The sequence below is a fragment of the Streptomyces sp. NPDC001157 genome (genome assembly GCF_053598255.1).
Map to the genome: position 1 here is coordinate 57,672 of NZ_JBSFJW010000025.1, position 87,988 is coordinate 145,659.

The window sequence follows — 87,988 nt, forward strand, 5'->3', positions numbered from 1 at the left end:
CCGCGGGCTGTTCCTGGTGGCCCAGCTCGCCGATCGCTGGGGCACCAGGTACACCCCCGAGGGGAAGGTCATCTGGGCGGAACAGCCGCTGCCCTGACTCACCCCCTTTTGGTCCGTACCTGGTTCGTACATCCCTACGAACTTCTGCCGCGACGGGTGTGCGCCACGCTCCTCCTCTGATAGGAAACCTTCCTATCAGTGTCAGGCACGGCCAACTCCCCACCCCCCACCACCACTTGGAGCCCCCGTGAGGCACCCCTCCAGCGCCCCTGCACATCCCGCACGCATCTCGCGCCGCACTGTCCTCGTCGCGGCCGGCGCATCCCTGGCCGCGGCACCCTTCCTGCGGCCCTCGCACGCCTCGGCCACCCCGGCCGCGGCGGGCTGCGTGGGCCTCGACGACCCGGCGAAGAAGGAGATCGCCATGAAACTGGTGTCGAGCGCGGAGAACTCCTCGCTCGACTGGAAGGCGCAGTACAAGTACATCGAGGACATCGGCGACGGCCGCGGTTACACCGCCGGGATCATCGGCTTCTGCTCGGGCACGGGCGACATGCTCGACCTGGTCCAGCTCTACACCGACCGCAAGCCAGGCAACGTTCTTTCCAAATACCTCCCGGCGCTGCGCGCGGTGAACGGCTCCGACTCGCACGAGGGGCTGGACCCGAACTTCCCCCGTGACTGGCGCAAGGCCGCCCAGGACACCGCGTTCCAGCAGGCACAGAACGACGAGCGCGACCGCGTGTACTTCAACCCGGCCGTCCAGCAGGGCAAGGCGGACCGGATCGGGACGCTGGGGCAGTTCGCGTACTACGACGCCATCGTCATGCACGGCGACGGCGACGACCCCACCAGCTTCCGCAACATACGCAAGCGCGCCCTGAACAAGGCGAAGCCGCCCGCGCAGGGCGGTGACGAGGTGGCGTACCTGAACGCCTTCCTCGACGCCCGGGTGTGGGCCATGAAGCAGGAGGAGGCGCACAGCGACACCAGCCGGGTCGACACGGAGCAGCGGGTGTTCCTGCGCAACGGCAACCTGTGCCTCGCCACCCCGCTCAACTGGAAGGTGTACGGGGACAGTTACCACATCGGCTGACCGGTACGCGGGTTGCCGTACCGCCCCGCGCGGTACGGCAACCCGCCCGGTTCCAGGGGTGCGAGCTCCCCTTCCCCGCTCATAAATTCGATTTATGAGCTCATAGAGCGGACCCGCGTACCGACTTAGGCATGCCTTAGCTTAGGCTTCCCGTTCGAGTCGCCTGTCATCGCTCGAAGGGAACCTGATCATGCCGCGCCCCCTGCGGGTAGCCATCGTCGGAGCCGGCCCCGCCGGGATCTACGCCGCCGACGCCCTGCTCAAGTCCGAGGTGGCCGCCGACCCCGGTGTGTCCATCGACCTCTTCGAGCGGATGCCCGCCCCGTTCGGCCTGATCCGCTACGGCGTCGCCCCCGACCACCCCCGCATCAAGGGCATCATCACGGCCCTGCACCAGGTGCTCGACAAGCCCCAGATACGCCTCTTCGGCAACGTCGACTACCCGACCGACATCAGCCTGGACGACCTGCGCGCCTTCTACGACGCCGTGATCTTCTCCACGGGTGCGACGGCCGATCGTGCACTGCCCATCCCCGGCATCGACCTCGACGGCTCCTACGGCGCCGCCGACTTCGTGTCCTGGTACGACGGCCACCCGGACGTGCCGCGCACCTGGCCCCTGGAGGCGGAGAAGGTCGCCGTGCTCGGCGTCGGAAACGTGGCGCTCGACGTGGCCCGGATCCTCGCCAAGACCGCGGACGAGTTGCTCCCGACGGAGATCCCGCCGAACGTCTACGACGGCCTGAAGGCGAACAAGGCGCTGGAGGTCCACGTGTTCGGCCGGCGCGGCCCGGCGCAGGCGAAGTTCTCCCCGATGGAGCTGCGGGAGCTGGACCACTCCCCCAACATCGAGGTCATCGTCGACCCCGAGGACATCGACTACGACGCGGGCTCGATCGAGACCCGGCGCGGCAACAAGCAGGCCGACATGGTCGCCAAGACCCTGGAGAACTGGGCGATCCGCGACGTCGGCGACCGCCCGCACAAGCTGTTCCTGCACTTCTTCGAGTCACCCACCGAGATCCTCGGCGAGGACGGCAAGGTCGTCGGCCTGCGCACCGAGCGCACCGCCCTGGACGGCACCGGCAATGTCAAGGGCACCGGCGAGTTCAAGGACTGGGACGTCACCGCCGTCTACCGTGCGGTCGGATACCTGTCGGACAAGCTCCCCAAGCTGCCCTGGGACCTCGACTCCGGCACCGTCCCGGACGAGGGCGGACGGGTCGTCCAGGAGTCCGGCGAGCACCTGCAGTCGACGTATGTGACCGGCTGGATCCGCCGCGGCCCGGTGGGCCTGATCGGCCACACCAAGGGCGACGCCAACGAGACGGTGGCCAACCTGCTGGACGACCATGCGAACGGCCGTCTGCAGACGCCGGGTTCACCCGAGCCCGAGGCCGTGGACGCGTTCCTCGCCGAGCGGGGCGTGCGCTTCACCACCTGGGAGGGCTGGTACAAGCTGGACGCCGCGGAGAAGGCGCTGGGCGAACCGCAGGGCCGCGAGCGCGTGAAGATCGTCGAGCGTGAGGACATGCTCGGGGCGAGCGGCGCCTGACCCGGACGAACGCCGGTCGTGCCACGCCCCGCAACCGCGTGGCACGACGGGCGGCGACCGGGCACGGAACCCGTGAAGTCGCTCATGCGTTCCCTCCTGTGTGCGTGCGACCGCGGGGGCCGCACGGATACGAGCGGGGTGGGACGTGGCACGCATACTGGTCATCGGCGGCGGCACAGCCGGCACGGCGACGGCTCTGGCCCTGCGCAAAGCGGGCTTCGAGGTCACCGTGCACGAGGCACATCCCGGCTCGGCCGAGGACCTGGGCGCGTTCCTCACCCTTGCGAGCAACGGCATGCGCGCTCTCGCACAGATCGACGCCTCTGCCGCGGTCACGGCGGTGGGCTTTCCGCTGACCTCGATGCGGGTCCTGGACGATGCAGGAGCCGAGCTGGCACAAGTGCCCCTGGGCGAAGCCGCCGACCCCCGTCTGCAGTACCGCTGCCTGCGCCGCGGCGACCTCACCGCGGCCCTGCAGGCGGAGGCCGCTCGCCGGGACATCGTGATCCGGCACGGCGCCCGCCTCGCCTCCGTCCAGGAGGGCCCCGACGGCGTCACCGCGCACTTCGCCGACGGGAGCACCGCAACCGGCGACCTGCTGATCGGCGCCGACGGCCTGAACTCCACGGTCCGCCGGCAGATCACCCCGGACACGCAGCCGTGCTACGCCGGCCAGCGGGTCTTCTACGGCTACACCGGCGCCGCAGCCCGGTCCGGACCGGAGGCGCGCATCACCATGGTGCGCGGCAGCACGGCCGCCTTCGGCTACGCCGTCTCGCCCGACGGGGAGACGTACTGGTTCGCACGCGTGTCCGGCGAGCCACTGGACGCCGACGAGATCGCGGACGGCTCGCCCGCCGACTGGCGCGAACTGCTCGTTCCGCTTCTGCGCAAGGACAGCACACCCGCCGCGGACATCGTCGCGGCCGCCGGCGACGACGTCATGGTCACCAACGCCACCGAGATACCCGCCGGCACACCCTGGCGCTCCGGCCGGCTCCTGCTCATCGGCGACGCGGCCCACGCGGCCTCCCCCGCAACCGGTCAGGGCGCGTCCATGGCGCTGGAGGACGCGGTGATCCTCGCGAAGTGCCTGCGCGACGCACCGGACACCGATATGGCGCTCACCCTGTACGAGGACCTGCGCCGCCCGCGCGTCGAACACAACATCACGGTGAGCGGGAACATCTCCCGGGGCACGCACTCGCCGTCTTCCACCGGGCGTCCGGGTACGCCTTCCGCACGGCCCGGGGAGGACGGACTGATACGTCTGCTGGAGTGGGAGTCCGACATCCGGGAAGGACAGCCGGACCGGAACGCGTGAGCATGCCGGACGTCGGCCGACAGCCTGAAAAGGCGCAGGCCTGACATCCTCTCAGCCTGTTACCGTCCCCCGGTGTTCTCCCTCACAGAGCCCCCCTTCTTCACACGTCTCCGCGATGCCCGGCGCGTTCTCGTCGCCGGCGCGGGCGGCGGCTTCGACGTGTACGCCGGCCTCCCGCTGGCCCTCGCGCTGCGCTCGGCGGGCAAAGAGGTCCATCTGGCCAACCTGTCCTTCGCCGACCTGTACGGGCTGGACACGGACGTGTGGCTGGAGCCGGACGTCGCGGCCGTCGGGCCCGACACCGAGGCGCGAGGTGACTACTTCCCGGAGCGCACGCTGGCCCGGTGGCTGGCGGAGCAGGGCCTGCCGGCCAGGGTGTACGCGTTCCCCCAGACCGGGGTCCAGCCGTTGCGCGCCGCGTATCGCGCACTCGTCGACCATCTCGGCGGTGTGGACGCCGTGGTGCTGGTGGACGGGGGGACCGACATCCTCATGCGGGGTGACGAGCACGGGCTGGGCACGCCGGAGGAGGACATGGCGAGCCTCGCCGCCGTGAACGGGCTGGACGAGATACCCCAGCGGCTCGTCGCCTGCCTGGGCTTCGGGGTGGACGCCCACCACGGGGTCAACCACTCCCTGGTGCTGGAGAACCTGGCCGCGCTGGACCGGGACGGCGCCTATCTGGGCACGTTCTCGCTGCCACGCGAGAGCCGGGAAGGCGCGCTCTACCTCGACGCGGTCGCCCAGGCCCAGCGCGCCACGCCCGAGTACCCGAGCATCGTCAACGGCTCCGTGGCGGCGGCCGTACGCGGCGACTTCGGCGACGTCCGCTTCACACGGCGCACGAAGGACAGCGAACTGTTCATCAACCCGCTGATGTCCCTGTACTTCTGCGTGGACGCACCCGGCCTCGCCCGGCGCAACCTCTACCTGGACCGACTGGAGAACACCGCGCTCATGCGCCAGATCAGCTCTGTCATCGAGGACTTCCGCGCCGGCCTGGCGCGTCAGCGTCCCCCGCGCGCCTACCCGCACTGAGCACGGACGGGCAACCGGACGACCTGACGATCAAGAACCGCTCGTCCGGCACGACCGTGAACCTCAGGGGTTACGTGGTGAAGGACAAGGCGGGCAACACGTTCACGTTCAGCGCGCGGCGAGATCGCGCCTGGCCACGACCGCCAGCGCCACGGTCAGCAGCGTGAGCGCGGCCACCTGGCCCAGCGCGCCGCCGACATAGGCGGCGGGGAGGGGAAGGCCGAGCCACGGATACAGCACGGCGACCCGCACCGCCAGCAGCAGCAGACCGAGCGCGGCCAGGGCCACGGCAGCGCAGGCCGCACTCTGGTCCGTACCGCGACGGCGCAGCAGCAGCCAGCCGAGCGCTCCGACGACGAAGCACGTGGCCGGCCCCCAGAGCGCGTCGGGCAGGGCGGGCACCGCGACCACCGACGCACCCATCACCACGCTGCAGGCCGCAAAAGCGAGGCCGGGGGTACCGAAGGGCAGCACCGCCGCGGGGGCGTCCCTGTGATGGGCGGCGCACAGGGCGAGCGCAGGCAGCCAGGCGAAGAGCGCCCCTGCGGTGGCGAACCACGGGTCCCAGAACTCCAGTTCACTCACCAGCGGACCGACGAACGGCCACAGCGTGGGCAGTGCGGCAAGCAGCACGGACACCTGGGCGAGGCGCCTGCGGTCGTGCAGGAGCGCGAAGTAGCCGACCGTCCACAGCAGCGGAAGCACCCATGCGGCGACCTCGACGACGGTCCCCAGCGGACCGTTGCCGTGGAATCCCGACAGGAACATGTCCCAGTCGCGGCCTCCGTGCGTGGCTGCCCAGGTCAGGCCCAGGACGCGGTCGACGACCGCGGCGGCGGCCTGCAGCAGCACGGCGAACAGGGCGAAGTGACGGACGGCCGACCCGAGCAGGACGTACGGCCGTGGCGCTCCGGTGGCGGCCAGCCTGCTGCGCACGGCGAGGGCGGCGACGCTCGCCACCTCGCCCAGCGTGGGCCTGCTCTGGTCCTGGGTGTCCTGGTCGAGGTCCCACAGGTACACCTCGACCATCTCCTCCTCCCGGTCGCGCCGGTAGTAGGCGGGGAGCATGCGCAGCACCGTGCGGTAGCGCGTCTCGAGCAGTGTCGTCATGCCACACCTCCTGCGAGTCCGGGGCCTGCCGACGGCTTCGCGACCGCGCCGGGGGCCTTGCGTCCCTCGGCGATGCGCGACTTGGCGGCGCTGGCGCCGGCCGCCATGCGCTCCGCCTCCGCGCCGAGGGCCTGTATCCCCTCGTCGGTCAGGCGGTAGTAGCGCCGCAGCCGGCCCTCGTGCACCTCCTCGCGGTCCAGGACGATCAGCCCGTCCGCGGTGAGCCGGTCCAGTACGCCGTACAAAGTGCCGACGCGCAACTGCACGGCCCCGTCGGAGACTTCCTCGACCTCCCGCAGAATCCCGTAGCCGTGCCGGGGCTGGTCGGCCAGGGCGGTGAGGACGAAGAACGCAGCCTGGGTCATGTTCCTCGATGCCATGCAGCCATGATATCTCGGACTCCGATATATAGCGCAAGGGTGAGTCATACGGCGGGGTGAGACGCGAACAGGACCCACCCCTAAGCGGATGGTGGGTGGGCCCTGTTCGCGGGCGCCATTGTGGCGGGCCCGGTGCGCCGGGGATACGGGTGAACCGGGTGTCCTGGAGTGGACTGCTCGCACCCCGAGTGCGCCGCGCGCCTCCCCGTGCGACCACCCCCGGGCGAACGCCGCCGACGCGCGGCGACGATACTGGTGCCTGCACGTGCCCCCGCCCTCAGATGGACTCATGCGTACTTCGCCTTCCGTCCGCCCGACCCCGTCCCCCACGCTGTGGCTGGCCCGCGGCTGCCATACCGCACCCGATGCCGAAGACGTCGTGCGCCGGACGCTGCACCGGCTCAAGGACGAAGGGACAATCGACGATCATCTCGAAGTGGCTGTCTCCGAGGTCTCCGCGAGCGCTGCGGACTGCGCTTTCGAGGCGCGGTGGACGGTCTCCGAGTCAGTGACCGTGCGAGCCCGGCTGGAGCTGACGCGCGATGCCGATGCCGGCGTGGAGTGGGTGCTCGCGGCGGAGGCGGAACGGCCGTGGGAGCAGGGGTGGCCGTCCCCCGCCACCATGTTCTGGCCGACGGATCCGGACGCGTCCTGGGACCACCAGCCCGTCACGGGCCTGCGCCTGCGGGAGGCCAACCGTCTGCCCGCGGACGACAAGGACATCCGGCGCCTGCTCCGCAACTCCGTGCGCGGAGGCTGGCACATCAACCTCGTCGTGCACGAGGCGATGACGCCCGACGAGCGCGGCCGGCGGCCGATCGGCCCGCTGCTGCCGCCGAGCCTGCGTCATCGTGTGCTGGAGCACCGTGCCGCTCCGGACCAGCTGCGGATCGTCAACCGGGTCCTGCGCGAGTTCGGGGTGCAGGTCCCGCGCGGCGGTGCCGTCCTGCTGCCCACCACGCCGGCTCCGGAAGGCTTCGACGCGGACGACTTCTCCGTACGCACCGTCTTCCTCGACGGCTCACGGCCCGCGCAACTCGTCGACGCCCTGACCCGTTTCGCCGCACTGCCGCTTCCGCTGCCGGACGGCGCAGAGGAGACCGTCACCGCTCTGCGGGACGACTGGCAGCTGAGGACGCTCGAGGAGGAACTCGCCCACGCACGCGGGCTCGTGGCCATGTACGCCGAGGCGCTCGAGGCCATGACCAAGTCCCGGGATCTGTACCGCGAGGCCGCCGAGCGCGCACACGAGGCGCTGGCCATCTACCGCGAGAACGGCGACGGCCTGCCCGCCCGGACGCAGCCGCCCGTCCCGCCCCAGGGCTCCCCCTTCCAGCAGCTGACCCGGAGGCTGGAGCGGCTCAAGGACAGTGCCAAGGCCCTTCGCCCCGCGTCCGCCCCAGGCAGCGGGCGGGAGACGGACGGCGCAGTCGAACGGCCGGACTCCTCCGGCAGCTGAGCGCCTGTGTACCAGCCTCGCCTGCGCGGGGTGTGGTCCACAGGCGCCGAAGCGCCCGCGGTCAGGAGAACCGCGGGCGCGGGGCCACGACGCCGTGCGGGCGTCGGGAACGCGGCACATCAGTCCAGACGCCGCGCTGTGGCCAGGGGACGGGCAGGAGCACCCCCCAGGGCGGGAGGGCGCGCTGCTGCGCGCAGGACCAGGGCCGTCACTGCCGTCAGTGCCGCGATCACGGCGACCAGGCCGGCGAGCCAGCCCGGGGCGAGCGTGAGGTCGAGCGCCCGGAACAGCGACCGCGAGCGGAACCCGCGGTACAGCTCGGCCGCGGCGAGCATCGCCGGCAGCACGGCCGCGACCACGAGCACGGCCCGGACGGGCCGCAGAGTCACCAGTACGGCCAGCAAGGCGTACAGGATCGACACTGCGATGCCGGAGGCGTACACGTCGACGGACGTACCCGCCTTGTACATCGGGAACCAGAGCAGCGCGCACAGGAAGAGTGCGGCCGCGACGAGCAGGCCCGCCCACTGCGGGCGCTCGGCGGCGCGGTGCGGCGGACCGACCGGCTGCCCCGGCTGCCGCGTCCTGGGGTCGCCGGCATAGGAAGGCAGGACCGTGGGGAAGGGCGGAAGGCCGGTGCCTGTGCCTTCCTGCCGCCAGTCCGCCTCTCCGGGCTGCGGAGGCGGCGGCTCTGTCTTCGGCGGGGCGGGATGGGCGCCGCGTTCTGTGCTCAGCCGGCCGATGAGTTCCACGAGGTCCTCCACGGACCGTGCCGCGGCGACCGCTCGTGCGGCCTCCTGCCCGAAGCGGGGCTCCGTCGACGGCAGGTGCAGCAGCGCCATCAGCCGGGTCACCTCCTCCACCGGACGGTTCTCGGCCGCCGCCCGGATGACCTCATCCGCACTGGAAGGGTCGCGCGGTGGCTGGGTCAGCAGGGTGACCAGACGGGTGACGTCCTCCACCGAGCGGTCCGTGCCGACCGCGCGCAGCGCGTCGATGGTGGCCCTCGCATACTCCGGGGACTGCTCCAGCATGGTGATCAGGTTGGCGACTTCCTCCAATGGCCTGTCCGCGATGGCGGCGTGCACCAGGGCGCTGGCCGGGTCGTCGTGCGCGCCGACTATGGAGGGGTCGTAGGGACGGGGTGATGAAGAGCGGATGCTCATGACTCTCCTCCATGGAATAGACGGACCGGTTCACCTGCTCTCGCATCTCCCGGCGCGTTTCACGACGTGTCGATGCAGTGCCATTACTAAGTGCCGCTTCCGGTCCGTGCCAGTCGGGATGGGCCACAGGTGTGAGGCCCCGTCGCGCTTCTGACGGGGTGACGGAGGACGTACGAACGCCGGAAGGGGGAATCCGAGACAAGGGGCGCGCCGTTCGGCACGCCGGATGGAGGAGGACCGTGAAATGGACCACAGCGGCGATCGTGGTCGCCGTTGCCCTCGCGGCGCTCGCCCTCACCGTGGCCGTCGTCCTGTTGGTGCGACTGGTGCGGGCGCGGCGCGACCTCAGGCGTGCCGGGCTTCCGACCGGGCGGCGCTGGGTCTTCTGGGGAGCCGTCCTGTACTTCGTGCTGCCGACCGACCTGTTGCCCGACCCTGTCTACCTGGACGACATCGGCGTCCTTCTCCTCGCTCTGCGCAGCCTGCGCGGCCCGCTGGACGGGCCGAATCGTCACGAATCCTCCCTGTGACTACGCAGAGTAAGGAAACCAATCACTCGTTCGATTCGTATAAGTGACTGGAAGGGCAATGCAGTCGGCGGGCCGGGCGTCGCCGCGGGGAGCGGACCGCCGGGTCGGTGCTGCACTGACGAGGGAGACACGATGCAACCGTTCGCGCTCAACTACGCACGTCCGGCGGTGGAGTTGGAAGCCACGACTCCGTACGTCTACGACTCCGGGCTGCAGTTGAACGTGCTCATGGACGGCCGGGTCGCCGCCGGTGACCTCGCGCTGCTCAGAGAGTTGGGGACCACCACGTCCACCGCGGGCTCCAAGACTCACTTCGACGACTGAACGCGGAACCGCCCACGATGACCGTGCTGATCCTGACCTGTGAAGAGGACGTGACCGCCGACATGGTGGTCGTGCACCTGAACGCGTCCGGGGTCCCGGTGGTCCGCCTGGACCCCGCCGACCTCCCGGGCGGTGTCGCGCTGTCCGGTGAGTACGTGCACGGCCGCTTCCGCGGCCACCTCCAGTCCGCGGGCCGCCTGGTGAGCATCGCCGGGCTGCGGTCGGTCTGGGTACGCAGGCCGGGGGATGCGGCCGCGCGAGCGGCCCAGCCCTCCGGGTGGCTGACCGAGGAGTCCGCCCAGGCGCTCTACGGCATGCTGCGCGGCTCGGACGCCCGCTGGATGAACCACCCCGACGCGGCTCGCCGGGCCCGGCACAAGCCGTGGCAGCTACGGCTCGCCCAGCGCTGCGGACTGCCGGTGCCGGCCACTTTGATCACGACGTTTCCGCAGGCGGCCCGGGAGTTCGCCGACCGCTATCCGGATCTGGTGGTCAAGCCGGTCTCCGGGGCGCATCCGCTGGATCCGCCCCGGGCGGTGCCGACCAGCCGGGTGGCACCGGACACGGACTTCTCCGCCGTGGCCTTCGGGCCGACGCTGCTGCAGCGGCGGGTGGGCAAGCGGGCCGACATCCGGCTGACGGTGGTGGGCGAGCGGCTGCTGGCGGCCCGCAAGGCGACTGCCGACGATACGGATCCGGACGATCCCGGTGCGGTGGACGTACGCTTCGCCTCGGCCGACATACCGTGGCGTGCCACCGATGTCCCGCCGCGCATCGCCGAAGCCGTCCGCTCGTATCTGCGTGAGGCCGAACTGGCCTACGGCGCCTTCGACTTCGCCGAGGACGCCGACGGGACCTGGTGGTTCCTGGAGTGCAATCAGTCGGGGCAGTTCGGCTTCGTCGAGGTGGAGACGGGTCTGCCGATCGCGCGGACCATAGCGGAGTGGCTGGCCCATCCCGGGCCGGAGCCGCAGACACGAGTCAACGGCTCCAGTACCAGGGTGTGTTGAGGGCAGCGGTCAGTGGGGCAGCGAGCCGGGCAGCAGCGCGGTCCGCTGCCACCCCGCGCCCGGGGAGGCCTGACGGTCGGGGGCGGGTACGGCGCCGAAGGACTGCAGCGGCCGCATGGCGTACTCCAGTTCCCGGCTCACGCGCTCGGCCTCGCGGCGAGCCTGAGTGGGGACGTCGCCGCGCTCGGCGACGAGTCGGTCGTAGATCGGGGAGTCCTGGAACACCGACGCGCCTTTCGTGTGGTGGCCCATGCGCATGGGCCAGGCTGTCGAGTGTATGCGCCCCGGGGTACCTGGGTGTGAATTCACCAGGAGCACTTGACGTCGGCACGAAGGCTGTGACCGGCCAGATGTGATGTGCGCCATGCGTCGCGAAGCCGACGTCACGTCAGACGGCCAGTGACAGGCCGCCGTCCCCGCCCGCGGCCCTTCGCGAGGCGATGAGCAGGGCGTCCGCCTTCACGATCGCCTCCTCGACACCCGAGACTCCCATCAGGGCGCACAGCGCGCGGCTGACATCCACCAACTCCCGTGCCGTCTGCGGCTTCTCACGCTCCGCCTGCGCGATGCGCAGCGACGCGTATCTGGTGAGCAACGTTCTGACGACCTTCGGGTCCGGAACGAGCACGAAGCGCCCCTCTCTTTGGTTTTCGCCTCGCCTTCCCGGTCAGGCCCGGACCAATCGCATCTTCCGCGCCCCGGGCCCCAATTGACGCAAAACCGCCGTCCGACCCGATTCCCAGCGCGCCGCGAGGCGTTGAACAGAGGGTAACCCCCTCAGCACGAACGGTGAAGCCAATGAACCGCTCCGGCCGCCTCCTCTGCACCCTCTACCTCACCACCAGCGCCGAACTCGCCTGGACCACGGTCCTCGAATTCCTCCACGGCCCCCGGTGGGCCGCATGTCTGTTCGCCGCGGCGAGCCTGGTCCCGGTCATCGCCGTCGTCCGCGAGACCCTGATCCGCGACCTGCGCAGGGCCGCGGTCGTGGCGCGCCACCCCGCGCGCACGGCCGCCGACGAGATCGTGCGCGGCGAGCTGAACGCCGCCTGCTGCGAACGGTGGTGGACCAGCCTCGGCATTCACCACGACTCGACCTGCCCGCACGGGATGCGCCGCAGCAGCGCCGCCTGAGGAGCTGCCGCGGGGCGGACGCACGGCGGCCCAGGCACCCGTCCGCCGTGCAGCTGCGTGTACGCCCCGCCGCCGCGCAGGAGTTCCTCGTGCGTCCCCATCGCCACGATCCGGTCGGCCCCGCGCACGGTGGACGGCCGGTGGGCCACCACGAAGGTGGTCCGCCCGCGCAGCAGCCGGGCCGCGCCTGCTGGAACAGGGCCTCCGAGCGGGTGTCCAGGGCCGAGGTCGCCTCGTCCAGGATCAGCACCTCGGCGTCGCGGATCAGGGCCGGTCGACGAACTCCAGCGCGTTGGCGTGCGCAGGGCCACGCGCACCGTTTCCTCGTCGGCCTCGTCCATGCCGTAGGCCATGTTCTCGCGCACGGTGCCGTCGAGCAGGATCCGGCCCGAGGTGGGGCGGATGAACCCGATGACGAGGTTGAGCACCGTGGACTTGCCCGCGCCGGACGGGTCGACGAGGGCGATGGTCTCGCCCTCCGTCACGGAGAGGGCGAAGTCGCGTACGGCGGGCCGGCCGCTGTCGTCGTACGCGTGCCCGACACCCTCGAAGGCCGCCCAGGACGAGCACGCCGACCACGTTGAGGACGACCCAGGCCAGCGACCCGAACCGGCCGTTGACGAGGTCGAGGCGCATGCCGGAGGTCAGCAGGCTGCGCAGGGTGCCGTCCGTGCGGCGAAGGCGCCTTGCGGGACGAGAGGCTCTCCACCTCGTGGCGGAAGTGCTCGTTGGGGGTGCGCAGCCGGGCCCGGAGGCGGGCCACGACGAGCGTGGCAGCGGGGACGACGACCAGGAAGAGGGGAACGAACTCCGGTGTGCGCACGGCGATGATGACAAGTTCGCCGAGGAGCACGGTGATCGCTCTGAGGCCGTTCTCGGCGGTCTGCTGCACCATCTGCTCGACCGTCTCCACGTCGCGGACCGCGCCCATGCGGCGCGCACAGCCGTACAGGAGACGTACACAGAGCAGGTGCAGGGGGTAGTTGACCAGCAGGATGAGCAGGATGATCCCGGTGCTCAGCCAGAGCCGCTCGACCGGCTGGTGCTGGACCACGGTGTCGCTGATGGACGCGGTGATCAGTGGTAGCAGCCAGATCGAGCTGTGCTTGACGGTGAACACGCCGACCGCCGCGATCAGGTGGCGGCGGTCGGCGCGGAACGGGTACCCGAGGGTGCGGACCGGGTGTTCCGGCGGGGTCCTCCGTGGTGACCGGGGGGTCTCAGACGGCGTCGAGCTGCGCGAGTTCCTCGGCGTCGAGCTTGAGTTCGGTCGCGGCAAGGGAGTCGAGGATGGTCTCCGGGCGGCTGGAGCCGGGGATGGGGACGACCACCGGCGACTTGGCGAGCATCCAGGCCAGGCACACACGCTGCGGGCTGACCCCGTGGGCCTCGGCGATCCGCGCGAACGGCGCATAGGCGGAGCCCAGTTCACGGGCCCGGGAGATGCCGCCGAGCGGGCTCCAGGGCAGGAAGGCGATGCCGAGTTCGTCGCACAGTTCCAGTTCCCGCTCGCTGGAGCGGAAGGCCGGGGAGAACTGGTTCTGCACGGAGACCAGCCGGCCGCCGAGGATGTCGTTCGCCTGCCTGATCTGGTCGGGGTCGGCGTTGGAGATGCCCGCCAAGCGGATCTTGCCCTCGTCCAGCAGGTCCCGGATCGCACCGACGGACTCGGCGTACGGCACCCTCGGGTCGGGGCGGTGGAACTGGTAGAGCCCGATGGCCTCCACTCCGAGCCGGCGCAGCGACGCCTCGCAGGCCTCCTTGAGGTGGCGGGGGCTGCCGTCGAGGGTCCAGCTGCCGTCGCCGGGGCGCAGATGGCCGCCCTTGGTGGCGACCAGGACGTCGCGGCCGCGGTCGTGGGAGGCGAGGGCCTTGGCGATCAGGGTCTCGTTGTGGCCGACCTCGTGGGCGTCCCGGTGATAGGCGTCCGCGGTGTCGATCAGGGTCACGCCGGCGTCGAGGGCGGCGTGGATCGTGGCGAGGGAGCGCGCCTCGTCCGGCCGTCCCTCGATCGACATGGGCATCCCGCCCAGGCCGATCGCGCTGACTTCGACGTCACCGATGCGGCGGGTGTGCATGGGGCTCCTGACCTCTTCCGGTTGTCGCGCGGTACCGAATGATGTTCGGCTCACCGCACATGAGGGGCGGACGGCCGAAACGGATTCCAGCCTGACCCGCCCACGGGCCGCAGGTCCAATAGAGGAAAGAGAACGCATTCAGCAGCCGCACCACTGAATCGCCACCTCCGTCGGATCTGCTTGCGCGGTCGGCCGGTCGGTGTGCGACGCTCGCTGGCGACCAGTCGTCACAGGGGCGGCAACGTGGAGAGGCGGCGGCATGCGCACAGGACTTCTCGGTACCGGCCCCTGGGCGGGGATGGCGCACGCCCCCGCCCTGCACGAGCACTCGGAGCTGGAGTTCGTGGGGGTGTGGGGCCGCCGTACGGAGGCCGCGAAGCAACTCGCCGACCGCTTCGGCATACGTGCCTACGACGACGTCGAGGCACTGTTCGCCGAGGTGGACACGGTCGCGGTCGCCCTGCCGCCGGCCGTGCAGGCGGAGCTCGCGGTGCGGGCCGCCAGGGCGGGGTGCCATCTGCTGCTGGACAAGCCCCTCGCCACGACGGTCGAGCAGGGGCGGGCCGTCGTCGACGCGGTCCGGGAGGCTCAGGTCGCCTCGGTCGTCTTCTTCACCAGCCGCTTCCTGCCCGAGACCGAGGCGTGGATCACCGAACAGGCGGGGGTGGGGGGCTGGTTCACGGCGCACGCCCAGTGGCTCGGGGCACTGTTCGGCGGTGACAGCGACAGCCCGTTCGCCGACTCGCCGTGGCGGCGGGAGAAGGGCGCGCTGTGGGACGTGGGTCCGCATGCCCTGTCCGCGCTGCTGCCGGTCCTCGGTGACGCCCGGCGCGTGGCGGCCGCGGCGCCCGGTCCCGGGGACACGGTCCATCTGGTCCTCGACCATGTCGGCGGCGCGTCGAGCACCCTGACTCTCAGTCTGTCGGCCCCGTCCGCGGCGGCCGGCGCGGCTGTCGAACTCCGGGGCGCGGCGGGGCTGTCGGTGCTGCCGCAAAGCGCCGAGGGGGCCGTCGCCGCACTCGGGCACGCCGCTGACGCGCTGCTCGAAGCCGCCCGCACCGGGCGACCGCACGCATGCGACGCCGCCTTCGGTCAGCGGGTCACGGAGATCCTCGTCGAGGCCCAGGCCCTGCTGGAGGGTGCCGCCGACTGACACGGCGTCACGATCTGCCCACCGCACCCTCCTTCACCACCGCGACAAGAACCGAGTCGACCACCGCGCCAACGGTCCGCCCGACTGCGACGTGAACGCACTCAAGACCCAAGCCCTGTTGGAAAGTGCCACCGGCTGACGCGGCGTCACGATCCGTCCGCCGCACCCTGCTTCGCCACCGCGGCCAGGACCGCGTCGACCAGCGCGGCGACGGTACGGTCGGCCCCGGCGTCGATGCGGTCGAGGCCCAACTCGTCGAGGGCCTTGACCATCAGACTCTGGTAACGCTCCGTGCGAGCCAGGAAGCTGTCCATCAGCGCCCGTTCCTCGTCCGTCGCCGCGTCGTACCGTCCGCCCGTGTGCACCCGGGCGCGCAGCACGGCTTCGTCGGCCGTCAGCCACACGGCGGCCGTGCGCGGTACGTCCAGTGCGGCGACGCGGACGGGCCAGAGCGCCGAGCCCTCCAGGACGAGGCCCGCGCCCGCCCCGTCCTGGGCCGCATGGGTCGCGATCAGCGCCCGGATACGGGGCCACAGCCGTTCGTAGTGGGCGAGAACGGACGTGATCAGCTCGTCGACCGTGAGCGATGCGTAATGCTCGGCGACATGCGCCGGCACCTCGCGTTCCGGGGTTCTCCACGGCCGCCCGGGGTGACGGGCGAGCAGGTCCGTCGACCGATACGCGAACCCGAGGCGCTCCGCCACCGCTCGTCCGACCGTCGACTTGCCCACGTTCGACGTGCCCCCGATCAGCACCACCCGCACGTCGGACACCCCTGGCCCCCTACGCACGCTCGAATGGTTCGTCGCTCCAGCGGAACCACGCCCGGTCGCCCTCGATGTGCAGCAGGAACGCGGGAACGGGTCCGTCCGGCGACGACAGGGACACCCGTCTGGTGATCTCGTCGTAGGCCGCTTCCCACTCCTGCCGGTGCTCCTCGTCGTCCGGCTCCATCAGGGCGAGTTCACGGGCGAACAGATCCCGGACCGCATCGAAGGCAGGACCGGCGGTGAAGCGGCCCGACAGCCACGGAAAGTCGGCGTCGTCGACCAGGATCTCGCCGACCGGCTCCTCGCCGCTGCGCACTCGCCACACCTCGCCCACGAACCCCATGCCGCCTCCCCTTCCAGCTGCCGATCACGCCATTGATCAGCATGTCACCCGGCACTGACAAGGGGCCCGGCGTGCGGGCGGCGTCCCGCCGTAGGAGCGTGGTGCTGTGGGAAAGGTGCACCTCCTGTCACCACGGCGGCGGGACCACGACCGGCGGGGCTGGCTGCGGGGCGCGCCACCGCCCCGGCTGGTGCGGGCGCTCCCGCTCGGCCTGATCGTGGGCGTCTGTGCGGCCACCCTGACCAGCGACGAACCCCTCGACATCGGTTTTCTGCTGGGCGCCATCCCGCCGCTGGCCGTCCTCTCCTACGGGCCACTGGCGACCGCGGTCCTCGGCGGTGCTGTCGTCGCCATGCTCAACATCCCGGCCTTCCAGCTCGACCACCCGGGCAACACGGACCTGTTGACCATCTCGTTCGTCTCCGTGCTGAGCGTGTTCGTGTCCTATGTGCGCAGCCGCCGCGATGCTCAGCTGGATCTGGAGCGCACGGTCGCCGAGGCCGCACAGCGCGCCGTCGTCCCTCCGCTACCCGAGCGGGTGGGCCCGGTCCGCTGTGTCGGCCTGTACCGGGCCGCGCAGCGGGGCACGCTGGTGGGCGGCGACTTCTTCGACGTACGCGAGGGGCCGCACGGGGTGCGGGCCGTGATGGGCGACGTCCAGGGGCACGGGCTGGCGGCGGTCGCCACGGTCGCCTCCCTGCTGGGTGCCTTCCGGGAGGCGGCTCTGGACCAGCCGGACCTGGAGTCGGTCGCCGCCCGGCTCGACCGCAGGCTGGAGCTGGACTCGGCGTCGTCCCGGTACGCCGAGCTCTTCGCGACGGCCGTACTGCTGGAGTTCTCACCGGACGCCCGGTCGGTCCGGATGGTGTCCTGCGGGCATCCCGCGCCCTTGCTGCTGCGCGGCCGGCAGGCCACCGAGATCGAGCTCGCCGCGTGGACGCCGCTCGGTCTCGGCCTGTCCGACGGCGGCCCGCACGGCGGCCTCACGCTGCGGCTGGAGCCCGGCCACAGCCTGTTCCTGGCCTCGGACGGCGTGAGCGAGGCCCGCGACCCCTCCGGCGCCTTCTACCCGCTGACCGACCGGCTGTCCGCGCTGGCCGACGACGACCCGGCCGTGCTTGCGGACCGGGTGTGGGCGGATCTCGTACGGTACTGCCCTGCCGTCGTCGACGACGTGACGATGCTCGTCCTCACGCCCGCGTCGCCGGACGCCGGCTGACGTCCGACGTGGGGCTCTCCACCTGGTCGCCCTCGGCGTCGATGTGCGGCATGATCCGGTCGAGCCAGCGGGGCGTCCACCAGGCGTGCGGCCCCAGCAGCGTCATCACGGCCGGAACCATCAGCAGCCGTACGACGGTCGCGTCGATGAGCACGCTCACCGCGAGCCCCAGACCGAGCATCTTGACCACGATGTTGTCGCTGACGATGAAGGCCGCGAAGACGCTCACCATGATCAGGGCGGCGCAGGTGATGACCCGGGCGGTGATCTCCAGCGCGTGGGCGACCGAGGCCTTGGCGTCGCCGGTGCGCAGCCAGGCCTCGTGGACTCGGGAGAGCAGGAAGATCTCGTAGTCCATGCTCAGACCGAAGATGATCGCGAACATCATCATCGGCACATAGCTCTCGATGGGCACCTTGCCGTGCACGCCCAGCGCGGGTCCGCCCCAGCCCCATTGGAAGACGGCCACCACCACGCCGTACGAGGCACCGATCGACAGCACGTTGAGGACGGCCGCCTTGACCGCGACGAGCAGGCCGCGGAAGACCGCCAGAATGATCAGGAAAGCGAGGCCGACCACGACGCCGATGATCAGGGGCAGCCGGCTCGCGACGATGTCACGGAAGTCGACCTGGGCGGCCGTCGTGCCGGTGACGTACCCCTTGGCGGATGTGCCGGAGACCGCGTCCGGGAGGGTGTGGTGGACCAGCCGGTTGGTCAGGTCCGTGGTGGTGGCGCTCTGCGGGGACTGCTTCGAGTAGACCGTGCCGACCAGCACGTCCCCGTCCTTGGTGGGGGTCAGGGGCGTGACGGTGGAGGCGCCGGCCACCGCGTTGAGGGTCTTCTGGGCCTGGGAGGAGAGGGTGGAGCGCTGGGAGGACGGTACGGAGGTCTGGTCGATGACGACGGTGAGCGGGCCGTTGGAGCCGGGGCCGAACGCGTTCGTCATCAGGTCGAAGGCGCGGCGGTCGGTGAAGGAGGTGGGGTCGGCGCCGTCTCCGATGTGGCCGAGCTGGATGGAGAACAGCGGGATGGCCAGGACGACGACGGTCGTGACGCCTGCCGCGAGGAACTGCCAGGGCCTGCGCTCCACACGTTGGGCGTAGCGGTGCCATGTGCCCGTAGGCTCGGTTCCGGGTTCGGCGTCGGTCTCGGCGACGGGACGCCGCACGTGGTAGCGGTCGATGCGTCTGCCGATCAGCCCGAGCATGGCCGGGAGCAGCGTCAGGGCGCCGATGACGGCCGAGACGACCGTCGTGGCGGCGGCCAGACCGAGTTTCCCGATGAAGCTCACGCCGGACGCATACAGGCCGCAGAGGGCGATGATCACGGTGCAGCCGGAGACGAGCACGGCCCGCCCGCTGGTGGCGGTGGCATGGCCCGCTGCACGTACCGGACTCGCCCCGTTCATGAGGTTCTGGCGGTGCCGGGTGAGCTGGAACAGGGCGTAGTCGATGCCGACGCCGAGGCCGATCATGGTCGCCAGGGTCGGCGAGACGGTCGCGAACGTGAACGCCGCCGCGAGCAGTCCGAGGATGGCGAGCCCGCCGACGGCGCTGACCAGTGCCGTGAACAGGGGCAGGCCGGCGGCGATCACGCTGCCGAAGCCGATCAGTAGGACGACGATCGCGACGCCGAAGCCGATCAGTTCGCTCACCCGGTCGTCGGCGGCGGGCCGGCCCAGTTCGCCGAGCGGTCCGCCGTACTCGACCTGGGCGCCGGCCGAGCGCAGCGGCTGGACCGCCTTGTCCACGCCGTTCAGGTAGTTGTCGCCCAGGGTCGAGGGCTGCACGTCGAAGCGGACGGTGATGTAGCCGGTCTTCCCGTCGGAGGCGAGGGGGCCGACCTTCGAGGCCGGGGCGGACAGCGGGTTCTGGGCCGACAGGACGTGCGGCAGTTTCTGCACGTCGCCGATCGTGGTGGACATCTGCGAGCTCAGCGCGGTGAGCGACTTCTGTCCGTCGTGCAGGACGATCTGGCTGCTGTAGCCGCCCGCCGCGGGATCGTGCTTCTTCAGGACGTCAAGGCCCTGCTGGGACTGCACGCCGGGCAGGGAGAAGTTGTCGGAGTACTCCCCGCCGAAGGACCGGTTGAGGGTCTGCAGCGCCACGAGCGCCACCAGCCAGGCCAGGATGACGATCACGAAGTGCCTGGCGCACCACTCCCCCAGACGTCGCAGCACCCCTCCGGTGACAGCCCCCGCGCCCCCCTTGTCGGCGTGGGTAGATGACATGCTCTCGGTCTTCTCTGCCGGTCGGGACGGTCGTCGTCTCTCATTAGACGCCCGCCCTGTCACTCCGGCATCTCGAGCCGCTTGCGTTCGCCTCCGGATGCACGCCGGGCTCCCGCGATGAATGGTGTTAGCAGTAGCGATCCGGACTCGAGGAGCAGAGATCATGCCGACGTCACAGCCCGACGTGTCCGGGCCGTCCGAGGACCGCATCACCCCGGACGACCTGCTCCACACCCGCACCGGCACCGATGTGTCGCCGGAGGACCTCGTCCTTGCCACGGGCAGGGACATCACCCCGCACAACCTCGAATGGGCCAGGCGCAAGCTGGAGGCGGAGGGCCCGGCCGCCCTGGAGAAACTGCTGCCGTAGAGCCGTACCCGTTCCCGTACGCCCGCCTGGAGGCCGGTGCCGGTTCAGTCCGTGTCGCCGGGCTCCAGGCACAGCACCGGCACCCGCTGGACGAGGTTGTTGGTGAAACCGCCGCGGTTCCAGTGCTGGTCCAGCGGCTGGGTGTGTCCTTCGGCGTCGGTGGCCCGCGCGCTCAGCACATGCTCGCCGGGGGTCGCCGTCCAGTCGAGGTGCCAGCGGCGCCACGCCCACCGGCGTCCGCCGTCGGGCTCCAGTTCGGCCGCCTGCCAGGTGCGCCCGGCGTCCGTGCTCACCTCGGCCCGCGCGAGCGGTGCCCGCCCCGACCAGGCACGGCCCTCCAGCGTCACCGGGCCCGGCCGCACCACGCGGGAGCGGGACATGAAGTCCGGGAAGCCGGGCGGGATCAGCAGGGCGCGCGGTTCGATCCGGGTGACCGGCCGGCCCTCGTCGGCGGGGTCCTGGCGGAGCCGGTAGGCCACGGCCTGCTGGAATCCCGCGAAGGGTGTGTCGGTGACGGTGATGTCGCGCAGCCACTTCACATGGGCCATGCCGTACCAGCCGGGCACGATCAGGCGCAGCGGCCGGCCGTGCTGAGGCAGCAGCGGGGCGCCGTTCATCGCGTACGCCACCAGCACCTCGGGCTCGCTGCCCGTGGCCACCTCCACCGGCAGGGAGCGCTGGTAGTCCTGCTCGACACCGCGTTCCACGCCGTGGTCGGCGCCGGTGAACACCACGTCGACGGCGTCGGGTTCCACGCCGGCCTCGGCGAGCAGCAGCCGCAGCGGTACGCCCGTCCACTCGGCGGTGCCGACCGCCTCGACGAGCCAGGGCTGGCTGACCGGACGGGGCGTCAGCAGGGCCCGGCCGTTGCCCGCGCACTCCATGGTCACGCGCGTGGTGACCTGGGGGCGGGTGCGCAGTTCGGCCGGGTCCAGCTGCAGCGGACGGCGGACCCGGCCCCCGATGCTCAGCGGCCAGGGCGTGTCGTCGGGGACGTACGGGATGTCGTAGTGCGTCAGCAGGTAGTGCAGGCCCGGCGGGGTGACGTCGTAGCGCAGCGCCTCCAGCGGGAGGCCGTGGTTGCGGGTGGCGAGCGCCAGTTCGTCCCGGCCGATGCCCTCGTCGGGAGCGGCCAGCCGGGCGGGGGTGCTCGCGTCGGCGAGTCGGTGGCCCATATCGGCATTATCGCTCCGCTGGGTTGTGCGGCGATGGGATGTGCCGCGATGTGCCGTCGGTTGTCTGCGGGTTCATCGTGGTTGATCGCGCCCACGCGGCGGAGCCGCATATCGATGCAGCCCCGCGCCCCTTACGGGGCTTCCGCCCCGTCACCTCGTCGGCGATCGTTGCCCGTTCAGTCTTTCGAAGCGGGGCCCGGGGCTGACAGACTCCGGAGGTGCCCGACTTCGACTTGCTTGTCATCGGATCCGGCCCGGGTGGCCAGAAGGCCGCCATCGCCGCGGCCAAGCTCGGCCGCCGGGTCGCCGTCGTCGACCGCCCCGACATGGTCGGCGGGGTCTCCATCCACACCGGCACCATCCCCTCCAAGACCCTGCGCGAGGCGGTGCTGTACCTGACCGGTCTCACCCAGCGGGATCTGTACGGGCAGAGCTACCGGCTGAAGGAGGACATCACCGTCTCCGACCTGACCTCGCGCACCCAGCACGTGGTCGGCCGGGAGGTCGACGTCATCCGCAACCAGCTCTCCCGCAACCACGTCTCCCTCTTCGCCGGCACCGGCAGTTTCGTCGACCCGCACACCATCGCGCTGCGCGAGGTCACCGGCAACGAACGGCTGCTCAGCGCGGAGCACATCGTCATCGCCACCGGTACCCGGCCGGCCCGGCCGGACAGCGTCGAGTTCGACGGCCGTACGATCATGGACTCCGACAACGTGCTGGCGCTGGAACGCGTCCCGCGCTCCATGGTCATCGTGGGCGCCGGGGTCATCGGCATGGAGTACGCCTCGATGTTCGCCGCGCTCGGCAGCAAGGTGACGGTCGTCGAGAAGCGTGCCGGGATGCTCGACATGTGCGACGTCGAGGTCATCGAGTCGCTCAAGTACCACCTGCGGGACCTCGCCGTGACGTTCCGGTTCGGCGAGACCGTCGCCGCGGTGGAGCGGCATGCGCGGGGCACGCTGACCGTCCTGGAGAGCGGCAAGAAGATACCGGCCGACGCCGTGATGTACTCGGCGGGCCGGCAGGGCCTGACCGACGAACTCGACCTGGACAAGGCCGGACTGTCCGCGGACAGGCGTGGCCGGATCACCGTCGACGAGCACTACCGCACCGAGGTGCCGCACATCTACGCCGTCGGCGACGTGATCGGCTTTCCCGCGCTGGCCGCGACGTCGATGGAGCAGGGGCGGGCGGCCGCCTACCACGCCTGCGGCGAACCGGTCGGCCAGATGCACAACCTGCAGCCCATCGGCATCTACACCATCCCGGAGATCAGCTTCGTCGGCCGGACCGAGGACCAACTGACCGAGGACTGCGTGCCGTTCGAGGTCGGCATCTCCCGCTACCGCGAGCTCGCCCGCGGCCAGATCATCGGCGACTCGCACGGCATGCTGAAGCTGCTGGTCTCCCCCGAGGACCGCACCCTGCTCGGCGTGCACTGCTTCGGCACCGGCGCCACCGAGCTCATCCACATCGGCCAGTCGGTGATGGGCTGCGGCGGCACCGTCGACTATCTGGTCGACGCGGTCTTCAACTACCCGACGCTGGCGGAGTCCTACAAGGTCGCGGCGCTCGACGCCACGAACAAGCTCCGGCAGATCGACCGGATCGGCGACTGACGGGCCGGCGTCAGTGGTCCTGCTCGGCGTCGGGCAGCCGCGTCTCGTCCTCGACTACGTGGACGGCGGCCTCCTCGGCGCCGGCGGCACCGCCGTCGATGCCCACGTCGGCGGCGACCGTCTCCTTGGTCCTGTCGGGGTGGGCGCCCTCGTCCGGAGCGACCAGGCGGCCCGCGCGCTCCGTACCGGCCTCGGGGTCGACGGGTTCGCCCTCGCCCCCGGGGAGGTCGCCGATCTCGTCACCGGCGGGCACGGCGGCGTCCGGGACCTCCTCGGCGAGCCGTTCGTCGAGGCTCTCGCCGGTGCGCTGTTCGGCGGCCGTCGTGCCGTGTTTGGTGACGCCGAGCGGCTTCTCCGGTGGGGAGTAGCCCTCGTCGAGGATGTCGTCGTAGGTGCGTTCGTCGAGGGCGTCCTGGAGGTCGAGCGGTGCCGCGTCCTCCTGCTCCTCGTTGGTGGCGGTGGGCTGGTAGGCGTCGTCGGCCATCGGTTCGCTGCCCATGAGTGCCTCCCTCGCGCGCTGCGGCGGGTCGTTTCTGTACGGTGTCCCGATCCGCGTTTCCCGTTGCGCGCCGTCCAACCACGGCCGCCTCCGGCGGCGCAGGAGGTTACTTCTTGGTCAATCTTGAAAGGTCAAGGAGTAGGGCTATCATCACTCGCACACACGGTGTGACCGAACGACAACACAGGCAGCCGTGCGCTCTCCACCACCCCTTTTTGTTTCGCTGCCCTTGATCTGCTCCGAGGCCAACCCTCGGTGGTCCGGGGCGGGTTCACCACCCCCCACCTCCCCCTACGCCGTCGGGGCGGGTCGCCCTCGCGTCGTGCAAGACGGAAAGCAGCGCAACCATGAGCAACAGCAGGGGCAGAGGGCTGCAGGCCAATGCCCTCGGTACGTTCGACACCGTGGTGATGGCCGTCGCGGGCAGCGCTCCGGCGTACTCGATCGCCGCGACCACCGCGGTCCTCGTCGGCGCGGTGGGCCTGGCCAGCCCGGCCGCGCTGCTGTACTGCGCCATACCCATGCTGGGCATCGCGCTGGCGTTCAGCTATCTCGGCCGTATCGACGTGAACGCGGGCGCCAGCTACTCCTGGGTGGGGCGCACCCTCCATCCCTTTCTCGGGTTCATCAGCGGCTGGGCGCTGGTCATCTCGGCGACCATCTTCATGGTGGCCGGCTCGCTGCCCGCGGGGTCGATGACCCTGGCCCTGTTCGACGAGGGCCTCGCCGACAACACGGCGCTGTCGACGGTGGTCGGTGCGGGCTGGTTCATCATCATGCTGCTCGTGGTGCTCGGCGGCGCCCGGCTCACGGTCCGTGCCCAGCTCGTCATGTCCGGCGTCGAGCTGGCGATACTGGCGCTGTTCGCGGTGCTCGCCCTGTTCCACACCGGCAACGCCCGCGCGTTCGACTGGTCCTGGCTCGGCTTCTCCCACTTCGACGGGGTGTCGGGCTTCGCATCGGGCGCCCTCGTCGCCGCCTTCTACTACTGGGGCTGGGACGTCACCAGCAACCTGAGCGAGGAGACCCGCAACAGCCGCCGTACGACGGGACTCGCCGGCCTGATCGGGGTGGGCGTCGTCTTCCTGCTCTTCGAGGTGTTCACCATCGCGGTGAACGTCATCCTGTCCTCGAAGCAGATCGAGGCGAACGACGCGAACGTGCTGGGTGTGCTGGGTGAGGAGATCTGGCCGGGCTGGGGCGGCAAGCTGCTGATCGTGGCGGTGATGCTGTCGACCATCGCCACCCTGGAGACCACCCTCATCCAGGTCACGCGCTCGCTGTTCGCGATGGGCCGTGACCGTACGATGCCCTCCGCGCTCGGCCGTGTGCACCGCACCTGGAACACCCCGTGGGTGGCCATCACGGTGGTCGGCACGGTGGCGCTGGCGATGTTCATCGCCTCCAACGCGCTGGGCTCGGTGGGCGAGATCCTCTCCGACGCGATCTCGGCGATCGGTCTGCAGATCGCCGTGTACTACGGTCTCGCGGGCCTCGCGGTGGTTGTGGCCTATCGCAGGATGCTGCTGAAGTCGGCCGCCAACCTCCTGCTCGGCGGGCTGTGGCCGCTGTTCGGCGCCCTGTTCATGTTCTGGATCTTCGCCGAATCGCTGAGCGAGCTCGACAGCGCGGCGATCGCGATCGGCATCGGCGGGCTCGCCGTCGGGCTGGTCCCGATGTTCTGGTACTGGAGGCAGGGCAGCGACTACTACCGGCCCGCCCGCCTGGACGCCAGCCGCACCGTCGAGGCGGAGTACGTCCCCGACGAACTGTCCATCACGAACTCCCGTGTCCACGAAGGTCTCTCCACCGACTTCTGAGGCAGACCCCGATGGCGAGAGACCGATTCACTCCCGACTACGACCCCGACTGCGGGGACGCACCCCTGACCAACGCTCGTCACGACATCGTCATCGGCCGCTGGCAGGGCCTCAGGGACCTGCTGCGGACGACCGGCCCGGACTGGCTCGCGCGCGGCCACCGGGTCCGGCAGCTCGCGCAGGCCTGCGCGGGCAGTTCGACGGTGGAGTCGTGGCTGGCGGCCGAGCCCCACAGCGGTGACGCGCTGGTGCTGCGGGCGGCGACGGAGACGGCCCGCGCGTTCAACCTGGCCATCGCCGCGGGCCGGGGCGTGCCGATCGACCAGCACCGCATCGACTCCGCGGTGACGGCGTGTCTGCAGGCCGCGGAGGCATACCTGGACGACCCGACGCCGTGGATCTCCCTGATCTCGGTGGCCCGGCTGTACTCCTCGGGGGTGCGCCGGCAGGAACTGTCGCGCTGGTGGGACGAGTTGCACCAGCGCGACCCGTACAGCGTGGAGGGTCATCTGCAGGTCCTGCACTACTACTCGGCACGCTGGCACGGCAGCCACGGCCTCATGTACGACTTCGCCCGCGACGCGGCCGGAGTGGCACCCACGGGCTGCGCGCTGCCGGTCCTGGTGCAGTACGCGCGGGTGGAGGAGTACCGCTACGCCCAGGACGCGGCACAGGGCAGCCAGTCCGCGGTGGGCCTCGGGCAGCACTGGAACCACGACGGCGCGGTCAGCGACGTACGCCGCACCTGGCAGCGCTGGATCATGGGCCGCACGGACCGCGGCATCGCCCCCGGGGAACTGCGCGACCTCAACTACCTGGCACACGCAGCCTGCAACGCACGCCTCCCGGACGTCGCCGCCACCCTGCTGCGGATGCTGGGGCGCCGGGCCACGCGGACTCCCTGGTCCTACACCGGAGATCCGGACCAGCAGTTCGTCAGATGGCGCAAGGAGCTGAAACTGCGGGGCTGAGCGCCCGAAGGGGCGGCGGGCCTAGTCCGCGCGCTGCTGCGCGGGCCGGGACAGGCCCGCCGTCCACTTCTCCTCGATACGGCCCAGCTTCCACACCAGCAGAGCCACGATCCAGGTGGCGAAGAAGACGCCGACGATGGCGAAGCCGACAATGTTGAGGTCGAGACCGGCGATCCACTCCCAGAACGCGCCGTGCAGATCGAGCTTCTCGGCGAGCAGGCCGAGGAGTTCGACGGTGCCGATGAGCAGGGCGACGGCGACCGAGAGGCCGGTGATGGTGAGGTTGTAGTAGACCTTGCGGACCGGCTTGGAGAAGGCCCAGTCGTAGGCGAAGTTCATGAACGAGCCGTCGATGGTGTCGAGCAGCGACATACCGGCGGCGAACAGGACCGGCAGGCACAGGATCGCGTACCAGGGAAGTCCCGAGGCGGCGCCGGAGCCGGCCAGCACGAGCAGGGCGATCTCGGTGGCGGTGTCGAAGCCGAGGCCGAAGAGCAGGCCCAGCGGGTACATGTGCCAGGGCTTGGTGACCGACTTCATCACACGGCCCAGCAGCCGGTTCATGAAGCCGCGGTTGTCCAGCTGCTCCTCCAGGGCCGCCTCGTCGAAGTCGCCGGAACGCATCCGCCGGAAGACCTTCCAGATCCCCGCCATGATCACGAGGTTGATGATCGCGATGAGGTAGAGGAAGGTCCCCGAGACGGTCGTGCCGATCAGGCCGGTGATGTCGTGGAGCCGGGAGTTGTCGTCGCGGACCGGTCCGGCCACGGCCTTGACGCCGAAGGAGAGCAGCAGCGCCAGGACGAAGACGACGCTGGAGTGCCCGAGCGAGAACCAGAAACCGACCGACAGGGGCCGTTGCCCCTCGCCCATCAGCTTGCGGGTGGTGTTGTCGATCGCGGCGATGTGGTCCGCGTCGAAGGCGTGCCGCATGCCGAGGGTGTACGCGGTGATGCCGATGCCGACACCGAAGGAGGTCTTGCCGACGCTGTAGTGCTCGGGTGCCACGATCCCGACGAGCGTGAACCAGCCGACGAGGTGCAGGCCGAGGACGAAGGCGGCCATCCCGCCGATCCTGGTCCACTCATCCCGTGTCATGGAGGTGCGGACACGGTGCCAGGCGGAGGCCTTGGCGGCGAGCGGCGGAGCGGTGTCGGGGGCGGCCGTCATACGGGGAGGTCTTCCTTCGGGTGCACGGTGGCTGCGGCCTGCAACCTTGCGCCATCATCCTGTACTTGCAAATGATGTGCAGCAAAGGCCGCGGCAGCTCTTCCCCATGGAAAGGAAAAGACGAAAGAGCGAAGCCCGCGCTCAGGGAGCGGCGGTCGGCCCGTCCGGCCGGCTGCGGCGCTGCTCGACCATCTCGCGGCTCAGCTCCTCCGTCTCGGGCTCCGACAGCCGCTCGAAACCCTCCTCGGTGATCACCGACACGATGGGGAAGATACGGCGGTTGATGTCCGGGCCGCCGGTCGCGGAGTCGTCGTCGGCCGCGTCGTAGAGCGCCTGCAGGGCGGCGAGGGCCGCCTCCCGCCGGTCCATGCCCTTGCGGAACAGCTTCTTGAGCGCGCCCCGGGCGTACGGCGATCCGGAGCCCTCGGCGTGGAAGTCCGTCTTCTCGTACAGGCCGCCGGCGACGTCGAAGCTGAAGATGCGGCCCTTCTCTCCCTCCGGGGCCGCCTCGTCGTAGCCCGTCAGGAGCGGTACGACGGCCAGGCCCTGCATGGCCTGGCCGAGGTTCTGCCGGATCATCCCGGCCAGGCGCCTCGCCTTCGCGTTGAGGGTCATCGGGATGCCCTCGATCTTCTCGAAGTGCGTCAGCTCGACCTGGTACAGCTTCACCATGTCCAGGGCGAGTCCGACGGAGCCGGCGAAGGCCACGGCGGTGTAGTCGTCCGCGGGGTGCACCTTCTCCAGGTCGCGCTGTGCGATGAGGTTGCCCATGGTGGCGCGGCGGTCGCCGGCGATCAGCACGCCGTCGCGGTAGGCGAGGGCCAGCACGGTGGTGCCGTGCGGGAACCGGCCGGGCTCGGCGCGGACGCCGTCGGCGAAGGGGGGCCGGGTGGGCAGCAGTTCGGGGCGGTGGGCGGCCAGGAACTCGGTGAAGGACGCGGTTCCCGGAGTGAAGAACTCCTCCCCCAACCGGCCGTCCGTGTCACTCGCGGTCATGCCACTCCCCCTCCTGATCGGCCCGACATCCGACTCCTACCAGAACGGGGCCCGGGGGAAACGCTTGCCCGGCCGTCAGTCGTGGGGGAACGAGTGGTGTTCGTGCGCCACCAGCCAGCGGTCCCGTTCCTTACGCAGGCCCAGCGTCAACCGCAGGCGGAGCGTGGGGTGTTCGGCCAGCTCCTCAGGTGTCGCACAGCGCAGGAGTGCGTGCGCGTAGGCGACGTCGGTGCCGGCGGTGACGTCCAGGGACTCGATGTCGAAGCAGGCGCCCTGGGCCTGCCAGGCGAAGAACGGCGGCCAGGTCGCGCGGTAGGCGGCAAGGCCGTGCAGGCCCTGGTGCGGCGGCGGGACGTCGTACATCACGATGTCTTCGGCGTGGTCGGCCAGGACACCGTCGAGATCGCCGCGGTGGACGGCCTCGGCCCATTTCTCGATCAGTGTGCGGATCTGCGCTGCGTCGTCGGCCACGGCACCGGCTCCCTTCCTCGTCACGGACGTGTCCCCCGTACTCAAAGACGACTCCCCGCGGCGCCGCAGTTCATCGCACCGCCGCCCGGGTGACAGACTCTGCCGTGTGCCGCTGACCTTCGACGATCTGCTGACCCGTGCCCGCGCTCTCCCCCGCGGCGGGCGTCGCGCCGTCCTGGGCATCACCGGCAGCCCGGGCGCGGGCAAGTCGACCCTCGCGGAGAGCCTGGTGCGGGAGCTGAACGGGGCGGCGGAGCAGCCGTGGGTCGCGCATGTCCCCATGGACGGCTTCCACCTCGCCGACGTCGAGCTGGAGCGGCTGGGCCGCCGGGACCGCAAGGGAGCGCCCGACACCTTCGACGCGGCCGGGTATGCGGCCCTGCTGGCCCGCCTGCGCGAGAGCGAAGAAGGCGACGTCGTGTACGCGCCGGGGTTCGAGCGGGAGCTGGAGCAGCCCATCGCGGGCGCCGTCGCGGTGCCGCCGACGGCCCGCCTGGTGGTGACCGAGGGCAACTACCTGCTGCTGGACACGGGAGCCTGGCCCCGCGTGCGCAGCCGGCTCGACGAAGTGTGGTTCTGCGAACTGGACGAAGAAGAGCGCCTGCGCCGGCTGATCGCCCGGCACGAGGAGTTCGGCAAGGGGCACGAGGAAGCGGTGGCCTGGGTGCTGCGCAGCGACCAGCACAATGCGGAGCTGGTCGCCGCGACCCGCGACCGGGCGGACCTGGTGGTCGCGGTGGGCGAACTCGCCCTCAAGAACTGACCGCGCGCAGCGTCAGCTCCGGCTCCCCCCGCTCGTCGTCGGCACCGATGACCACGGTGAAGGCGGAGGTTGCGATGCGCAGCCCTTCGCCCTCCCGTTCCACCGACACCGTGAGGGGCCCCTCGGAGCCGTACCGTACGGCGAACACATGCAGGTCATCCGGGGCACCCGCGATCGGGCCCGCTTCCAGGGCGGTGGAGCTCACCAGGTGGCGCCAGCCGTCGTCGGGGTTGCCGTAGCCGCGCGGGTCGGCGGCGAGCGCGAACGCCGCCTGTTCCTGGGTGAGTTCCGCGCGGGCGTCGAAGTGCTCCGCGCCCGGAGCCTGCGGGTGGGTCAGCCGGAGGGTGCCCGCCGATGCCACCGCGCCCTCGGCCGTCCGGCGCACCCGGTCGCCGTCGTCGGCGGCGTAGGGCAGGCCCGCGAGCAGATACGGCTCTCCGGGCAGGCGTTCCACGGCGACTGTCGTCCACAGGCTCGTGCCGTCGGTGACGTAGAGGGACCGGACGTGCCGCAGGACGTGGTCGCGGCCGACCACCGGCTTGGTGACCAGCTTCGCCGCCAGACCGTCGGTGCGCACGTCCCGCACCCGGACCTCGCCCATGGGACGGCAGAACACGAATCCGTCCAGTACCGGGCCGAAGCCGTGCTGACGGTTCACGGCCGCAGGCAGGTAGTAGGTGCCACCCGCCTCGACGACCGACGGGGTCATACGGTCGTCGAAGGCCACCGACACGGTGCCCGCCCGCAGCTGGTGGCGCACGGGCTCGGTCGAGGGCGTGCGGTGCCAGCGCGTGGAGTCCTGGATCTGCCAGACCAGCATCCACGCGAAGTGCCCGTCGACGGCGCCGTCGGGCCCCGCCGCGTGCCGGCCCCAGCGGGTGTCGCCCCGGTAGCGGCCCAGGTCGGAGCCGATCCGGCGGCTGAAGTAGCGCAGGCCGAGGACCGATTCGAAGCCGGAGTGCTGCTCGCTGTAGCGGGGGCCGCCGTTGTCGAAGCCGCCGCCGGTGAGGCGGGCGTCGATGTAGCGGGCCAGCGCGTCGCCGTCCTCCGCGAAGATCTCCTCACCGCTGACCCGGTGCGCCTGGGCGAGGAAGGAGAGGGAGATCGGGCCGTAGTTGTTGTCGTAGGCGCCGCCGTGCTCGGGAGGCAGCAGGGCGCCCCGGTCGCGTACCCGGTGGGCGCGGATCTTCTCGGTGTACAGGCCGATCGCGCGGGCGCGGACCGGCTCTCCTTCCTCCGGCGGGAGATGGCGTGCCAGCATCAGGCCGCCGACCACGCAGCCGATGGCCTGGTTGCCGGCTTCCTGCGGGTTGAAGAAGGTCACCTCGGTCAGCCAGCGCCAGTAACCCCGTGCCACGTCAAGCAGTTGGGCGCGCCGGCCGGCGTCGATCAGGCCGTCCGGTGCGCCGAGGATGTTGACCGCCTGGAGCAGCGCCCAGACCGTGCTCGGCCAGTCGCCGATGGGATGGGCGCCCGCCTCCAGGACGTAACGGGCGTACGGGAAGCCCGAGTTGCGGATCCTCAGGTTCGGGTATCCGGGGTTGTCCTCGGTGTAGACGCGCTCGTTCAGGTGGAAGGCGAGGCTGCGGTGCACCGCCTCCGGCAGCCTCGGGTCCTCGGTGCGCTGCAGGGCGAGCACCAGCAGGGACGTGATGCCGAGCGAGGTGTCGCCGATGTCGTCGACGCAGTCGGGGCGTTCGAGGCTGCCCTCCGGCGTCATCCGCCGCAGAGCCTGCTCGACCACGTCGGCGAGGACCGCGTCGTAGGCCTCCGGGGTGTCGGGGAGGTCGTGCAGGGGGCTGCGCTGGTGGAGGAGGTGCACGGGGATCAGCCCTTCATGCCTGAGGTGGCCATGGCGTGGGTCGTCGGGGTCACACGACTGGTTCGGCTCGGCGGGCGCGCAGTGCGACCGTCAGGGTCTGCGGGCCCTGGCCACCGAGGTAGACGCGGTTCCCGGTCGTCGCGTCTGTGCCGCCGACAACGGTGTAGTCCTGCCCCGGGTCGTAGCGCAGTACGTCGCTCCGGTCCGGCCCGGCGAGCGGTTCGCCCGTCTCGACGGCGGCCTCGACCCGGATCTCGTCGTCGCCGACGCGGTAGGTCAACGGCTCGGTCGTCAGGCACCAGCGTCCGTCGCCGAGCGGTACGGCACCCTGCGGCTCGCCGCCCGGCCGGAAGGTCAGTTCGAGGGCCCAGGGAACCGATGGGCCGCTGATGTCGATCCGCAGGTCGGCCCCGTCCTCCCGCAGGTCGACCTCGACTCGGGTCGTGTGGGAGACCTCGTCCTGAGGGCGGTCGGGGAAGGCCATCGCCGCGGAGAAGCGGCCCTCGTCCACCAGACGGTAGGCGCCGTCGTCGCGCCTGAGGTCCTTCGGGAGCGGCTGGTAATAGGCGGTGGTGAGGGTTTGGGTGAGCCGGTACCGGTTGTCGGCGAGCTGCTCCATGTCGGCGGCGCGGAACGGGCCCAGGTCGAAGAACACCCGCGAGAGGCGGACCGCGTCGAGGACGGCGGCACCGGCGAACAGGCGCAGGAAGGTGGGGTTGCAGGCGAGGCCCGAGCGGACGCGCCGGTGCTCGGGCACGTCGGAGCCGCCGTACACCACGGTGTGCGCGGTGGCCGAGACATGTGCGGCGAGGCGTGCGGTGGGGAGGTACCGGTCGCGCGGGAGCTTCTCGGCGTCCGGGGCCGGCAGGGCGCGGCACAGATCCGGGGTGAGGAGGGTCTGGGCGAGCAGGTCGGGGTCCTTGATGCCGTCGGCGGCCGCCAGGCGGGCCGCGCGGGCGAAGTCGCCCCGGCCGGTGCGGATCGCGAGCAGCCGGTAGTGCGGCAGATAGGGCCAGAGCGCGAACGACAGCCTCTGGTCCTGGCGGCGCGAGTGGACGGTCTCCACCGTGCCATCCGGCCTGATCAGGTCCAGGGTCGCGGCGAGGTTGCGTTCGACGGCGTCCAGCAGGTCGGTGCGCCCGAGCACCTCGGCCAGCAACAGCAGCGAAGGGTTGGTGACGATGGACGCGTAGACGGCGCTGCGTTCCGAGTACAGGCCCTCCGTGTCGATGTCGACGCCCTCGGCGAGCCACTCCTCGACGCGGGCGAGCAGCCTGGTGTCGGGGAACGAGCGGTGCAGCCGGGCCAGCGCCGCGGACAGCTCCCAGCGGTGGTTCGGGGTGTGCACCCCGCCGGTCAGGAGAGGGCCGGTGGCGGCGCCCGCGATGTCGGCGAGCGCCGCCGTGACGTCGGCCAGTGCCGGCCCCGCGCCCGCAGCGAGGACGTGCGCGTCGCACACGTCGTTGACGGTGAACGCGGAGTCCGGCGGCGACTGCACGTTGTCCCCGCCCGCGAAGAGGCCGGAGGCCGTCTGCAGGGACCGCAGGGCACGGAGGTGGATCAGCGCGGCGGCGACGGCCCGCTCGCTGCCGTGCAGGGCCGACTCCGGCGAGCGGTACGCCGCGACCAGGGTCTTCACCCGCCGGGCCAGGGCGCGGTGCGGCCCGATGAATTCCGCCGACGGGTCGGCCTCGAGCAGGCCGGCCGACCCGTCGGCGGCGAGCGCCGCTGCGCGGACGAACTCGTGGTCGAGCAGGGCGGTCAAGGTCAGTCCTTCAGTCCGGCATTGATGTCGGCGCCCATGACGTAGCGCTGGAAGACCAGGAAGATCACGATCAGCGGGATCATGGAGATGACCGATGCGCCGAGCAGCACCGACCAGTTGATGTTCTGCGCGCCGACGATGCTCTGGATGCCGATCTGCACGGTGAACTTGTTGGGGTCGTTGAGCATCAGCAGCGGCCAGATGTAGTCGTTCCACCGCCACTGGAAGGACAGGATCGCGAGGGTCAGCATGATGGGCCGGGAGAGCGGCACCATGATCCGCAGGAAGATCGACAGTTCGCGGGCGCCGTCGATGCGAGCGGCTTCCACGAGTTCGTCGGGAACCGTCAGGAAGAACTGGCGGAACATGAAGCAGCCGGTCGCGGTGAGCACCGCCGGGAGGATGATGCCGGCGAACGAGTTGTAGAGGCCGAGGTTGCGGACCACCAGGAACTCCGGGGCCAGCATGACCTCGCCCGGCAGCATCGTGGTGGCCAGAATGCAGAGGAAGAACGCCTTGAGCCACTTGTTGTCGTACTTGGCCAGCGCGTACCCGGTGCAGCAGCTCACTCCCACCGTGAGGATCGTCGTGATCACGCACACGATGGCGGTGTTGATGAAGAACTGGGAGAAGTTGGCACTGCGCCAGGCCGTCAGATAGCCCGACAGGGTGGGGTGGTGCGGAACCAGCGACAGCGGATAGGAGAACAGGTCGCTGGCCGGCTTGAGGGAGCTGAGGATGAACCACAGCACCGGCAGCCCGTAGAGGCACGCGAGGATCCACAGCAGTGTCGTCGCGGACACCGCCTGCCGGATCCCACCCCTTGCCGCGCCGCCGGGCCGCTTCTTGGAGACGGCCCGCCCGGGACCGGCGTCGACCTTGCGAGGCATGTCTGTGGTTGTCATCGGTTCTCCACCCGCCGGTTGACGATCAGCTGGATGATCGCGACGGCCATCAGGATGAGCATGAGCACGAACGAAGCGGCGCTCGCGTAGCCGATCTGGCCCCGTTGGAAGCCGGTCTGGTAGATGTACTGGACAAGGAGGTTGTTCGACGTTCCGGGTCCGCCGTTGTTGAGGGCGACGAACACCGGGTATTCCTTCATCGCGTTGATCGTGTTGAGCAGGACGACGATGAACGAGGTGGGTGCGATGCTCGGCAGCGTGATGTTAAAGAACTGGCGCCACGGTCCGGCGCCGTCGAGCGAGGCCGCCTCGTAGTACGACACCGGTACGTTCTTGATCGCCGCGATGAACAGCAGCATCGTGAATCCCGTCCACATCCAGGACGCCGCCATCACCACCACGAGCAGCGACAGGTCCGCGTTCGACTGCCATGGGACGGCACTTCCGCCGAGCTTCTCGATGATGTAGTTGACCAGTCCGAAGTTCTCTCCGAACAGCCACCGCCACAGGACACCCACGACGATGGGCGACAGCAGCCATGGGATGAAGAAGATGACGCGGGCGACCGACGTGCCCTTGGCGTGCTTGCTCACCACCAGGTTGGCGGCGAGCAGCGAGAGCGCGAAGTTCAGCGGCACGAAGAACACGGTGTACAGCACCGTCCGGGTCAGCGCGTCGTAGAACGTGGAGTCCCCGAACAGGTTGTGGTAGTTGTCCAGTCCGATGAACTGGAACGCGCCCACGCCCGTGTAGTTCGTGAAGGAGTAGACGAGCCCGATCACCGCCGGCCAGACGAAGAACAGCGAGAAGAGCACGACATTGGCCGCGATGAGGACGAGCGGCGCAAGGGTGTACTTACTGCGTCTCCTGGGCGGGCTCGCGGACACGTCCGAGGCGCCTTTTGTCATCTTCCTGACTCCGTGCTGGTGGAATGGATTGCGGTGGGTTCACGCCATGAGCCCGGCATCGTGGGGGCGTAAAGGGCCGGGGGGCGCTGTCGAGACACCGCCCCCCGGCCCTATGGCTTACGATCCGCCGCCGACCTGCTGGTTGTAGCCGGCCACGATGTTCTCCAGGGCCTTGTCGGACGACTGCTGGCCGTTGACCGCCTTGCCGAGCTCCGTCTTGGTCGGATCGGTGGTGATGCTCTTGCCCTTCAGCGCCCATTCCGTCTGCGCGCCGTTGAAGTAGCCGGAGATCGGGGCGTAGAGCGGGATCTCCTCGTTGTACAGCTTGAACGCCGCCTGCGCCGCGTCGGACTTGAAGGGGTAGTTCGGGGTCAGACCGCTCTCGACCGGGAGGAACCCGGAGCTCTCGACCAGTTCGGTGTACTGCTTCGGGTCGTACACCCACGTCATGAACTTCTTCGCGGCGGTGGCCGCGGCGCCGTTGTTGTTGAAGCCCACCATCAGGCCGCCGGCGTTGACGTCGCTGGCCTGCACGGGCTGGGCGGGGGTCGGGACGCTCGCCCAGTCGAACTTCTTGATGCTGTCCGAGAAGGCGGCGACCTGCCACACGCCGGACCAGTAGGCGACCACGTCACCGCTCTGGAACATCGCGGACGGGTCGGCGCCGCTGGTCCACACCGACTTCGGCATGGTCTTGTCGTCGTTCCATCCGACGAAGGTCTTCACGGCCTTCTTGGTCGCGGCGTCCACCGAGAACTTGCCGGAGGAGTCCGCGTGGACGTACTTTCCGCCCATCTCGTACACCATGGCGCGCAGTCGCGACGGCGACTGGTCGAAGGCCAGGGAGTACTTGGCGCCGGTCTTCTCCCGGACCTTGTTCGCGGCCGCGATGAAGTCGGTCCAGGTCCAGGTCTTCGAGGGCGAGGTGGGGAAGGAGACGCCGGCCTTCTTGAAGAGCGTCTTGTTGATGAACAGACCGGACGCGGTGACGTCCGAGGGGATGGCCAGCACCTTGCCGGACGAGTCCTTCGCCAGGAAGTTGGCGTTGATGTTGTAGCTCTTGTTGCCGGCGATGGAGCTCAGGTCGATCAGCTTGTTCGACCAGATCGGGTCCAGCGCCGGCACGGCCGCCACGTCGGGCAGGGCATTCGCCTGCGCGGAGTTGTGCAGCTTCGTCGTGTAGCCGTCGTAGGGGATGTTGACGAGCTTGACGTCGACGCCGGCTTCCTTCTTGTACTGCGCCACCAGCTTCTTCCAGCCCGCGTCCTGCCCCGGAACCGTGGAGATCCAGAACGTCAGGGACTTGGAGTTCCCGCCGGAGCCGGACCCCGACCCGCCGCAGGCGGTGAGCAGAAGGGCACCTGCCGTGGCCACGGCAGCGAGGGGAACCACGCGACGTATGCCGCCGCGGCCGAGTCGGCGGGAGCGCCGCACACCCACACTGGTCATTTTCATCCCTTTTCGTCGTACTGGACGGAGCACGGCGCCAGCCGAGGCGGCACGGGTGCATTTTGCAGGAAATATCGCTTTCCGGGGGCACGGCCTCGCCCGGCCGCGTCGCCTGGAGCGGGTGGCGTCCCCGGCCATGAGGGCCGTCGTCGCACGAGCACGCCCTCGTGCGACTGCCGTACTTCGTGTACGGGCGGGAGGCTCACCCGGAGTCGGCATCCCGGCCGACCTAGAAAGCGCTTGTCCGGACATTGGCAGATCGAGTCGGAGGCCGTCAATCCTTAGCCCCCGCGGCCTCGGTCACGGTTTGGACTCCTCGCGACACCGCGAGCCGGGCGGCGCCCACGACCGTGCCGAGATCGCCGACCGTGCTGCTGACCACCTCGGTGGGCCAGCTCAGCCGCGCCAGCTCGGCCCGCACACCGGGCAGTATCTGCGGGTCCGCGCCGGTGCTGCCGCCCAGGACGATCAGTCCCGGGTCCAGTACGGCGGTCACGGCGGCGGCGAGACGGCCGACGTCGGTGGCATGGCGGCCGATCACGGCGCGGGCCGCCGCCCGGCCCTGACCGGCCAGGGCGAAGAGCTGCTCGGCGGTGCGCGGGCACGGGCCGTCCTCGTCCGGCCAGGCCTCGGCCGCCCGCCGCAGCAGCGAGCGGGCGCCGATGTACTCCTCCAGGGCCTCGTGGCGCGGCTCGCGGCCGTCGTCCCAGGGGTAGGGCAGCCGGGCCAGCTCACCCGCGGCGCCGTTGGCTCCGCGCAGCACCTGCCCGCCGACCACGATGCCGAGGCCGATACCGACGCCGATCCGCAGATAGCCGAAGGTGTGCCGGCCGCGCGCGGCGCCCTCGTGCAGTTCGGCGAGGGCGGCGCAGTTGACGTTGTTCTCGAGGTGGACGGGGACTCCGGGCGGCAGCGCGACGGCCATGGCGTCGAAGACCGGGCCCGCCTTGGCCGTCGCGGGACGCATGCGGGCGCCCTCCTTCTCCCGCGCGGTGACATCGCCGACGGCGACGACGACGGTGCGCAGCGGGGCCCCGGCGGGCAGCGCGGCAAGTGCTTCGCGCACCACGTCGGCGGCCTCCTCCCGGGTCCCGGTGGCCTGGGCGAGCAGCGTGCCGTCCAGGGCGCAGCCGCGCACCCTGGTCAGGGCGGGGCCCAGATCGACGGCGAGCACGGCCCCGGCGGCCGGGCCGAGACCGTAGACGGCGGCGGAACGGCCCGTGCCGCCGGAGGCGGTGCCGGAGTGGGCCGCGAGCCGCGCGCTCTCCAGCTCCGCGACGGCGGAGGACACGGTCGGCTTGGACAGACCCGCCAGACTCGCCAGCTGCGGCCGCGTCGCGCTACCCGCCTGGGCGAGCACGGCAAATACGGCGCTTGCGCTCTCGGTCAGACGGGGGGCTTCCGCCACGTCGTGTATCACAGTTCTCCCACGGGTCACGGGCCGCTCAGTGGTCAAGTGCGCGATGCCTCTTGACGCACTGTACTTCGTTAGTTAACTTCCTAACGAACTTCACGGTACTCGCCTGCCGTGTCCGCCAGAAGCCTGTCCCGGGGCTTCCCTAGTTCACCAACTCCCGTAATCTCAGGCACGGTTCGCCCAACCGTCGCGCCCCGCGCAACGACGAAAAAGAGGTTCCGTGCAGGACTCCACGCCCCTCGTGGTCGGCATCGACGTGGGTGGCACCAAGACACATCTGCGTGCCTACGCCGATACGGAGCTTGTCGCCGACCATGTCCGGACGAGCAGCGGCTGGCGGCCGCACGACCCCGTGGCCGCCGCCGGCTGGCTGGCCGCGCTGGTCGCCGACGCGCTGCCGACGGGTGCACGCCCGGCGGCCGTCGCCGTGGGCGGCCACGCCTGTGAGACTCCGCGCCAGTGCGCCCAGATACGTACCGCCCTGCAACTCCACTTCGACGCGCCCGCACTGGTCGTGGGCGACGCCGAACTGCTGGTGCCTGCCGCGGGGCTGGAGAAGGGGGTCGGCCTGGTCGCCGGCACCGGATCCGTCGCGGTGGGCCGGCTCGCCGACGGGACCTCCGTGCAGGTCGGCGGCTGGGGCGCGGTCCTCGGTGACGAGGGCGGCGCGGCCGGTCTCGTCCGCGAGGCCGCACGGGCCGCATGGGCGGCGCACGACCGCGGTGAGCAGCCCGACGAACTCGCCCGGGGTCTCCTCGCATCCTTCGGCGTCTCCGAGGTACCGGCGCTCGGAGCCGCGTTGGAGAGCGCCACGGACGTCTCCGCCGAGTGGGGCCGGCATGCGCCGGTCGTGTTCTCGGCGGCCGAGGCGGGCTCGCCGCTCGCCCGGGCGGTGATCACCGAGGCCGGCCGTGCGCTGGCCGCGCTCGTGGAGCGGCTCGCCGCGCGCGGGGTCGTGGTGGACGACGTGGTGGTCGCGGGCAGCACCGTCCTCTCCCAGGCCGCCCTGTACGGCGCGTTCGCCACAGCGCTCGCGCGGTCCGTGCCGGGAGCACGTCCGCAGCCGCTGCGGGAGCCACCCGTGGAAGGTGCCGTGACCCTGGCGCGTTCGCTCTTGTGAGCAGGACGCCGCCAGGCGCCGCGCCGGAGTGCTACGACCGGCCTTCGCATCGGCTGCGGCGCCGTCGTGGCCGATCGCGCCCGGCGGCGGAGCCGCTGATGTCACAGCCCCGCGCCCCTTGAAGGGCCCTGCCGGACCGCTTAGTTCACCTGCACGACACGTCACGGCCGCCGGGCAACCGCCGACGGGACAGGACCCGGCCGTAGATCTTCGCTCAAAGCTTCACGGGACGCACCGGATTCGCACATCTCATGCGTCCCGCGAAACTCCTCTGATCGCACGATCTCCTCCCCGGCCGCAGGGCCGCAGAACTGAAGAGAGGCACACGCATGCCGTCACCTGCCGGGCACCGCTCCTCCTCGAAGGCCGGTCGGCTCACCGTCAACAGGCGGGGGTTCCTCAAGACCTCGCTGGGCGCCTCGGCCGGTGTGCTGGCCGCGCCCACCTTCGTGATGTGGCTGGGCGCCGCCGACGCCAAGGCCGCCACGGCTCCCGCGGCCTTCGTCGACGACTACAGGACCAACCTCCCGACGAACCTCACGCCCGAGACCAACGCGGTCGTCCGCGTGCTCGGCGGCTTCGCGCAGATATGGAAGACCGGCAGCGCCTGGAACACCGGCACGCCCCTGCGGCCCGAGATACTGCGCGCCAACATGTGTTACTGCGCCCGCGTCACCGGAGCGCGCACGGACGCGCAGGCGAAGGAGGCCTTCCTCTACGACCGCCAGCACCAGAGCTACGCGATGATCGCGGGCCTGGGGCCGCTGGCCGACCTGTACAAGGCGGGCGCCAAGGCGGTCACGTCGATCACCAGCGCCCCCGACGGCACACCGCCCGCCAAGATCGACGACGCGGTCCCCGCGGACGCCCCGGCCGGCTCCGCGCTCGGCGCCGGCTCGCACGACTCGGCGCTGGGCAAGGTGGCCGAGCTGGTGGACACGCTGCGCGGCAACTGGGCCTCGGGCAACCCGTCCAAGTACGCCTACCAGTACCCGCGTCCCTGGCGCATGAACGAGGACAGCGAGGTCGTCGACACCGGGGCGAAGGACGCGCTCGGCTACCCCGTGTACGACTCGAAGGTGGTCGTCGCGCCCCAGCTGCTGCGTCAGCGCAACATGTCCCCGACGGACGACGGCGGCTTCCCCAGCGGCCACACCAACGCCTTCCACCTGGCGGGCCTGGCCTACGCGTACGCCGTGCCGGAGCGTTTCCAGGAGCTGGTGACGCGGGCCTTCGAGCTCGCCCACACCCGGATCATGTCGGGCATGCACTCCCCCGTCGACGTCATGGGCGGCCGCATCATGGCCACCGCCCTGGCCGCCGCCACCCTGGCCGACCCGGCGAACGCCGCCCTCAAGGCCGCGGCCCGCGCCCAGGCCCTGGCCTACTTCGAAGCGCAGACCGGCACCACAGCCGACACCCTGTACGCCTACGCGCACTCGGACGACACCGACCCGTACGCGGACCGGGACGCCAACGCCCGCGCGGTCCGGCGCCGGCTGACGTACGTACTGACCCGTCACGGCCGCAGCGAGCCGCTGACCGTGCCGAAGGGTGCGGAGGTGCTGCTGGAGACGCGGCTGCCGTACCTGGACGCGGACCAGCGGCGCGAGGTGCTGCGCACGACCGCGCTGCCCTCCGGGTATGTGCTGCTGGACGGCTTCGAGCAGTGGGGCCGGCTGAACCTGTTCGCCGCGGCGGACGGTTACGGCACCTTCGAGTCCGAGGTGACCGTCACGCTCGACGCGGCGGCGGGCGGCTTCGGTGCGGCCGACAGCTGGCGCAACGACATCTGCGGCGACGGCGGCCTGACCAAGCAGGGCAGCGGCACGCTCACCCTGACCGGCCACAACAAGTACACGGGCGGCACCGTCGTGAAGGACGGTGTGCTGGTCGCCGCCTCGTCCCACGCGCTGGGCCACGGCCAGGTCCGGGTGTCGGGCGGCACGCTGCGGCTGCATCGGTCCGCGCAGGTGCACGGCGTGTACGCGCAGGAGTCGGGCGCGCTGGAGGTCACTCTCCGGTCGGGCCAGCAGCCCGCCCTGAAGGTCACGCGCCGGGCGGTGCTGGGCATGGGGAGCGTCCTGACGCTGCACCTCGACGCCGACCGGCCGCCGGCCGCGGGCAGCACGGTGCGGGTCCTGTCCGCTGCTGGGCTGCGCGGCCAGTTCGAGCGCATCGAGCTGAACTCCGACCGACTGCGGGCCGTACCCGTCTACACGACGGAAGGTCTGTCGGTACGACTCCTGAAGCGGTAACGCCCGGGAGGCGGGAGCTGATGCGAAAGTAGGGCCCATGGGATGGGCCCGGATCGCTCCCGTCCCCTCGCGGTCCGTGTCACCGCGGGGCGGATGATGGCGCACGAACAGCACTCGGTCCTCGAACCGGGCACACACGACGACGAGGAACACCCGCCGCCGCGGGCGACGACCCCCGAGCGGTCGCCCCGCCCGCGCAGGCGGTGGCTGGTGCCGCTCCTCGTCGTCGTGCTGCTGGCCCAGATGGCCGCGGCGATGGTCACCACCGCCGTGCAGCAGACCCCGACGATCGACGAACCCGTCTACGTCGCCACGGCCGCGGACTATCTGCACGAGCACCGGGTGCGTCTCAACCCCGAGCACCCGCCGCTCGGCAAGCTGGTCATCGCCGCCGGGGTGGCGATCGCCGCTCCGCACGTCGACACCTCGTACCAAGGCGATCAGGGGCAGTTCGGACGGCATCTGCTGTACGAGTCCGGCAACGATCCGTGGCGGCTGATGTTCTGGGCGCGCCTCCCGATGATCGTGCTGACGCTGCTGTTCGGGCTTGTCGTGTTCGCCTTCGCCCGTGAACTCGCGGGCTCCGCGGCCGGGTTGGCGGCCCTCGCCCTGTACGCCTTCTCCCCCGACCTGATCGCACACGGCTCGCTGGCCACGCTCGACGTACCGGCGGCAGGGTTCGTGCTGACCTCGGCCTGGCTGCTGTGGCGGGCACGTCGGCGGCCCCGGCTGTACGTCCCCCTGACCGGAGTGGCGCTCGGCGCCGGACTGGCGACCAAGATGAGCGTGCTCCCGGCGGTTCCGGTGCTGCTGGCGCTGGCCGCCTGGTCGCTGTGGCAGGCGCAGTCCCGGGACCGGCGCACGGCAGCGGGGCGAGCGGCCCTCGGCGCCGGCGTGGTGGCGGTGGCCGCCGTCGCCGTCGTATGGGCGTCGTATCTGGTGGTCGACCCGCGGCTGCGGTGGACGCCGGAGCAGCCCGTGCCCGCGGTGCACGGGCTGAAGGGGCTGCTCGTGCGGCTGCTGCCGTTGCCGGCCTCCTACCGGGACGGGATGCGCATCCAGTTCGGTCTGGAGAACTACCCGTGGCAGGGCTTCCTGTTCGGGCATCTGTACACCGGGTCCCGCTGGTACTACCTGCCGGCCGCGCTGCTGGTGAAGACGCCGCTCGGCATGCTCGCCCTGTGGGCCGCCGGTGCCGTGGCGCTGGTGGCGGTACGGCGGCTGCGGCCCGCGGCGCCGTACGTGCTGGTGCCCGCCGGTGTGCTGCTGGCCGCTGCGATGACCGGGTCGCGGGACTTCGGGACCCGGTACGCGATTTTCGTGCCGATGTTCCTGGCGGTGGCCGCCGGTTGTGTGCTCGCCGTGCGGTGGCGGTGGGCGCCGCTCGCGACGGGAGCGCTGGTGCTGTTCGTCGCGGTCAGCTCGCTGCTGACGTATCCGTACTATCTGCCGTACTCAAACGAGGCGTTCGGGGGTCCCGCCAAGACTCGTCTGCGGCTGCACGACTCCAATGTGGACTGGGGCCAGGACCTGGGCCGGCTCGCCGACCGGCTGCACGGGCGGTACCGGGGCGAGCGGATCTGGCTGATGTACAAGGGCAGCGGAGTGCCGTCGTACTACGGCATCGACGCGTCCGATCCGCGCACGGTGCCCGCGCGTCAGGTGCGCGGGCTGCTGGTCGTGTCGGACTCGGCGGTGGCCAAGGCGCGGGGCCGGCTGGCCGCGTTGATCCACAGCAGTCGTCCGGTCGACGACGTCGGGCATTCGATCACGATCTACCGCAGGTGACGGGGTGCCAGAAGTTCTCGGCGGGCAGTCCGAGGACCCGTCCGGCAGCGCCGGACGCCCTTTACAAGCCCTGGTCACGACGGTGTGTGGGCTATGTTGAAGCACTGTGGGAGACAAAGGAGGCGCACCCGTGTCATCGCCGCAGCAGGCACGTGCACAGGCATCCGCGATCACCTCGGGCAAGACGGCTCCGGAAGCCGAGGCCGCCCCCGCCTCCCAGCTCAGGACGCTCTTCGACCGGCCGCGGCTCTCCCCCGGACAGCGGCGCATCGCCCAGTACCTCATCGAGCACATCACCGAAGCGGCCTTCCTGTCGATCACCGACCTCGCCGAACGCGTCGGTGTGAGCCAGCCCTCGGTGACGCGGTTCGCCGCGGCGGTCGGTTTCAGCGGCTACCCCGCCCTGCGCGAGAAGCTCCAGTCGATCGCCCTCGGCACCCTGGCCGGCGGCCCCGCCGCGACCGAGGACAACGGCAGCAACGAACTGCAGGCGGCGGTCGACGCCGAGATCGAGAACCTGGAGAACCTGCGCCGCGACTTCGCCGACCCCGACCAGCTGATCGAGCTCGGCCGCAAGCTGTCGGCGTCGACGCCCCTGACCGTCCTCGGGCTGCGCATCTCGGTCTCGCTGGCCGAGTACTTCGCCTACGCCGCGCGCCGTATCCACCCGGACGTGCGGCTGGTGACGCGGGGCGGCAGCGTCGCCTACGACGCGCTGTTGCAGTCGCGTGAGGCGGGCGGCACCTGGGTGCTGGCCTTCTCGATGCCCCGGCACGCCCAGGAGACCCTCACCGCCGTACGGGTCGCGCGCAGCGCCGGGTTGAAGGTCGCCCTGGTCACCGACCTGGCGCTGGGGCTCGTGGCCGACGAGGCGGACGTCGTCTTCGCCACCGGCACCGGCTCCCGACTGGTCTTCGACTCCTACGCGGCGCCCGGTGTGATCGCCGCCGCGCTGCTGCAGGCCATGACCGACGCCGACCCCGAGCGCACCCAGGCGCGGCTCGAGGAGTACGAGCAGATCTCCGACCAGCACCAGTTCTTCCTGCGCGACTGATCCTGCGTCCGCGACCGATCCGGTGTTACAGCGGAATTACAAAGGGACCTTTCGCAACATACCGCGCATGAATGTTTTCATGCTTCTTGCAAACCGGACGGCATATATAAATACTTCTCACGGATCGCGCACCGGCCCACTCCGGGACACGTTCCGCACCCCCGTCCCCACCCGCATCGCCCGGAGAAAGCCGACGGTCCGCCCATGCGCCTGCACCATCCACCGCGCAGGCACCGTCTGCTCTCCCGGGCTCCTGCACCGACACCCGAAGCCGCCGTCTCCTACCCGCGTCGGCGCCCAGGGTGTTCGGTCGGGCCTCGCCTCTGCGAGCGCCCTTGGCGGCCCCGGTCATCCCCTAGACCGGGGCCGCCCGCCCACGTCGGACCACCCCCACACGACGCCGCACACCCGGAAGCGATGATCATGCAACTGACGACCACGCGCATCAGCCCGGACTGGCCGTGCCAGGTCAAGACGCCCGGCTCCTACGACTGGGAGCGCTCGGCGACCAGGTGGCTGCGCGAACTGGTGCCGGCCCGCTACGGCAGCTACCCGGCCCTGATGCGCCACCCCGTGCTGCTGGCCCGCCATGCGCAGATCCAGGTGCAGCACGAGATCCGGGTCGCGCGCACCGCGCTGCAGACCGCACGCGCCGATCTGCCCGCACTCGGCCTGCCGGAGTCGGTCATCGAGCACACGATCAAGCTGTACGCGGCGGAGGTCATGCAGCTCCAGCACATCGCGCGCAGCGTCCGGGCGGTCTCCCGGGCCCTGGTCGACTCGGGGCGCTGACCGCGCCGGCCGGGCCTGCACGGCATGATTCGCGCCACGCGTGGCACACGTGGTGAACATGAGCACCACCCAGCTGCGCAGGCGCGATCCGGTCACCATGGTGCTGACCTGGCAGGTGCGTCCCGGCCGGGAAGCCGAGTTCGAGGAGTGGACCCGCGGGATCACCCGCTGCGCCAGTCGGTTCCCCGGCAACGAGGGCGTCTCCTGGCTGCGCCCCGAGGACGGCCCCCGCTGTCACGCGGTGCTGCGCTGGTCCGATCCGCAGCGTCTGGCGCAGTGGCTCGAGTCCTCCGAGCGGGCCGAGTGGCATGCGCGGATCGAGGGGATCGCCACGGAGGTGGGCGACGAACGGCAGTCGACCACCGGGATGGAGACCTGGTTCAGTCTGCCGGGCACCACGGCGCAGTCCCCGCCCCGCTGGAAGATGGTGCTGACCACGTTCCTCGGCGCCTATCCGTTGACCCTGCTCATCCAGTGGCTGGTGACGCCCCGCACCATGGCCTGGCCCCTGGCGCTGAGGGCGGCCGTGTTTCCCGTCGTGCTGCTGCCCGTGCTGACCTACCTGGTCATGCCGCTGCTCAGCCGGTTGTTCCGGCTGTGGCTGTACCGGCCGCCGGACGCCTGATGGGCCGGACCGGACCGGGCGTCCACCCCGACACGCGGGCTCTTCTCCTTTCGAGTGAAGCCCGAGCAGGCTCAACCACGATCGGACCCGCTCTGTTGTGCGATGCTCGACGCGTGACCAGTAAGCCCGCCACGCCGGCGGAGTCCCGCACCGCTGCCGACACCGTCGCACTGGCCCAGATCGTCGCCAGGCAGCGCGCCGAGATGGACCGGCTGCAGCACCTGGCGGCGATGTCGGCCGTCCAGGAGCAGGCCAAAGGTGTGGTCATGGCGCTGACCGGCTGCTCCCCCGGCGCCGCCGAGGAAGAGCTGCAGCGACGGGCGAGGACCGCCGGCCGCAGCGTGCTCGAGGAGTGCTGGATCACCCTCGGCAGCCTGCCGCTCGGCGGTGCCGCCCCCGCCCCGGAGCCCGCCGGCCTTCCCGAGTCCGCCGTGCCGCCCTCGCGGGACGCGGCCGCCGACTGGGGTTCCACGGCGCTCGGCGCCCTCGGCAGGAAGCTCGTCCATGTCACCACGCCGCAGGATCTCGCCTCCTGCCTGCTGGAGCAGCTCGCGCCGGAGGTGGGCGCCGACGCGGTCATGATCTACGCGCGACTGCCCGCCGGGGGTCTCGAACTGGTCGGCCACGCCGGCATCGACGCGACCCTCGCCGCCCAGTGGCACCGGATCCCGCCGCTGAACGGAGTCCCCGCCCTGGAGGCCCTGCGGGCGGGCGAGCCGCGCTGGCTGGAGGACGCCGCCGCGGACCGGCGGCGTTACGTGCTGATCGGGGACCCGTCCGACCGCTGGTCGTCCCGCGCCTGGCTGCCGGTGCCGAGCGGTGCCGCACCGAGCGTGTGCATCGGGATTCTGCGCACCCGCAGCGGGCCGTTCGGTCCGAGCGCCCGGGCCCATCTGCAGGCCGCCGCCCAGCTCTGCGCCGCACGTCTGCGCGACTTTCACACCGGTCCGCAGGCCGCCATCGAGGCCGCGGAAGCGGTGCAGGCCGTGCAGGCCCTCTTCGGCGCGCTGCCCGGCGCAGCCATGCTGCTCACGCCGCTGCCCGGCGCCTCGGGCGTGATCGACGACTACCGCATCGACGCCGCCACCGCGCAGGCCGCCGACGTGGTCGGCTCCACCGGGCCCGAGCTGGTCGGCCGGCGGTTCCGGGAGGCCTGCCCGGCCCTGGCGGGCCGGCCGCAGTGGCAGGGCCTGCGCAGCGCGCTCACCACGGGAGAGCCGTACGAGAGCGCGCCGTTCGCGCACCAGGAGGTCGTGGACGGTGTCACGGAGCTGTTCACCTACACGGTGCGGGCGGCCAGGCTGGGCGACGGGCTGTTCGTGACATGGGTGCGGCACGGCTCCTCGGACCGGCAGGAGCAGCGCCTCGCGGACGTGCAGCGGCTGGGGAGCCTCGGCTGGGCGAGCTGGAACCTGGTCACGCACGAGGCCACCTGGTCCTCGCAGGTCTTCGAGCTGCTCGGCCGCGACCCCGGCGAAGGCCCGGTCGACCTCGCCGACCTGCCCGGCCTGGCCCTGCCCGAGGACGGGCCCGCGCTGGCCCGTGCCATCGGCGAACTCCTGGGCGGGAACCACCCCTTCGACGTCCCGTTCCGCATCAGGACGGCGGACGGGCTACGGCATCTACGGGCCGTCGCCGAGGCCGTGCCGGACGCCGCCGGCAGGCCCGTCGAGGTGCACGGCGTCGTACAGGACCTCACCGCACAACGCAGCGCGGAACTCGCCCTCGTCGAGAGCGAGCGGGCCGTCCTCACCCAGCACGACGTGCTCCGCGCCGAGCGGACGCTGGCCGGACGGCTGCAGCACGCCCTGCTCCCCCTGCCCACCCGCCCGGTGCGTCTGGCGGGGCTGCGCGTCGAAGTCGCCTATCTGCCCGCCCAGTCGGGCACCCACGTCGGCGGTGACTGGTTCAGCGCGATCGAACTGCCCGACGGGGACGCCCTCTTCGTGGTCGGTGACGTGGCCGGACACGGCATCGACGCGGTCGCCACGATGGCCCAGCTCCGCTTCACCGCCAAGGGCATGGTCATCACCGGGTCCTCGCTGACGGGGGCGCTCGCCCGGCTCAACACGCTGCTGCTGCACTCCCGCGACTCCCACGGCACCGCAACCATGGTGCTCGCCCGCTACGCCCCCGCCGAGCGCCGTCTGATCTGGGCGCAGGCCGGCCATCCGCCGCCGCTGCTGCTGCGCGGCGGCCAGGCGCACTATCTCGACCGTCCCGGCGGCATCCTGCTCGGCGCGAGCACGACGCCGGACTTCGCCGAGGCGGAGTTGTCTCTGGCACCCGGCGACCGCGTCCTCCTCTACACGGACGGCCTGGTCGAGCGGCCCACGGAGGGCCTCGACCAGGGCCTGAAGCGGCTCTCCGAAGCCGTCCTCAGCGACCACGCCGACGAGCCCGGCTCCCTGGCCCCGCTGCTCGCCGCGATGCTGGAGGGTGAGCGGCGGGACGACGTCTGTGTGCTCGACATCCGGGTGCCTGCGGATCCTCAGTAGGGGCGTCCCGCGCGTCAGCCGGTACCGGAGGCCGTGCGGGACTCCAGTGCGACCCGGGTGTCGTTGCCGTAGACGCCGGTCTCGTCGCCCCGGATGCCGTACCAGAGCTGGAAGCGGGCCACCGCGGCCTTCAGGGTGGCGTCGTAGGTGCCGCCGGTGGAGCCGCCCCCGTAGACGTCGGGGATGCGCAGCAGGCGTTGCTGCAGATCGGTCACGGCGGGGCCGCTGTCGCCCTCGCGGAGGGTGCCGGGGCCGTCGGGGTCCGACGCGGCGGAGGCGGGCGCGGTCGGCTCGGCGGTCGGGGTCGGCTCGGCGGTCGCGGTGGGGTGGGGCGCCGGTACGGCGGCGGCCTCGTTCCTGTGGTGCAGCAGGAGGGCGCCGCCGAAGCCGATGAGGGCCGCCGCGGCGACGGCGATCGTGACGGCGGCGCGCCGCAGTCCCGGCCCGAACCCGAAACGGTCGCCACCGCGCGGTGCACCGCCGTGACCGGTGCGCACGGGCGGGAGTTCCTGTGTCTCGCCCTCGTCCCAGGACCGCGGGTCCGGCACGGCCACGGGTCTGAGAGCGCCGGTGCCCTGCTCCATTTCCTTGAACAGCTCCGCCAGGGCGTCGGTGCGGCGCGGGCGCAGGACCCGGATCGGCTCCAGCGGCAGACGGTCGTGCGACCCGGATGCGGGCGGTATGGGCACTGCGCTCTCCTTCCGTCCCGACGTGACGGGACTCTCCGCCTTCCCCGGAGAGTGATACGCACCGGCCTGCGCGGGAGTTCAGCGATTCCCGCATCTACCGAACGAGCGACATCCCCCATAAGGATTCAGTCCCACCGCCGAGCCGTTCAGGAGCCGACTCGTCCAACTGGGCGCCAGGGCACGTCGGTTCCGGTCGACCATGGCTCCGGCCGCAGATTCGCCGTGGCCCGATCCGGTGTACGCGGATCCCGACCCGGCCACGGACCCGGAGTCGTCCGGCTGCTCCGCCAACATGAACACCAGCTACAACCGCCTCAGCACACTCGCGCAGGCGTACTCCCGGCAGGGCACGGGGCTGACCGGCGATGCGGCCTGCGGGACGCGATCCTCACCGGCCGCGGCCATCTCCACGACGAGGTCTGCAACGACACCCAGACCTTCTACGGCAACTGCTACAACAGGCAGATCGGCGGTGGCCGACTGCATCGGCAACAGCACCGGCGCCGACCGGGTCGACCTGTGCCGGGTGCTCGCGACGCGCGAGACGGCAGCTGCCCCTCCTGCCCGGCGCGAGCGCCGCACAGACCGAGGCGCGGGCGGCCGACACTGGTTGGCTGACCGTCCCCGCCAACACCGATGACCAACAGGGCGTCAGCGTGCCCCCGCTCGACTTCACCGGCGTCACCTTCTGGTGCGGCGGCACGACCGGAGCGCTCGTCGCGAGCGGTCCGTGCTGCATGATGATCAGCGGGCGTGGCGACGGCACGGCGCAGCCGCCTCCCGTGATCTCGGCCACGACAGGTTCCTCGTTGCGGCTCACCTTCGGCGACCTGAGCACGACAGTGGGCGTCACACAGAAGATCGCTGTCACGCCGGGGCGAGGGCTCCGACCGGCCGGGAGCACTGAGTTCCCCCTCAGGAGTGCACTGAGTGCCATCAGCGCCGCTGCGATGCTACGTTCGCGTACATGACGACGGAGGCGGCGGCCGTGAAGCCACCGATGCGGGACGCCCTGGTGGCGGCCGCGTTCCAGCTGTTCCTGGAGCGGGGCTACGAGCAGACGACGGTCGACGACATCGTGGCGCTCGCCGGTGTCGGACGGCGCTCGTTCTTCCGCTACTTCCCCTCCAAGGAGGACGTGGTCTTCCCCGACCACGAGCGGTGCCTCGCCGACATGACGGCCTTCCTCTCCGACAGCGGCGACGAGGACGAACCCGTGCAGCGGGTGTGCGAGGCGGCCCGGCTCGTGCTGCGCATGTACGCCGAGAACCCGACCTTCTCCGTACAGCGCTATCACCTCACCAAGAAGGTGCCGGGGCTGCGGGCGTACGAACTGTCCGTGGTGTGGCGCTACGAACGCGCCCTCGCGGAGTATCTGCGCGCCCGTTTCGCCGGCCGCCGCGACGGGACCTTGCAGGCGGACGTGATCGCGGCCGCAGTGGTGGCGGCGCACAACAACGCGCTGCGGTCCTGGCTGCGCTCGGACGGAAAGGACGACTCCGACGCCGCGGTGGACCACGCGCTGGGGTATGTCCGGTCCGCCTTCGGTACGGCTGCCCCAGTACACCGCGGCGGCACGGAGCCCGAGGACGTGGTGGTCGTCGTCTCCCGGCGCGACGCACCCCTGTGGCGGGTCGTCCAGGAGATCGAGTCCGCGTTCGGACGGGGCTGACCCGGCGGAGGACAGCCGCCGAAATTGAGGGTACCGAGTGCCTTTACGAGTGGCACTGAGTGCCATACATTGGTCGCGTGCACGGTGGCACGGTGAGCCGGGCACGTGCGTGCACGGTTGACCGCGCACGCGGGATTCCGGGCCGAGCGCAGGGAGTTGACCAGCGTGTACCACCACTCAGGAAACGTTGCTCGTCAGGCAGTCGGCGGCTCCGCGGCCGGCGTGCTCGATCCCCAGGCGCACGATGCGGACACCATCGTCTTCCAGCGCTGCACCTGGTGCGGCACCGCCATGTACCACCGACTGCTGTGTCCGGTCTGCCAGGGCGGCGACCTGCGCACGGAGCGCAGCGAGGGCGTGGGCACCGTCCGCCATGCGACGGTCGTGCACCGCAACACCCCCGCCGCGCGCAATGTGTCGCTCGTGGAGATGGCCGAGGGATTCGTCGTGCGCGGCAGGGTCATGGGCCCGCTGATCGGCATCCACAGCGGTGACCGGGTCCGGCTGTCGACGGCCAAGGACCCGGTCCGCGGCGAGCCGGTCTTCCAGCTGGTCGACGAGCCCTACCGCGCCTGGTCCTGACGCACCCTCAGCTCTCCCACACCCCGGGGACCAGGTCCCGCACGGCCACGGGCCGTCCCGTCTCGAAGCAGCTGTTGGCGGCGAGACCCACAGCCAGGGCGAGGGCGCCGTCGCGCTGGGTGGCCGTGGGATGCGCCGCCGCACCCCGAGCCGGCTCAGCGGGGTCCACGGGCCCGAACAGCGCGTCGAGCATACGGGGATCTCCCCCGCCGTGAGCCTTGTGGGTGACGTCGAGCGGCACCTCGACCGGCGGCCGCCACAGCGGGCGCAGGGTGAGCCGTGCACCGCCCGCGTGCTCGGCAGCGGTGTCTCCGTGCAGCGCGCCGCTGTCCGCGGCGACCTGGGTGCGGGGCTGCGCCCAGCGGCTCTCCTCGACCTCCAGCTCCAAGCGGCCTGCGCTGCCGTTGAACATGACGCGGTAGCCCTCCCACGGCGCGTAGGCCGTGAGGTGGTAGGTCATCGTCGCCCCGCGCGCGTAGCGGACGAGGACCGCCATGTCGTCCTCGATGGTGACCGGGCCGCCGAAGACGTTGCGGTCGCGGAGGTAACCGTCGTCTCCCTCTGCCTCCAGATACAGGGCGCGCAGGGTGTCGTTACCGGCCAGGTCCAGCGCGAACGGGTCGTCGGCGGCCGGGGCGGCCCCGTGGGCGCGGTCGTAGTCCCGGCGCAGTCCGTGGCGTTCGCCCGCCTCGGGGCCGTAGAAACCGAGCCGGCCGTAGCCGAAGACCTCGTGCGGCTCGTCGGCGAGCCACCAGTTGACCAGGTCGAAGTGATGGCTCGACTTGTGCACCATCAGCCCGCCGCTGTTGTGTTTCTCGCGGTGCCAGCGGCGGAAGTAGTCGGCGCCGTGCCGTACGTCGAGGACCCACTCGAAGTGCACGGAGAGGATCTCGCCGATCGCGCCGTCGGCCAGCAGGGCCCGCACCTTCTCGTGCACCGGGTTGAAGCGGTAGTTGAAGGCGACGGTGAGGGGATTGCCGGTCGCCTGCACGGCGTCGAGGATGCGTGCGCAGCGGTCCGCGTCCACGGTCATCGGTTTCTCGGTCACGACGCGGCAGCCCGCCTGCAGCGCCGGAACGATGTAGCGGTCGTGTGCGGCGTCGACGGTGGTGACGACGACCTCGTCGATGGCCTCCTTGGCGAGCATGTCGGTGAAGCGGTCCGGTTCCCACTCGGTGGCTGCGGGTTCCCCGGCGGCGGCCAGGGCCCGGTTGTGGAAGGCCATCCGCGTCGGGCTCGGGTCGCACAGGGCTGCCACGCGGTGGGCCGGGCGGGCGGCGAGTCCCCGGACGAAGGTCTGGGCGCGGTGGCCGGTCCCGACGACGGCGGCGCGCAACGGTGTTCGGCTCATCGGGGGGTCCTGTCCCGCAGGCCCGGCGCCCATGCCTCGTCGCCGCGGCGGGTCTGACCGCGTCGTCGACTGGCCTCGGCCGAATCGACTGTCACAGGCAACCCACAGCTCCCTCCTGTCGTCCTCCGAAACGTGTGAGGCCCCCGGCTGACCAACGAGGGGCTTTTGCTCGGTACTTGAGGAGGGGACCTTGTTCCGTGCCCGGCGAATATGGGTGACCGCTGCGGCGGTGCTCGCGGTGGCGGGGGGATCGCCAGGGCTGGCGCAGGCGGCACCACCGTCGGACGCCAGACCGTCAAGCACGACGGCCGACCCGGACGGTGGCCTGCCACCCGGCTGGCGGATCGCCGGCAAGGGCGACGCCCGACAGCTCGTCTGGCGCTCGACCGCCCCCGTGCCGATGGGAGACGCACGTGTCGAGTTCTACTCCGGGGACCGGATGCTGGGCGTCCCGCAGCCGGACCGGGACGGTCACACGTTCCGTCTCGGCCTCGGGCGAGACGGGGCGGGAACCGGGCTGACGGGCCTTCATGTGCGCGCCGGTGGGCGGGAGTTGGACTCCGCGAGCCGTGGCGAGACCTCGGGCGGACGGCGCTCCGCGGCGGTTGCGCCGCCCGCCCGGCTCCCCGCGAACTCGGTGGACCCCGGCAAGCCGGGCCAGTACGGCACGACCACCGGCGAGTACGACCTCGACCCCGTGAAGCTGCCGGGCTTCCCCCAGCCGGTCGAGATGCGAGCGGTGGTGGTCGCCCCGAAGGGCGCCACCGGGCACCGGCCGCTCGCCCTGTTCCTGCACGGCCGCCACTCCACCTGCTACACCCCCAGGGACGTGACCGGCGACTGGCCCTGCCCGCAGGGCACGAAGCCGATCCCGAGCTACCGCGGCTACCTGCGCGACCAGCAACTGCTCGCGTCCCAGGGCTATGTGACGGTGTCGATCTCGGCCAACGGCATCAACGCCCAGGACGACGCGGCCGAGGACGGCGGCGCACAGGCCCGCTCCTCGCTGGTCCGCCGGCACCTGGCCCGCTGGGCCGACTGGGCCGCCGACCCGGGCTCGGCCCCCGCGGCCGTACGCAACGCACCGCCGGCCGACCTCTCGCGCGTGCTGCTCGTCGGCCACTCGCGCGGCGGCGAGGGCGTCAACCGGGCCGCGATGGACAGCCTCGATCCGCCGCCCGCCGCGCAGGACGGCTACCACGGCCCGGTGCGCTGGCACATCCGCGGCACCGTCCTCATCGGACCGACGGTCTTCGGCCAGAATCCGGTCGCGGACGTGCCCTCGGCGACGATCCTGCCGGGCTGCGACGGCGATGTCTCCGACCTGCAGGGCGAGGTCTTCGTCGACGGCACCCGCGCGGTCAGCCGGGGTGCCGCGCTGCACAGCGCGGTGTACGTGGTGGGCGCCGACCACAACTTCTTCAACACCGAGTGGACGCCGGGCCAGGCGCAGGCGCCCGCCGAGGACGACTTCTACGACGACCCGGACCACCGCGACCCGGTGTGCTCGCCGGGCACCGCGACCCGGCTGAGCGCGAACCAGCAGCACAAGGCGGGCAGCACCTACATCGCGACGGCGGCCCGGCTGTTCGTCGGCGGGGACGACCGGGTACGGCCCCTGCTCGACGGGTCGGGCCGGCGGGCGCCCTCGGCCGATCCCGCGCGGGTGCTCACGCACGCGGTCGGGGCGAACCGAGGCGGCGCGTTCCTGCCGGACGGCAAGGTCACGGTGGCCGGCGGGCAACTGTGCTCGGCCGTCGATCCGGACGACCACGTGGCCTGTCTGGGGTCCCGTGCGAAGGGTGCCTCGCCGCACTTCGCACGGTGGGAGACGGAGCGTGAGGTCGGCCGGCGCGCGGTCGCGCTGCGCTGGTCGGCGGCCGGGTCGGCGGTCCGGGTGCGGCCCGACGCGCCGGTGTCGCTGGGCGGTGCCAAGGACCTCGCCCTGCGCGTGATCGTGCCGCCCAACTCGACCGGCACCAACCTCGACGTCTCCCTCACCGACACCCACGGCAGAAGGGCCACTCTCGGCCGCACCGCCGTCGACGGCCTGCCGGGCACGGAACGGACCGCTTCGTACTGGGCGCGCGAGGTGCGCGTCCCGCTGTCGGCGGCCGCCCGGGCCGGTCTCGACCTCAAGCACATCAAGTCCCTTGATCTGACCCCTCGTTCGCGCTCCGGGAAGGCCTGGCTGATGGACGCCTGGGGCTGGCGCCCGGGCACCCCCGCGGTTCATGAGGCCTCGCTGACACGCGTCGACATGGGCCGCACGACCGTCAAGGAGCGCGACTCGGGCGTCCGGACGTACCGGGTGCCGGTGCAGGTGTCCGGTCACGGCAGCGGGCAGGTGCGGGTGTACGTCGTGGACCCGGTCACCGGCAGGTCCAGTACACGGCTGGTCACGGTGCATCCGGGCGGCCACGACATCGACGTACCGGTGGAGGTGAAGGGCAACACGCGTTACGCGTACGACGTGGACCACACCGTGATCGTGAAGGCCGTGCGGGGCGCTGTCATCGGCTCGTACCGCGGTGGCCTCACGGTGCAGAACGACGACCCGATGCCCACGATCACCGTGACGTCGGTGGCGGGCCGGGTGACCGAGGGGAAGCCGCTGAAGTGGAAGGTGTCCCTGTCCGAGGCCGCGGACGTGGATCTGAGCCCGACGTTCCTCGTCGTCCCGGTCACCGGCGGCCCGGAGCTGTCCACCAAGGACGTCGACCCGACGTGGCTGGCGGGCGCCTCGGGCGAGTCACCGGATCCGGAACGTCCCCTGTCCCAGGTCAAGTACCTCTACCTGGGGGCGGACGTGCCCAAGGGGAAGCTGAGTGCGGAGGTGTCCCTGCCGACGGTCAAGGACCGGGTGACGGAGCCGACCGAGTCCGTGCGCTTCCAGCTGACGAACGACAACGGTGATCCGCAGCCCGGCGGGCCGGTGCTGACCGGCACGGTGCTGGACGGCTCGTAGGCCGGGGCTCGCCGTCGTGACGGCCGCGCGGTCCTCCCAGGAGGAGCGCGCGGCCGTACGCGTCTCAGGGCTTCAGCGCCACACGGATGCCGACGGTGCCCTTCAGGCCTCGGCGCAGCCGGCTGCCGAGCAGGGTGAGGCGGCCGACGATGCCGTACTTGCGGGCGATGAGCTCGCGGTAGCGGGCGACCGTCGCCTCGTCGCCGATCTCCGCGGTGGCCGGGAGCTGCGCGCCGGTGGGGTTGCCGCGCAGGTCGCAGGGGCCGACGAGGATGTCGCCGCGAGCGCGGATCCGCTTCACCTTCCAGGAGTCGGCCGCCGTCCACACCCCGAGCGTGTCACCGTCCCGCACCACCCACACCGGCGTGGCGACCGGTGTGCCGTTCTTGCGGTAGCTGGTGACCAGCACATACTTTCCCGAACCGAGCCGCTCCAGCGCCATGTCGTCCATGCCGGAAAGTCTAAGCAGGCTGCGCAAAGCCGGCTGCAGTGCGGCAGCGCGCCCCAAAGGCGCGACCAGCCACGTCGCCGCAGACTGCTCACACGAGAAGCTGGAGATAGCGGCGGGCGAAAAGATACGCATCCCCCGGCCACCGCGCCGACAGGAGATTGCCGTCCTGCACAACAAACGCGTACGTGTCGTCGTCCGCCGTACCGCGCCGGGTCAGAACCCGAGGACCACGCTCGAACTGCTCAGCCGGCTCGGCAAGAGCAGCACGCACCTCGTCCTCCACATACGCCGGGTAGGTGCGGTAGTACCGCCCGAGCCGCCACGCTGTGGTCAGGTAGGCGGTGCGTTCCATGTACTTGGGCAGGCAGGTCGTGCGACGCTCGGCGAGGACACTGCGCCCCGTGCCGGGATCGGAGGTCCGGGCCAGCACGAGCACTCCGTGACAGATCGCGCCGACCGGCCGGTCCAGCGCCCAGAACCGGGCGACCTGCTGTTGCAGCTCCGTCGAGCCGAGGTACTGCCGCATGCCGGGCGCGTGCCCGCCCGGCAGCAGCAGCCCGTCGTACTCGGTCACGTCCACGTCGGCCCAGGCGACCGTGGCGGTGAACTCCGGTGCCGCGGTGAGCTGTTCGTAGTAGCGCTTGGGTTCGTCCTCCGCGCCGAGCTGCCCGAGGAGCACGCCGGTCAGCAGCCGTGGATCGGCCGCGGGCCGCGTCCGGGCGCGCTCGGTGGCGAAGACGACCTCGTGCCCGGCGTCGGTGAGCAGCCACCAGGGCACGGCGACCTCGGTGACGTCGAAGTCGTGGTCGGGGAGCGGGATCAGCACGCGCATGAGGTCATCATGCAGGGGTGTCACGTGTCCATGACACCCCCCACGCCCACCTGGCCACCTGGCCACCTGGGGATCGCTTCAGGCGAGGGCGGCCGCCATCCGCCGGACGCCTTCCGTGATCAGTTCGGGCGAGGTCGCCAGGTTCAGGCGTACGTGTCCTGTCCCGCCGGTGCCGAAGGGGATCCCCGAGTTCAGGGCCACCCTCCCCCGCTCCAGGAACACCCGCGCCGGATCCTCGCCGAGGCCGAGTCCGCGGCAGTCGAGCCAGGCCAGGTAGGTGGCCTCGCCCGGACGGTGGGCGATGGCGGGGAGGTGTGCGGCAAGCAGGTCGGTGAGCAGGCGCCGGTTGTCGTCGAGGCCGCTGAGCAGCGCGTCCAGCCAGGCGGTGCCCTCGGTCAGGGCGGCCGTGTGGGCGATGACGCCGACGTGGCTGGGGCCGTGGCCGACCTCCTCGGGCAGGCGGGCGAGGTCGGCGGCGGCCGCGGGTCCGGCGATCGCGAGCGCGGCTTTCAGGCCTGCCAGGTTCCACGCCTTCGAGGCGGACATGAGGGACAGGCCGCTCTCCCCGCCGGGGACGCTCAGGTACGGCACGAAGTCGGCGCCCGGCAAGGTCAGCGGAGCGTGGATCTCGTCGGCGACCACGCGGACGCCGTACCGGTCGGCGAGGGCGGCCACGGCGGCCAGCTCCCCGGCGGTGTGCACGGTGCCGGTCGGGTTGTGCGGGCTGCACAGCAGATAGGCGGCCCGGCGTCCGCCGGCGACCGCCTGTCGGAAGGCCTCTTCCAGGACATCGAAGTCGATGCGCAGGTCCGCCCCGAGCGGTGCCTCCCGCACCTGCCGGTCCATGTGCTCGATGAACTGGTAGAAGGGCGGATACACGGGCGAGTTGACGACCACCGGATCCCCGTGCCCGGTGACCAGCTTGAGCATCTCGACGATGCCTAGCATGACGTCGGGCACGATCGCGGTGCGCTCCACGGCGAGGCCGTCCCATCCCCAGCGCTTCTCGGCGAACCCGGCGAGCGCCTCGGCGTAGGCGGTGCCCGCCGGGTAGCCCGTGTCACCGAGCGCGAGCGCATCGGTGACCGCGCGGACGACGGGTTCGGCGAGGGGCACGTCCATCTCGGCCACCCACAGAGGCAGCACATCTGCCGGGTAGGTGCGCCACTTCATGCTCGTACGACGTCGGAGGCTCTCGAGGGAGAGTGCGCGCAGGGGGTTCGGTTCACCGGACGGGGCGTGCGGGGTGCTGGTCATGGGGCACAAGATAGGGGTCGCGCTGTGACCTGGCACGACCTGGAAGCGCCTGCCGGGAAAAGATCCGCACCGTACTCTCGGCAGACATCAACACTGCCGTCTAGATTGCCGGTTGACGTCGTACACAGCGCACCATCAGGCACTCCAGGAGCAGAGCCCGTGACGGAGAACCCGGCAGCCACCGAAGATCCCGCCGCGGCACTGCGCAGCCGCATCGACACCTTGCGGCCGCACACGGCCCGGATCTGGAACTACTGGCTGGGCGGCGGCGACTACTACGAGGTCGACCGCGTCGCCGGCGACCGGATCCGTGAACTCCATCCGGCCATCGGCGAGTACGCCCGTGCCGACCGCCTCTTCCTGGGCCGTGCCGTGCGTCATCTGGTGACGGAGACGGGGATCCGGCAGTTCCTCGACATAGGCACCGGCCTGCCCACCGCCGACAACACGCACGAGGTCGCGCAGCGTCTGGCCCCGGATGCGCGGATCGTCTACGTCGACAACGACCCGCTTGTCCTGGCGCACGCCCGCGCCCTGCTCACCAGCTCGCCCGAGGGCCGCACGGACCACCTGGACGAGGACCTGCGCAACGTCGAGTCGATCCTGGAGCGCGCCGCCGACACGCTGGACCTCACCCGGCCGGTCGCCTTGATGCTGCTCGGGGTGGTCATCTTCATCGGCGACGACGAGGACCCGTACGGCATGGTGCGGCGGCTCATGGACGCGCTGCCCTCCGGCAGTCACCTGGTCCTGTCCCACACCATCACGGGCCCGGCGCTGCCGGAGGTGGACGAGGCGGTGCGGTTCTGGAACGAGCACGGCGTCCCGGCGCTGACCCAGCGCACCCCCGAGGCGGTGGCCCGTTTCTTCGACGGTCTGGAGCTTCTGGAGCCGGGCGTGGTCTCGTGCTCGCGCTGGCGGCCCGAGCCTGCGGAAGCCGGTGAACCGCAGGATGTGGCCATGTACGGCGGGGTGGGCCGCAAGCGGTGAGAAGATCGCCCGCGCGCTGAACGCGACCGTCTCCGGCCACGTATGGAGGGAGGGCGCTCAACGACCGTAGGGCCCCGCGGTGTTCAGCCGCGCGTTCGGGTTCGGGAGCCATGCATGAGGCACGCACGACGACGGATCGTCCGGCGAGTGACGCGGCTGGCGGCCGTCGGCGGACTCCTCCTGGGAGGGGCGATGGTGACGCAGGCCGCCATGGCGAGCGAGACTCCCGGTACCTCCGCCCTCCCGCTCAAGGCCTCGGGGACCTCGGCCAACCCCGGCACCGCGCTCGTGTCCAAGCTCGGCACCGCCCGTACGGCGGGCACCTGGATCGGCGCGGACGGACGTCCGGTCGTCGCGGTGACCGACGACCAGGCGGCGGCCGAGGTCAAGCGTGCGGGTGCCGAGGCGAAGATGGTGTCGCACAGCATGAACGAGCTCAAGGCGGCGACGTCGACGCTGCGGGCGGCACCCCGGGTGCCGGGCACGGCATGGGTCATGGACTACCGGACGAACCAGGTGGTGGTGCAGGCCGACAGCACCGTCTCCTCGACCGACTGGTCGAACATGGCCAAGGTCGCGGGCGGCATCGGCAGCTACGTCCGCATGGAGCGCACCCAGGGCACCTTCACCACCCGTCTCAACGGGGCGTCACCGATCCTGTCCACCGGCGGACGCTGCTCGGCGGGCTTCAACGTGACGAACGGGCAGAGCGACTTCATCCTCACCGCCGGGCACTGCGGGCCGACCGGGTCGATCTGGTTCGCGGACAACCAGGGCAACCAGCAGCTGGGCAAGACGGTGCAGCAGAACTTCCCCGGCAGCGACTTCTCCCTGGTCCAGTACGCGAGCGGCGCGGCGGGTGCCGGGGCCGACATCGTGGCCATCGGCAACGGCAACGGGGTGCGCATCACCGGCGTGGGCGATCCGGCCGTCGGGGAGCGGGTGTTCCGCAGCGGCAGCACCACCGGACTGCACGACGGCGAGGTCAAGGGCCTCGACGCCACCGTGAACTACCCGGAGGGCACCGTCACCGGCCTCATCGAGACGAACGTGTGCGCCGAACCCGGGGACAGCGGCGGCCCGTTGTTCTCCGAGGGCATCGCGCTGGGCGTGACCTCGGGCGGCAGCGGTGACTGCACGTCGGGCGGTACGACGTTCTTCCAGCCGGTGACGAAAGCGATGCAGGCGCTCGGCGTCCAGATGATCGTGTCGAAGCAGGCCGCCGCCGGGCAGGGCGCCTCGCCCTCCTCCGCGCCGTCCGCCTCGGCCACGCACAGCGCGATCGCACCCGGCGCGACCACGCCCGGCTCCTCGACTCCCGTGACGGGCATCGCAGACGGTTCGACGCTGCTGGCCCGGCTCACGAACCCCCAGAACATCGGTCCCGGCATGCTGGTGATCGGCGGCAGCCTGCTCGCCCTGGTGGCCACCCGCTGGATCAGGGCCGAACAGGACCGCAAGGCGTACCGGCGCTACTACTCGGCCACGTGGGGCTGACGGTTCAGCCAAGCATGAGCAGAACCGTGGCGGCCGGGGCGCCCAGCAGGCCGGCCGTCTGCCGTGGGGTGACGCGTTCGTGCAGCAGGGCCAGGCCGAGGACGACGGGAAGTGCCGGGGAGGGGGGAGGCGAGGACCACGGCGACGGCGAGCAGTTGCCGCTGGGCGGCGAGCAGATAGAGGATCAGCCGCGAGGGCGGCCCCGGCGCCGACGAGGAGGGCCTGTGCGCTGAGACGCCCCGGCAGCGGACAGCTGCCGCCGGTGCCAGGTCACGGTGGGCAGCAGCAGGAGCACGGCGGCGAGGCGGCCCGCGGCCACCCGCCGCATGGCGGCGCCGCTGCCGACGCCGGACAGGCTCCCCAGAGCAGGTCGGTGGGGTGGACGACGTCGGCCGGCATCAGAAGGGCGGCCATGCCGGCAAGGAGCAGGCCGCCCAGCCGGCCGAGGAAGGTGATGGTGGTGAAGGGGGCACGACGGGACAGCAGACCGCCGAGGCCAGTGCGAGGAGAGGACCCATCCGATGTGGGGTGCCCCGGTCCGGGGCTGTGATGTGCGGCGGTGGGCCTCAGCGGGTGGTGCTCAGGCCGCCCGCGCGGGCTGCGGGGCCGCGGCGGCCCACTCCAGGACGAGGCGCTGGTACTCCTCGCGCTGCTCGCCGCTCAGTGTCCCGCCCGACCGGCGCCACAGGGCCCGGATCTCCTCGTTGACCTCGGCTGCCGAGCGCTCGGAGACGGGTTCAACAGTGGTGGACATGCTGTGAAGCATACGGCTCCGGAGGTGAAGGCGCTGTGAGTAAGGCGACATCAAGCGGGCATATCGGACGTGTTGCTGATCACGTCCATCTGGCAGCGCGGGTCGCCGAGTTCAGACTTCCGCCGTCCCCAGCACCAGCACCTGGATCGCGAGGACGGCCGCGCCGCGGGCCCAGTCGTGGAAGTCGGACACCTTGGTCTCCAGCGGGACCGGGCGGGCCATCGGATGCCGCTGGGCGGCGATCGTCTGCCGCACCGTGTCTCCGGCCACATCCATCAGGCCGACGCCCTCGCCGGCAAGAAGGATCTTCTGCGGCATGACGAAGTTGGCGATCTGGGCGACCAGGGTGCCGAGGGCGCGCGCCGCCTCGTCGATCACGCGGGCGGGCATGGGTTCACCGGCGGCGGCGAGAGCGAGGATCTCCTCGTAGGTCCGGTCGCGGCCGGTGGCGGCCCGGACCTGGTAGCGGATGCTGGAGATGGTCAGCAGTGAGACGGCGCTGCCGCGTTCGCCGTCGGGGGTGAGCGGCCCGTTGGGATTGATGATCCAGTGGCGGCCGAAGCCGCGGTCCTCCTCCGCGCAGGACACCCGCTTGCCGCCCAGGACCAGCCCGTAGCCGATGCCGGCGCCGATGGTGAGAACGACGAAGCGGTCCAGACCCCGGCCGGCTCCGAACCAGGTCTCGGCCTCGACCAGGGCGGCGACGTCGTTCTCGACGACCACGGGCAGCCCGGTGCGCTCCTCGACCAGCCCGGCCAGCGGGACGTCCCGCCACCCCAGGAACGGCGACTCCCCCACCACGGCACGGTCCTCGACCAGCCCGCCCACGCCGATGCCGATGCCGGCGAGTCGCGGGTGGACGCGGGCGAGCTCCTGCGTCATCTCGGCGAGCACGTCGGCGACCCCGGTCGGCTCGTGAGTGGTGAGCGGGCGGTCGTAGCGGGCGACGATGTCGCTGCGGAGCGTGGTGACGACGCCGTAGACCCTGTCCTCGGTGATCTTGAAGCCGAGGAAGGAGCGGGACTCGGCGACGACGGCCAGTGGCTGCGAGGGGCGCCCCTGGCGCACCTCCGCCGGGGTTCCGGCCTCGACGACCTCGATCAGCAGGCCCGACTCGATGAGCGGTTTGGTCAGCCGGGTGAGGCTGCCGGCGGAGAGATCGAGCCGCCGGGCGAGTTCGGTGCGCGACAGCGGGCCGTTGACGAGCACTTCGATCGCCACCGAGCGCTCACCGGGACTCAGCGGAAGCCAGCTCTCGGCAACTGTGGTCATGAAGGTCAGATTCCCACATAATTTTTTTCGCTATGGAAGCAACCAGGTCAGGATAGCGCGTCCGCCGACCCTGAAAAAGGTGAAGGCAAGCCTCTTGACGCACTGATTCTTTCGCGCCAAAAGTAAGTGGCCTGAGGACGAGCCGCCGCAGACGAGGGAGTCTCCCGATGACCATCGTCTCCAGCAGCCCTCCGCCGCGCCCGTCACTGCGCGGCGCGGAGACGGACGGCTGGCCGCGGTGTTCATCGCGCCGGCGCAATCTCATCCCCTCGCAGTGATCTCCCGACCAGTGAAGGACACGCCTTACATGACGTTCTCGCTCGGCATCGTCGGCGCAGGCCAGTTCTCCGGCCAGTTCGCCACGCTGTTCCAGGCCCATCCCGGCGTCGGCGACGTCCATGTCACCGACCTCCTACCCGAACGGGCCGAACAGCTCGCCGCCGCACAGCAGTTGGCGGGCACCTTCCCCTCGTACGAGGCCATGCTGGAGTCCCCGGCCATCGACGCGGTCGCCATCTTCACCCAGCGCTGGACCCACGGACCACTGGTCCTGCAGGGTCTCGACGCCGGCAAGCACGTGTACTCCGCGGTCCCGATGGCGATGGCCACGGAGGAGATCGCCGCCATCATCGACGCGGTCAAGGCGACCGGGCTGACGTACATGATGGGCGAGACCAGCCAGTACAACCCGGCGACCGTGCACGCCCGCAACCAGATCGCCGAGGGCGCCTTCGGGCGGATCTTCTACGCCGAGGGCGACTACGTCCACGACATGGACCTGGGGTTCTACGAGGCCTACCGGTACAGCGGCGGCGAGAACTGGAAGCAGACCGCCAGCTATCCTCCGCTGCTCTACCCCACGCACTCGGTGGGCGGGGTGCTCGGCGCCTGGCAGACGCACGCGGTGAGCGTGTCGGCGATCGGAGTGGTCGACGAGCGCGGCGACGGCGTCTTTGACAAGGACATCAGCCAGTTCGGCAACGACTTCTCCAACGCGACCGCGCTGTTCGAGGTGGCGGGCGGCGGGTCGTTCCGCACGAACGAGTTCCGGCGGGTCGGCTATCCCTCGCACATCCGGGAGTCGCGTTTCCGCTTCTTCGGCACCGACGCGAGCATGGAGCAGCTGGCGACGGTGGCGCTGTGGCAGGACAAGAAGGGGGTGAAGGACATCAGTGAGCTGCTGGAGCCCAAGCCCACCCTGTCTCCTGACGACCCGTCACTCCAGCACATCGCGCCGGATCTGCGGGCCGCCTTCACCTCGGGTTCGGCGCCGGTGCACGACCGGGCGCGGCTGCCCCGGGAGTTCGACAACCTGCACAACGGGCACGAGGGCAGCCACCACTTCCTGGTCGACGACTTCGTGACCGCCGTGAACACGCGGTCGCTGCCGTCGGTCAACGCATGGCAGGCGGCCCGCTACACCCTGCCGGGCATCGTCGCGCACGACTCGGCACGGCAGGGCGGGGCCAGGCTGGAGATCCCGGACTTCGGGGACGCCCCGCAGTAGCGGGACGCCGGGGCCGGGTACCTGATCAGGTGCCCGGCTTGCGGCCGTAGACGAAGACGTCGTCGCCGGTCTTCAGCAGCGACCAGTACTTCTTGGCCGCGGTCGGGGTCATGTTCGTGCAGCCGTGCGAGCCCGGCGGGTTCCACATGCTGAGGTTCACGGCGTGGAAGGCCTGGCCGCCGTCGAAGAACTGGCTGTAGGGCATGGGCACGTTGTAGATGTTCGAGACGTGGTTCTTGTCCCGCCAGTAGATCTTCTTCAGGCCGGTGCGGGTCTCGTAGCCGTCGCGGCCGGTGCGGACCGGGACGGGACCGTAGACGAGCCTGCTGCCGTCCTGGATCCAGCTGAGCTGGAGGGTGAGGTTCACGCAGGCTATGCGGCCCTTGTTGGTCGGGCAGGCGCCGTCCCGGTTGGGGTTGGTACCGACGGCCTTCTGCTTGTTCATGAGGTCCATCACGCCCCAGGTGACGGACCCGGCGTAGCCGATGTTGGGGGTGATGCCGTGCTTGGTCTGGAAGGCCTTGATGGCCCTGCAGTCGGTGGCGGACTGCTTGCCGTCGACGGTCAGGCCGAGAAACTTCTCCACCTGCTTCTGGTACGGCCCGGTCTGTGTGGTGCAGCTCGTGGCCGCCTGCGCGGGCGCCGTCCCCAGCGCGAGTGTGAGCGGTGCCACCAGTCCGGTGATCCCGAGTGCGACGGCTCCGCGTCTGCGTATGTCCCCCATGGCCTGCCTTGCCTTTCATCCGGATGGGTCGGTCAGATCTGCGATCTCTGCCAGCTAGACCGGCGTCCGGCGCGATCGGTTGCAAGGCCTCCTCACGATGCGACGAAACGGTGACATTCGCAGTGCCGCAGGTCACAGCGTGATGCACGCCCCAGGGGCGGACCGTCCGCGTCCCTGGGGTCCCCAACTGTCCCGGGAGTCTCAGAGGTCTCGGCTCTGTCGTGTGGTCCTGAGGAATCCTGTGTTCACCGCGGTGATGCCGCCGTCGACCGTGAGTGAGGTGCCGGTGATCCAGGCCGCCTCGCGGGAGGCGAGGAAGGCGACGGCGGCGGCGATGTCGTCCGGCTCTCCGACCCTGCCCAGGGGGTACAGCGGGCGCATGGCCTCCAGCTCGTCCTCGCGGCCCTCCCACGCCGAGGTGCGCACGGTGCCGGGCACCACCAGGTTGACGCGGACGCCCCGTGCGGCGACGTGCGCGGCCATGGTGCGGGTGAGGGAGACCAGAGCGGCCTTGGCTGCGCTGTAGGCGTGGTTGCCGAAGTCCTGCAGTGCGTTGACGGAACCGATGTTCACGACGGCGCCACGGCCGGAGGCGGCCAGGTACGGGAGGGCTGCGCGGCAGCAGCGGTAGGTTCCGGTCAGGGTGATGTCGAGGTCGCGGTCCCACACCTCGTCCGGACCGTCCTCGAAGAGCGGGGTGTCGGGGGTGCAGCTCGCCGCGCTGTTGACCAGGACGTCGAGCGAGCCGAAGGTGTCGACGGCGTGCGCGACGGCCGCCTCGACGGAGGCCCGGTCGGCCACGTCGCACCCCAACGCCTCGCCGGCCAGGCCCTGTTCACGCAGCGCTGCCGCGGTCCTGGCCGCCTCGGGTGCGTCCACGTCGGTCAGCAGCACCCGCGCCCCTTCCTCGGCCAGCCGCCGGGAGACGGCGGCTCCGATGCCGCGGGCGGCGCCGGTGACGAGAACTCCGTACCTCTCGAAGCGCTTGGTGTCAGGCATGGCCTGAACCTACTCCCGGTACGCGGCAGATACCGTGCGGCCATGTCCGCGTTCATACAGCAACTTCCCGCGCTCATCGGTGTGGTGATCGGCGCATTCGGTTCCTATCTGGCGGTGGTGCGGGGCGACCAGGTGAGGTTCCGGCGCGAACAGACGGCACGTTGGGAGGAGAGACGGCTGACGGTGTACTCCGACTACGCGCGGTCGGTGAAGCAGACGGTCACGGTGACGTACCGGGTCGCTTCCGAACTCGGCAACGGGACGCACCCGGATCCCCTCACCCCCGAAGAGGCCAAGCCGTTGCTGGCCGCGGCGAACGCCGGACGAGATCCTGCGAGTGAGGCGCTGATCATGCTGGGCAGCCCCGAGGTGGTGGCGAAGTCACGGGCCTGGGTCGTGACGGTGATGGAGATGGAACGGTTCGTGCGTGAGGGCACCAGGGATTCGGAGGCCTGGCAGGCACTGCTGGATCAGCAGCGCGCCGGACGTACGGCCTACTACGCGGCGGTGCGGGAGGACCTCGGCCTTCCGCCGGGCCATTCGGCGCGCCGGCCCGTCCGCTCCGGGGACCCCGTGTCTCCTCAGCGGTAGCCGGTCGGGTCGGCCGGCTTCCCCGCGTCCTGGACCTCGACGAGGTACCGCCAGGCGTCCGGACGACTGCCGTCGAGGTCCGTGAAGCCGTACTCCTGGGCGAGTGAGCCGCTGGAGAGGGACGCGCCGTTCCATCGGGCCACGTCGGGGTCGGCGGCGAGGGCGGTGACGGCGCGGCCCACGTAGTGCGGGGTCTCGGAGATGGCGAAGTGGGGGACGCGTTCGAGGGCGTCGCGCCAGTTGTCCTCGCGGACGCCGAACTGGTCGAGCATGATCTCCGAGCGCAGCCAGCCGGGCGTCAGCGCGACGGCGCTCGCCCCGCGCGGCCCGAGTTCATGGCTCAGGGCGAAGGCCATGCGCAGCACGGACGCCTTGGCGAGGTCGTAGAAGAAGGAGACACGGTAGTTGTCGCGGTTGTACTCGGCGGTTCCGTCGGTGACCTCGACGACCAGGCCGCCGGGGTGGCGCAGGAGGAGGGGCAGGGCGTGGTGGCTGGTGATCGCGTGGGTCTCGACGGCGAGCCGGAGCAGCCGGAGCCCGTTGTCGAGGTCGTGCTCCCAGACGGGCCTGTCCCAAGCGAAGAGCTTCTCGCCGCCCCAGATGTCGTTGACGAGGACGTCGAGGCGGCCGTGTTCGTCCGCGATCCGGTCCACGAGGGTGCGGACCTGTGCGGGGTCGAGGTGGTCGGTGGGTACGGCGATGCCCTGGCCGCCCGCCTCGGTGACGAGGTCGGCGGTGTCCTCGATGGTCTCGGGGCGGTCGTACTCCGAGCGCCGTGCACGGGTGGTGCGTCCGGTGACGTAGACCGTGACACCGGCGGCACCGAGCTGCACCGCGATCCCGCGGCCTGCACCCCGCGTCGCCCCGGCGACCAACGCCACCTTGCCCTTCAGTGGTGCGGACATGTCCGGCCTCCCGTTTCCCCACGGTTGCTGTCCCCGTCGAGGGTGCCGGGGAAGCCGGACATCTTCTGTCGCCTTTTACGGTCGCAGTTTCGCGTCCAGGGCGTCCTCGTCCGCCAGGAACCAGATATGGCCGCCCTGATTGGTCTCGTGGACGAAGTCGCGCAGTGCCGTGCTGCCGGAGAGGTGCTCGGAGAGGTCACCGAGAACGACGAGCCGCACCCGGTAGTTCACGAACTTCTGCATGACCGCGCCCGCGACTCCCGACCGCAGCCGGAAGAACTCCTCCGCCACCCGCGCCATGGGCAGCGCGACGAGCTCCGCCTCGTGCCCCATCGCATCGCCGATCAGATCGAGCGCGGCCTGTTCACCGTCGAGCAGCGGGCCGTCGGACGTACAGCGCAGGACGCGTACGCCGTGGAGGTCTTCGAGCGTTCCGGAGGTCGTGGTCATGGGACGTGATCATAGGAGCGTTTCAGTGGCCGCGGGCGATCCACTCCTCCAGGTGGGGTGCTTCGGCTCCGATCGTGGTCGGATCGCCGTGGCCGGTGAGGACCTTGGTCTCCGGGGGGAGGGTGAGCAGGCGGTCGCGGATGGAGCCGATGATCGTCGGGAAGTGGGAGTAGGAGCGGCCGGTCGCGCCGGGGCCGCCCTGGAAGAGGGTGTCGCCGGTGAAGACCGTGGCCAGGGCGGGGTCGTACAGGCAGACGGCGCCCGGCGCATGACCGGGGGTGTGGAGGACCGTCAGGTCGACCCCTGCCGCCTCGATGACCTGGCCGTCCGCCAGGTGGGCGTCGGGGTCGCGGTCGGGGTGGGTGAGCTTCCACAGCGGCAGGTCGTCGGGGTGCAGCCAGATGGTCGCTCCGGTGCGGTCGGCGAGCGCGGGCGCGGCGTCGATGTGGTCGTTGTGGGCGTGGGTGCACACGATGGCCGCCAGCCGGCGGTCCCCGACGGCCTCGGCGATGGCGTCGGCGTCGTGGGCGGCGTCGATGACGATGGCCTCGTGGTCGTCGCCGACGATCCACACGTTGTTGTCGACCTCCCAGGTGCCGCCGTCCAGGCTGAAGGTGCCGGAGGTGACGAGGCGTTCGATGCGTGCGGCCATCACAGCACCACCACCGAGCGCAGCACATCGCCCTGGTGCATCCGCTCGAACGCCTTCTCCACCTCGTCGAGTCGGATGGTCTCCGTGACGAACTTGTCCAGCGGCAGGCGGCCCTGCAGGTGCAGCTCGATGAGCATCGGGAAGTCGCGGGAGGGCAGGCAGTCGCCGTACCAGGACGACTTCAGCGATCCGCCGCGCCCGAACACGTCCAGGAGCGGAAGTTCGAGCTTCATCTCGGGGGTGGGCACACCGACGAGGACGACCGTGCCGGCCAGGTCGCGGGCGTAGAAGGCCTGCTGGTACGTCTCCGGGCGGCCGACCGCCTCGATGACGACGTCGGCGCCGAAGCCTCCGGTCAGCTCGCGGACGGCGTCCACCGGGTCGCTGTCCTTGGAGTTGACCGTGTGCGTGGCGCCCATCTCACGTGCCTTGGCGAGCTTGCGGTCGTCGATGTCCACCGCGATGATCTTCGCCGCGCCCGCCAGGTTCGCCCCGGCGATCGCCGCGTCGCCCACGCCGCCGCAGCCGATGACGGCGACGGTGTCGCCACGGCCGACGTTGCCGGTGTTGATCGCCGCGCCGATGCCGGCCATCACTCCGCAGCCCAGCAGCCCGGCGACCTGCGGCGCCACGCTCGCATCCACCTTCGTGCACTGCCCGGCCGCAACCAGCGTCTTCTCGGCGAACGCACCGATACCGAGAGCGGGCGAGAGTTCGGTGCCGTCGGTGAGGGTCATCTTCTGCTTCGCGTTGTGGGTGTTGAAGCAGTACCAGGGCCGTCCCCGCAGACAGGCCCGGCAATTCCCGCACACCGCACGCCAGTTGAGGATCACGAAGTCGCCGGGGGTGACGTCCGTGACACCCTCGCCGACGGACTCCACCACACCGGCCGCCTCATGACCGAGCAGGAAGGGGAAGTCGTCACTGATTCCCCCCTGCTTGTAGTGCAGATCGGTATGACACACCCCGCACGCCTGGATCCGTACGACCGCCTCCCCCGGGCCGGGGTCCGGCACGACGATCGTCTCCACCCGCACCGGCTCGCCCTTGCCCGGTGCGATCACGCCGCGTACTTCCTGCGCCATGGCGTCGAAACCTTTCGTCCGCGGATGTCCGTGCTTCCGACCCTACGGGTGACTGATCAGTAACGGTGCCGGAGCCCGCTGCGTCGGTTCTGTCCACGTCCGGGAGCGGCCGCACCTCGGCGTGGGCGCCGACGTAGCCTGAATGCTCCGCACGACTCCCGAGGAGCGCCGTGAGCACCCCAGAGACCGAGCCCCGACCGCCCGCCTGGCGGCTGCTCCTCGCCTATGTGCGGCCGCACCGGTGGGCCCTGCTGACGGGCGCACTGTTGTCGCTGGTCACGGGGGCCACCGGGCTGCTGCTGCCGCTGGTGGCCAAGGGGCTGATCGACGATCTGTCGCACGACCGGGCCATCACCGGCGCGCTGCTCGCCATGTCGGCGCTGGTGGTCACCAACGCCGCGGTGGGGGCCCTCGGTTCGTATGTGCTGCGGCGGACCGCGGAGTCGGTGGTGCTCGGCGCGCGGCGCGCCCTGTCCTCGTATCTGCTGCGGCTGCGGATCCCCGCGGTGGACCGCAGCGAGCCGGGCGACCTGATGGCCCGCATCACCTCCGACACCACGCTGCTGCGCGAGGTCACCACCGATTCGCTGGTCGGCCTGGGCACGGGTGGGCTCACGCTCGTCGCGACAGTGGTGATGATGGGGCTGGTGGATCCGGTGCTGCTCGGCGTCACTCTGTGCGTGATCCTCGGGGCGGGCACGGTGCTCGGTGTGATCGTGCCGCGCATCAACCGGGCCAGCCGGCAGGCGCAGGACGCGGTCGGATCGATGGGGGCCTCGCTGGAGCGGATCCTCGGCGCGCTGCGCACGGTGAAGGCGTCGGGCGCCGAGCACCGGGAGGAGCGGACGCTGCACGAGGCCGCCGAGGAGTCGTGGCGGCAGAGCGTGCGGGCCGCCAAGTGGTCGGCGGCGGCGGGCAACACGGCCGGTCTGGCGATGCAGATCGCGTTCATCACGGTGCTTGCGGTGGGCGGGGCGCGGGTGGCGACGGGTGCGATCCAGGTGAGCACGCTGGTCGCGTTCCTGCTGTACGTCTTCTACCTCATGTCGCCGATCCAGGAGGTGGTCGGCGCGATCACGCAGTACCAGACGGGGGCCGCCGCCCTCGCCCGTATCCAGGAGGCTCTGAACCTGCCCTCCGAACCGGCGGCCCGGCCCGCCCCGTTGCCCACCCCGGGCGTGGAACCGGCCGCGCTCGCCTTCGACGAGGTCCGCTTCCGGTACGCGGACGATCTGCCGTACGTCCACCACGGGGTGACGTTCGCCGTGCCGGCCCGCGGCATGACGGCGTTCGTCGGCCCGTCCGGCGCGGGCAAGACGACGGTGTTCTCCCTCATCGAGCGGTTCTACGATCCCGAGTCCGGCACCATCACCCTGGACGGGATCGGCCTGCAGGACTGGGAGTTGCCCAGGCTCCGGTCGGCGATCGGCTATGTGGAGCAGGACGCCCCCGTACTGTCGGGTTCGCTGCGGGACAATCTGCTGCTGGGCAACCCGGATGCGGACGAGGCCGCCGTGACGCGCGTGCTGAAGACCACCCGGCTGGACGGCCTGGTCGCCCGGCTGCCCGGCGGCCTCGACACGCTGGTGGGGCACCGCGGCACCAAGCTGTCGGGTGGTGAGCGGCAGCGGGTCGCCATCGCCCGCGCACTGCTGCGCCGGCCACGGCTGCTGCTGCTCGACGAGGCGACCTCGCAGTTGGATGCGGTGAATGAGGCGGCGCTGCGGGATACGGTCGGCGATGTCGCCCGGACTACTACCGTTCTTGTTGTTGCGCACCGGCTGTCCACCGTGACGATGGCTGATCGGATTGTGGTGATGGATGCGGGGCGGGTGCGGGCGGTGGGGACCCATCGGGAGTTGGTTGCCGCGGATCCGCTGTACGCGGAGTTGGCGGCCACGCAGTTTCTTGCAACTGGGGATTGAGGGCTTGTTCGTTTGGGTGCGGGCTCATTGTGGCTGGTCGCGCAGTTCCCCGCGCCCCTTGAGGGGCGTTCCCCGGCCGTCTCCTTCTCAGTTCTGGACTCTGCGTAGGCGCTCCGCGTCATCGGTGCGCGGGCAGGTTACGCACGCCTCGGCGGGGCGGATCGCGTAGAACATGCAGCAGCCGGTGCGGGTGCGCGTGGTGTGGCGGCGGCCGTCTTCTCCCGACAGGTGGCGGAAGTCGGCGCCGCCCGGGTACGGAGGCACGGCGATCGGTAGGACTTCGGTGGCGGCCCGCACGGCGTCGGCCTCCTGGCCCAGTGTGCGGCCGAGGTGCCAGATGCCGGAGACGAGGTCGTCGGCGACCAGGCCCCACAGGGAACGTGCGCCGCGTCGTGCGACGGGGCCGATCGCGGACAGCAGGGGACGCATGTGGTCGGCCATCGCCCTGCGCAACGCGGCCCGCAGGTGCTCTTCCTGAGGGGCCGTCAGCACTCCGGGGAGTGCGCGGACGGGGTCGCCGGGCAGGCAGGTGAGTTCGGTCCCGGGCGTGATCTCGTACGAACCAGTGGTGAGGTCCAGCCGCAGGTCCTGGGGGTGGATGCGGGGTACGCGCCGTTCGAGGTACCAGGTCCCGCCCAGCAGGACGCCGAGGGTCCAGGCGTAGTCGTGCAGGGCACGCGAGGCGGCGACGTCGCGGCGCGCGGCGACCGCGTATCGGGCGTGGATGCGGGCGGCCTCGGCGTCGACGAAGGCGTCGAGCAGGCTCCGGTCCGAGGCCAACTCGGCTGCGGTGACGGTGGCTTGAGGCGCGCCGCCCGACTCGATGACCCGTACGTCCAGCGCTGGGCAGATGTCGGCGAGTCTGCGGTAGGCGCCCCCGAGGACATGCGTGACGGCGCCGGCGGGCGGGGTCTTGAGAGCCATGGGCATGGGCGCTCCAGCGCAGGAAGTCCAAAGAGACCGAGAAGGCAAGGCTTACCTTACTCCACCCTGGGGCTAGATCCATCAGCAGGGCACTTAAGGGGCACGATCATGGAACCCCCACGTCAGGGCCACCTCACAGCCGATTGAAAAGTAAAGGAAGGCTAGCCTAAGCTCACGGCTTGTGACTGCGACCCGACGGGGCGCGCCTACCGGTGTGCCCTTCCATGCCCTCAGACACCTCCCCCTGTTCCTCGCCGGACTGGGCGCACTGGTGCTCTGCACCGCCCTGAGCCTCGCGCTCGGCGCTCGGCCGGTGCCCCTGTCCACGGTGGCCGAGGCACTGTTCGGCCACGCCGATGGCCGGGAGGCGCTCGTGGTGACGGGGCTGCGGCTGCCGCGTACCGTCATCGGTCTCGCGGTGGGGGCCGCGCTCGGGGTCGCCGGGGCCGTCGCGCAGGGCATCACCCGTAACCCGCTCGCGGACCCGACCACCCTCGGCATCAACGCGGGCGCCGGTTTCGCCGTCGTCGTCGCGATCTTCGCGCTGAAGCTCAACGACCCTGCGCAGTACGTGTGGTTCGCGTTCGCCGGGGCCGCGGGAGCCGCCCTGTTCGCGCAGGCGCTGGCCCGCCGCGCCGGGGACATCGATCCCGTACGGCTCGCGCTCGGCGGCACCGTGCTCCAGTTGGTGCTGCTGTCCTGGACGTCGGCAGTGATGCTGATGAACCAGCGCACCCTCGACGAGGCCCGCTTCTGGCTGGCCGGGTCCCTGGCCGGTAGACCCCTCGACGTGCTGTGGCCGGTGCTGCCGACCCTGCTGATCGGTCTTGTGATCGCCCTCGCCGTCTCCCCCGCGCTCAACGCCCTTGCCCTGGGCGACGATTCGGCCCAGGCGCTCGGGGTGCCGGTGGCCCGGATCCGGCTGGCCGGCGGCATCGCGGTGGTCCTGCTCGCCGGGTCGGCGGTCGCCGTGGCCGGACCGGTCGCCTTCATCGGCCTCGCCGCACCCCATCTCGTACGTCTCCTGCTCGGCGCCGACCACCGGCTGCTGGTGCCCGGTTGTCTGATCGCCGGACCGCTGCTGCTGCTTGCGGCGGACGTCCTCGGTCGGATGGTGATCCGTCCGTCGGAGCTGGAGGTCGGCATCGTGACGGCGTTCCTCGGCGCGCCCCTGCTGGCACTGCTGGCCCGGAAGGTGGCCCGATGACCGTCACCGTCGTTCCGCCCGCCCGTGCGAAATCCACCTCCCGGGCCCGGCTTCGCCGCCGTGTCCTGGTGTTCGCCGCGAGCGGTCTGGTCATGCTGTTCGTGCTGCTCACCGTGTCGCTGACGACGGGTGAGATTCCCATGCCCGCGGGCACGGCACTGCGGGCGCTGGTCGGGCTCGGGGATCCCGGGGACGTGCTGGTGGTCCAGCAGTTCCGGGCGCCCCGGGCGGTGGCGGCGATCGTCGCCGGAGCCGGTCTGGGAGCGGCGGGCTGTGTGCTGCAGCGGTTGTTCCGCAACCCCCTGGCATCGCCCGATGTCATGGGGATAACAGGCGGAGCCTCGCTGGGTGCGGTCGCGCTGATCGCCGCCGGGGCCTCGCAGATGCTGATCCCGGTCGGTGCGGTGGCCGGAGGTCTGCTCGCCGCGCTTCTGCTGGGTGTCTTCGCCTGGCGGTCCGGGCTCGCCGTCACCCGGCTGGTGCTCACCGGGCTCGCCGTGCAGGCGGGGCTGGCCGCCGCCGTGAACCTGATGATCGTGCGCTTCCCGGCCGAGCTCGCCGGGTCCGCGCTGCAGTGGACCACGGGGTCGGTGTACGGGCGAACGTGGACGGAGGTGTGGGGGGCGGCCGGCGCCATGGTGCTCGCCCTGGCCGCCGCCCTGGTACTGCACCGGCGGCTGGCCGTGCTCGACCTCGGGGACGAGTCGGCCGGGGCCCTGGGCCTCGGGACGTCCGCCGCCCGCCTCCAACTGCTCTTCGTCGCCGTGGCGTTGGCGTCGCTCGCGGCCGCGCTCGCCGGGCCGGTGACCTTCGTCGCGCTCGCCGTGCCGCACCTCGTGCGCCTGGTCACCGGCCCGCCGACGGCCGCGTCCCTGGGGCTGGCCGGTCTCACGGGAGCGGTGCTGCTGCTCGCCTCCGACCTGGTGGTGCAGCACCTGCTGCCGGTCGAGGGGCTGCCGGTCGGGGCGGTCACCGCCACGCTGGGCGCGCCCTGGCTGCTGGTGCTGATGTTCCGGCAGAGCTCACCCGTCAAGAGGAGCCACGCATGACCAACCAGTTGCAGACCCAGGGCCTCGATCTGCGCTACGGCGACCGGCTCGTCGTCGGCGGGCTCGATCTGACGCTGCCGGGCGGCGCGGTCACCGCGATCGTCGGTCCCAACGCCTGTGGGAAGTCGACCCTGTTGCGAGGGCTGAGCCGGCTGCTCGCCCCGTCCGCGGGGACCGTCACGCTGGACGGCGCGGACATCCACCGTATGCCGGCGCGGACGCTCGCCCGGCGGATGGGACTGCTGCCCCAGCAGCCGGTCACCCCCGAAGCGATCACCGTCGAGGCACTCGTACGTCTGGGCCGTTATCCGCACCAGCGGCTGCTGAGCCCCTGGTCCGCGGCGGACCAGCGGGCGGTGGACGAGGCGCTGGAGCGCACCGGCACCGAGTCGCTGCGCGACCAGCCCGTCGACCGGCTCTCCGGCGGTCAGCGCCAACGCGCCTGGATCGCCCTGGCGTTGGCGCAGGACACCGAGCTGCTGCTGCTCGACGAACCGACCACCTTCCTCGACCTGCGGCACCAGCTCGACGTCCTCGATCTGGTGGCCGCCCTGCACGCCGAGGCGGGCCGCACCGTGGTGATGGTGCTGCACGACCTCGGACAGGCCGCCCGCTACGCGGACCACATGGTGGTCCTCAAGGAGGGCCGCCTCGCCGCCGCCGGCGCCCCGGCCGACGTCCTCGACGCGGACCTGGTCAGGTCCGTGTTCGACGTGGACTGCCGGGTGATCCCCGACCCGGAGACCGGCACCCCGCTGGTCGTCCCGAAGAGCAGCGCGGTCCGGCAACCGGCCGCATCCGCCTGACCCACCCCTCCCCTACCAGAAAGACCACCCCCCATGTTCAAGCGCTCTCCCCTGCGCGGAATCGGCCGGCTGATCGCCGTGCTGCTGTCCGTCGTGCTCGGTACGGTCGTCCTGGCCGCCTGCGGCAGTGAGAAGACCGACGCGGCCGACACGGCGAAGGCCTCAGGTACCTCGGCCGGCTTCCCGCGCACCCTCAAGACGGTGATGGGCGACGTCAAGATCCCCTCGCAGCCGAAGCGGGTCGTGGTGCTCGACACCGGCGAGCTGGACGACGTCACTCTGCTCGGCATCGACCCGGTCGGCGCGGTCGCCCCGCACTTCAAGACCGAGGGCGGCTTCCCGACGTATCTGAAGGGCGAGCTGAGCGGCACCGCCGACGTGGGCCCGCTCCTGGAGCCCAACCTGGAGAAGATCGCCTCCCTGAAGCCCGACCTGATCCTGTCGTCGAAGGTCCGGCACGAGAAGGTCTACGACAAGCTCAGCGCCATCGCCCCGACCGTCTTCACGGAGACCACCGGCGGTGTCTGGAAGCAGAACCTCAAGGTGCACGCCGAGGCGCTCGGCCTGGAGAAGGAGGCCGCGGCGAAGCTGAAGGAGTACGAGACGCAGGCGAAGGCGCTGGGTGAGGCGATCAAGAAGAAGGACGGCGGCACGATGCCGACCGCGTCCGTGGTCCGCTTCATCGCCGGTCCGACCCGCCTCTACCAGACCAACTCCTACAGCGGTGTCGTCCTGAACGACATCGGCTTCAAGCGGCCCAAGTCCCAGGTGTCGAACGACCCGAACGTCACCATGAAGGACGTCAGCCCGGAGGAGATCGACCAGGCGGACGCCGATCTGATCTTCGTGACCACCGCCGACACCCCGGACAAGACCCAGCAGAAGCAGGTCACCTCCAACCCGGTCTGGAAGTCCCTGTCGGCCGTCAAGGACGGCAAGGTGTTCACCGTCCCCGACGAGACCTGGATGTCCGGCATCGGCGTCCAGGCCGCGGAGCAGATGCTGAAGGACGTGGCCAAGGCCACCGGTGTGGAGCTCCCGAAGAAGTAACTCCCGCTCTTTCGGGGCGGGCCGCAGCACCGCCGCGGCCCGCCCCCAACCCCCCACCCGCCAGCGGAAGTTGTTCATCAGCCATGCGCCTGTATCTGCTTGCCCTCAATCCGACCGACTCCGTCTCCGAGGGCTTCCTGCCCGCCGCCGCCCGGCTGGGCCTGGACGTCACCGTCCTCACCGACCAGCCCGAGGCCCACCGACGCGCCCATCCGGAGACCGAGGTCCTGGAGTGCGACGTCCGCGACCACCGGGCGGTCATCACCCGGATCTCGACGCACCACCGCCCCGACGCCGTCTTCACCAACAGCGACCACCTCCAGGCCCAGGCCGCCCTGGCCGCCGCCTACTTCGGCCTGCCCGCCAAGGACTGGCGGGCCGCGCTCGCCACCAAGGACAAGGCGGAGATGCGGCGCCGGCTCGCGGCCGCCGGCGTGGACACGGTGTGGTCGGCCGAGCTCACCGAGCCGATCGCTCCGGACGACGCGCCGTACCCCTGCGTCCTCAAGCCCCGTGAGGGCGTGGCCAGCGAGGACGTCGTCCTGGTCGACGATGCCGAGCAGCTGACCACGCACGCCAAGGACATCCTTCAGCGCCGCCCCGGTGCGGTCCTGCTCGTCGAGGAGTACCTCCCCGGCGAGCTGTACACCCTGGAGACGCTCGGTGACGGTCACGTCCGCCACGTACTGGGCGGCTTCCACACCGAGCTGTCGCCCCCGCCGTACTTCATCGAGGAGCGGCTCACCTTCGTCCCCGCCCATCCCGAACCGGTCGTCGCCCAGGTTCTCGCCCAACTGGACGCGCTGGGCGTGGGGTTCGGCGCCTGTCACACCGAGTTCGTGGTGCACACGGGCCGGGCCAGGATCATCGAGGTCAACTACCGTGCCATCGGCGACCAGTGCGATCTGCTGCTGGCCCGGCTGCTGGAGATACCGCTCTTCGAACTGATCCTCCGTACCCATCTGGGCGAGCGTCTCCCCGCCGACCTGGGAGCCCGCCCGGACGGCGCCGCGCGTCTGGAGTACCCGTGCGCCGACCGCGCCGGAACTCTGGCCGAGGCTCCCGAACCGCAGGAACTGACCATCGACGGCGTGCATCTGACGTACCGTCCGCTGCGGTCGGTGGGCGAGCGGCACGAGCTGTACCGCACCAACCGCGACTACCTCGGGGTCCTGCGGGCCGTCGGCACCGACCAGGCGACGGTGGACCGGGTCTCGGCCGACTTCCTGGCCGCGCAGCGCTGGGAGATCCAGCCGTGACCGCGCCGACCGTGACGGACACCAGCGAGGCGGAGCTGCTCACCCGCGTGCTCGGCGCCCTGCTGCGGGAGGACGTGGTCGGACTGCGCAGCCGCAGTACGCTCGTGCACCGGCCGGACGGCGACTGGCTGCGGCTGCCCACCACCGAGGACGCCCTGCTGCTGCCCGTCACCGAGGACGGCTACCAGTGCGAGCACCGCGCCCGGCTGCCCCTGCTCGTGCGCGAGTCGGACAACACGGAGCTGATCTCGTACGAGGCCGTACTCGGTGCGCTGCGTGAGCTCGCCGAGCCCGTGGACCGGGACGGCTTCGACGCGTTCGCCGAGGAGTGTCGTCAGACGCTGGACACGCTGCGGCTGCACGCACAGACCCGGGACGAGGTAGACCAGCGGCTCGTCGACCGGTACGGGGACGATCCCGCCCGGTGGACGGGCCTGGCGTACGACACTCTCGCAGCCCGCCTCGACCATCCCGTCTACCCGACGGCGCGCGGCCGCTCCGGCCTGTCGGAGGAGCAACTGCGGGCGTACGCACCGGAGTTCCACCCTCGTTTCGCCCTGCGCTGGCTCGCCGTACCGCGTGAGACGGTGACCCTGACCGGCCCGCTCCCGCAGCTGTGGCCCTCGCCCGCTCGGCTCGGACTGCCCGAGGTGGAACAGACCCATGTGGCGCTGCCCGTCCATCCGTTGACCGTGGGCGCGCCGCTCGACGAGGCGCTGCGGACCACCGGCCTCACCGGCCGTGCGCTGCTCGTGGAGCAGGCTCACCTCGAAGTCGTACCGACGCTGTCGATGCGCACGGTCGCGGTGGCCGCGGATCCGTCCCTGCATCTCAAACTCCCCCTGGCCACGGCCACGTTGGGGCTGCGCAACAAGCGCTCCATCAAACCCGGCACGCTCGTCGACGGCGCGGCGGGGCAGCGTCTGGTGGAGGCGGTGATCGCGCGCGAACCCCGTTTCCGGGACACGATCCTGCACGCCGACGAGACCACGTACGCGCACGCAGGGCACGAACTGCTGGCAGTCCTCTGCCGCCGCTTCCCGGCCGGTCTCGAACACTCCGTCGTCGTTCCGCTGGCCGCGCTCCTCGCCGAGGCGCCCGGCGGACGACTGGTCCTCGACCACCTGGCCGACCGCTTCTACGGCGGCGATCCACTGGCCCTCCTGGACGCCTGCCTGTCGTTGCTGTTCGACTGGCAGACCACCCTGTTCGGCTACGGCATCGCCCTGGAGTCGCACCAGCAGAACATCTCGCTGGTGCTGGGGCCGGGCAGCCTGCGGTTGCTGTTCAAGGACAACGACGGGCCCCGCATCAACGCCTCACGACTGGCGGCCGTGCTGCCCGGACCGTGGGGCTTCGACGACCGGCGGACGTTCACCGCCGGGGACGGGCCGGTCGCCGACGTGTTCGCCACCATCACCGTTCATCTGTGCGCGGGGGCCTATGCATTCGGGCTCGCCAAGCACCGGGACGCGCTGCTGACGCTCGTGCGCGAACGGCTCGCGGAGGCCGTCGACCGGCTCGGCGGCGAGGCGGGCGCGGTCCTGCGGGCCCATGTCCTCGATGCGCCGCGGTTGCCGGTCAAGGCCATGGTCACGGCCGGCACGCTGCTCAGCAAGGAGCGCTCGGGCGCCGCGGACGTCAACAAGCACTACACGAGCGGCCCCAACTACCTGCTGCCCGACGGGGGTTCCGCATGAGCGCCGAGACCCTGCGGATGCCGGGTACGGCGTTCACCCGCGGCCATGTCCACGCGGTCGCGGGCTGCTACTTCGTGGCCTCCTTCGCGGCGCTGGGGCTCCCGCCGTATCTCACCGAGATCCTCCCGGAGCTGGGTGACCGCCACGCCCGCTGGGCGGGCGTGCTGTACGTCGTCCCCACCGTGTTCGGTGCGCTGGGCGCCCCGCTGTGGGGACGGCTCGCCGACCGCTACGGCCGTAAACGACTGCTCCTGCGCGCCCAGTTGGGGCTGGCCGTCGCCTTCCTGCTCGCGGGCTGGGCGGACTCTCTGGCCACTTTCACCGTGGCACTGGTGCTGCAAGGCATCCTGGGCGGCACGTTCGCCGCGTCCAACGGGTACCTGGGCGCCGCGTTGGAGGGGCCCGCGCTGTCCAAGGCGCTCACCCTGATGCAGGGCAGCGCGCGGGCCGCCCTGGTCGTGGCCCCGATCGTGGTCGGCTCGCTGTCGGGCTGGCTGTCACCGCACCGCCAGTACGCCCTGCTCGCCGTACTGCCGCTGGCCGCGGCCCTGTTGCTGGCGGCACTGCCCGAACCGGAGCCCGCCGCGCAGGAGTCGGAGAACGCGCTTGAGACGACTGCCGCGGACGAGCCGCCGGTGATCTCGCTCAAGGCCCTGTACGCCTTGGAGTTCGCCTTCGTCTTCTCCACGGTCATCTCCTTCCCCTACTTGATCGCCCTCGTCGACGACCGCCTCCCGGGCACCTCGCCGACCCTGTCCGGCGTGCTGTTCGCCCTCCCCCACCTGTGCTATCTGGTCTCGGCCCTGGCCGTGCACTCCGCCTTCCACAGCCGCCCCCGCACCGGGATCGCGCTCGGGTTCGCCTGCATCGCGCTCGGGCTCGCCGGACACGGGATCGCCGGCTCCCTGCCCACCCTGATCGCCGTACGGCTGCTGCTGGGCGCGGGCCTCACCCTCGGCCTGGTGTGCCTGTCGGTGCTGGCCGCCGACTGCGCCAAGGGCCGGGCGCCGGGCGGGATGTTCGGCTCTCTGGAGTTCTTCTCCAAGGCCGGCGCGGTCGCCGCCGGAGTGGCCGCGGCGGCGGGCAGCGCCCGATTCGGCCCGGCCGCACCGGTGCTGACCGGCAGCGTGGCCGCAGCCGTCACCGTACTGGCCACTCTCCTCCCCCCGCTGACCCCCCGCACCCGCAGGAGCCACTGATGCCCTCGCTGATCCGTCCGCAGACCTCGTCCGGGGGGACCGCGATCTCGCTCTGCTCGCCCGGCAGCAGCGCCGCGCCCGCCGCGCTCCCCTCGGCCGACGACGCCGTGGCGCACACGCTCCTCAACTGCCTGCTGCGCGAGGTGTCGGGACCCGAGCACCAGTCGGTCGTCTCCGACGGCCGGCTGCTGCTGCGGCTGCCCCGCCGCGGAGTGCTGCTGCGGGTCGCGCTGCGCCGCACCTCGCTGCTGGGCGCGCACCGCTTCACCGGTCCCGTGAGCGAACAGGGCGATGACGGCTGGTCGGAGGTGGACTGGCGGCGCCTGGCCGAGTACACGCAGGACGAGCTGTCGCTGCGCACCGGTGTACGCAACGAGGAGTTCCTGGAGCAGATCGCCTCCAGCCACGACGCCATCACCACCGCGCTCGCCGCCGCACGCCCCGCCCGCCTCCCGGACGACCGGCTCTCCGCCTACCTGGCCTCCGAGCAGTCCCTCCTCTTCGGGCACCGCTTCCACCCCACGCCCAAGGCCCGCACCGGCGACCCGCGCGCCTGGTCCGCGTACGCGCCCGAGGTCGGTGCCTCCTTCCCGCTGCGGCACCTCGCCGTCCGTGCCCACCTGATCGCCGAGGAGTCCGCCCACCCGTCGGCGACCGCCCCGCTGGACGGGCTGCGCACAGACGTACCCGAGGGCTACCGGCTGCTGCCCGCCCACCCCTGGCAGTACGAGACGCTCCAGGCCCACCCGGCCCTGCGCGCCGCTCTCGACCGCGGCGACATCCTCGACCTGGGCCCCGGCGGGCACCCCTTCGCGGCCACCGCCTCGGTGCGCACCCTGTACGACGGGGAGACCTTCCTCAAGTTCAGCCTGAACGTCCGGATCACCAACTGCCTGCGGAAGAACAGCAGTTACGAGCTGTCCGGCGCCGTCGCCCTGACCCGCGTCCTGGCCCCGGCCCTCGCCGACCTGGCCGAACGCTTCCCCGGCAGCGCCGTACTGCGCGAGCCGGCCTACCGCACACTGGCCCTGCCCGGCCCGGACGGCACCCCCGACCGCGATCTGTTCGAGGGCTTCGGCGTCATCGTCCGCGAGGGCCTGCCGCGCCGCCTCGCCCCGGGCACGGTTCCGCTGCTCGCGGCGGCCGTCGCCGACGAGTACCCGACCGGCGCCGCCCACGTCTCCCGCCTCCTCGACGGAGCGGACGTACGCACGACCCTCGCCTGGTGGTCGTCGTATCTGGATCTGCTCGTCCCGCCCGTCCTGGCCGCGTACTTCGACCACGGCCTGGTCCTGGAACCGCACCTGCAGAACGTCCTGGTGTGCGTCGGCGCCGACGGCATGCCGGCCCAGGTTCTCTTCCGCGACCTGGAGGGCACCAAGCTGGTCCCCGACCACCACGCCGAGACGCTGGCCGCGCTGCCGCCGGACGTCGCGGGCCCGATGACGTACGACGCGCAGCGCGGCTGGGACCGGGTGGTCTACTGCCTGCTGGTCAACCATGTCGCCGAGCTGCTCGCGGCTCTCGCCGATCTGCACCCGCAGGCGGAGGCGGCCCTGTGGGCCCGGGTGCGCGCCACGCTCCAGACGTACGCCGACCGCCACGGCTGCCCGCCCAGGCTCGCCGCCCTGCTCGCCGGGGTGCCGCTGCCCGCCAAGGCCAACCTGCTGACCCGCTGGGAACGCAAGGCGGACCGGGACGCCGGCTACGTCCGGCTGCCGTCCCCGCTCGCCGAGGACGTCCTGCGCGACACGACCGGGAGCGCCCGATGACCGACCCGACGGCAGCGGTCCACGACCGCGTCCTGTCCCTGCCCGGCACCGAACTGCCCGCGTACATCTACGACTTGGCGGCACTGCGGGCCCATGCGGCCGCCGTCCGGGCCGCGCTGCCCGACCGGGTCGAGGTGTACTACGCCGCCAAGGCCAACCCGGAGCCGGAGATCCTCGGCGCGCTCGGACCCTACGTCGACGGCTACGAGGTCTCTTCGGGCGGTGAACTCGCCCACGTCGCGGGGACGGTGCCGGACCGGCCGCTCGCCTTCGGCGGTCCCGGCAAGACGCCGGACGAGGTGCGGACCGCACTGGAGCTCGGCGTCGAGCGTTTCCATGTGGAGAGCGAGTACGAGCTGCGCATGCTGGCCGAGCTGGCGCGGACATGCGCGCCGGGGCGACGGGTGGCGGTGCTGGTTCGCGTCAACCTGCCGGTCGCGGACGGGGCGCTGGCGGGCAGCTCACTGGCGATGGGGGGCCGTCCGACGCCGTTCGGCCTGGATCCGGCGCGGGCCGTCGACGTCATCCGGACGCTGGCCGACGGCATGTATCCGCACCTCGAACTACGGGGCGTGCACGCGCACTTGGCCAGTGGGCTGGAGGCGACGGAGCAGCTGGCGGTGGCCGAGTCCGTGGTGTCCTGGGCGACGGGCCTCGGTGTTCCTCTCGCCGAGGTCGACGTCGGCGGCGGGATGAACGTCGACTACACCGATCCGGAGCACCGCTTCGACTGGTCCGCGTACGGCAGCGGTCTCGCCCGTCTGACCGAGGCGCACCCCGGGCTGACCCTGCGCATCGAGCCGGGGCGTGCCCTGACGGCGTACTGCGGCTGGTACGCCACCGAGGTGCTGGACGTGAAGCGCAGCCACGGCGAGGCGTTCGCGGTCGTCCGCGGAGGCACCCATCACCTGCGGACCCCGGCGACGAAGGGGCACGACCAGCCCTGTTCCGTGCTGAAGGTGGATGCCTGGCCGCATCCGTGGCCGCGGCCGGCCGCCGAAGGCGAGCAAGTTACCCTGGCCGGGCAGCTGTGCACGCCGAAGGACGTCCTGGCCCGCCGGGTAGCCGCGCCCGGGCTCAGGGCCGGCGACCGGGTGGTGTTCTCGCTGGCGGGCGCCTACGCGTGGAACATCTCCCACCACGACTTCCTGATGCACCCCCGGCCGGGGTTCCACTTCCTTCACCCTTCAACCGCCGGGCTGTGATCAGCTCACCGGCACAGCGAAAGGGCCGCCCGGAGAGGGGCGGCCCTTTCGCTGTGCGGGACGTTCGATGCGACTCGGCGTGTTACAGCATCCCCGGCATCCCACTGGCGGCTCCCATGCGGGCGACCCGGTCCAGCTGCTGGAGGTTGTTCAGGCGGTTCAGGTTCTGGATCTGCTGGGACGGGCGCGGCACCTCGGCCCTGCGCTCCGCCGGGATACCGCTCTGGGCGAGCGAGTCGAGCGTGGAGATCGGGTTGAGCTCGCTCGCATCCTTGTTCTGGATGGTCGCGTCGGACGCACTGGCAAGCGGCGCGGCAAGGGCGGTGATTCCTGCGGCGAGACCAACGGCGGCGACGATACGTCGTGTTGAGATCATGCTCCCCACAACGGCACCGGGCCTGCGGCGGTCACGGCCGCGCCACGCCACTCACCCATCAGGGGCAGTGGTCCGACTGCGCTTGCCGAGGCTGCCGCGGCGGAGGAGTCTCGGAGGAGAGGCCCCGCGCGGCCCGCAGCTCCTCGGGTCGCGGCCCTCGAAGGAGGTCATCATGGGCACCACGGCAACTCCCGGCTTCAGCGCCGACACCCTGCGCAAGGGGGTCGAAGGACACACTGCGGCGGATCTTCTGTCGCTCTACGCGGACGACGCGCAGATACGCATCGTGGACCGCAACACCCAGCCCAGCCAGCCCAAGGTTCTGCGCGGTCGCCAGGAGATCGGCGCAATGTTCGAGGACATCTACAGCCGCGACATGACGCACAAAGTCGACCAGTGCATCGTTCAGGGCGACCACGCCGCCTACAGCCAGTCCTGCCAGTACTCGGACGGGACGCGTGTCCTGGCCGAGTCCATGATCACGCTACGTGACGGCAAGATCGCCGAAGAGGTTTTGATCCAGGCATGGGACGAGTAGGAGGCAGAACCGCGAGGGTCCAGGTCACCACCCGGTTGACCTGGACCTTCTCGGCCCGTGCGGCACTGGGTCGGGTGCGTCCGGCCCGGCCCCGGACGGGCACGGCACAACGGCTGGCGTCGGTGGCCCTGCTCCGCTCGATACTGAGAGCGAGGCGGTCCCGCCCGCTTCCTGCTGCGCGCAGACGGCGCGTCCTGCACCGGTGAGAGCGGCTCACGACTGCCGTGGCGGCTCGGTTAGTCTGAGCGCGGGCCGTGACTGGCGCTGAGGTGGAGCACCACCGGGGAGCGGCCACGCAGAGTCGATGCCGTGCGCCTGGGCGATTCGGTCACACCAGCCCAGGAGTGGATCATGTCCCAGGCCCGGCTCATCGACGGCACCTCCCTTGCCCGGCGCATCGTCGAGAACACCGCCAAGCGGGCGGCCGACCTCACCGAACGGACCGGAACGGCGCCCTGTCTGGCGACGGTTCTGGTCGGCGAGGACCCCGCCTCCGTCACCTACGTCCGGATGAAGCGGAACCGCTGCCGCAAGGCCGGTATCGAGTCGCGCCAGGTGGAGCTTCCCGCCGCCACGACCACCGAGGAACTCGTCGGCGCACTGCGCTCCCTGTCGGGCGACCCCGGTGTGCACGGCATTCTGCTGCAGCACCCGATGGGCGAGCACATCGACGAGCGGGCGGCGTTCGAGGCGATCGCGCCCGAGAAGGACGTCGACGGCGTCACCTTCGCGTCGTTCGCGACGATGAGCTTCGGCCTGCCGGGCTTCGTGTCGTGCACGCCGGGCGGCATCATGCGGCTGCTCGACGAGTACGGCGTCGACCCGTCAGGGAAGCGGGCCGTGGTCGTGGGCCGCAGCGCCATCCTCGGCAAGCCGGCCGGCATGCTGCTGCTCGCCCGTGACGCGACGGTGACGTACTGCCACTCCCGTACCCGGGACCTGTCCTCGGTCGTGCGGGAGGCGGACATCGTGGTCGCCGCCGTGGGGCGGCCGCGGCTGATCCGGGGCGAGGACATCAAGCCCGGCGCGGTCGTCATCGACGCCGGCTACAACCCGGGCAACGTCGGTGACGTCGACTTCGACTCCGCCGTGGAGCGGGCCGGGCTGATCACTCCGGTGCCGGGCGGTGTCGGTCCGATGACGATCGCCATGCTGCTGGAGCAGACCGTCGATGCCGCCGCCCTGCAGCTCGGGGTGTGATCAGCGCATCCAGGCGCTGTAGTCCATGACATCGCCGGCCTTGACGCCGTACTGCGGCTCCGCCCTGGTGAAGACGGTCTCCAGGCCGAGCACCGCACCGGTGGACGGCTGCATGATCAGCATTCGTCGGTAGCCGTCGCCCTTGTACTCGTACGCCTGGCCGCGCCGTCCGAGCCGGTCCGTGACCTGGCCGACCGGCCGCAGCCCTTCGGTGCTCGCGAGCAGCCGGGCGAGCGTCGCGGACTCGCGGGCGCCGAGGGTCCAGTGGTCGAGCAACACCCCGACGGCGTCGAGGAGTTCGGGGGTGGTCAGCTCGGTGTGGGTGTACGTGGCCTCCTGGAGGTAGGCCCGCAGCCGTGCCGGGTCGTCGGGCGGCGGCGACTCGGGCGGCGCGTCGCTCCAGCTCGGCGGATAGGTCTGCCTGCTGATGACATGGCCGTCCTCGACCAGGTGCGGTTCGCCACCGTCGTCGCGCAGGACCGGCCGGCCGGGGTGGCGCGGGTCGGTCGCGACCACGAGTTCGGTGTGGCTGTCGTCGGCCTTCCAGCGCACGACGCGCTCCTCCGGGAGCGTCACCGGGGGCTTGTCGTCGCTCATGCCGAGGCTCCAGGACTGCACATGCGTGCCCCTGCGCAGCTTCGGCGCATCCTCCGCCGTGGCCTGCCGCTGTGCCCGGTCGGCCAGTACCCGAAGGGGTACGGGGGTGGAGTCGGCCTGGACGACGAGCGGGCGGGGTGCGGCGATCGCGGGGGTGGTGCCGGGGCCGCTGAGCAGCAGCGTCAACGCGGTCGCTGCGACGACTGCGGTGGCGGCGAGGCTCCAGACCAGCCGGGTGCGGCGGCGAGCCGTGGTGCGTTCGTGCAGCAGCCGGTTGAGCCGGCGTTCGGCGTCGTGGTCGAGGGGGCCGTCACCGTAGCGGGGGCCGTCCACCGGCACCGGGTTGGCGCGGCGCAGGAGTTCGAGTTCGTCAGCCATGGCCGTGTCCCTTCGAGGGGGTCGCGTCGGCGGAGGTCACGCCGGGGCGCTGGGGACCCATGCGGTCTATCTCGGCTCTCAGCCGGCGCCGGGCGCGGTGCAGCCGCATCGATGCGGCCCTTGTGCCGCAACCGAGGGCGACGGCGATCTCGTCGATGCCCAGTTCCTCCCATGCCGTCAGGCGCAGTACCTCCTGGTCGGCCTCGGAGAGGCGGGCCAGTGCCTCGTGCACCCAGGCGCCCGGGGCTTCCGTGTCGGGGCTCGCCACGATCTGCCGGCCGTGCGCGGTCTCGTCGTTGCCCAGCCGGTCGACCAGCCGGCGGCGCCGCCCGTAGCCGCGTACCGCGTTCGCCAGGCAGTTGCGTGCCACGCCGTACAGCCAGGGCAGCGGGGACCCGGGCAGGTCAGCCCGGCGTCGCCAGGCGACCGTGAACACCTCCGCCACCACTTCCTCCACCTCGCTGGTCCGCCCGTCCAGTCGCCGCGCGACATAGCGGCTGACCGCCCAGTAGTGCTCGCGATAGGCAGCGGCGAAGATCTCGTCGTTGCTCATGTTCCGTTCGTGTCCGGCACCATCCGGATCGTCACACCTGTTTCCGTGATTCTCCTCGCGTCACTCGAGTGTGACGGGCGTGCCCGGATCGGACACAGGCGGGGCATGAGGCACCTCAAGTGGCTGACGACCACCGACCACAAGACGATCGGGACCCTGTACCTGGTCACGTCGTTCGCGTTCTTCCTGATCGGCGGCGTGATGGCGCTGCTGATGCGCGCCGAGCTGGCTCGACCTGGTCTGCAGATCATGTCGAACGAGCAGTTCAACCAGGCGTTCACGATGCACGGCACGATCATGCTGCTGATGTTCGCGACGCCGCTGTTCGCCGGCTTCGCCAACTGGATCATGCCGCTGCAGATCGGCGCCCCGGATGTGGCGTTCCCCCGGCTGAACATGCTTGCGTACTGGCTCTATCTCTTCGGCTCGACCATCGCCGTCGGCGGTTTCCTCACCCCGCAGGGCGCGGCCGACTTCGGCTGGTTCGCCTACTCCCCGCTGTCGGACGCGGTCCGCTCGCCGGGCGTCGGCGCCGATCTGTGGATCATGGGTCTGGCCTTCTCCGGCTTCGGCACGATCCTCGGTGCGGTCAACTTCATCACCACCACCATCTGCATGCGCGCGCCGGGCATGACCATGTTCCGCATGCCGATCTTCACGTGGAACGTGCTGCTGACCGGTGTCCTCGTGCTCCTGGCCTTCCCCGTGTTGGCCGCGGCTCTGTTCGCGCTGGAGGCGGACCGTAAATTCGGTGCGCATGTCTTCGACGCGGCCAATGGCGGCGCGCTGCTGTGGCAACACCTCTTCTGGTTCTTCGGCCATCCAGAGGTGTACATCATCGC

General features: G+C 71.2%; 82 protein-coding genes, 2 pseudogenes and 1 riboswitch (1 of these 85 running past the window's edge). Of the genes and pseudogenes, 46 read left to right on the plus strand and 38 right to left on the minus strand.

Annotation, left to right across the window (positions count from 1 at the left end):
- The 5 genes from ACWDAG_RS33080 to ACWDAG_RS33100 form a co-directional block, all read left to right on the plus strand.
- Positions 1-97 carry the 3' portion of a SpoIIE family protein phosphatase gene (locus ACWDAG_RS33080; protein WP_450699231.1) on the plus strand. 2,708 nt of this gene lie to the left of the window's left edge, so only the last 97 of its 2,805 coding nucleotides appear in the window; its start codon lies beyond the left edge, outside the window; the stop codon is at positions 95-97.
- Positions 98-247: 150 nt separating this feature from the next.
- Entirely contained in the window at positions 248-1,096 is an 849-nt protein-coding gene (locus ACWDAG_RS33085; RefSeq protein WP_450699232.1) for a chitosanase, read from the plus strand.
- Positions 1,097-1,286: 190 nt separating this feature from the next.
- Positions 1,287-2,651: an FAD-dependent oxidoreductase gene (locus ACWDAG_RS33090; protein WP_450699233.1), complete on the plus strand. Its 1,365-nt coding sequence runs from the start codon at positions 1,287-1,289 to the stop codon at positions 2,649-2,651.
- A gap of 145 nt (positions 2,652-2,796) precedes the next feature.
- Positions 2,797-3,975, plus strand: a complete 1,179-nt coding sequence (locus ACWDAG_RS33095; RefSeq protein WP_450699234.1) for an FAD-dependent oxidoreductase — start codon at positions 2,797-2,799, stop codon at positions 3,973-3,975.
- Positions 3,976-4,047: 72 nt separating this feature from the next.
- The gene (locus ACWDAG_RS33100; RefSeq protein WP_450699235.1) at positions 4,048-5,013 is read left to right on the plus strand and encodes a DUF1152 domain-containing protein; all 966 of its coding nucleotides are present in this window, start codon (positions 4,048-4,050) and stop codon (positions 5,011-5,013) included.
- A gap of 108 nt (positions 5,014-5,121) precedes the next feature.
- Here the strand turns inward: ACWDAG_RS33100 and ACWDAG_RS33105 are convergent, their stop codons facing one another.
- Together ACWDAG_RS33105 and ACWDAG_RS33110 are read right to left on the minus strand one after the other, a co-directional pair.
- Positions 5,122-6,123: a hypothetical protein gene (locus ACWDAG_RS33105; protein WP_450699236.1), complete on the minus strand. Its 1,002-nt coding sequence runs from the start codon at positions 6,121-6,123 to the stop codon at positions 5,122-5,124.
- Positions 6,120-6,488 (minus strand): PadR family transcriptional regulator, encoded by a 369-nt coding sequence (locus ACWDAG_RS33110; protein WP_450699306.1) that lies wholly within the window; start codon positions 6,486-6,488, stop codon positions 6,120-6,122. Before ACWDAG_RS33110 ends, ACWDAG_RS33105 begins: the two co-directional genes overlap by 4 nt.
- 304 nt (positions 6,489-6,792) lie before the next feature.
- Between ACWDAG_RS33110 and ACWDAG_RS33115 the strand changes: the two genes are divergently transcribed.
- The gene (locus ACWDAG_RS33115; RefSeq protein WP_450699237.1) at positions 6,793-7,962 is read left to right on the plus strand and encodes a hypothetical protein; all 1,170 of its coding nucleotides are present in this window, start codon (positions 6,793-6,795) and stop codon (positions 7,960-7,962) included.
- A 119-nt stretch (positions 7,963-8,081) separates the two neighbouring features.
- On the opposite strand, the gene ACWDAG_RS33120 is transcribed toward ACWDAG_RS33115, so the two are convergent.
- Positions 8,082-9,128 carry a hypothetical protein gene (locus ACWDAG_RS33120; RefSeq protein ID WP_450699238.1) on the minus strand — a complete coding sequence of 349 codons (1,047 nt, stop codon included), beginning with the start codon at positions 9,126-9,128 and terminating at the stop codon, positions 8,082-8,084.
- A gap of 239 nt (positions 9,129-9,367) precedes the next feature.
- On the opposite strand from ACWDAG_RS33120, the gene ACWDAG_RS33125 reads away from it, so the two are divergent.
- From ACWDAG_RS33125 to tgmB, 3 genes are all read left to right on the plus strand, one after another.
- Positions 9,368-9,658, plus strand: a complete 291-nt coding sequence (locus ACWDAG_RS33125) for a YkvA family protein (protein WP_450699239.1) — start codon at positions 9,368-9,370, stop codon at positions 9,656-9,658.
- A 132-nt stretch (positions 9,659-9,790) separates the two neighbouring features.
- On the plus strand, positions 9,791-9,982 hold the full coding sequence (gene tgmA, locus ACWDAG_RS33130; protein WP_099933570.1) for a putative ATP-grasp-modified RiPP: 192 nt from the start codon (positions 9,791-9,793) through the stop codon (positions 9,980-9,982).
- 17 nt (positions 9,983-9,999) lie between these two features.
- Complete coding sequence (gene tgmB / locus ACWDAG_RS33135; protein WP_450699240.1) at positions 10,000-10,992, plus strand: ATP-grasp ribosomal peptide maturase; 993 nt, start codon at positions 10,000-10,002, stop codon at positions 10,990-10,992.
- Positions 10,993-11,001: 9 nt separating this feature from the next.
- On the opposite strand, the gene ACWDAG_RS33140 is transcribed toward tgmB, so the two are convergent.
- Both ACWDAG_RS33140 and ACWDAG_RS33145 read right to left on the minus strand, forming a co-directional pair.
- Positions 11,002-11,217: a hypothetical protein gene (locus ACWDAG_RS33140; RefSeq protein ID WP_450699241.1), complete on the minus strand. Its 216-nt coding sequence runs from the start codon at positions 11,215-11,217 to the stop codon at positions 11,002-11,004.
- Positions 11,218-11,380: 163 nt separating this feature from the next.
- A complete protein-coding gene (locus tag ACWDAG_RS33145; RefSeq protein ID WP_450699242.1) occupies positions 11,381-11,620 on the minus strand; it encodes a DUF5133 domain-containing protein in 240 nt (79 codons plus the stop codon).
- A gap of 170 nt (positions 11,621-11,790) precedes the next feature.
- Between ACWDAG_RS33145 and ACWDAG_RS33150 the strand changes: the two genes are divergently transcribed.
- On the plus strand, positions 11,791-12,126 hold the full coding sequence (locus ACWDAG_RS33150) for a hypothetical protein (RefSeq protein ID WP_450699243.1): 336 nt from the start codon (positions 11,791-11,793) through the stop codon (positions 12,124-12,126).
- Here ACWDAG_RS33150 and ACWDAG_RS33155 read toward each other — a convergent pair.
- Both ACWDAG_RS33155 and ACWDAG_RS33160 read right to left on the minus strand, forming a co-directional pair.
- Positions 12,075-13,405: pseudogene (locus ACWDAG_RS33155) on the minus strand (ATP-binding cassette domain-containing protein). The gene ACWDAG_RS33150 and the pseudogene ACWDAG_RS33155 overlap by 52 nt on opposite strands.
- Positions 13,347-14,204 carry an aldo/keto reductase gene (locus ACWDAG_RS33160; RefSeq protein WP_450699244.1) on the minus strand — a complete coding sequence of 286 codons (858 nt, stop codon included), beginning with the start codon at positions 14,202-14,204 and terminating at the stop codon, positions 13,347-13,349. The pseudogene ACWDAG_RS33155 and the gene ACWDAG_RS33160 overlap by 59 nt, the downstream one beginning before the upstream one ends.
- Positions 14,205-14,463: 259 nt before the next feature.
- Between ACWDAG_RS33160 and ACWDAG_RS33165 the strand changes: the two genes are divergently transcribed.
- Positions 14,464-15,357, plus strand: a complete 894-nt coding sequence (locus ACWDAG_RS33165; RefSeq protein WP_450699245.1) for a Gfo/Idh/MocA family protein — start codon at positions 14,464-14,466, stop codon at positions 15,355-15,357.
- A 146-nt stretch (positions 15,358-15,503) separates the two neighbouring features.
- Here the strand turns inward: ACWDAG_RS33165 and ACWDAG_RS33170 are convergent, their stop codons facing one another.
- Both ACWDAG_RS33170 and ACWDAG_RS33175 read right to left on the minus strand, forming a co-directional pair.
- Positions 15,504-16,148: an AAA family ATPase gene (locus ACWDAG_RS33170; protein WP_450699246.1), complete on the minus strand. Its 645-nt coding sequence runs from the start codon at positions 16,146-16,148 to the stop codon at positions 15,504-15,506.
- Complete coding sequence (locus ACWDAG_RS33175; protein ID WP_450699247.1) at positions 16,141-16,470, minus strand: hypothetical protein; 330 nt, start codon at positions 16,468-16,470, stop codon at positions 16,141-16,143. Before ACWDAG_RS33175 ends, ACWDAG_RS33170 begins: the two co-directional genes overlap by 8 nt.
- Positions 16,471-16,576: 106 nt before the next feature.
- Between ACWDAG_RS33175 and ACWDAG_RS33180 the strand changes: the two genes are divergently transcribed.
- On the plus strand, positions 16,577-17,689 hold the full coding sequence (locus ACWDAG_RS33180; protein ID WP_450699248.1) for a PP2C family protein-serine/threonine phosphatase: 1,113 nt from the start codon (positions 16,577-16,579) through the stop codon (positions 17,687-17,689).
- On the opposite strand, the gene ACWDAG_RS33185 is transcribed toward ACWDAG_RS33180, so the two are convergent.
- Complete coding sequence (locus tag ACWDAG_RS33185) at positions 17,661-19,922, minus strand: MMPL family transporter (RefSeq protein WP_450699249.1); 2,262 nt, start codon at positions 19,920-19,922, stop codon at positions 17,661-17,663. The genes ACWDAG_RS33180 and ACWDAG_RS33185 overlap by 29 nt on opposite strands.
- Positions 19,923-20,085: 163 nt before the next feature.
- On the opposite strand from ACWDAG_RS33185, the gene ACWDAG_RS33190 reads away from it, so the two are divergent.
- Entirely contained in the window at positions 20,086-20,292 is a 207-nt protein-coding gene (locus ACWDAG_RS33190; protein WP_450699250.1) for a hypothetical protein, read from the plus strand.
- Positions 20,293-20,336: 44 nt separating this feature from the next.
- On the opposite strand, the gene ACWDAG_RS33195 is transcribed toward ACWDAG_RS33190, so the two are convergent.
- A complete protein-coding gene (locus ACWDAG_RS33195; protein ID WP_450699251.1) occupies positions 20,337-21,467 on the minus strand; it encodes a sulfite oxidase in 1,131 nt (376 codons plus the stop codon).
- Between the two features lie 218 nt (positions 21,468-21,685).
- Here ACWDAG_RS33195 and sthA point away from each other — a divergent pair, with 218 nt between their 5' ends.
- Positions 21,686-23,089, plus strand: coding sequence for a Si-specific NAD(P)(+) transhydrogenase (sthA, locus tag ACWDAG_RS33200; RefSeq protein ID WP_450699252.1), 1,404 nt, complete (start codon positions 21,686-21,688; stop codon positions 23,087-23,089).
- A gap of 10 nt (positions 23,090-23,099) precedes the next feature.
- Here the strand turns inward: sthA and ACWDAG_RS33205 are convergent, their stop codons facing one another.
- Positions 23,100-23,588 carry a DUF5709 domain-containing protein gene (locus tag ACWDAG_RS33205; RefSeq protein WP_450699253.1) on the minus strand — a complete coding sequence of 163 codons (489 nt, stop codon included), beginning with the start codon at positions 23,586-23,588 and terminating at the stop codon, positions 23,100-23,102.
- A gap of 347 nt (positions 23,589-23,935) precedes the next feature.
- Between ACWDAG_RS33205 and ACWDAG_RS33210 the strand changes: the two genes are divergently transcribed.
- Together ACWDAG_RS33210 and ACWDAG_RS33215 are read left to right on the plus strand one after the other, a co-directional pair.
- A complete protein-coding gene (locus ACWDAG_RS33210; protein WP_450699254.1) occupies positions 23,936-25,408 on the plus strand; it encodes an APC family permease in 1,473 nt (490 codons plus the stop codon).
- 11 nt (positions 25,409-25,419) lie between these two features.
- Positions 25,420-26,379: a hypothetical protein gene (locus tag ACWDAG_RS33215; RefSeq protein WP_450699255.1), complete on the plus strand. Its 960-nt coding sequence runs from the start codon at positions 25,420-25,422 to the stop codon at positions 26,377-26,379.
- Between the two features lie 21 nt (positions 26,380-26,400).
- Here ACWDAG_RS33215 and ACWDAG_RS33220 read toward each other — a convergent pair whose 3' ends face one another.
- The 3 genes from ACWDAG_RS33220 to ACWDAG_RS33230 all read right to left on the minus strand — a co-directional run bounded on the left by ACWDAG_RS33220 (position 26,401) and on the right by ACWDAG_RS33230 (position 29,016).
- A complete protein-coding gene (locus tag ACWDAG_RS33220; protein ID WP_450699256.1) occupies positions 26,401-27,549 on the minus strand; it encodes a HoxN/HupN/NixA family nickel/cobalt transporter in 1,149 nt (382 codons plus the stop codon).
- Positions 27,550-27,690: 141 nt separating this feature from the next.
- On the minus strand, positions 27,691-28,545 hold the full coding sequence (gene prcB / locus ACWDAG_RS33225) for a proteasome subunit beta (RefSeq protein WP_450699257.1): 855 nt from the start codon (positions 28,543-28,545) through the stop codon (positions 27,691-27,693).
- Positions 28,546-28,620: 75 nt separating this feature from the next.
- Positions 28,621-29,016, minus strand: a complete 396-nt coding sequence (locus tag ACWDAG_RS33230; protein WP_450699258.1) for a YybH family protein — start codon at positions 29,014-29,016, stop codon at positions 28,621-28,623.
- Between the two features lie 106 nt (positions 29,017-29,122).
- Between ACWDAG_RS33230 and ACWDAG_RS33235 the strand changes: the two genes are divergently transcribed.
- Positions 29,123-29,779 carry a nucleoside/nucleotide kinase family protein gene (locus ACWDAG_RS33235; protein WP_450699259.1) on the plus strand — a complete coding sequence of 219 codons (657 nt, stop codon included), beginning with the start codon at positions 29,123-29,125 and terminating at the stop codon, positions 29,777-29,779.
- Here the strand turns inward: ACWDAG_RS33235 and ACWDAG_RS33240 are convergent.
- From ACWDAG_RS33240 to ACWDAG_RS33265, 6 genes are all read right to left on the minus strand, one after another.
- A complete protein-coding gene (locus ACWDAG_RS33240) occupies positions 29,769-31,601 on the minus strand; it encodes a hypothetical protein (protein WP_450699260.1) in 1,833 nt (610 codons plus the stop codon). The genes ACWDAG_RS33235 and ACWDAG_RS33240 overlap by 11 nt on opposite strands.
- Positions 31,602-31,650: 49 nt before the next feature.
- The gene (locus tag ACWDAG_RS33245) at positions 31,651-33,366 is read right to left on the minus strand and encodes a hypothetical protein (RefSeq protein ID WP_450699261.1); all 1,716 of its coding nucleotides are present in this window, start codon (positions 33,364-33,366) and stop codon (positions 31,651-31,653) included.
- 2 nt (positions 33,367-33,368) lie between these two features.
- Positions 33,369-34,271, minus strand: coding sequence for a carbohydrate ABC transporter permease (locus ACWDAG_RS33250; protein ID WP_450699262.1), 903 nt, complete (start codon positions 34,269-34,271; stop codon positions 33,369-33,371).
- Positions 34,268-35,179 (minus strand): carbohydrate ABC transporter permease, encoded by a 912-nt coding sequence (locus tag ACWDAG_RS33255; RefSeq protein ID WP_450699263.1) that lies wholly within the window; start codon positions 35,177-35,179, stop codon positions 34,268-34,270. Before ACWDAG_RS33255 ends, ACWDAG_RS33250 begins: the two co-directional genes overlap by 4 nt.
- 117 nt (positions 35,180-35,296) lie before the next feature.
- Positions 35,297-36,628: an ABC transporter substrate-binding protein gene (locus ACWDAG_RS33260; RefSeq protein WP_450699264.1), complete on the minus strand. Its 1,332-nt coding sequence runs from the start codon at positions 36,626-36,628 to the stop codon at positions 35,297-35,299.
- A 274-nt stretch (positions 36,629-36,902) separates the two neighbouring features.
- Positions 36,903-38,036, minus strand: a complete 1,134-nt coding sequence (locus ACWDAG_RS33265) for an ROK family transcriptional regulator (RefSeq protein ID WP_450699265.1) — start codon at positions 38,034-38,036, stop codon at positions 36,903-36,905.
- Positions 38,037-38,265: 229 nt separating this feature from the next.
- Between ACWDAG_RS33265 and ACWDAG_RS33270 the strand changes: the two genes are divergently transcribed.
- The 7 genes from ACWDAG_RS33270 (at position 38,266) to ACWDAG_RS33300 (ending at position 48,180) form a co-directional block, all read left to right on the plus strand.
- Positions 38,266-39,165: an N-acetylglucosamine kinase gene (locus tag ACWDAG_RS33270; protein ID WP_450699266.1), complete on the plus strand. Its 900-nt coding sequence runs from the start codon at positions 38,266-38,268 to the stop codon at positions 39,163-39,165.
- 329 nt (positions 39,166-39,494) lie between these two features.
- A complete protein-coding gene (locus ACWDAG_RS33275) occupies positions 39,495-41,423 on the plus strand; it encodes a phosphatase PAP2 family protein (RefSeq protein ID WP_450699267.1) in 1,929 nt (642 codons plus the stop codon).
- Positions 41,424-41,465: 42 nt separating this feature from the next.
- The gene (locus tag ACWDAG_RS33280; protein WP_450699268.1) at positions 41,466-43,211 is read left to right on the plus strand and encodes an ArnT family glycosyltransferase; all 1,746 of its coding nucleotides are present in this window, start codon (positions 41,466-41,468) and stop codon (positions 43,209-43,211) included.
- 130 nt (positions 43,212-43,341) lie between these two features.
- On the plus strand, positions 43,342-44,265 hold the full coding sequence (locus ACWDAG_RS33285) for a MurR/RpiR family transcriptional regulator (RefSeq protein WP_450699269.1): 924 nt from the start codon (positions 43,342-43,344) through the stop codon (positions 44,263-44,265).
- A gap of 423 nt (positions 44,266-44,688) precedes the next feature.
- The gene (locus tag ACWDAG_RS33290; RefSeq protein WP_450699270.1) at positions 44,689-45,057 is read left to right on the plus strand and encodes a hypothetical protein; all 369 of its coding nucleotides are present in this window, start codon (positions 44,689-44,691) and stop codon (positions 45,055-45,057) included.
- 58 nt (positions 45,058-45,115) lie between these two features.
- A complete protein-coding gene (locus ACWDAG_RS33295) occupies positions 45,116-45,682 on the plus strand; it encodes an antibiotic biosynthesis monooxygenase (protein WP_450699271.1) in 567 nt (188 codons plus the stop codon).
- A gap of 203 nt (positions 45,683-45,885) precedes the next feature.
- Positions 45,886-48,180, plus strand: coding sequence for a SpoIIE family protein phosphatase (locus ACWDAG_RS33300; RefSeq protein ID WP_450699307.1), 2,295 nt, complete (start codon positions 45,886-45,888; stop codon positions 48,178-48,180).
- 14 nt (positions 48,181-48,194) lie between these two features.
- Here the strand turns inward: ACWDAG_RS33300 and ACWDAG_RS33305 are convergent, their stop codons facing one another.
- Complete coding sequence (locus tag ACWDAG_RS33305; protein ID WP_450699272.1) at positions 48,195-48,869, minus strand: peptidoglycan-binding protein; 675 nt, start codon at positions 48,867-48,869, stop codon at positions 48,195-48,197.
- A 121-nt stretch (positions 48,870-48,990) separates the two neighbouring features.
- Between ACWDAG_RS33305 and ACWDAG_RS33310 the strand changes: the two are divergent.
- The 4 genes and pseudogenes from ACWDAG_RS33310 to ACWDAG_RS33325 all read left to right on the plus strand — a co-directional run.
- Positions 48,991-49,437 (plus strand): annotated as a pseudogene (locus ACWDAG_RS33310) (lyase); the annotation flags it as partial.
- A gap of 46 nt (positions 49,438-49,483) precedes the next feature.
- Positions 49,484-49,840 (plus strand): polysaccharide lyase beta-sandwich domain-containing protein, encoded by a 357-nt coding sequence (locus ACWDAG_RS33315; protein ID WP_450699308.1) that lies wholly within the window; start codon positions 49,484-49,486, stop codon positions 49,838-49,840.
- A 29-nt stretch (positions 49,841-49,869) separates the two neighbouring features.
- Positions 49,870-50,541 carry a TetR family transcriptional regulator gene (locus ACWDAG_RS33320; RefSeq protein WP_450699309.1) on the plus strand — a complete coding sequence of 224 codons (672 nt, stop codon included), beginning with the start codon at positions 49,870-49,872 and terminating at the stop codon, positions 50,539-50,541.
- A gap of 165 nt (positions 50,542-50,706) precedes the next feature.
- Entirely contained in the window at positions 50,707-51,123 is a 417-nt protein-coding gene (locus tag ACWDAG_RS33325) for a Zn-ribbon domain-containing OB-fold protein (protein WP_450699310.1), read from the plus strand.
- A gap of 7 nt (positions 51,124-51,130) precedes the next feature.
- Here ACWDAG_RS33325 and ACWDAG_RS33330 read toward each other — a convergent pair whose 3' ends face one another.
- Entirely contained in the window at positions 51,131-52,474 is a 1,344-nt protein-coding gene (locus ACWDAG_RS33330; protein WP_450699273.1) for a Gfo/Idh/MocA family protein, read from the minus strand.
- Positions 52,475-52,664: 190 nt separating this feature from the next.
- Between ACWDAG_RS33330 and ACWDAG_RS33335 the strand changes: the two genes are divergently transcribed.
- Complete coding sequence (locus ACWDAG_RS33335) at positions 52,665-55,442, plus strand: alpha/beta hydrolase family protein (RefSeq protein ID WP_450699274.1); 2,778 nt, start codon at positions 52,665-52,667, stop codon at positions 55,440-55,442.
- A 64-nt stretch (positions 55,443-55,506) separates the two neighbouring features.
- Here the strand turns inward: ACWDAG_RS33335 and ACWDAG_RS33340 are convergent, their stop codons facing one another.
- The 3 genes from ACWDAG_RS33340 to ACWDAG_RS33350 form a co-directional block, all read right to left on the minus strand.
- Positions 55,507-55,893 carry a PPOX class F420-dependent oxidoreductase gene (locus ACWDAG_RS33340; RefSeq protein ID WP_450699275.1) on the minus strand — a complete coding sequence of 129 codons (387 nt, stop codon included), beginning with the start codon at positions 55,891-55,893 and terminating at the stop codon, positions 55,507-55,509.
- Positions 55,894-55,981: 88 nt separating this feature from the next.
- Complete coding sequence (locus ACWDAG_RS33345) at positions 55,982-56,725, minus strand: type 1 glutamine amidotransferase domain-containing protein (RefSeq protein WP_450699276.1); 744 nt, start codon at positions 56,723-56,725, stop codon at positions 55,982-55,984.
- Positions 56,726-56,803: 78 nt separating this feature from the next.
- On the minus strand, positions 56,804-57,982 hold the full coding sequence (locus tag ACWDAG_RS33350; protein ID WP_450699277.1) for a MalY/PatB family protein: 1,179 nt from the start codon (positions 57,980-57,982) through the stop codon (positions 56,804-56,806).
- A gap of 159 nt (positions 57,983-58,141) precedes the next feature.
- Here ACWDAG_RS33350 and ACWDAG_RS33355 point away from each other — a divergent pair, with 159 nt between their 5' ends.
- Complete coding sequence (locus tag ACWDAG_RS33355) at positions 58,142-58,972, plus strand: SAM-dependent methyltransferase (RefSeq protein WP_450699278.1); 831 nt, start codon at positions 58,142-58,144, stop codon at positions 58,970-58,972.
- A gap of 114 nt (positions 58,973-59,086) precedes the next feature.
- On the plus strand, positions 59,087-60,469 hold the full coding sequence (locus ACWDAG_RS33360; protein ID WP_450699279.1) for a S1 family peptidase: 1,383 nt from the start codon (positions 59,087-59,089) through the stop codon (positions 60,467-60,469).
- A gap of 580 nt (positions 60,470-61,049) precedes the next feature.
- On the opposite strand, the gene ACWDAG_RS33365 is transcribed toward ACWDAG_RS33360, so the two are convergent.
- Together ACWDAG_RS33365 and ACWDAG_RS33370 are read right to left on the minus strand one after the other, a co-directional pair.
- Positions 61,050-61,235, minus strand: a complete 186-nt coding sequence (locus ACWDAG_RS33365) for a hypothetical protein (protein WP_390697570.1) — start codon at positions 61,233-61,235, stop codon at positions 61,050-61,052.
- 99 nt (positions 61,236-61,334) lie between these two features.
- On the minus strand, positions 61,335-62,495 hold the full coding sequence (locus tag ACWDAG_RS33370) for an ROK family protein (protein ID WP_450699280.1): 1,161 nt from the start codon (positions 62,493-62,495) through the stop codon (positions 61,335-61,337).
- A 307-nt stretch (positions 62,496-62,802) separates the two neighbouring features.
- On the opposite strand from ACWDAG_RS33370, the gene ACWDAG_RS33375 reads away from it, so the two are divergent.
- Entirely contained in the window at positions 62,803-64,002 is a 1,200-nt protein-coding gene (locus ACWDAG_RS33375) for a Gfo/Idh/MocA family protein (RefSeq protein ID WP_450699281.1), read from the plus strand.
- Between the two features lie 25 nt (positions 64,003-64,027).
- Here ACWDAG_RS33375 and ACWDAG_RS33380 read toward each other — a convergent pair whose 3' ends face one another.
- Complete coding sequence (locus tag ACWDAG_RS33380) at positions 64,028-64,726, minus strand: L,D-transpeptidase family protein (RefSeq protein WP_450699282.1); 699 nt, start codon at positions 64,724-64,726, stop codon at positions 64,028-64,030.
- Positions 64,727-64,927: 201 nt separating this feature from the next.
- The gene (locus tag ACWDAG_RS33385) at positions 64,928-65,725 is read right to left on the minus strand and encodes an SDR family NAD(P)-dependent oxidoreductase (RefSeq protein ID WP_450699283.1); all 798 of its coding nucleotides are present in this window, start codon (positions 65,723-65,725) and stop codon (positions 64,928-64,930) included.
- 42 nt (positions 65,726-65,767) lie between these two features.
- Between ACWDAG_RS33385 and ACWDAG_RS33390 the strand changes: the two genes are divergently transcribed.
- Entirely contained in the window at positions 65,768-66,316 is a 549-nt protein-coding gene (locus tag ACWDAG_RS33390) for a hypothetical protein (protein WP_450699284.1), read from the plus strand.
- Here ACWDAG_RS33390 and ACWDAG_RS33395 read toward each other — a convergent pair.
- From ACWDAG_RS33395 to ACWDAG_RS33410, 4 genes are all read right to left on the minus strand, one after another.
- On the minus strand, positions 66,307-67,221 hold the full coding sequence (locus ACWDAG_RS33395; RefSeq protein ID WP_450699285.1) for an SDR family oxidoreductase: 915 nt from the start codon (positions 67,219-67,221) through the stop codon (positions 66,307-66,309). The two genes, ACWDAG_RS33390 and ACWDAG_RS33395, sit on opposite strands and share 10 nt — an antisense overlap.
- 75 nt (positions 67,222-67,296) lie before the next feature.
- Positions 67,297-67,671: a DUF4180 domain-containing protein gene (locus tag ACWDAG_RS33400; protein ID WP_450699286.1), complete on the minus strand. Its 375-nt coding sequence runs from the start codon at positions 67,669-67,671 to the stop codon at positions 67,297-67,299.
- Positions 67,672-67,693: 22 nt separating this feature from the next.
- Positions 67,694-68,323 (minus strand): MBL fold metallo-hydrolase, encoded by a 630-nt coding sequence (locus ACWDAG_RS33405; RefSeq protein WP_450699287.1) that lies wholly within the window; start codon positions 68,321-68,323, stop codon positions 67,694-67,696.
- On the minus strand, positions 68,323-69,408 hold the full coding sequence (locus ACWDAG_RS33410) for an S-(hydroxymethyl)mycothiol dehydrogenase (RefSeq protein ID WP_450699288.1): 1,086 nt from the start codon (positions 69,406-69,408) through the stop codon (positions 68,323-68,325). The genes ACWDAG_RS33405 and ACWDAG_RS33410 overlap by 1 nt, the downstream gene beginning before the upstream one ends.
- 170 nt (positions 69,409-69,578) lie before the next feature.
- On the opposite strand from ACWDAG_RS33410, the gene ACWDAG_RS33415 reads away from it, so the two are divergent.
- The gene (locus ACWDAG_RS33415) at positions 69,579-71,333 is read left to right on the plus strand and encodes an ABC transporter ATP-binding protein (RefSeq protein ID WP_450699289.1); all 1,755 of its coding nucleotides are present in this window, start codon (positions 69,579-69,581) and stop codon (positions 71,331-71,333) included.
- An 87-nt stretch (positions 71,334-71,420) separates the two neighbouring features.
- On the opposite strand, the gene ACWDAG_RS33420 is transcribed toward ACWDAG_RS33415, so the two are convergent.
- A complete protein-coding gene (locus tag ACWDAG_RS33420) occupies positions 71,421-72,263 on the minus strand; it encodes a (2Fe-2S)-binding protein (RefSeq protein WP_450699290.1) in 843 nt (280 codons plus the stop codon).
- 208 nt (positions 72,264-72,471) lie between these two features.
- On the opposite strand from ACWDAG_RS33420, the gene ACWDAG_RS33425 reads away from it, so the two are divergent.
- From ACWDAG_RS33425 to ACWDAG_RS33465, 9 genes are all read left to right on the plus strand, one after another.
- Complete coding sequence (locus ACWDAG_RS33425) at positions 72,472-73,464, plus strand: FecCD family ABC transporter permease (RefSeq protein WP_450699311.1); 993 nt, start codon at positions 72,472-72,474, stop codon at positions 73,462-73,464.
- On the plus strand, positions 73,461-74,513 hold the full coding sequence (locus ACWDAG_RS33430) for a FecCD family ABC transporter permease (protein ID WP_450699291.1): 1,053 nt from the start codon (positions 73,461-73,463) through the stop codon (positions 74,511-74,513). Before ACWDAG_RS33425 ends, ACWDAG_RS33430 begins: the two co-directional genes overlap by 4 nt.
- Entirely contained in the window at positions 74,510-75,319 is an 810-nt protein-coding gene (locus ACWDAG_RS33435) for an ABC transporter ATP-binding protein (RefSeq protein ID WP_450699292.1), read from the plus strand. Before ACWDAG_RS33430 ends, ACWDAG_RS33435 begins: the two co-directional genes overlap by 4 nt.
- Before the next feature lie 33 nt (positions 75,320-75,352).
- On the plus strand, positions 75,353-76,369 hold the full coding sequence (locus ACWDAG_RS33440) for an ABC transporter substrate-binding protein (protein WP_450699293.1): 1,017 nt from the start codon (positions 75,353-75,355) through the stop codon (positions 76,367-76,369).
- Positions 76,370-76,452: 83 nt separating this feature from the next.
- Positions 76,453-77,628, plus strand: a complete 1,176-nt coding sequence (locus ACWDAG_RS33445) for an ATP-grasp domain-containing protein (protein ID WP_450699294.1) — start codon at positions 76,453-76,455, stop codon at positions 77,626-77,628.
- Positions 77,625-79,328: an IucA/IucC family protein gene (locus ACWDAG_RS33450; protein WP_450699295.1), complete on the plus strand. Its 1,704-nt coding sequence runs from the start codon at positions 77,625-77,627 to the stop codon at positions 79,326-79,328. The genes ACWDAG_RS33445 and ACWDAG_RS33450 overlap by 4 nt, the downstream gene beginning before the upstream one ends.
- Positions 79,325-80,527, plus strand: a complete 1,203-nt coding sequence (locus ACWDAG_RS33455) for an MFS transporter (RefSeq protein ID WP_450699296.1) — start codon at positions 79,325-79,327, stop codon at positions 80,525-80,527. Before ACWDAG_RS33450 ends, ACWDAG_RS33455 begins: the two co-directional genes overlap by 4 nt.
- Positions 80,527-82,299: an IucA/IucC family protein gene (locus tag ACWDAG_RS33460; protein WP_450699297.1), complete on the plus strand. Its 1,773-nt coding sequence runs from the start codon at positions 80,527-80,529 to the stop codon at positions 82,297-82,299. The genes ACWDAG_RS33455 and ACWDAG_RS33460 overlap by 1 nt, the downstream gene beginning before the upstream one ends.
- Positions 82,296-83,504, plus strand: coding sequence for a type III PLP-dependent enzyme (locus ACWDAG_RS33465; protein WP_450699298.1), 1,209 nt, complete (start codon positions 82,296-82,298; stop codon positions 83,502-83,504). The genes ACWDAG_RS33460 and ACWDAG_RS33465 overlap by 4 nt, the downstream gene beginning before the upstream one ends.
- Before the next feature lie 82 nt (positions 83,505-83,586).
- Here ACWDAG_RS33465 and ACWDAG_RS33470 read toward each other — a convergent pair whose 3' ends face one another.
- A complete protein-coding gene (locus tag ACWDAG_RS33470; RefSeq protein WP_450699299.1) occupies positions 83,587-83,880 on the minus strand; it encodes a hypothetical protein in 294 nt (97 codons plus the stop codon).
- 172 nt (positions 83,881-84,052) lie between these two features.
- Between ACWDAG_RS33470 and ACWDAG_RS33475 the strand changes: the two genes are divergently transcribed.
- Positions 84,053-84,418: a nuclear transport factor 2 family protein gene (locus tag ACWDAG_RS33475; RefSeq protein WP_450699300.1), complete on the plus strand. Its 366-nt coding sequence runs from the start codon at positions 84,053-84,055 to the stop codon at positions 84,416-84,418.
- Positions 84,419-84,662: 244 nt separating this feature from the next.
- A riboswitch (ZMP/ZTP riboswitch) is annotated at positions 84,663-84,746 on the plus strand.
- A gap of 23 nt (positions 84,747-84,769) precedes the next feature.
- Positions 84,770-85,618 carry a bifunctional 5,10-methylenetetrahydrofolate dehydrogenase/5,10-methenyltetrahydrofolate cyclohydrolase gene (locus ACWDAG_RS33480; RefSeq protein WP_450699301.1) on the plus strand — a complete coding sequence of 283 codons (849 nt, stop codon included), beginning with the start codon at positions 84,770-84,772 and terminating at the stop codon, positions 85,616-85,618.
- On the opposite strand, the gene ACWDAG_RS33485 is transcribed toward ACWDAG_RS33480, so the two are convergent.
- Positions 85,619-86,593 (minus strand): CU044_5270 family protein, encoded by a 975-nt coding sequence (locus ACWDAG_RS33485; protein ID WP_450699302.1) that lies wholly within the window; start codon positions 86,591-86,593, stop codon positions 85,619-85,621. It lies immediately after the preceding gene.
- A complete protein-coding gene (locus ACWDAG_RS33490; RefSeq protein ID WP_450699303.1) occupies positions 86,586-87,146 on the minus strand; it encodes an RNA polymerase sigma factor in 561 nt (186 codons plus the stop codon). The genes ACWDAG_RS33485 and ACWDAG_RS33490 overlap by 8 nt, the downstream gene beginning before the upstream one ends.
- Before the next feature lie 105 nt (positions 87,147-87,251).
- On the opposite strand from ACWDAG_RS33490, the gene ACWDAG_RS33495 reads away from it, so the two are divergent.
- On the plus strand, positions 87,252-87,988 hold a 737-nt coding region (locus ACWDAG_RS33495), incomplete at its 3' end, for a cytochrome c oxidase subunit I (protein WP_450699304.1).

Excerpts from the sequence above, each read along its gene's own strand:
- ACWDAG_RS33455 (WP_450699296.1), top strand. The coding sequence starts at position 79,325 with ATGAGCGCCGAGACCCTGCGGATGCCGGGTACGGCGTTCACCCGCGGC.
- ACWDAG_RS33470 (WP_450699299.1), bottom strand. The coding sequence starts at position 83,880 with ATGATCTCAACACGACGTATCGTCGCCGCCGTTGGTCTCGCCGCAGGA.
- ACWDAG_RS33110 (WP_450699306.1), bottom strand. The coding sequence starts at position 6,488 with ATGACCCAGGCTGCGTTCTTCGTCCTCACCGCCCTGGCCGACCAGCCC.
- ACWDAG_RS33375 (WP_450699281.1), top strand. The coding sequence starts at position 62,803 with ATGACGTTCTCGCTCGGCATCGTCGGCGCAGGCCAGTTCTCCGGCCAG.
- ACWDAG_RS33255 (WP_450699263.1), bottom strand. The coding sequence starts at position 35,179 with ATGACAAAAGGCGCCTCGGACGTGTCCGCGAGCCCGCCCAGGAGACGC.
- ACWDAG_RS33185 (WP_450699249.1), bottom strand. The coding sequence starts at position 19,922 with ATGTCATCTACCCACGCCGACAAGGGGGGCGCGGGGGCTGTCACCGGA.
- ACWDAG_RS33370 (WP_450699280.1), bottom strand. The coding sequence starts at position 62,495 with ATGACCACAGTTGCCGAGAGCTGGCTTCCGCTGAGTCCCGGTGAGCGC.
- ACWDAG_RS33340 (WP_450699275.1), bottom strand. The coding sequence starts at position 55,893 with ATGGACGACATGGCGCTGGAGCGGCTCGGTTCGGGAAAGTATGTGCTG.
- ACWDAG_RS33435 (WP_450699292.1), top strand. The coding sequence starts at position 74,510 with ATGACCAACCAGTTGCAGACCCAGGGCCTCGATCTGCGCTACGGCGAC.
- ACWDAG_RS33300 (WP_450699307.1), top strand. The coding sequence starts at position 45,886 with ATGGACCGGCTGCAGCACCTGGCGGCGATGTCGGCCGTCCAGGAGCAG.
- ACWDAG_RS33090 (WP_450699233.1), top strand. The coding sequence starts at position 1,287 with ATGCCGCGCCCCCTGCGGGTAGCCATCGTCGGAGCCGGCCCCGCCGGG.
- ACWDAG_RS33280 (WP_450699268.1), top strand. The coding sequence starts at position 41,466 with ATGGGCCCGGATCGCTCCCGTCCCCTCGCGGTCCGTGTCACCGCGGGG.
- ACWDAG_RS33165 (WP_450699245.1), top strand. The coding sequence starts at position 14,464 with ATGCGCACAGGACTTCTCGGTACCGGCCCCTGGGCGGGGATGGCGCAC.
- ACWDAG_RS33385 (WP_450699283.1), bottom strand. The coding sequence starts at position 65,725 with ATGCCTGACACCAAGCGCTTCGAGAGGTACGGAGTTCTCGTCACCGGC.
- ACWDAG_RS33290 (WP_450699270.1), top strand. The coding sequence starts at position 44,689 with ATGCAACTGACGACCACGCGCATCAGCCCGGACTGGCCGTGCCAGGTC.
- ACWDAG_RS33445 (WP_450699294.1), top strand. The coding sequence starts at position 76,453 with ATGCGCCTGTATCTGCTTGCCCTCAATCCGACCGACTCCGTCTCCGAG.
- ACWDAG_RS33120 (WP_450699238.1), bottom strand. The coding sequence starts at position 9,128 with ATGAGCATCCGCTCTTCATCACCCCGTCCCTACGACCCCTCCATAGTC.
- ACWDAG_RS33410 (WP_450699288.1), bottom strand. The coding sequence starts at position 69,408 with ATGGCGCAGGAAGTACGCGGCGTGATCGCACCGGGCAAGGGCGAGCCG.
- ACWDAG_RS33190 (WP_450699250.1), top strand. The coding sequence starts at position 20,086 with ATGCCGACGTCACAGCCCGACGTGTCCGGGCCGTCCGAGGACCGCATC.
- ACWDAG_RS33275 (WP_450699267.1), top strand. The coding sequence starts at position 39,495 with ATGCCGTCACCTGCCGGGCACCGCTCCTCCTCGAAGGCCGGTCGGCTC.
- prcB (WP_450699257.1), bottom strand. The coding sequence starts at position 28,545 with ATGACCGCGAGTGACACGGACGGCCGGTTGGGGGAGGAGTTCTTCACT.
- ACWDAG_RS33105 (WP_450699236.1), bottom strand. The coding sequence starts at position 6,123 with ATGACGACACTGCTCGAGACGCGCTACCGCACGGTGCTGCGCATGCTC.
- ACWDAG_RS33160 (WP_450699244.1), bottom strand. The coding sequence starts at position 14,204 with ATGCACACCCGCCGCATCGGTGACGTCGAAGTCAGCGCGATCGGCCTG.
- ACWDAG_RS33195 (WP_450699251.1), bottom strand. The coding sequence starts at position 21,467 with ATGGGCCACCGACTCGCCGACGCGAGCACCCCCGCCCGGCTGGCCGCT.
- ACWDAG_RS33345 (WP_450699276.1), bottom strand. The coding sequence starts at position 56,725 with ATGCGCGTGCTGATCCCGCTCCCCGACCACGACTTCGACGTCACCGAG.
- ACWDAG_RS33460 (WP_450699297.1), top strand. The coding sequence starts at position 80,527 with ATGCCCTCGCTGATCCGTCCGCAGACCTCGTCCGGGGGGACCGCGATC.
- ACWDAG_RS33205 (WP_450699253.1), bottom strand. The coding sequence starts at position 23,588 with ATGGGCAGCGAACCGATGGCCGACGACGCCTACCAGCCCACCGCCACC.
- ACWDAG_RS33350 (WP_450699277.1), bottom strand. The coding sequence starts at position 57,982 with ATGACCAGCACCCCGCACGCCCCGTCCGGTGAACCGAACCCCCTGCGC.
- ACWDAG_RS33485 (WP_450699302.1), bottom strand. The coding sequence starts at position 86,593 with ATGGCTGACGAACTCGAACTCCTGCGCCGCGCCAACCCGGTGCCGGTG.
- ACWDAG_RS33480 (WP_450699301.1), top strand. The coding sequence starts at position 84,770 with ATGTCCCAGGCCCGGCTCATCGACGGCACCTCCCTTGCCCGGCGCATC.
- ACWDAG_RS33360 (WP_450699279.1), top strand. The coding sequence starts at position 59,087 with ATGAGGCACGCACGACGACGGATCGTCCGGCGAGTGACGCGGCTGGCG.
- ACWDAG_RS33220 (WP_450699256.1), bottom strand. The coding sequence starts at position 27,549 with ATGACGGCCGCCCCCGACACCGCTCCGCCGCTCGCCGCCAAGGCCTCC.
- ACWDAG_RS33440 (WP_450699293.1), top strand. The coding sequence starts at position 75,353 with ATGTTCAAGCGCTCTCCCCTGCGCGGAATCGGCCGGCTGATCGCCGTG.
- ACWDAG_RS33380 (WP_450699282.1), bottom strand. The coding sequence starts at position 64,726 with ATGGGGGACATACGCAGACGCGGAGCCGTCGCACTCGGGATCACCGGA.
- ACWDAG_RS33210 (WP_450699254.1), top strand. The coding sequence starts at position 23,936 with ATGAGCAACAGCAGGGGCAGAGGGCTGCAGGCCAATGCCCTCGGTACG.
- ACWDAG_RS33215 (WP_450699255.1), top strand. The coding sequence starts at position 25,420 with ATGGCGAGAGACCGATTCACTCCCGACTACGACCCCGACTGCGGGGAC.
- ACWDAG_RS33400 (WP_450699286.1), bottom strand. The coding sequence starts at position 67,671 with ATGACCACGACCTCCGGAACGCTCGAAGACCTCCACGGCGTACGCGTC.
- ACWDAG_RS33365 (WP_390697570.1), bottom strand. The coding sequence starts at position 61,235 with ATGCTTCACAGCATGTCCACCACTGTTGAACCCGTCTCCGAGCGCTCG.
- ACWDAG_RS33250 (WP_450699262.1), bottom strand. The coding sequence starts at position 34,271 with ATGACAACCACAGACATGCCTCGCAAGGTCGACGCCGGTCCCGGGCGG.
- ACWDAG_RS33405 (WP_450699287.1), bottom strand. The coding sequence starts at position 68,323 with ATGGCCGCACGCATCGAACGCCTCGTCACCTCCGGCACCTTCAGCCTG.
- ACWDAG_RS33475 (WP_450699300.1), top strand. The coding sequence starts at position 84,053 with ATGGGCACCACGGCAACTCCCGGCTTCAGCGCCGACACCCTGCGCAAG.
- ACWDAG_RS33395 (WP_450699285.1), bottom strand. The coding sequence starts at position 67,221 with ATGTCCGCACCACTGAAGGGCAAGGTGGCGTTGGTCGCCGGGGCGACG.
- ACWDAG_RS33115 (WP_450699237.1), top strand. The coding sequence starts at position 6,793 with ATGCGTACTTCGCCTTCCGTCCGCCCGACCCCGTCCCCCACGCTGTGG.
- ACWDAG_RS33320 (WP_450699309.1), top strand. The coding sequence starts at position 49,870 with ATGCGGGACGCCCTGGTGGCGGCCGCGTTCCAGCTGTTCCTGGAGCGG.
- ACWDAG_RS33295 (WP_450699271.1), top strand. The coding sequence starts at position 45,116 with ATGAGCACCACCCAGCTGCGCAGGCGCGATCCGGTCACCATGGTGCTG.
- ACWDAG_RS33420 (WP_450699290.1), bottom strand. The coding sequence starts at position 72,263 with ATGCCCATGGCTCTCAAGACCCCGCCCGCCGGCGCCGTCACGCATGTC.
- ACWDAG_RS33465 (WP_450699298.1), top strand. The coding sequence starts at position 82,296 with ATGACCGACCCGACGGCAGCGGTCCACGACCGCGTCCTGTCCCTGCCC.
- tgmB (WP_450699240.1), top strand. The coding sequence starts at position 10,000 with ATGACCGTGCTGATCCTGACCTGTGAAGAGGACGTGACCGCCGACATG.
- ACWDAG_RS33430 (WP_450699291.1), top strand. The coding sequence starts at position 73,461 with ATGACCGTCACCGTCGTTCCGCCCGCCCGTGCGAAATCCACCTCCCGG.
- tgmA (WP_099933570.1), top strand. The coding sequence starts at position 9,791 with ATGCAACCGTTCGCGCTCAACTACGCACGTCCGGCGGTGGAGTTGGAA.
- ACWDAG_RS33175 (WP_450699247.1), bottom strand. The coding sequence starts at position 16,470 with ATGGGGTTCGTGGGCGAGGTGTGGCGAGTGCGCAGCGGCGAGGAGCCG.
- ACWDAG_RS33390 (WP_450699284.1), top strand. The coding sequence starts at position 65,768 with ATGTCCGCGTTCATACAGCAACTTCCCGCGCTCATCGGTGTGGTGATC.
- ACWDAG_RS33330 (WP_450699273.1), bottom strand. The coding sequence starts at position 52,474 with ATGAGCCGAACACCGTTGCGCGCCGCCGTCGTCGGGACCGGCCACCGC.
- ACWDAG_RS33490 (WP_450699303.1), bottom strand. The coding sequence starts at position 87,146 with ATGAGCAACGACGAGATCTTCGCCGCTGCCTATCGCGAGCACTACTGG.
- ACWDAG_RS33260 (WP_450699264.1), bottom strand. The coding sequence starts at position 36,628 with ATGACCAGTGTGGGTGTGCGGCGCTCCCGCCGACTCGGCCGCGGCGGC.
- ACWDAG_RS33150 (WP_450699243.1), top strand. The coding sequence starts at position 11,791 with ATGAACCGCTCCGGCCGCCTCCTCTGCACCCTCTACCTCACCACCAGC.